Annotated in this window: 99 protein-coding genes (1 of these 99 only partly in view); 63 read left to right on the plus strand and 36 right to left on the minus strand. The window is 46.0% G+C overall.

What is annotated here, in order from left to right; translation table 11 throughout:
- Positions 1–571: the 5' portion of a sensor histidine kinase gene (locus tag AB4Z08_RS25695; protein WP_441576642.1), read on the minus strand. Its footprint begins 1097 nt before the window's first position; the window shows 571 of its 1668 coding nt (coding positions 1–571); the start codon lies at positions 569–571; its stop codon lies beyond the left edge, outside the window.
- Between the two features lie 270 nt (positions 572–841).
- Here AB4Z08_RS25695 and AB4Z08_RS25700 point away from each other — a divergent pair, with 270 nt between their 5' ends.
- Positions 842–1699 (plus strand): ester cyclase, encoded by an 858-nt coding sequence (locus AB4Z08_RS25700; protein WP_441576643.1) that lies wholly within the window; start codon positions 842–844, stop codon positions 1697–1699.
- 41 nt (positions 1700–1740) lie between these two features.
- On the opposite strand, the gene AB4Z08_RS25705 is transcribed toward AB4Z08_RS25700, so the two are convergent.
- Entirely contained in the window at positions 1741–5097 is a 3357-nt protein-coding gene (locus AB4Z08_RS25705) for a chemotaxis protein CheB (protein WP_441576644.1), read from the minus strand.
- 128 nt (positions 5098–5225) lie between these two features.
- Between AB4Z08_RS25705 and AB4Z08_RS25710 the strand changes: the two genes are divergently transcribed.
- The gene (locus tag AB4Z08_RS25710; protein ID WP_441576645.1) at positions 5226–5618 is read left to right on the plus strand and encodes a response regulator; all 393 of its coding nucleotides are present in this window, start codon (positions 5226–5228) and stop codon (positions 5616–5618) included.
- On the opposite strand, the gene qhpG is transcribed toward AB4Z08_RS25710, so the two are convergent.
- From qhpG to AB4Z08_RS25730, 4 genes are all read right to left on the minus strand, one after another.
- On the minus strand, positions 5615–7078 hold the full coding sequence (qhpG, locus tag AB4Z08_RS25715) for a flavin-dependent monooxygenase QhpG (RefSeq protein ID WP_441576646.1): 1464 nt from the start codon (positions 7076–7078) through the stop codon (positions 5615–5617). The two genes, AB4Z08_RS25710 and qhpG, sit on opposite strands and share 4 nt — an antisense overlap.
- Before the next feature lie 84 nt (positions 7079–7162).
- On the minus strand, positions 7163–8548 hold the full coding sequence (locus AB4Z08_RS25720; RefSeq protein ID WP_441576647.1) for a radical SAM protein: 1386 nt from the start codon (positions 8546–8548) through the stop codon (positions 7163–7165).
- Entirely contained in the window at positions 8548–10926 is a 2379-nt protein-coding gene (locus tag AB4Z08_RS25725) for a hypothetical protein (protein ID WP_441576648.1), read from the minus strand. Before AB4Z08_RS25725 ends, AB4Z08_RS25720 begins: the two co-directional genes overlap by 1 nt.
- A 23-nt stretch (positions 10927–10949) precedes the next feature.
- Positions 10950–12449 carry a ferritin-like domain-containing protein gene (locus AB4Z08_RS25730; RefSeq protein WP_441576649.1) on the minus strand — a complete coding sequence of 500 codons (1500 nt, stop codon included), beginning with the start codon at positions 12447–12449 and terminating at the stop codon, positions 10950–10952.
- 464 nt (positions 12450–12913) lie between these two features.
- Between AB4Z08_RS25730 and AB4Z08_RS25735 the strand changes: the two genes are divergently transcribed.
- Complete coding sequence (locus AB4Z08_RS25735) at positions 12914–14317, plus strand: hypothetical protein (RefSeq protein WP_441576650.1); 1404 nt, start codon at positions 12914–12916, stop codon at positions 14315–14317.
- 110 nt (positions 14318–14427) lie between these two features.
- Here AB4Z08_RS25735 and AB4Z08_RS25740 read toward each other — a convergent pair whose 3' ends face one another.
- Entirely contained in the window at positions 14428–15066 is a 639-nt protein-coding gene (locus tag AB4Z08_RS25740) for a Crp/Fnr family transcriptional regulator (RefSeq protein ID WP_441576651.1), read from the minus strand.
- A gap of 79 nt (positions 15067–15145) precedes the next feature.
- Here AB4Z08_RS25740 and AB4Z08_RS25745 point away from each other — a divergent pair, with 79 nt between their 5' ends.
- The 6 genes from AB4Z08_RS25745 to AB4Z08_RS25770 all read left to right on the plus strand — a co-directional run bounded on the left by AB4Z08_RS25745 (position 15146) and on the right by AB4Z08_RS25770 (position 20647).
- Positions 15146–15841 (plus strand): HAD family hydrolase, encoded by a 696-nt coding sequence (locus AB4Z08_RS25745; RefSeq protein WP_441576652.1) that lies wholly within the window; start codon positions 15146–15148, stop codon positions 15839–15841.
- Entirely contained in the window at positions 15838–16464 is a 627-nt protein-coding gene (locus AB4Z08_RS25750; protein WP_441576653.1) for a CatA-like O-acetyltransferase, read from the plus strand. The genes AB4Z08_RS25745 and AB4Z08_RS25750 overlap by 4 nt, the downstream gene beginning before the upstream one ends.
- Before the next feature lie 125 nt (positions 16465–16589).
- On the plus strand, positions 16590–18218 hold the full coding sequence (locus AB4Z08_RS25755) for a glycosyl hydrolase family 18 protein (RefSeq protein ID WP_441576654.1): 1629 nt from the start codon (positions 16590–16592) through the stop codon (positions 18216–18218).
- A gap of 44 nt (positions 18219–18262) precedes the next feature.
- Positions 18263–19132, plus strand: coding sequence for a polysaccharide lyase (locus tag AB4Z08_RS25760; protein WP_441576655.1), 870 nt, complete (start codon positions 18263–18265; stop codon positions 19130–19132).
- A 139-nt stretch (positions 19133–19271) separates the two neighbouring features.
- Positions 19272–20090, plus strand: coding sequence for an RNA polymerase sigma factor (locus AB4Z08_RS25765; protein ID WP_441576656.1), 819 nt, complete (start codon positions 19272–19274; stop codon positions 20088–20090).
- A gap of 110 nt (positions 20091–20200) precedes the next feature.
- On the plus strand, positions 20201–20647 hold the full coding sequence (locus tag AB4Z08_RS25770) for a DinB family protein (protein ID WP_441576657.1): 447 nt from the start codon (positions 20201–20203) through the stop codon (positions 20645–20647).
- A 5-nt stretch (positions 20648–20652) separates the two neighbouring features.
- Here AB4Z08_RS25770 and AB4Z08_RS25775 read toward each other — a convergent pair whose 3' ends face one another.
- The gene (locus tag AB4Z08_RS25775) at positions 20653–21282 is read right to left on the minus strand and encodes a VOC family protein (protein ID WP_441576658.1); all 630 of its coding nucleotides are present in this window, start codon (positions 21280–21282) and stop codon (positions 20653–20655) included.
- Positions 21283–21467: 185 nt separating this feature from the next.
- On the opposite strand from AB4Z08_RS25775, the gene AB4Z08_RS25780 reads away from it, so the two are divergent.
- Positions 21468–21878 (plus strand): VOC family protein, encoded by a 411-nt coding sequence (locus tag AB4Z08_RS25780; protein WP_441576659.1) that lies wholly within the window; start codon positions 21468–21470, stop codon positions 21876–21878.
- On the opposite strand, the gene AB4Z08_RS25785 is transcribed toward AB4Z08_RS25780, so the two are convergent.
- Genes AB4Z08_RS25785 through AB4Z08_RS25805 form a run of 5 tightly spaced genes read right to left on the minus strand, consistent with a single transcriptional unit; the run spans position 21859 to position 23500 of the window.
- Positions 21859–22242, minus strand: a complete 384-nt coding sequence (locus tag AB4Z08_RS25785; protein ID WP_441576660.1) for a VanZ family protein — start codon at positions 22240–22242, stop codon at positions 21859–21861. The two genes, AB4Z08_RS25780 and AB4Z08_RS25785, sit on opposite strands and share 20 nt — an antisense overlap.
- A gap of 36 nt (positions 22243–22278) precedes the next feature.
- On the minus strand, positions 22279–22593 hold the full coding sequence (locus AB4Z08_RS25790; protein ID WP_441576661.1) for a helix-turn-helix domain-containing protein: 315 nt from the start codon (positions 22591–22593) through the stop codon (positions 22279–22281).
- Positions 22532–22768, minus strand: a complete 237-nt coding sequence (locus AB4Z08_RS25795; protein WP_441576662.1) for a helix-turn-helix domain-containing protein — start codon at positions 22766–22768, stop codon at positions 22532–22534. The genes AB4Z08_RS25790 and AB4Z08_RS25795 overlap by 62 nt, the downstream gene beginning before the upstream one ends.
- A 47-nt stretch (positions 22769–22815) precedes the next feature.
- The gene (locus AB4Z08_RS25800) at positions 22816–23037 is read right to left on the minus strand and encodes a helix-turn-helix transcriptional regulator (protein WP_441576663.1); all 222 of its coding nucleotides are present in this window, start codon (positions 23035–23037) and stop codon (positions 22816–22818) included.
- Between the two features lie 22 nt (positions 23038–23059).
- Entirely contained in the window at positions 23060–23500 is a 441-nt protein-coding gene (locus AB4Z08_RS25805) for a helix-turn-helix domain-containing protein (RefSeq protein ID WP_441576664.1), read from the minus strand.
- Between the two features lie 19 nt (positions 23501–23519).
- Here AB4Z08_RS25805 and AB4Z08_RS25810 point away from each other — a divergent pair, with 19 nt between their 5' ends.
- The 3 genes from AB4Z08_RS25810 (at position 23520) to AB4Z08_RS25820 (ending at position 26708) form a co-directional block, all read left to right on the plus strand.
- Positions 23520–24077: a lipocalin family protein gene (locus AB4Z08_RS25810; RefSeq protein ID WP_441576665.1), complete on the plus strand. Its 558-nt coding sequence runs from the start codon at positions 23520–23522 to the stop codon at positions 24075–24077.
- Between the two features lie 355 nt (positions 24078–24432).
- Positions 24433–25176 (plus strand): hypothetical protein, encoded by a 744-nt coding sequence (locus AB4Z08_RS25815; RefSeq protein WP_441576666.1) that lies wholly within the window; start codon positions 24433–24435, stop codon positions 25174–25176.
- A gap of 335 nt (positions 25177–25511) precedes the next feature.
- The gene (locus AB4Z08_RS25820) at positions 25512–26708 is read left to right on the plus strand and encodes a cytochrome-c peroxidase (RefSeq protein ID WP_441576667.1); all 1197 of its coding nucleotides are present in this window, start codon (positions 25512–25514) and stop codon (positions 26706–26708) included.
- 16 nt (positions 26709–26724) lie between these two features.
- On the opposite strand, the gene AB4Z08_RS25825 is transcribed toward AB4Z08_RS25820, so the two are convergent.
- Positions 26725–29853: a lantibiotic dehydratase gene (locus tag AB4Z08_RS25825; protein ID WP_441576668.1), complete on the minus strand. Its 3129-nt coding sequence runs from the start codon at positions 29851–29853 to the stop codon at positions 26725–26727.
- A gap of 256 nt (positions 29854–30109) precedes the next feature.
- Here AB4Z08_RS25825 and AB4Z08_RS25830 point away from each other — a divergent pair, with 256 nt between their 5' ends.
- The 5 genes from AB4Z08_RS25830 to AB4Z08_RS25850 all read left to right on the plus strand — a co-directional run bounded on the left by AB4Z08_RS25830 (position 30110) and on the right by AB4Z08_RS25850 (position 32732).
- Positions 30110–30271 carry a hypothetical protein gene (locus tag AB4Z08_RS25830; RefSeq protein ID WP_441576669.1) on the plus strand — a complete coding sequence of 54 codons (162 nt, stop codon included), beginning with the start codon at positions 30110–30112 and terminating at the stop codon, positions 30269–30271.
- 11 nt (positions 30272–30282) lie between these two features.
- Complete coding sequence (locus AB4Z08_RS25835) at positions 30283–30459, plus strand: hypothetical protein (protein ID WP_441576670.1); 177 nt, start codon at positions 30283–30285, stop codon at positions 30457–30459.
- Between the two features lie 32 nt (positions 30460–30491).
- Positions 30492–30680 carry a hypothetical protein gene (locus AB4Z08_RS25840; protein WP_441576671.1) on the plus strand — a complete coding sequence of 63 codons (189 nt, stop codon included), beginning with the start codon at positions 30492–30494 and terminating at the stop codon, positions 30678–30680.
- 97 nt (positions 30681–30777) lie between these two features.
- Positions 30778–31992 carry a lanthionine synthetase C family protein gene (locus AB4Z08_RS25845; RefSeq protein WP_441576672.1) on the plus strand — a complete coding sequence of 405 codons (1215 nt, stop codon included), beginning with the start codon at positions 30778–30780 and terminating at the stop codon, positions 31990–31992.
- Between the two features lie 125 nt (positions 31993–32117).
- Positions 32118–32732: a response regulator gene (locus AB4Z08_RS25850; protein WP_441576673.1), complete on the plus strand. Its 615-nt coding sequence runs from the start codon at positions 32118–32120 to the stop codon at positions 32730–32732.
- Positions 32733–32772: 40 nt separating this feature from the next.
- Here the strand turns inward: AB4Z08_RS25850 and AB4Z08_RS25855 are convergent, their stop codons facing one another.
- Positions 32773–33615 carry a universal stress protein gene (locus AB4Z08_RS25855; protein ID WP_441576674.1) on the minus strand — a complete coding sequence of 281 codons (843 nt, stop codon included), beginning with the start codon at positions 33613–33615 and terminating at the stop codon, positions 32773–32775.
- A gap of 277 nt (positions 33616–33892) precedes the next feature.
- Between AB4Z08_RS25855 and AB4Z08_RS25860 the strand changes: the two genes are divergently transcribed.
- Positions 33893–36307: an ABC transporter permease gene (locus AB4Z08_RS25860; protein WP_441576675.1), complete on the plus strand. Its 2415-nt coding sequence runs from the start codon at positions 33893–33895 to the stop codon at positions 36305–36307.
- Between the two features lie 18 nt (positions 36308–36325).
- On the opposite strand, the gene AB4Z08_RS25865 is transcribed toward AB4Z08_RS25860, so the two are convergent.
- Positions 36326–37156, minus strand: coding sequence for a helix-turn-helix domain-containing protein (locus AB4Z08_RS25865; RefSeq protein WP_441576676.1), 831 nt, complete (start codon positions 37154–37156; stop codon positions 36326–36328).
- A 92-nt stretch (positions 37157–37248) separates the two neighbouring features.
- Between AB4Z08_RS25865 and AB4Z08_RS25870 the strand changes: the two genes are divergently transcribed.
- The 6 genes from AB4Z08_RS25870 to AB4Z08_RS25895 all read left to right on the plus strand — a co-directional run bounded on the left by AB4Z08_RS25870 (position 37249) and on the right by AB4Z08_RS25895 (position 40113).
- On the plus strand, positions 37249–37617 hold the full coding sequence (locus AB4Z08_RS25870) for a VOC family protein (protein ID WP_441576677.1): 369 nt from the start codon (positions 37249–37251) through the stop codon (positions 37615–37617).
- A 1-nt stretch (position 37618) separates the two neighbouring features.
- Positions 37619–37912 (plus strand): YciI family protein, encoded by a 294-nt coding sequence (locus AB4Z08_RS25875; protein ID WP_441576678.1) that lies wholly within the window; start codon positions 37619–37621, stop codon positions 37910–37912.
- Between the two features lie 104 nt (positions 37913–38016).
- A complete protein-coding gene (locus AB4Z08_RS25880; RefSeq protein WP_441576679.1) occupies positions 38017–38391 on the plus strand; it encodes a hypothetical protein in 375 nt (124 codons plus the stop codon).
- Positions 38392–38438: 47 nt separating this feature from the next.
- Positions 38439–38795: a hypothetical protein gene (locus tag AB4Z08_RS25885; protein ID WP_441576680.1), complete on the plus strand. Its 357-nt coding sequence runs from the start codon at positions 38439–38441 to the stop codon at positions 38793–38795.
- A gap of 74 nt (positions 38796–38869) precedes the next feature.
- On the plus strand, positions 38870–39613 hold the full coding sequence (locus AB4Z08_RS25890; protein WP_441576681.1) for a hypothetical protein: 744 nt from the start codon (positions 38870–38872) through the stop codon (positions 39611–39613).
- A complete protein-coding gene (locus AB4Z08_RS25895) occupies positions 39610–40113 on the plus strand; it encodes a hypothetical protein (protein WP_441576682.1) in 504 nt (167 codons plus the stop codon). Before AB4Z08_RS25890 ends, AB4Z08_RS25895 begins: the two co-directional genes overlap by 4 nt.
- A gap of 80 nt (positions 40114–40193) precedes the next feature.
- Here the strand turns inward: AB4Z08_RS25895 and AB4Z08_RS25900 are convergent, their stop codons facing one another.
- Positions 40194–40472 carry a helix-turn-helix domain-containing protein gene (locus AB4Z08_RS25900; protein ID WP_441576859.1) on the minus strand — a complete coding sequence of 93 codons (279 nt, stop codon included), beginning with the start codon at positions 40470–40472 and terminating at the stop codon, positions 40194–40196.
- A 43-nt stretch (positions 40473–40515) separates the two neighbouring features.
- Between AB4Z08_RS25900 and AB4Z08_RS25905 the strand changes: the two genes are divergently transcribed.
- The 19 genes from AB4Z08_RS25905 (at position 40516) to AB4Z08_RS25995 (ending at position 73515) form a co-directional block, all read left to right on the plus strand.
- A complete protein-coding gene (locus AB4Z08_RS25905; protein WP_441576683.1) occupies positions 40516–41397 on the plus strand; it encodes an oxidoreductase in 882 nt (293 codons plus the stop codon).
- A gap of 81 nt (positions 41398–41478) precedes the next feature.
- A complete protein-coding gene (locus tag AB4Z08_RS25910) occupies positions 41479–42261 on the plus strand; it encodes a helix-turn-helix domain-containing protein (RefSeq protein WP_441576684.1) in 783 nt (260 codons plus the stop codon).
- A gap of 311 nt (positions 42262–42572) precedes the next feature.
- Positions 42573–43181: a sterol desaturase family protein gene (locus tag AB4Z08_RS25915; RefSeq protein ID WP_441576685.1), complete on the plus strand. Its 609-nt coding sequence runs from the start codon at positions 42573–42575 to the stop codon at positions 43179–43181.
- A 140-nt stretch (positions 43182–43321) separates the two neighbouring features.
- Complete coding sequence (locus AB4Z08_RS25920) at positions 43322–44320, plus strand: DUF4185 domain-containing protein (protein WP_441576686.1); 999 nt, start codon at positions 43322–43324, stop codon at positions 44318–44320.
- A 20-nt stretch (positions 44321–44340) separates the two neighbouring features.
- Positions 44341–44493 carry a hypothetical protein gene (locus AB4Z08_RS25925; protein WP_441576687.1) on the plus strand — a complete coding sequence of 51 codons (153 nt, stop codon included), beginning with the start codon at positions 44341–44343 and terminating at the stop codon, positions 44491–44493.
- 178 nt (positions 44494–44671) lie between these two features.
- Positions 44672–47902 (plus strand): S41 family peptidase, encoded by a 3231-nt coding sequence (locus AB4Z08_RS25930; protein WP_441576688.1) that lies wholly within the window; start codon positions 44672–44674, stop codon positions 47900–47902.
- 166 nt (positions 47903–48068) lie between these two features.
- Positions 48069–48623, plus strand: a complete 555-nt coding sequence (locus AB4Z08_RS25935) for a sigma-70 family RNA polymerase sigma factor (protein WP_441576689.1) — start codon at positions 48069–48071, stop codon at positions 48621–48623.
- A 99-nt stretch (positions 48624–48722) separates the two neighbouring features.
- On the plus strand, positions 48723–49874 hold the full coding sequence (locus tag AB4Z08_RS25940; RefSeq protein ID WP_441576690.1) for a FecR family protein: 1152 nt from the start codon (positions 48723–48725) through the stop codon (positions 49872–49874).
- Positions 49875–50160: 286 nt separating this feature from the next.
- Complete coding sequence (locus AB4Z08_RS25945; RefSeq protein WP_441576691.1) at positions 50161–53709, plus strand: TonB-dependent receptor; 3549 nt, start codon at positions 50161–50163, stop codon at positions 53707–53709.
- An 18-nt stretch (positions 53710–53727) separates the two neighbouring features.
- Complete coding sequence (locus AB4Z08_RS25950) at positions 53728–55149, plus strand: RagB/SusD family nutrient uptake outer membrane protein (protein WP_441576692.1); 1422 nt, start codon at positions 53728–53730, stop codon at positions 55147–55149.
- Between the two features lie 21 nt (positions 55150–55170).
- Positions 55171–56256: a redoxin domain-containing protein gene (locus AB4Z08_RS25955; protein WP_441576693.1), complete on the plus strand. Its 1086-nt coding sequence runs from the start codon at positions 55171–55173 to the stop codon at positions 56254–56256.
- 17 nt (positions 56257–56273) lie between these two features.
- Positions 56274–57383, plus strand: a complete 1110-nt coding sequence (locus AB4Z08_RS25960; protein ID WP_441576694.1) for a redoxin domain-containing protein — start codon at positions 56274–56276, stop codon at positions 57381–57383.
- Positions 57384–57406: 23 nt separating this feature from the next.
- Positions 57407–58615: a redoxin domain-containing protein gene (locus AB4Z08_RS25965; RefSeq protein ID WP_441576695.1), complete on the plus strand. Its 1209-nt coding sequence runs from the start codon at positions 57407–57409 to the stop codon at positions 58613–58615.
- A gap of 225 nt (positions 58616–58840) precedes the next feature.
- Positions 58841–65347, plus strand: coding sequence for an FG-GAP-like repeat-containing protein (locus AB4Z08_RS25970; protein ID WP_441576696.1), 6507 nt, complete (start codon positions 58841–58843; stop codon positions 65345–65347).
- Between the two features lie 165 nt (positions 65348–65512).
- Positions 65513–66202: a response regulator transcription factor gene (locus AB4Z08_RS25975; RefSeq protein WP_441576697.1), complete on the plus strand. Its 690-nt coding sequence runs from the start codon at positions 65513–65515 to the stop codon at positions 66200–66202.
- Entirely contained in the window at positions 66199–67518 is a 1320-nt protein-coding gene (locus AB4Z08_RS25980; RefSeq protein WP_441576698.1) for a sensor histidine kinase, read from the plus strand. The genes AB4Z08_RS25975 and AB4Z08_RS25980 overlap by 4 nt, the downstream gene beginning before the upstream one ends.
- 120 nt (positions 67519–67638) lie before the next feature.
- Positions 67639–69021, plus strand: a complete 1383-nt coding sequence (locus tag AB4Z08_RS25985) for a TolC family protein (protein ID WP_441576699.1) — start codon at positions 67639–67641, stop codon at positions 69019–69021.
- Positions 69022–69074: 53 nt separating this feature from the next.
- Complete coding sequence (locus AB4Z08_RS25990; protein WP_441576700.1) at positions 69075–72353, plus strand: efflux RND transporter permease subunit; 3279 nt, start codon at positions 69075–69077, stop codon at positions 72351–72353.
- A gap of 40 nt (positions 72354–72393) precedes the next feature.
- Positions 72394–73515: an efflux RND transporter periplasmic adaptor subunit gene (locus AB4Z08_RS25995; RefSeq protein ID WP_441576701.1), complete on the plus strand. Its 1122-nt coding sequence runs from the start codon at positions 72394–72396 to the stop codon at positions 73513–73515.
- Between the two features lie 61 nt (positions 73516–73576).
- Here the strand turns inward: AB4Z08_RS25995 and AB4Z08_RS26000 are convergent, their stop codons facing one another.
- From AB4Z08_RS26000 to AB4Z08_RS26010, 3 genes are all read right to left on the minus strand, one after another.
- Complete coding sequence (locus tag AB4Z08_RS26000) at positions 73577–74326, minus strand: hypothetical protein (RefSeq protein WP_441576702.1); 750 nt, start codon at positions 74324–74326, stop codon at positions 73577–73579.
- Positions 74327–74704: 378 nt separating this feature from the next.
- Positions 74705–76429: an ABC transporter ATP-binding protein gene (locus AB4Z08_RS26005; RefSeq protein WP_441576703.1), complete on the minus strand. Its 1725-nt coding sequence runs from the start codon at positions 76427–76429 to the stop codon at positions 74705–74707.
- Entirely contained in the window at positions 76426–78222 is a 1797-nt protein-coding gene (locus tag AB4Z08_RS26010) for an ABC transporter ATP-binding protein (protein ID WP_441576704.1), read from the minus strand. Before AB4Z08_RS26010 ends, AB4Z08_RS26005 begins: the two co-directional genes overlap by 4 nt.
- 111 nt (positions 78223–78333) lie before the next feature.
- Between AB4Z08_RS26010 and AB4Z08_RS26015 the strand changes: the two genes are divergently transcribed.
- Positions 78334–79323 carry a helix-turn-helix transcriptional regulator gene (locus AB4Z08_RS26015; RefSeq protein WP_441576705.1) on the plus strand — a complete coding sequence of 330 codons (990 nt, stop codon included), beginning with the start codon at positions 78334–78336 and terminating at the stop codon, positions 79321–79323.
- Positions 79324–79369: 46 nt separating this feature from the next.
- On the opposite strand, the gene AB4Z08_RS26020 is transcribed toward AB4Z08_RS26015, so the two are convergent.
- Together AB4Z08_RS26020 and AB4Z08_RS26025 are read right to left on the minus strand one after the other, a co-directional pair.
- A complete protein-coding gene (locus AB4Z08_RS26020; protein ID WP_441576706.1) occupies positions 79370–80224 on the minus strand; it encodes a sugar phosphate isomerase/epimerase family protein in 855 nt (284 codons plus the stop codon).
- Between the two features lie 91 nt (positions 80225–80315).
- The gene (locus AB4Z08_RS26025; protein WP_441576707.1) at positions 80316–80813 is read right to left on the minus strand and encodes a hypothetical protein; all 498 of its coding nucleotides are present in this window, start codon (positions 80811–80813) and stop codon (positions 80316–80318) included.
- A gap of 92 nt (positions 80814–80905) precedes the next feature.
- On the opposite strand from AB4Z08_RS26025, the gene AB4Z08_RS26030 reads away from it, so the two are divergent.
- The 3 genes from AB4Z08_RS26030 (at position 80906) to AB4Z08_RS26040 (ending at position 83250) form a co-directional block, all read left to right on the plus strand.
- The gene (locus AB4Z08_RS26030) at positions 80906–81637 is read left to right on the plus strand and encodes a DUF481 domain-containing protein (RefSeq protein ID WP_441576708.1); all 732 of its coding nucleotides are present in this window, start codon (positions 80906–80908) and stop codon (positions 81635–81637) included.
- 140 nt (positions 81638–81777) lie between these two features.
- Positions 81778–82899, plus strand: a complete 1122-nt coding sequence (locus tag AB4Z08_RS26035) for a helix-turn-helix domain-containing protein (protein ID WP_441576709.1) — start codon at positions 81778–81780, stop codon at positions 82897–82899.
- Positions 82900–82953: 54 nt separating this feature from the next.
- On the plus strand, positions 82954–83250 hold the full coding sequence (locus AB4Z08_RS26040) for an antibiotic biosynthesis monooxygenase family protein (RefSeq protein ID WP_441576710.1): 297 nt from the start codon (positions 82954–82956) through the stop codon (positions 83248–83250).
- On the opposite strand, the gene msrB is transcribed toward AB4Z08_RS26040, so the two are convergent.
- The 4 genes from msrB to AB4Z08_RS26060 all read right to left on the minus strand — a co-directional run bounded on the left by msrB (position 83242) and on the right by AB4Z08_RS26060 (position 85438).
- Positions 83242–83757, minus strand: a complete 516-nt coding sequence (gene msrB, locus AB4Z08_RS26045; protein ID WP_441576711.1) for a peptide-methionine (R)-S-oxide reductase MsrB — start codon at positions 83755–83757, stop codon at positions 83242–83244. The two genes, AB4Z08_RS26040 and msrB, sit on opposite strands and share 9 nt — an antisense overlap.
- Positions 83758–83871: 114 nt before the next feature.
- The gene (locus tag AB4Z08_RS26050) at positions 83872–84255 is read right to left on the minus strand and encodes a DUF302 domain-containing protein (protein ID WP_441576712.1); all 384 of its coding nucleotides are present in this window, start codon (positions 84253–84255) and stop codon (positions 83872–83874) included.
- Positions 84242–84802 carry a carboxymuconolactone decarboxylase family protein gene (locus tag AB4Z08_RS26055; RefSeq protein ID WP_441576713.1) on the minus strand — a complete coding sequence of 187 codons (561 nt, stop codon included), beginning with the start codon at positions 84800–84802 and terminating at the stop codon, positions 84242–84244. Before AB4Z08_RS26055 ends, AB4Z08_RS26050 begins: the two co-directional genes overlap by 14 nt.
- Before the next feature lie 63 nt (positions 84803–84865).
- Complete coding sequence (locus tag AB4Z08_RS26060; protein WP_441576714.1) at positions 84866–85438, minus strand: TetR/AcrR family transcriptional regulator; 573 nt, start codon at positions 85436–85438, stop codon at positions 84866–84868.
- 108 nt (positions 85439–85546) lie between these two features.
- Here AB4Z08_RS26060 and AB4Z08_RS26065 point away from each other — a divergent pair, with 108 nt between their 5' ends.
- The 3 genes from AB4Z08_RS26065 to AB4Z08_RS26075 all read left to right on the plus strand — a co-directional run bounded on the left by AB4Z08_RS26065 (position 85547) and on the right by AB4Z08_RS26075 (position 89029).
- Positions 85547–86677, plus strand: a complete 1131-nt coding sequence (locus tag AB4Z08_RS26065) for a lactonase family protein (protein ID WP_441576715.1) — start codon at positions 85547–85549, stop codon at positions 86675–86677.
- A 67-nt stretch (positions 86678–86744) separates the two neighbouring features.
- The gene (locus AB4Z08_RS26070; RefSeq protein WP_441576716.1) at positions 86745–87920 is read left to right on the plus strand and encodes a glycosyltransferase; all 1176 of its coding nucleotides are present in this window, start codon (positions 86745–86747) and stop codon (positions 87918–87920) included.
- An 11-nt stretch (positions 87921–87931) separates the two neighbouring features.
- Positions 87932–89029: a glycosyltransferase family 4 protein gene (locus AB4Z08_RS26075; protein WP_441576717.1), complete on the plus strand. Its 1098-nt coding sequence runs from the start codon at positions 87932–87934 to the stop codon at positions 89027–89029.
- Here AB4Z08_RS26075 and AB4Z08_RS26080 read toward each other — a convergent pair.
- The 3 genes from AB4Z08_RS26080 to AB4Z08_RS26090 all read right to left on the minus strand — a co-directional run bounded on the left by AB4Z08_RS26080 (position 88995) and on the right by AB4Z08_RS26090 (position 92780).
- Positions 88995–90056: a glycosyltransferase family 2 protein gene (locus AB4Z08_RS26080; RefSeq protein WP_441576718.1), complete on the minus strand. Its 1062-nt coding sequence runs from the start codon at positions 90054–90056 to the stop codon at positions 88995–88997. The two genes, AB4Z08_RS26075 and AB4Z08_RS26080, sit on opposite strands and share 35 nt — an antisense overlap.
- Before the next feature lie 172 nt (positions 90057–90228).
- Positions 90229–91890, minus strand: a complete 1662-nt coding sequence (locus AB4Z08_RS26085; RefSeq protein ID WP_441576719.1) for a lectin — start codon at positions 91888–91890, stop codon at positions 90229–90231.
- A gap of 245 nt (positions 91891–92135) precedes the next feature.
- On the minus strand, positions 92136–92780 hold the full coding sequence (locus AB4Z08_RS26090; protein ID WP_441576720.1) for an HAD family hydrolase: 645 nt from the start codon (positions 92778–92780) through the stop codon (positions 92136–92138).
- Between the two features lie 66 nt (positions 92781–92846).
- On the opposite strand from AB4Z08_RS26090, the gene AB4Z08_RS26095 reads away from it, so the two are divergent.
- Positions 92847–93905 carry a serine hydrolase domain-containing protein gene (locus tag AB4Z08_RS26095; RefSeq protein ID WP_441576721.1) on the plus strand — a complete coding sequence of 353 codons (1059 nt, stop codon included), beginning with the start codon at positions 92847–92849 and terminating at the stop codon, positions 93903–93905.
- Positions 93906–93946: 41 nt separating this feature from the next.
- Positions 93947–95104: an SGNH/GDSL hydrolase family protein gene (locus tag AB4Z08_RS26100; RefSeq protein WP_441576722.1), complete on the plus strand. Its 1158-nt coding sequence runs from the start codon at positions 93947–93949 to the stop codon at positions 95102–95104.
- Between the two features lie 202 nt (positions 95105–95306).
- On the opposite strand, the gene AB4Z08_RS26105 is transcribed toward AB4Z08_RS26100, so the two are convergent.
- Positions 95307–96185 carry an AraC family transcriptional regulator gene (locus AB4Z08_RS26105; RefSeq protein ID WP_441576723.1) on the minus strand — a complete coding sequence of 293 codons (879 nt, stop codon included), beginning with the start codon at positions 96183–96185 and terminating at the stop codon, positions 95307–95309.
- A 158-nt stretch (positions 96186–96343) separates the two neighbouring features.
- Between AB4Z08_RS26105 and AB4Z08_RS26110 the strand changes: the two genes are divergently transcribed.
- From AB4Z08_RS26110 to AB4Z08_RS26130, 5 genes are read left to right on the plus strand one after another with little or no spacing between them, the layout of a single operon-like run.
- Positions 96344–97111, plus strand: coding sequence for an SDR family NAD(P)-dependent oxidoreductase (locus tag AB4Z08_RS26110; protein WP_441576724.1), 768 nt, complete (start codon positions 96344–96346; stop codon positions 97109–97111).
- Between the two features lie 12 nt (positions 97112–97123).
- On the plus strand, positions 97124–98458 hold the full coding sequence (locus AB4Z08_RS26115; RefSeq protein WP_441576725.1) for an alpha-L-fucosidase: 1335 nt from the start codon (positions 97124–97126) through the stop codon (positions 98456–98458).
- Entirely contained in the window at positions 98455–99696 is a 1242-nt protein-coding gene (locus AB4Z08_RS26120) for an enolase C-terminal domain-like protein (RefSeq protein WP_441576726.1), read from the plus strand. The genes AB4Z08_RS26115 and AB4Z08_RS26120 overlap by 4 nt, the downstream gene beginning before the upstream one ends.
- The gene (locus tag AB4Z08_RS26125) at positions 99693–101327 is read left to right on the plus strand and encodes a sodium:solute symporter (RefSeq protein ID WP_441576727.1); all 1635 of its coding nucleotides are present in this window, start codon (positions 99693–99695) and stop codon (positions 101325–101327) included. Before AB4Z08_RS26120 ends, AB4Z08_RS26125 begins: the two co-directional genes overlap by 4 nt.
- A 10-nt stretch (positions 101328–101337) precedes the next feature.
- Entirely contained in the window at positions 101338–103806 is a 2469-nt protein-coding gene (locus tag AB4Z08_RS26130) for a glycosyl hydrolase family 95 catalytic domain-containing protein (RefSeq protein ID WP_441576728.1), read from the plus strand.
- 99 nt (positions 103807–103905) lie between these two features.
- Here AB4Z08_RS26130 and AB4Z08_RS26135 read toward each other — a convergent pair whose 3' ends face one another.
- The 5 genes from AB4Z08_RS26135 to AB4Z08_RS26155 form a co-directional block, all read right to left on the minus strand.
- Positions 103906–104718, minus strand: a complete 813-nt coding sequence (locus AB4Z08_RS26135; protein ID WP_441576729.1) for an enoyl-ACP reductase FabI — start codon at positions 104716–104718, stop codon at positions 103906–103908.
- A gap of 126 nt (positions 104719–104844) precedes the next feature.
- Entirely contained in the window at positions 104845–105522 is a 678-nt protein-coding gene (locus AB4Z08_RS26140) for a DUF2625 domain-containing protein (protein WP_441576730.1), read from the minus strand.
- A gap of 162 nt (positions 105523–105684) precedes the next feature.
- Positions 105685–107397 (minus strand): GMC oxidoreductase, encoded by a 1713-nt coding sequence (locus AB4Z08_RS26145; RefSeq protein WP_441576731.1) that lies wholly within the window; start codon positions 107395–107397, stop codon positions 105685–105687.
- Between the two features lie 11 nt (positions 107398–107408).
- The gene (locus AB4Z08_RS26150) at positions 107409–107960 is read right to left on the minus strand and encodes a gluconate 2-dehydrogenase subunit 3 family protein (RefSeq protein ID WP_441576732.1); all 552 of its coding nucleotides are present in this window, start codon (positions 107958–107960) and stop codon (positions 107409–107411) included.
- Positions 107961–108153: 193 nt separating this feature from the next.
- On the minus strand, positions 108154–108672 hold the full coding sequence (locus AB4Z08_RS26155; RefSeq protein ID WP_441576733.1) for a DinB family protein: 519 nt from the start codon (positions 108670–108672) through the stop codon (positions 108154–108156).
- 482 nt (positions 108673–109154) lie between these two features.
- Here AB4Z08_RS26155 and AB4Z08_RS26160 point away from each other — a divergent pair, with 482 nt between their 5' ends.
- From AB4Z08_RS26160 to AB4Z08_RS26175, 4 genes are all read left to right on the plus strand, one after another.
- Positions 109155–110471, plus strand: a complete 1317-nt coding sequence (locus tag AB4Z08_RS26160; protein WP_441576734.1) for a putative oxidoreductase C-terminal domain-containing protein — start codon at positions 109155–109157, stop codon at positions 110469–110471.
- 34 nt (positions 110472–110505) lie between these two features.
- Positions 110506–110778, plus strand: coding sequence for a hypothetical protein (locus AB4Z08_RS26165; protein ID WP_441576735.1), 273 nt, complete (start codon positions 110506–110508; stop codon positions 110776–110778).
- Positions 110779–110899: 121 nt separating this feature from the next.
- Positions 110900–112087, plus strand: coding sequence for a M20 metallopeptidase family protein (locus AB4Z08_RS26170; protein ID WP_441576736.1), 1188 nt, complete (start codon positions 110900–110902; stop codon positions 112085–112087).
- Positions 112088–112933: 846 nt separating this feature from the next.
- Positions 112934–114031 carry a glycosyltransferase family 2 protein gene (locus AB4Z08_RS26175; protein ID WP_441576737.1) on the plus strand — a complete coding sequence of 366 codons (1098 nt, stop codon included), beginning with the start codon at positions 112934–112936 and terminating at the stop codon, positions 114029–114031.
- Between the two features lie 61 nt (positions 114032–114092).
- Here the strand turns inward: AB4Z08_RS26175 and AB4Z08_RS26180 are convergent, their stop codons facing one another.
- Positions 114093–114452 carry a DUF1801 domain-containing protein gene (locus AB4Z08_RS26180; protein WP_441576738.1) on the minus strand — a complete coding sequence of 120 codons (360 nt, stop codon included), beginning with the start codon at positions 114450–114452 and terminating at the stop codon, positions 114093–114095.
- Positions 114453–114554: 102 nt separating this feature from the next.
- Between AB4Z08_RS26180 and AB4Z08_RS26185 the strand changes: the two genes are divergently transcribed.
- The gene (locus AB4Z08_RS26185; RefSeq protein WP_441576739.1) at positions 114555–115307 is read left to right on the plus strand and encodes a type 1 glutamine amidotransferase domain-containing protein; all 753 of its coding nucleotides are present in this window, start codon (positions 114555–114557) and stop codon (positions 115305–115307) included.
- Positions 115308–115343: the final 36 nt, after the last annotated feature.

The following is a 115343-nucleotide window of genomic DNA, read 5'->3' on the forward strand; positions in this document are numbered from 1 at the left end:
GCGTGTAAGCATTCTCCCGGTGAAGATGCAACCGGAACAACGGGGCGCCGCTATCTCTCCGCAATTCTATCAGCATACTGTCGCCTACATTCAGGCTGTCATTTACCAGCCAGTAAACGAGCGGCTGTTCGTGAGACGGTGTAGTACAGAGGAGGTTCGAATCTTTAAAAGACGGCATTTTCTGGATATACTGCCAGTCCCTCACCAGGGTATCGTTCCGGTACACCCTTGTTTGTAGCGCTGCTATCGGAAAAGCCCGTTGATCGCGGGCAGAGCTATCGTAGTAAAACGTGCCGGTTTTTCTTCTTTTGTCGATGGTAGTACTATCATTTTTATAAGCACTCAGGATCACGTGGCTACCATATACCGTGAATTGTTCCTCTTTAAAAGGAAGTGCAAGGTAGTTGGGGATGTCGTCATGGATGGTCGTTATGTAGTTATTGGCAAGGGTCATATGAAATCCCGGCAAGGAAAAGTGTTGCCCGAATTGAGATGGGTTTTCCACCTGGGCACTTGCGGACGATACTCCCAAAAACAACAGCAGTAACGCAAAGCGTATTCCTTTGTTCATGATTAAAGATATATTATTTGAGTAATGAAGGCAATAATTTGAAAAGATCCAGATCTGCTGTTACCGTCTTTCCTGTGGGATGGTGGCAGAGAATGAAGTAACCGGGACATCCGTTTCTTGTAAAAATGCGTAGTCTTCCCCGTTATAATATGCTCCTTCTTGAAAGTGACCACTCCCGGTTTGAATTTGACCCCTTCCCGCATAAATCAATGATTTTTTACAATTCCTGGTCCGGGCACCAGGCTACTTTTGTATAAAATAATGAACACCATGAACACGATAAAAACAGCAACAGCCACCATATCCCTGCTATTAGCCGGCGCAATGACACCTGGAATAGCAAATGCACGGCAAGTAAACAAACACGCAAACAATAAAACATTTACCATGGAAAACAATAAAGCGATCGTACAGGAATTATATGAAACATCCTTGAATAAGAAACAGCTGGAACTATTACCCAACCAGATATCTGAAGAGTTTGCCGGCGCAGGAGGCGCAAAAGGGGTAAAGGGATTTATAGATCCATTCATGCCATTAATCAATGCTTTCCCGGATATTCAGTATAAATTAATCACGCTGGTAAGTGAAGGAGACAAAGTAGTAGTCCGGTGGAAATGGACCGGTACACAAACCGGCACCTTCCGGAATGTTCCGGCCACAGGCAAAACGATCAGCAGCGATGGCATCTCTATATATGAATTCAAAAACGGGAAAATAGTGGGTTCAGATGTGCAGCTCGATCGTTTGGGTATTTTGCAATCCCTCGATGTGGTACCGGCTAATATCGCACCGGTAAAGCCAATAAAAGACCAGGTACAGTTCATCGATAAATTCCTGGTACCGGCTAATGCCATCGCTGAATTCAAGGAACGAACCGCGTTTAACCGTCAGTTCATCAAAACTTTGCCTGGATTCATTACGGATGCAGAATACGTGTATACCGATGAACAAGGTAACCTTATCTGTATAACGGTGGCGCAGTGGGAGAGCAGAGAAGCTTTGTCAAAGGCGAAAGAAACCGTGCAGGCAAAATATAAAGAACAGGGATTTAATCCCGCAGAAATGTTCAAACGCTTAGGTATAACAGCCGATAGAGGCATTTATACTGCAGTAGGATCCAACTAAAAGTAGTGGAAGGAGGTGTGCAGGTACTCCTGCACACCTTTTTATTTTTTCGGAGCAGTAACAGGCAGGGCCTGTGTTACCGGGAGTATAATCTGAAATGTGGCGCCATCCTGATGTTTTGAAACACCATATATTTCTCCCTGGTGGTTGACCACAATCTTTTTACATAAAGCCAGGCCGATGCCGGTGCCGGCGTATTCTTCCACATTGTTTAAGCGGTGGAAGATCAGGAAAATCTGGTCAGCATACTGTGGTTCAAACCCGATACCATTATCTTTAAAGCTGATCACGTAATAAGACAATTTAGGATGAAGCCCTATCATTTTCTTCTGGACCTCCTTCGTTAGTTTGCTGGCAGAAATGTGAATTAACAGGGGCGTATCTTTCCTGGAAAATTTAATGGAATTACTGATCAGGTTATAAAAAAGCTGGCTGATTTGTACCGGGATAGCTTCAATCACCGGCAACTGTTCCCGATAGATCACCACATTTTTTTCATGGATGAGTAAATCAAAATCATTGATTACCTGGGTCAGCACTTCATTCAGATCTATTTTATCAAACGGCACATCTCCGTGGAGTATCCTGGAAAAGTTGAGGACTTCCTTAATCAGGTTAGACATTCTTTCTGCAGACGTGAGTATTTTACTAATCAGTTCCTGCGCTTTTTCCGGGAGATCTTTTGTGAACCGGTCGTTCAGCGTAGAAGAGAAGGTCCGGATTTTACGAAGCGGCTCCTGCAGATCATGAGAGGCGATGTAGGCAAACTGCTTCAGGTTTTCATTGGAGTGTAGCAGTTTCACATTGGCTTCGTGCAGGGAGAAAGTTCTTTCCGATACCTGTTTTTCCAGTTCATCGGTAAACAGCTGTACTTCTTTTTCCAGCTTTCTCTTCACCGTAATATCTTCAATGGCCAGCAGGATCAGTTGTTCTTCGTTATGATCTCTCAGGATGCGGCTGGCATTTAAAAGCATCATACGTTCACCTAAGAGCGGAAAGGAGTGGATAACTTCAAAATCAACGATATTGGTTTTCTCCGGTAATATCTTTTCCAGCATTTTGCGGAGACCGGGGATATTCCATTGTTTATTGTTGAATTCAAATAGATGCTTGCCTACGATACCTTCTTCTGTAGCATGAAAAATGGTATAGAATGGCTGGTTCGCACTTTTTACTTCCAGGTTTTTATTCAGGATGATAAAAGGTTCGCGAATGGTGGTAACGATAGACTCTGCATATAACCGCGAAAGATCCAACTGTTCATTTCTGTCAGATATTTCCTGGTTTACAATGATCAGTTCTTCGTTGCTGGTTTGTATTTCTTCTTTGGATGTTTCCAGTTCTTCGTTCAGGCTTTGCAGCTCTTCGCTGCCGGAAAGCAATTCTTCGTTAGCACTTTGCAGTTCTTCATTGGTAGCCTGTTGTGCGCCCGAGATATTTCTCATATCCTCTCTTACCTGGGCCAGCTCTTTTTGCAGGGACTGTATTCTTGCGCGATCTTTGCCTTGTTTCGGTGTATCAGTGGTATCTGCTTGCTCCCTGCTGATAGCGGTATCTTTAAAGAGAATTAAATAATGTGGTTCAATCGTATTCAACAGTGGAATCACTTCAATGGTTACCAGGTATTCCGTGTCTGTAAACAAAAAAGGGATGTCTGATTTTACCATCGCCGCTTTACTGCTTTTAGCTTTATGCAAAGTATTCCGCAGTTCAAAAGCGAGTCCTTCCCTGGCCATTTTCAGGACATTCAGGTCGGGCTTACCAGGAGAGGGTTCCAGCCATCGGCCGGTGGCTCCCCGGAATTGCACAATTTCCAGCTGTTCATTTACGATGACGCCTGCGGGCGCATACCTGGACAGGATGATCTCATCTGCATTTTTCTGGAAATCATCTTTTGCACTTTCATTTCTTGTTGATCCGTAGGTAAATCCTTTAAAGACTTCCTCCTTCCGGTCAGGGATCAAATGCATGAATTTACCGGGTATCGCTTTGCGGGTATAAATTTTAGCGTGGTTATCCAACACGTTGTAGAGTTCTGCCGCGGGACCGGTTGTTTCAGATTTGCCCAGTATCAGGATGCCTTTGTCTTTCAGTGCATAATGAAAAGTGGTCAATGCTTTCTTTTGCAACACCGGTTCCACATAAATGAGAGAGTTGCGGCAGCTGATCAGGTCCATTTTAGCAAATGGAGGATCTTTCAGATAATTATGACAGGCAAATATGCAGGCATCGCGGATAGATTTATGGAGCCGGAATTTGTTATCCGTTTTAGTAAAGAATTGCTGGAGGCGACTGGCAGAAACGCCACTTACTTCACTCTTTTTATAGATACCTGTTCTGGCTTTATTGATAGCGATTTCAGAAATGTCGGTAGCAAATACCTGTATCGGTATTACAGCCGCCTGTTCGCCCAGGTATTCGTGCAGGCAAATTACAATAGAATACGCTTCTTCTCCGGTAGAGCAGCCGGCTATCCATATGCGGATGGGGTCATTGGTAGATTTGTTTTTTGCCAATAAAGGAATCACCGTTTCGCCTAATTTCTCGAAGATCTCCGGATCCCGGAAAAACTGGGTCACAGGTATCAGGAGATCCTGGTATAGGTTATCCTGTTCCTCTTCATTTTCTTTCAGGTAAACAAGGTATTCACCTATACTCTCCTTCATGCTCAGCGAAATGCGGCGTGCCATGCGGCGGCGTATCGTGGTTTGTTTATAATGGGTGAAATCAACGCCCCGGCGTATATGCAGCAGCGACAGGATTTGCCGGTATCCTTCTTCTGCAGACAGTGTACTGCTAACATGGTGTTGTGTATCGTTTAAGAGCCTTAGTTGTTTGGGCATTGCTTCCGGCAGCAATATGAAATCTGCCACGTTTGCATCAATAGCATTTTGTGGCATACCATCATAGGCAGCAGAGGCGGGTTGTTGCGCAAATGTAGTGCCTCCCTGTTCTTTAATATCTTTCAGGCCAAGGGTCCCGTCTGTACCTGTGCCGGACAAAACGATGCCAATCGCCTGATGTTGGTGTACTTCTGCCAAAGAGGTGAAGAAGACATCTATCGGCATGTTTTTTTGATTACGTGGCAATCGGGGGCTTAATTGCAGGATACCATCGGTAGCAGTCAACAACTTATTGGAAGGGATGATGTAGATGTGATCCGGCGCAACATGAATGTTGTCTGTTATTTCCTGGATGGGAATTTTAGTGACCTTTTGCAGCAGATCTGCTAAGATGCTTTCATGAGCCGGGTCCAGGTGTTGTACCAATATATAGGCCATACCTGAATCGGCCGGAATTGCTTTTAATAATCGCTTGAAAGCATCTAGTCCACCCGCAGAGGCGCCGATGCCTACAACAGGGAAGAGGTTGGATGAGCGTATTTTTACCTTATCCATGTTTAACCATGCATCCCGCATTTAATGGGGTGCCTGTGGCCCGAAAGGTACTAAATATTAGGTAGTCCGGCTGAAAAGCTTACCTTTAGCTTCTCCTCGGGGTTTAAAATAACCAGGTTCAGACGTCCTTGCGAAAAACAAAAAAATATTACATTGTTGATGATGATATTGATGATCAACAGTATTTAATCGAAGCGTTAACCGAAAATGATCGTTCTGCCCAGTGTTACACTGCTAACAATGGACAGGAAGCGATGACCTACCTGGAAAACATTTCATCTCTATTTCCCGATGTTATTTTTTTAGACCTGAATATGCCCAGGATGGGCGGCAAGCAATGCCTCACAGAACTCAAGCTCCTCCCGCTTTTGCGCGACATTCCCGTTGTCATGTATTCCACTTCTTCCGATAAAAAAGAAATGGCAGACACCATTCAAATGGGCGCCGCACACTTTCTAGTAAAAGGAAGTAATTTTAAGGATTTACGTCAGGAACTGACCTTGATTCTTGCTGCACTCTAAATATTTCGCTCACATATTATTTCTTTATCCCACAGGTACACCGCCATTTTTGCGGCCATAGGAAAAGGCATTATTTTACTCCATGCCTCTACCAGGCTGCCAAATGTAGGGGTATGTGCCGCCATTGCCAGCAGCGGACAAATTTCCATTTTTTCCAGGAAGGCCATTTCCCTTTGCAGATTGGGATGCCGGATCGCTGTTTTCACTTCCAGGCGATCATCCACTACGCAGGAGGATTGTACATAGGTAATAGCGGGTGATACCTGCATATTACCATTCCACAACTGTTGCAGGGTGTTGGCAATGTCGATTGTTTTTTCGGGAGCAGCCGGCGCCGCAGGGTTTTGCTGTTGCAGCGCCCCCCTTAGTCGCGCTGTGAAAATTGTTTGTGTATATTTTTCCGGGAGATAACTACCGCCGTGTTGTTTCCAGAATGCATGCGCAGGGCCCGGCCATGCCTGGCCATAGTATTGTCTTGTCCACTGGGCATGATTGACTACGGATTCTATCATCCGGTCTTCATAGTAGTGCTGTGCCAGTGCTGCTCCACCGCCTTTCAAAATAGTGTTGAGTGCAATGACTGCCTGCAGGGAAAAGCGCATTGCTTTTTCTACACCGGTAGAAGAGAGCGGGTCAATGGCAAATGCTGCTTCGCCCAGTTGCAACCAGTTATGCTGCCAGGGCTGCGTATGTGCATACACCGCTACTGCGCAGGATTGTGATGGATGTAGCTCCCGGTCCTGCCGGAACAGATGCGATTCCTGCAGCAGGCTATTATAAATAGCGTGTGGGCGTTGCCGTTTGATAGTGTCAGGTGCAGTAAAAGTAATGATGCGATACCGTCCATCATGCAGCGGTGCGCCCCATATCCATCCATTTTCAACGGCTTCCACACAGGTGTGGGCAGGCATCCGGCTGGCCGGCAGATAGGCCCACATGCCTACCATAGGGGCTGCGGTGAGCATTCGTTGCTGCTGCTGTATCCCCCGTTTGCCCCGTGCATCCAATACAAACATCGCCTGCACGGCAAACAGCCCTTTTGATAGCCGGATATGGACCTCCCAGTTTTTGCCGTTATGTTGGCTGCTTTCATATTTGGCTGGCTGGAACAGCTGAAGACCACGGGCAACGGCGAGGTCCAGCAATGCCTTATCCAGTAATCCCCTGTCTGCCATCACACCATGTCCGCGCAGTTGCGGTGTCAGCAGCTGCGGTTGTTGAGATTCCCATATTACCTGTGCCGGCAACTGATGCTGACAATGGGATGCGGTTAAAAGATGCGCTGCATCCAGGTACTCAAAAATGTGATGAATGCCGGGAGAAAGTGATTCACCAATCTGAGGCCGGGGGAAGGCCTCGCTTTCCACCATCGCCACACGATAGCCCAGCGAGAGCAGGCGCAGTGCTGCGCATGTTCCTGCCGGGCCTGCGCCAATAATTAATATGTTGAATGATTCCATGTAAATTTTCAACCTGAGTGGTCTGCTCTGAAATGTAAGGACAGTAATGTAATAGCGTGCTGATAAATTTTTTGAGACATTGAATTACCGGTACCATTCCGGCGCCAGTCGGCTTAACCGTTCATGCGCCTGCATGGTATAATGCAACCAGCCACGGATATAATCACAGGCATGGCGGCCTTTTTCCAATACTTCATGATGACAACCACCGCCGCACAGGTATTTCGCCCAGCAGCTGTTACAGGGTTCCTGTTGATGTACATGACGGGATGCCAGCCAGTTGTTTTGCAACGTGGCATCTACACCATCGTAAATATTGCCCATACTACCTGCCGGTTCATTCACAAAACGATGGCAGGCAAACATATCACCATCAGCAGAAACACCCATATAGCCAGCGCCTGCACCGCAGGGATAAGGCCGGTGTGTGCCTTTGGCGATTTCCTTTAATGCGTTGACCATATTCAGAAAAGGAAAGCGTTTGCCCAGCATCACATGTTGTTCGAATAACAGTCCGCAGGCGATCATGCCTTCCAGCATTATTTCGAGATCCTGCTTTGTCATTTCATCGCGGCCATTGGCTGCGCGCAGCAAAGGAGAAAAGCCCACACTGTGAAAGCCCATGCCTACAAATTCGAGTAGGGTATCACCCAGATTTTTTTGGGTAGGCGTTACCGTTACTCTCGCTGATACCTGCATACGCCGTTGTGCAAGGAGCAGTGGTTGTATTTTTTCGATGATCTGCGCATAAGTGCCGGCGCCATTTTTCATGGGCCGTTGCTGATCGTGTTGCTCGCCAATACCATCCAGACTTACCGTTACGGCAAAACCATATTCTTCAAAAAAAGCGGCATCTGCCGGCTTTAGCAAGGTACCGTTGGTTGTCAGGGAGAAGTTGACCTGCACATTTTTTTTCGCGCCGGCTTCTGCCGCATATACGGTGGCAGCCTGCAGCGATTTCCGGTTGATCAGTGGTTCGCCACCGAGGAAGGTCAGCTGCACTTTACCACCGGGCGCACAATCTTTCAACAGCAGGTCGATAGATTTTTTGGCGGTATCCAGCTGCATATTTTTAGCAGGTCCGCCAAAGTCGCCCTGATCGGCGTAGCAGTAGGTACAGCCCATGTTGCATTTCTGCGCAATGGCCAGGGAGAGTGCATATACCGCCGGACTTTGCAGTGGTGTATCGTCTATGAGCGGTGTGGTATTCAGTCCCATCTGTACCAGTTCCTGGTGAATGGCGGCTTCGTCGTGCTGATCGATTAAGTGTTGCAAGTGTTGTGCGGTGTCCGGAGAAATTTTATGCAGCCGGCTACCGTTACTCACAAACAATTGTGTATGCCCGGTGGAGGGAACAATATGTATTTGAGAAGAGCCAGGCATTGACTGCCTGGCTATCTGCGATGCCAGCTCCGTGGCAATTGCGGTGAGTGAATGTTTCGTGATATTTGAGGGAGAAGGAGCGGGCATTATTGTTTGTTTTTGCTTTTATCGATGATAACCTCTTTCCGGTCTTTATCATTCCAGGGGAGTGTGTCGTGCCCATTGCCTGCTGCGCTGGCATTATTTTGTGCATTGCTATGGGTAGTATCTGTTGTACCACTGCTCAGTGCATCGCGGCCGTTGATGATAAAGTTGAGTTCCCCTTCCCAGTTCTGGAATAAATCATTATAGGAAAACAGCCTGCTGTCTACACGGTTATCCGGTACATATTCACCGGTACGTCTTTTAGCCAGCCACATATCTCCTTTACTGAGGCCGTTTTCGCCAGGTTCTATGTTTACATAGTCGGGGCGTGTAGCAGCCCAGTAGTAACAGGCGCATTCCCGGTAATCATTTTGCCAGGGCGCACACAATCCTTGTGTGAGTTCTCCGGGACGCAGTATGGCCCTGGAAATGGCGGCGCTGTTGGCCGCGAATATGTCACGCATCACAAAGGGGAAGGTGGGGAATGCGGTGGTATCTTTCAGTTGATCTGCCGTTACCAATACTGGCAGATTGGCCGCTCCGGGAGTAAAATGGAGTGTTACAGTATCGCCTCCTTTTACGCCGAGGGATGCAAAGAAATTAGACCATTCCATAAAGGCCGCTCCACTGGGATTGTCTTTGGTGCTGAGAGGTATGCTGTCGCCACCGGGAAATACGGGGCCTTCTCCCATGACCATGGTAGGTTTTCCATTGATACCTACAATACGGCGCTCAGCGAGACCTTTGCCGGAGGAATCGTGGAGCACATAGTTATCATTTTCGCTGACGGTGAGATCATGGAAGATGTACCGCCAGAGGTTTCTGAAATCTGATTCCAGGCCGGGGAAGCAGTTGGAAATGGCTGCTCTTGATAATACACTGTAAGGGTTACCCTCGCCCCGGTGATGTATCTGCGCCTGTAAGTCGTTCGCATCAATGGTGCCGGCTTTTGAGCCGCTTTGCGTAGCTCCGTTCACGTTATTATCCTCGAACATGGCGTTGGCAGCGGCTTTTATCACCGTGTTGATCATGCGATAGGTGAGTGTCAGCCCGCGGCCATCGGCGCCGCGCATCAGCCCCGGCATTTTACGCCGTTCCTTGTCAGACAGGTCACCGATTTTATCCGGACGGCGCAATGCATCCGCAAACCAGGCGGCCATACCGGTACTCAGCCCGTTGAATACTCTTTCATGTAATGATTGCAGGGCCAGGTTATCTACAATAGAACTGGCCATGATAGGCTCGTATAGTCTGCCGAAATCATTGGTATCCTGACGTACCATTGTGCTGGCCACATTCCACCTGCCATTGATAGGGTTGCCATTCATCACGTTGGTATTCATCAGCGAAATAGATTCAAAGGCACGGCGTACAATATCTTCTGCTTCTTCAATAGACACTTCATCATCGCGTTCCGTACCCAGCAGGATCTGTTCCAGTTCATCCGAAATAGCCCGGATAGGCAGGATGTCTGGTGCAAAGGCGGGAGGGCCCGCACAGATATGAGCAGAAGCCTGTATGAAAGGTATCTGGGTGGACAGCACTGTAACAACGACTGTACCATCACATTCATCATCTATATACCCCCAGCTGTACTGATTACCATCGCTATCGGAATAACCGGCAAAGATCTGTGCAGGCATGGTATACTTCGGATTGAAGTTGGGTGACTCGCTGTAAGTGAACCATGGCTTGTCCGGATTATATAGTAGCTGTGCCTCACTGGTAATGTTGGGATCTGGTGTAGGCTCCTGTCCTTTGGCTTTGATGCTGTTGAGAGAAGCACCGTATACCTTACCGCCACCGGGAGTATACCGGAGCCGGATACCCGGAAATTCGGCCGAAGGTTTAATAAACTGTACGGTACCCAGCGGCAGTTTTTTAGTACCTGAAAAATTGACGCAGCTGGCCAGTACTTCTTTGGGCGCAAAATCATTGTTAGTGATGAGCACCGTAGCAGTAATGTTATCGTTCTCGTCATTGGTTCTGCGCATAATCTTGGAATTATGCAGCGTTATATCCCATGCCACATCCGACAATTTAAAGCCGGCCTGCTCAAGCACTGCTTCTGTCAGTGGAACCAATACGCCGGGTTTATCTTCCAGAATGGCAAATACTTCCAGGAAAGGAGCTACCGGGCGAATAGTGCCGGTGGTATCGGTAGTACTCTTTGCATCTTTAAAAATGATTTCCGTGGGAGTAGTCACACTTAGTTCATGTGTGGTAGGGTCTACATAAAAGGTAGGCTTGGGCACTATTTTGCGGAAGCCCAGTGGCTTGTCTGCCGGTATTTCCAGGTCGTAAGCAGCTACCGGAGTAGCGGATGAACCCAGTCTGGCTACGGCAAATGGCGGTAGTATGCGTATTTCAGTGATCTTCATAGTTGTTATTTTGAGGATGGATGTCAGGCGTTTACGGATAACATATCGTTGATGATCTGCAGCAGCTTTTTATCTGCTTCCAGCAGCCCATAGAGATAACGATGATTTTTTTCCGGTGTAGTCAACAGCAACGTTTCTATGATGGTAGCAGATGCCTGGATGACATCGGCATGGGTACGCCACCGGTTATGTTCACCTGCCGGCAATAACAATGTATATGGTATCAGGAAGGGAGGACCTGCTGTTTTATCGCCTACACCTACTTTCAGTGGCATTTGTACCATCGCGGTAGCGATGCTGCGGAGGTTATACATTTCACCGAAAGTGGAATTAATGATCAGCCCTCTCGGCGTTACTGCACCGGCGGCGTTTAATCCATCTTCCAATACAAAACTATGGGTAAGGAAATTTAACAGCATCCGGTACCGCAGGTTAAAGAGATGGCCCCAGTTCTGCGCTTCCGGATTGGTGATCTTATCGCGTTCTTCATCGGACGATTGTCCTTCAGAAGGATCATCGCTTTCATCCTCCGTATCTGAAGGGATAAAAGGATTGACAGCCACGTTTCTGGCAGGTGCCCAGGAGGTACCTGCTTCTGCAATCACGTCCCGCATTTCTTTATATACATTCAGGAACCGGATAAAGTGAGAAGGTTCATCTGATTCTACCGTATTATCTTCTCCCTGCTCCGCAATGGCGTTGAGGGCATTGTATGCATCATCTCTGCTGGCCAGTGGCATTACCAGTACGTCGGGACTGCCTTTGGGACTACCACCATGGGTATTACCACGCTGTCCACCGGCATATCCACGGCCCCATTCATCGAACTTGGCCTGGAAAGGGTAGGTGTCTGCCTGGAATATTTCATCACCAATAACGGCAGGGTCCTGAATCAGGTGTAACAGTACATGGAACAATGCGCCTACGGTGTTGGCTTTGGGTACTTCTGCCGCCACTCTGTCCTTTATTTCTTTTGCCAGTGGATCTTCGCTGTTAATAAAGGTAGCAGGCGCTTCTGCATATACGTATTTAGCGAGGGAATTAAGCGTCAGTGGCTCCAGCTTGAAAGGGAAAGGGTAGAAGGGCGTATCCCAGGGATAGTCCTGTCTTTCGAAGTGTAAGGGGCCGCCAATGAGCTTCAGCACATTCTGTACAGATACAAAATGGCCCATCTCTTCTTTGGCGATGCCGAGGATCACTTCCTGCCAGGTGCTGATCTGCTCCCGGTATTTTTCAGGTACCTGTGGGCCGCCCAGGCTATAGGCTGCGTAGAGGTATTGGAGCATTAGTCCGTGTTCAATTTCTGCATCTATATGCAGGAGGAAGGTCACATAATCTTTGCCATTGAATTCAGGCGGAATAAGAATGGGTTGTTCATCTGCAAGGATTTCTTCTGTCAGGAATGTTTGGAATCCTTCCTTTCCGCCAATCAGGGCAGATTGTCTGGTGATTTCTGCCCGGCGTTCTTCTGTCTGGGCTCTTTTAAAGACGGGTCCAAGGAAACGTTGATAGTTACTTTGCATAAAGGATAGCTGATTAAGTGTTATAATTGAGTGTGAGTCGTAAATATTGCTGAAGTCCATTTAGGGACACGAAGGGCTATGCATGTAAAGTATTTTGTGTGGTTATTTTGAGTCTTCTTCGTGATTATTGGGATAAATAAAATACGGTCATTTTTGCGACCTGGCAAAATTAATTTAGTCACATGGAGATATGATTAACAATACGTTGATATTGTTAACCACCTATGCCTTCACCTGGGAATGAAAGACTGCAATTTTAACCTGATGCTATTCAAACCGCAGTGTATTTAATTTCCATTTACAATTGTTTAAATTCTATTCACAGGTTACTGTTGAATTATAAACTAATTTCTATCCCGTATTCAACCAGAACTGAACGAGCGCCATTGATAAGAACCCGTTACTGAGCATTTAATCATGAAAACCCACAGATCCCCTTTTTTTCATCACAAAAAAACAGACGTATGAAAAACACGATGTTTGCCGCCGCTTTAATCGCGCTGGGCATACTTTCAGGATGTACCAGGAAGAGTACTCCCGGTAATGAATTGCAGCCTATCCCTGCCAAAAATCAAAAGTTACAGGTACTTGCCACGCCACCTGCCACCTGGCAGGAGCATTGGTTTGAGCATGTACAATTGCTGAACCGCGTTTTTTACGACACCAGCGTAGCGGTGTATTACGACAATGATGTAAACAGCAGCGTCACCTGGCCATTTACTTATCTGGCACAGGTATGGAACTACACCAAAAGCACCTACGGTACTTTCGGTGATGATTCACGTCTCTTTGTCATCCTGCATACCGGCAAATATTCCGGCGGGCACCCGTCCACTTACATGGTGGGCGATCATGATTACCGGAATGTGATCGATGTTGGCTCATCTGATCCAAACGCCTGGATCAGCGGCAATGGCGGTGATATTGACATCACCACGCATGAAGTAGGGCATATTGTGGAAGGCGCTTCCAAAGGCGTACATAATTCACCTGCCTTTGGCATCTGGCACGACAGTAAATGGATGGAAATTTACCAGTACGATGTATACCAGGCGCTGGGCCGTAGCAGTGATGTGACCCGCTGGTATAACTCAAAGATCACGCAAACAGATCCTTATCCGCGTGCCGGCACCTATTGGTTCCGCGATTGGTTTTATCCCATCTATCACAACTATGGCGGCGCTACTGCATTAAATAAATTCTTTGTGTTGCTGGCACAGCATTTCCCAAAAACAACCTTCAATAATGGCATCACCACTTATCCCGAATATACCCGGGGGATGAACTTCGGGGAGTTTGTACATTTCTGGAGCGGCGCCGCTAACACGGACCTGAAACAACTGGCACTAACAGCTTTCGGCCATAAAGATGAACAGGGTAACGACTGGACAGCCCAACTTAAACAGGCTAAAGTAACTTTCTCCGGCATTACCTATCCTTCCAATGATATCACCGGGCAGGGTACCATTACTGTCAGCAATGAAAATGGCGGTGGCGCGGGTGCTACAGAAGGATCTTTAAAACTAACAGACAACGTATACGGCAGCAAGTTTTTTGTTGGCGGAGTGCCCACTACTTTTAAGATGCAGCTGCAGTTCCCTACCGGACAAACAGTGAAGTCATATACCCTTACCTCCGGTGATGATGCTATAGACCGGGATCCTAAAAACTGGCAGCTGAAAGGGTCTGATAATGGCACTACCTGGACAGTACTGGATACACAGAATAATCAGGCATTTGGTGCGAGAAATCAAACCAGGCAGTTTAGCATTTCGAATACTACAGCGTATAAATATTATGCCGTGTATGTAACGGCCACCAATGGGAGTGTAGACTTTCAGTTGAGTGAATGGAGAGTGTTGAAATGATATTTTAGCTAATGCAGCGAATGATGAGCATAACATCAATTTCGCTGCATTAGCTAATAGCTAACAGCTAATAGCTAACAGCTAACAGCTAACAGCTAACAGCTGTCTCACTATTCCTCAAACCGCTTTAATATCTTTTCCAGTTGTTGCTTACTCAAATCTATATTCAACCCCTTCGTATCGAGGATATTCTTTTCCCTTAACTCTTTCAACGTGCGGTTAAAGCTTCTGACAGATATCCCCAGGTAGGCGGCCATATCCTTTTTAGGAAGAATGATCTCCTGATCTGCTTCCAGTGTCAACAGCCGCAGTAAGGCATATTCTACCGGGTATAATTGCTGGTAGGATGTCCGGATGCAGGTTTGACTGATCCGCGTGGCCAGCTCCTGCAGGAGTAGTTGGTTGAAGGCGGGGCTGCTCAGCACCAGGGTCGAGAACAATGCATGTGGAATGGCATATACGGTTACCGGTGTGATGGCTTCTATATTACACAGGCATTTTCCTTTGTTGATGGCTTCCAGTTCTCCGGTTACTTCTCCTTTGCCCAGGAATTCAAAAATATAGTCTTTCCCGTTATCTTCCGCGATGTAGCATTTGGTGATACCGTCTATAATGATATATACATGGCTGATGGTGTCTCCCTGCCGGATCAGGCGGGTGCCGGGGGGGAAAGACTTTTGCATCACTGCAGTGCTGTTGGCAGTGTATTGTTCCATGAAAGTTAAAAAAGCCTGGTTCGTTCGTAACATACTATCAGTGGTGAGACAAATGTCCCGTTTAATTCAGCGGCGCTACTTATTTTTGCATCCGTAAAATGTAAAAATAGCAATGATCAATCATATTAGCGTAATTGCCTTCGATGCTGACGATACCCTTTGGGTGAATGAGCCCTACTTCCAGGAAACAGAAGCCCGCTTCTGCAGTCTGCTGGAAGACTATCTGCCACATCATACTGTGTCGCAGGAATTATTTAAAACGGAAATGGCCAATTTGTCGTTATACGGCTATGGTATTAAGTCATTCATGCTATGCATGATAGAAACGGTGTTGCGGGTATCTGAGAACACGGCACCGCCGGAAGTAATCAATAAGGTAATCCAATACGGACAGGAAATGTTGAACAAGCCCATTGAATTGCTGGACGGCGTGGAAACCGTATTGCAGGCATTATCCGGCAAATACCGGCTGGTAGTGGCTACCAAGGGCGATCTGCTGGACCAGGAACGGAAGTTGAAGAAATCAGGCCTGGAGCATTATTTTCATCATATCGAAATCATGAGCGACAAGAAGGAAAGTGATTACACCAAATTGCTGAAGCACCTGGACTGCCGCCCGGAAGAATTCCTGATGATAGGCAACTCCCTGAAGTCAGATGTGATGCCGGTGCTGGCCATCGGGGGCCATGCCGTGCATATTCCGTTTCATACTACCTGGGCACATGAACATGTGGATGTAACCATAGAAGATCCCCGTTTTTATCAATTTACTACAGTGGCAGATCTCCTGCCTCAATTAATCGCATGAAACAATTATTAGACCTGAACACCTGGGCGAGAAAGGATCATTTTCATTTCTTTGGCCGTTTTGAAGAACCGTTTTTTGGTGTTTGTACAGACATAGACTGCACAGCTACCTATGAGCAAGCCAAGGCAACGGGCAGTTCCTTTTTCTTATTGTATCTGCACAAGTCACTGGCGGCCGCCAACGAAGTAATACCTTTCCGCTACCGGATTACGGATGGTGAAGTGTGGATCTATGACCAGGTACATGCGTCGCCAACCATTAACCGCCCGGATGGCACTTTCGGTTTTGCCTATATGGACTACTACGAAGATTTCAGCGAGTTTGAAGTTTATAGTAAGAAAGAAACAGAGCGGGTAAGGAACAGCACCGGGCTGGTGCCTGCGGTATCGGGAGAAAATGTAATCCATTATTCTTCCCTGCCCTGGATCAATTTCACATCTATTTCCCATGCCCGTAGTTTTTCCTTTAAAGATAGCTGCCCGAAAATAGCTTTTGGGAAGATGAGAGAAGAAGGAGACCGGAAGTTGATGCCGGTTTCGGTACATGTACACCATGCATTAATGGATGGATATCATGTGGGACAGTTCCTGGAAATTTTTCAGCAACGGATGAATACCAAGTGATTTTCAATTGTTTTGGAAGAAAAATTTATCATGTCGTAGTAATGACGTAGTGCCTCAACAACGTTTTTTTATGCAAACGTTTACATTTGGGTGTACTGTATATTTTTCAACCAAAACCACCCCGTATGAAAACGCTAAAATTGTTAGCCATCCTACTCGTATGCTATTGCACTACGATTGCCCAAACCCCTTTCCGTGTCATTGGCTATATGCCTTCCTGGGCCGGTAATGTAAACCAGGTGCAGTATAGCAAGTTAACGCACATTAACTATGCATTCCTGTTACCTACCAACACCGGTGGCCTGCAGGCCATCGACAATCCTTCCAAGTTGCAGAGTCTTGTCAGCACCGCACATGCCAATAATGTAAAAGTGCTGATCTCTGTAGGCGGATGGAACAATGGTGACGACGGCGCCTTCGAGAGCCTGGCGGCCAACGGCACCTATCGGAATAATTTCGTGACCAATATGATCAACTTCGTCAACCAGTACGGACTGGATGGGGTGGATATCGATTGGGAATACCCTGACGCCGGTTCGTCAGCCAACAACTATGTTACCCTGATGACACAGCTCAGCACAGAAATGCATAACCGGGGCAAGTTATTGACCGGCGCCATTGTGGGCACCGGCGGCGCCAGCATCTTAAACGGCGCCTTCGCCCTTGTGGATTTCTACAACCTCATGGCCTATGATTACAACAACTTCGATCACTCTACCTACAATTATGCCTCCCAATCTGTGAGCTACTGGCGCGGCCGCGGATTACCTGCATCCAAAACGGTGCTGGGCGTACCATTTTATGGTCGTCCAACCTGGGAATCCTATGCCCAGCTGATAGCCCGGGGTGCCAATCCCTATGCCGATGTATTTGACAACGTTGGCTATAATGGTATCACCACCATCAAACAAAAAACCAATCTGGCTTTCGATCAGGGTAGTGGTATCATGATCTGGGAATTATCGCAGGATGTTACCGGCGCCAACTCCCTGGTATCTGCTATCCACGAAGTGGTAGTGACCAGAACAGGTAACCCGGGCAACCCCGGCAGCGCACCCATCGGACAAACCATCTGGCTGCGCGGGAATAACAACCTGTACGTAAGCGGTGAAAACGGCACCGTGGCCATGAACTGTAACCGCGCCACTGCACAGGGCTGGGAACAGTTTACCGTGGTAGATGCAGGCGGCGGCAAAATCGCATTACGCAGCCAGAACAAGTATGTATCTTCCGAAAACGGTACGCAAGCCATTACGTGTAACCGTGCCACTATACAGGACTGGGAAAAGTTTACCTGGATCAGCAACGCTAATGGTACTATCTCCCTGCAATGCAATAACGGCGGTTATATCAGCTCAGAAAACGGGGCACAGGCCATGAGTTCCTGGAGAACACCCGCAGGTACCTGGGAATCCTTCAACTATGGTACTGCAAGTGCCCTGGCAGCTATTACTGCCCCAACAGCCATGACCGTTGCGACCAAAACCATCGCAGTGGAAGAAACCAGTACCGCGATACAGGTATATCCTAACCCTATTAACGTCGGGACTACGTTTACGGTTACACTCCGCGACTATAACAGTAAGGCGCCGGTAAAAGCATCTGTTATCGGTACCAACATGCAGCCGGTAATGGTACAGCAACCCAATGCCCGCAGCTTTAAAATCAATACCAGCAATATTCCTGCAGGCGCCTATATTCTCGAAGTGCAGCACGATAATAAACGCCATACCAAAAAGATCATTGTACTGTAACCACCACTATGATAAACCAATTTTTCACCCACAATTAAATCAGTATGAATTCCACTTGTTTCTCACGCTATGCAGTAGCAGCATGGCTGTTATTACTCAGCAGCAGCGTTGTTTCCTGCCGTAAAGATCTGCATACCACCGGTACCCCTGCAGACAGCAGTCCCAACGCCCTCGCATCCGTTAACGACATTAACAGTACCTGGTCAGTAAACTGGGATAACTACGCCAATGGCACCACTTACACCACCGCCAATGCCAATGCGGATTTTGGCAATGTAACCGGCTGGAACGAATCCCGCGCATACAATTCCAACGGCAACCTGCGCATTCAGCTGAACCCTAACGCGCTTTCAGCTGCCGGTGGAGTAGTGGCCAACATCGATGTGGAGGACGGCGCCGCCTATGAAATGGATTATGATATCCGTTTTCATAGTCAGTTCGACTGGAGCCGGGGCGGTAAAGTAGGCTTTGGCTTTTCCATCGGAGATGGTAATACCGGCGGCGATCCCGCCTGGGATGGCAATGGCGGCACATTAAGACTCATGTGGTATCAGAACGATGCCGGCAGGGTATATTTTCAGCCTTATCTGTACTATAAAGATCAGCCCGGGCAGTATGGTGACGACTTCGGTCTTTCTTACCCGGCTACCGGCAGCATCCAAAAAGGAACTACTTATCATGTGCACCTGTATATTAAAAGTAATACGGGCAGCAGCACCAACGGACACGTACAAATCGTAATCAACAATACGGTGCTACTCGACCGCGATATCCGCTGGACCACCAACGACAGCAAACGCCTGATCCGCGGCGTTACTTTCCATACGTTCCGCGGTGGTAGCCAGACTTACTGGCAATCCTCCACAGTAGGATACATCTATTATGATAATCTGAGCGTACATAAAATAAATTAAGGTGTTTTTAAATAGCCATGCAGGAGAGAAACCCTCTCCTGCATGGCTATTTAAACGATGTGGAAAATGCATTTTGCAAAATCGCTGCGGTTGTGTTATTTTCATGCATTACTACCCGTATGAATAACAAATACTACCCTTGAGCCACACGAATGAACAGGAACTATTGCTCTCCGTTGCCAAAGGAGATGAGCACAGCTTCCAGACGCTTGTTAAGCAATACTGGCCACAGATTTATGGTACTGCACTTCGGTTAAACCGCCTGCCGCAACAGGCTAAAGACTTATCGCAGGACATTTTCGTGAAACTATGGAATAGCCGGGAAAAGCTGCCTGAAGTAGAAAGCACCGCTGTCTTTATATATGTAAGCGCCCGCAAGCTGATCAGGGATCACCTGCGTAAAAAAGTGCTGCATACCGACAACCTCGATACCCTCACTGTTCAACTGGGAGCAGCACCTTCCAGCGATCATCCTTTACATCTGCCCGCCCGTATATCTGAAGAAACTTTTGAAGCATTATTTAATCAGTATATGACTGGATCATTGTCTGCAGCCGATCTACGGCTGTTCAGATCTATGGCCATGCTGCCGGAGAACAAAATACTGCTGTCACAGTTGCTGCAGGATGCTTTTACAGATCCTGCGTTTGCTGCCCACGCCGATTTTAATGCAGACGAGATGGGGCAGGAGATCATGCAGAAAGTACAACAGAACGAAGCTATTACACCGGAGATCCATCGTATGGAACTACCACTGATTTCCCGATCCTGGTTTAAATATGTTGCCGCTGCCGCCATCTTTCTATTATTACTGGCTGGTAGCTGGCAATGGCATTTGCGTCAGCAACGCAGGGTGCCTCTGTTGACGCAGCCCGTATTGTTGCCGGCTGCTGCCGGGTTGATGTTGCAGGATAGTGCCCGTACTTTGTCGGATAGTGCTGCCAGTGCAAAACCTTGATCGCTGCACCGAATTGACTCAAATACCCCCTTATGTTGGCCTATTTGCATCCCTGCTTATTGCTGGCTGTAGCGTAAGTTTGCTAAAAGCTTCCACAAACCACCATACATATGAAAACAATATTTGACAACCTCACACGGAATGAATTGATTGGCAGAATCAATACGCTGCATGAAGGGAGCACTGCTCAATGGGGTAAAATGAGTGTTTATGAGATGCTGAAACATTGTACTACTTATGAGCAGATGATGTTAGGTAAGATCCGTTATAAACGTTCGTTCTTAGGACGTTTGTTTGGAAAAATGGCATTGAAGGATTTCGTGGGAGATGACAGGTTGATAAAGCGAAATGTGCCTACACTCCCACAGCTTAAAGTAAAGGCTGCGAGCGGGAATGTGGCCGCCGAAAAAAGTAAATGGATTGCTTTGTTGCAGGAGTATAACCCTGCTAATAATGCGAACATTGTACACGCATTTTTTGGAGAACTGACGCATGAACAGGTAGGACAGCTGGTGTATAAGCATACCGATCACCATCTCCGCCAGTTTAACAGTTAGCCGTATTATTCTATAAAACGATAGCCGTCGTGGGTGTCATAGTCTATGCCGTGTTTTTTCTTTAGTTCCTGGATATAATTAAGCGTACTGACGGTATGTGGACTGGCAACGGTATCGCCTACACGCTCAAAAGTATGTAACAACGTTTCTTCGAGGCAGGCAGATATGCTCATGTTTTTGTGTGCCGCGAGTTCCTGCAACAACGCTGCCAGCCGCTTTTCCAGCCGAACAGGCACATCTACGCGTTCTATTTTGATCGGGGAACCCTGGTTATAGATGTAATGCCCGAATCCTAAATAGTTGCCATACAGATCTCTGATGGTGTAGTCACGTATGCCATAGGCCTGGTCTTCAATAGGCGTGACTATTTCCACGCCATTGGCGAGGTGATATTCATACTGGGTATCGGCATTATCGATAATGAAATTAACCTCTGAGTGTCCTTTTACATAGTCCGTGTCTTTGGACAGATGTATCGTTACCTTACCCAGTGTTACACCCGCATAGGTAAGCGGATCCCCCCAGGTGAATTTAAGTGAGAAGCCAAGTTTGTCCGTATAAAAGTCAACAGCGGCGTTGATATCATCTACTTTCAGTGTAGGAAAAACCTGGGCGGATTCGGTATTGCTTGTCATAGTACCTGGTTTTTTTAAGGGAAGATGCCATCTCATTTCTACCTTAATTTAAGCAAAAAGGACAGGAATTGCAAAAAGGATAGCTGTTGCGCAGCATTTGGCCCGTTTTCCCCTTACAATGTCCCCTTTCCCCCCTGTGTCTTCAAAATAATAGAAGTAGGTTTGTTTTACTAAAAGTTACCACCATGGCATTACTTAATCCATATCTAAGCTTCGATAACAATTGCCGGGAGGCCATGACTTTCTACAAAGATTGTTTTGGCGGCGAGCTATTCCTGCAAACCGTGGCAGAATCACCCGTGATGGCGGCGCAAATGCCCGATCATATGAAGGACCTGATTTTGCATTCCACATTAACCATTGGCGCCATGGTAATAATGGCGTCTGACCTAAGCAGAGTAAAACGTGTGGAAGGAAATACGGTGCAGCTGTGTATTAACTGCCAGTCTGAAAAAGAGTTGGATACCTTCTTTTCAAAGCTTGCGGTAGGAGGTCAGATAACGGAGCCGTTAGCTGATATGCCCTGGGGAGCCAGGTATGGAGCGCTCACCGATCAATATGGCAAACATTGGCTGTTTAATTGTCCGAAGGAGTAGATGGTTTTAGTGTATTGACAATACGGAAAATCAAATAGGAAAATGCCCCGCCTAATACAGAAGCCACCACGTCCTTTATATCGAAAGTCCGCTGCGGCATCCACAGCTGGCAAAGTTCATACAGCGAAAGCCCTACGACCACTGAAACAATGGTGCTGATTGTTTTTCGCTCATCGAGCGGGAATTTTATGACGGAGTAGCCAAGGAAAAGTACCACTACTGCCAGGAAATTGGGAAGTGAATCTGCAAGGAACAGGGTGGTAATATGATGCTTAATGAGATAGGGTCTTAGTCTTACCTCTTCAAAAAGCGTGAAAGCCAGGATGATAATAAGGAGGGTGATGTAGATAGATCGTTTGTTCAAGGTGTTTAAAATATTTATTGCAGTTAAAATTTTATATCAAAACTCCACAAGCTCACTCATTTTAATTTCCAATCCGGAAGCCAGCTTTGCAAGCGTAGTAAAGGCGAGGTTGATTTTGCCGCCTTCAATTTTTGAAATGTCTCCGTTATTGACCCCACTTTTTACCTCAAGGTTTAATAAGGTCATTCCTTTTTTCTCCCTTATTTTCTTAAGATGTGAGCCGAATGCTTTGAGTATTTCTTTTGTTATTTCTGGCATGGATAGTTTCCGTAAATTAATAATATAAATATCAAAAAGGATTATCTGGCAAGAACTCTCTGGGAGAACATTGAAATATTTTTGCCAACTCATTTATATGGTTAAGATTATACTTAGCTCTATAATTAGGGTTTTCTACATTCCCGATAAATCCTACAGAAACATCAAGCATATAAGCTAATTCCTTTTGGGAATAGCCTTTTTCTATTCTTTTGGTTTTTACAGTATCAATAAGGTACTGTTCAATAGGACTGTGTGCGTTCAACATTCTATCCAGCAAAATTAATATGTAGAAGAATTATAAACAAATGGCGGTTAATCTTCCTTATACCTATCAGGTGAGGCCAGGAACAAGCATACGCTCACTTTCAAATATTCAGCAATGTTATACAGGTTTTCCAGGGAAGGCTGGGAAGTATTAGTCACCCATTTAGATACCATTTGTTCTGACATCCCAAGATGACTTGCTAATTCTTTACCTGTTTTTTTCCTATCAGCAAGTGCTGCTTTAATTCTATTATAACTTTCAATACTCATAGAAAAAGAGAACTGGTTAAAATTATTTTTTTAAAACTAACGTATTCAAATCTACTGCCAGTGCCTCCGCTAACTTAAGCAAAGTCGTCATGCTTGGATTGGTTTCTCCAGCTTCCAGTCTTCCTACGGAACTATGAGAAATATCCGCCAAATAAGCAAACTCGCGCGTGCTTAGCTTTTTTGCTATCCTTAGCTTTTCCAGGTTTTTGCCAAACTCCTTCAGTATTTTATCCTCCTTTGCATCTTTCATCTGCGGAAGTTCATTGAAACGTAAAAAAATAATGTACCCGTACTTGGGTACAATTGAAGAACTGTATTGTACGGGAAGTATTGGAGCAACTGGCAGCGGAGCTGAAATCTCCCCCATTTGTAGCGGAAACGCCACAACTTCGCTAACAGCTTCATTTCTACGCCCTTTACAGCACTGCAATTTCTTAAAGGCAGAGTATTTGTATTCATACATAGACAAAAATTCGATATTTATGAATAACAAAAAGCTTCTTGCTATTGCAGTGACAGCAGGCGTATCTGCTGCTGCGGCTATTATTCTTTACAATAGCTGCAAAGTGTCTATTCCCAGAGGCGCAACAGCAATATCGCCATTTGATGTAAGGAGGTACGTGGGTACCTGGTATGAAATAGCCCGGCTGGACTATAAATTTGAACACAACCTGACAAACGTTACTGCTACTTATTCATTAAACGATGATGGAGAACTGGAAGTAGATAATAAAGGATTCAGTCCCGCAAAACAGCTGTGGAAAGAAAGTACGGGCATTGCTAAGTTTGTAAAAACGCCGGATATAGCCCGGTTAAAAGTGTCTTTTTTCGGACCTTTCTACGCAGGTTATAATATCATTGATATTGACAAACATTATAAACATGCGTTAGTGGTAGGAAATAATCTGAAATACATGTGGATCTTATCCCGCACCACCAGTATTCCGCCGGTAATTAAAAAACGTTTCCTGGAACAGGCAGAAGAACTCGGCTATGATACCGATGCTCTCATCTGGACGAAGCATGATTTAAACGCATAAAAAGTGTGCAAAAAATAAATTAGGTTTTACTAAAAATATTAGTATTTTTGTAGAAGAAAGCAAATGAATAATGTAGAAAAGTCTTGAACGCTATGCTGTAGTAGTGTTTGGGGCTTTTCTATTTATATGAAATGCTAAATAAATTAGTGATGGATCAGGTTGAAAACCGAAGGGATATCTTTTTTCAATATTCTCTAAATGCCCATGCACTCCCGTTTGTCATTCTCAAATCCCCACTGCATTATCTTTGAATATTATACAATACGCCATACACTCCCGTTAGCTAATCTTCCATCTACCCCGAAAACACGTTCCCCGGATTGTGTTATATTTATAGTAATCAAAATAATCTCCCATGGCAAAACAAATGTCTATCCTTCCCTTTACGGGAAAACTCGGTCCTCTCATTGGGTATAAGCGCAATGGCCAATACTTCCTGCGCAGCATGCCTGAAAGCGTACGGCAAACGACTGCCACCCGCCGCGCATCCCGGCGCTTTGGCATCGCCAGCAGGAAAGGTGCTTTTATCCGGCATGCTTTTTACGGCCACCTGGATATCCACTGTGATGGTGCCCACATCAATCGTCTCAACAAGCTGCTCATTGCAGCCGGCGATCATCACGAAGCCATCAAAGGCTTCCGCTTCAATCAGCATACCGGAATAGATCGTTTCTTCCCGGTGGCCCCCCGGCTTTTCCCTAACGGGATATTAAATATTCCCGCACAAACCATCGACGGGTATAAAGGTATTGCTGCCCTCGAAGTAAAAGTGATCGCCACGCGTATTGATTTTACATCACGTCAGGTGGTGGGTAGCGAAACGATAACACTCATGATAGCGCCGGATTCCATTTTCCAGGAAACAAATGTTTCGCTGGATATACCCGGAAAGGGCTCACTGGTAGTGGTTTTCCAGGTAAGAGCGATGTACAAGGACGGCCCGTCCTGCAATAGACAATATATGGCCGCCGATATTATTGCGGTGGCAGCGCCACAAGTACCCAAATATACTCATAAACGTACTTACCCAAAGCGCACGAAATTGCTTCCCAAACTTACCTATACATACACATATCCAGCTATCATTCAACTGGAATAAAGCGATCCTTGCCCCCGGAGATATTTTGATAAATAAACTCTTTATACCTGCATCTTTTCAATAGTACATCTCTTTCCACAGCTACAGCCGGCACTGAAGCAGCCCTCCTATGGCCTGTTCTCACCTCCATCCATTCGCTGATTCAATTTCATCCCGGTTATACACCCGGAACTCACCCCCGCGTCAAGTCCACCTTTACTGCGCTGCTACTATAGGTACATAGCGGGTGCTAAGCATAGCATCGGCAGTATCAACATAGTGTTAATACATTGTGTGGGTAATTGAGATGCATAAGGGTTTCGTTCCTTTCAGGTGTAATAACAGAAAACCCAAACATGTATCTGAAAAGCTCCCTGATTTTGTTATTTGTAGCAACAATGATGACAGTGAATAGCCTGTCTTGTAAAAAAGAAGAGGATGCGACGCCTCAACAACCGGGTCCGGGAACGGACGGTAATGGCAGTGGTACGCTGAATTTGCCCGCTACCCTATACGACTATGTGAATACCCGGAACAACATGCCCCCCTGGTTATTGGACTTTATGAGGGCCAATCCCCAGCTGGATAATACTCCCACCGGCAATCCTATTACCAATGAAGGCGCTACACTGGGCAGGGTACTTTTTTATGATAAGGCATTATCTGTTAACAACACTATTGCCTGCGCCTCCTGTCATCATCAGGCAAATGCTTTTTCTGATATAGTAGCGCAGTCTAAGGGATTTGATGGAAAAGTAACCAGGCGCAATTCCATGCCGGTAGTGAATACCCGTTTCTTCAAAGACAAGACAATGTTCTGGGACTTCCGCGCAGCTGATATTGAAACGCAAACCCTCATGCCCATCCTGGATCATATAGAAATGGGTATGCCCGATCTGGCTACGCTGGAAAATAAGCTGAAGGGAATTACCTATTACCCTGCTTTGTTTAAAGCGGCCTTCGGCACAACAGATGTCACTTCGGATAAGATCGGGAAAGCATTGTCGCAGTTCCTGCGTTCTATTGTTTCCTTTAATTCAAAATATGATAAAGGCGTACAAAATAACTTCGCCAACTTTACCTCAGCCGAATTGGAAGGGCTGCATACCATGCAGCACGACTTCTGCACAGAATGCCACAGTGACTTCAGCACCTCTGCCTTCGGTCAAAAATCTTCTTTCCTGATAGTGGATAATACCGGTGTTAACACAGGCCTGGGTTCTAATAATGGACTGGAAGAAAATTATACAGATAAAGGGTACGGAGAAATCACCCATCAGCCACAGGACCAGGGGACTTTCAAAATTCCGAGTTTGAGGAATGTAGCGTTAACTGCTCCCTATATGCATGACGGGCGTTTTGCTACGCTGGAGCAGGTGCTGGAACATTACGCTTCCGGTATTAAGGCTAACCCCGCCCTGGGGACACAGATGCGTGTTGGTGGTATCCCGTTAAGCGCCACACAGAAAAGCAATATAATTGCCTTTCTGAAAACACTCACAGATGAAGAGTTGGTAAAAGATGTGAAGTATTCGGATCCGTTTAAAAAGTGATGCTTTGAATGGTTTTTTATAATACGGCTTTGAGCTGCTTTTTAGCGATGGCAATCAATGATTCATAGTACCTGCTCAGGAAATGATAGATCACCAGTTCATGTTTGCGCTGGTTGGATAATAACATCCTGTTGAGATGCATATGAATATAACTGCTCAGCAAATCGTCCCGCTGTTCGATGTTTACTCCGGCCAGGTGTTGCTTTATCTGGAGTGAACGGTCAGCGAGAAAAGCGGTGGCTTCCTGAATACCATTGGCAGTATCCTGTGCAGGATCCAGGATACTGCTAATTTTGCGCATCTCTTCCCGGTATTTATCGTTGAGCTGCAGGAGCAGTGGCTTGCCACCACCAAATTCTTCATAAAAGCCGGCCTGCAGCCTTTTAAGTAAAGCGAATTTTTCCGGTAGTGTATACCCAAAATCATTCAGCAGCGTATCTACTCCCCGCAGGGCCAGGAGCCAGCGATAGTTTTCACCTTCTTCCTCTTCCAGCAGGTTCAGTATGTTTAGTATGCTTTCGCTGTCGCAGTGAAATAGGTCTTCGCTGAAAGCCATCGTGCGGACGCCATAACGCTCTATTTCTCTTTCGTAGGTATCTGTTTGCAGGCGGTAAACGTTATTGGGTGTATCTCCCAGTGCATCGTATAGTCTTTCCAGTACTACCTTCCAGAAATCTTTTCGTTCACCGTGGTGAAAGCGGATTCGCAGATGGTTTTCAGGATCATTATACCGGATAAAAAACCATTTGTCAATGATGTTTTCCGCTGTAAGTTGCTGCGTAAGCGGTAGTATAATTTCTTTCAGGATATTTTCTGCACTGCGGGTGCCTGCGTAAAGCTTTACATACAGCCATTCACTGCCGGTAACAAATTTGCGTATGGGCATGTCCGTTATTGCGGCAGCTACGATCGGTTGTTCTGTTTTATTTTTTTCGGGAGATATATACCTCAGTGGAATAATAAATTCATTGGTATGTTTCCCTTCGGGTCCTTCTATCCAGCAGTTATCTGGTGTATGGAGGAATTCCTGCAGGGTGACTTGTTCTTTTTTGATGAATTGTGTCATCAGCAGGTGAACAGCCACCTCATTTTCGAGATCCGCCGGCAGTTCATTGTCACCTTCTGTGATGACCACATAGCGGGGGAGGTCCAGTTGTGCTTTTATCTCCTGGAAAATACTCATATACTGCGCCGCTGTAGCATTGGCTAGTGCCGGCCAGTTTTTTTTGTTTAATATCCAGGTGCTTTTACTGAGAATGATATGTCCATATTGTATCCTGGGAAGAAAAGATACTTCACCCGGAAGCTGCCATTGCCAGGCGATTCCGGCATGATAGTCCTGGCTTTGTAAGTCACACAGGAATTTATACACCGGCAAACCATTACGATAGTTGTGGGCGGTACTCATCCGGGGTATAATGATTTTGTTCAGTTTTTTAGAGCGTAACACCACTTTACCACGTTGTACGCTTACCATCAGGTCGGAGAGGTGTATCTGAAATGCTTCCGGGGTGAGACTATTGGCCAGGTATACAATTTCGTATTCCCGGAGGCGGGGACGCATAAGGATATTGCCGGTTCTCGATTCGGGCAGGTGTATGACTTCTGCGTAAATTTTCTCCGGATCATTGGCTTCTTCCGCTGCAAGACATTCCTTTACTTTGGTGGCCAGCTTTTCATCACCATGACAGAACCTTCCCAGCAGGTTAGCCGCGGATGGGCCGCTGCAGCCGTTCATATCAAAGAGGTAGTCGCCATTGTCGATGGCTGCGGCACTATTGCTTAGTATGCTTCCCATGAGATACAGGCTGTCCGGCAAAGCAGGTACTTCTTTGTCTTTCAGCGTATCCAGTTGTTCTTTGGTGATGTGGATGATTTTTTTACCATCTCGCAGGCACTGATGCAGTTGCTGTAGCTGGAATTCCTGCATTTTGCTACGGGGGCTGCTGTTGGCTTGTCCACCAGGTGCAGCGTGTATGTCATCTACCAGTGGGGTATGATCCGTATTGCCGTTGCTGTGAGAGCCGTAGCCAATACCGGCTTCGGTGTCCAGCGCAATGCTCAGCGGTATTTCCTGTTCTTCGTATCGTTGCTGGAATGCCTGACAGAAACTTTGAAGATCCCCGTTTTTGTTGATAGCCGCCAGTTTCCACAGTTGTCCGATTTGTGCGGCCAATTCATTGATGACCGTATGGCTCAATGTATTGCTGCCGGTAGACAGGAACAGATCCGTTTGTACCAGGTCCTTGCTGCTGGTGTTGGGGATCATAGATTTTACCAACGCGTGGGTGGCGGTATATTTGTCGATGCCGGATCGTTGATCCTGCAAAATTGTCTGTATGCGTGAAAGGGGAGTGGTAAATTCTTCCGTGTAGGCGAAATGTCTTAACCGGTTGTGGAGATGCACAAAAAATTCTTCCCCCGTAACGGTTGGTTCCAGTTCACTTACCAGCAGCTGGTTCTGCAGTAGTTCCGCAGTGAATTCAGCTGCTTCTTCCCCGCTGATCTCATCGGCTTCACTAACAATGCTGTTACGTATATCCTTTAACGTTGCTCCCTGCGCAGCGGTATGCAGCATCTTGTCCAGGTAAGGACTTTGATTAACAGCGGTCAGGTAATAATTGCGGATTTTATTCTTGATGGAGTATGCTGCATAGCGATACTGATTACCCGTGGCATATAAAGAGTTGTTGGGATAATAAAGCAGTTGTTCCGTTATTTCGGGTACAGCGGTGATAGCTATTGCCAGCTCTGCTACATAATTCATGTCCAGGCGGCAGTGCTTTTTATGTTCGGTTTTATTATTCAGCCGGATGTCGGTATGATCTGCGGGATCGCCTGTAGCGCAACCGGCAAAGAGGCCATAGGGTGTACAGCGGGTACTCATCCGCAACAGGTACCGGTATAAAGCGGCAGCGAGTTTATATTGCTCTTTTTCAGTCACGGAAGCCTCCTGCAACCATTTTTGCAATTCCTGGTATAGTTCAGGGGAAGCAATATATATGGCTTCCTGCAGATATTCGTCCCGGAAAGTTTCTTTTATAACAGCAGCGAGCGTGGTGTTAGTGATATGGTTTAATTCTGTGGCTACATTCACCGGTAGTAGTGGTGTTCTCACCACATAAAAATTTTCAGCTCTAATCATGGCCAAGGTCAACATTAGTCGCTGAAGGTAACGGTTTCTACTGCAACCGCACATCACGGAAAACAGGTAAAATTTGTGTTTAAACACGTTTTTCGAAAAATCACGCTTTTCCGTGAGTCTACTTTTCTCAGTTTCTACCTACATTTATGATCATCCTGTAATGATAATGATGTAAAACCTGTATTTTTTTAATGCCCTATTTTAGAGACCTGCCAAACATTTAGTCTTTAATTTTTCAACCACATAAATTTGCATTATGAGAAAAACACCTGTTAAAAAACTTGCCCTCGGTAAATTGAAAGTAGCCAAATTAAGCATCAGCAGTCTGGAACAAGGAGATGCGTTCAGACCAACTTACACAGGTTGCAGCCTGATGGCAAAATGTACGCCTCCAATTTCAAAAGATCCTTGTTTCTAAACTGATAGATGATGAAAAAATTATCTGAAAAGAAATTAAGTCTGGGTAAAATAAAAGTAGCTGACCTCAGTAAAGCAAATGTTACTGCTGAAGGGTTTATGCTATCACTTGGTTGTGTGCCAAGTGTGAAAATCAGTTGCCTGAGCCAGGGCGCCCCTGTTTGCAGTGTGGACTCCTGTATTTTCTGATTTTTGTTCACTGTCCCGCTTAAAATTAGTTTATGAAAAAGCTATCAGAAAAAAAATTAAGTCTGGGTAAAATAAAAGTAGCCAGTCTTTCTGCGGCAACACATCAACAACAAATGGCAGCAACTGCCGGAACCTGTTCCATCATTTGCTCCTTTCGTATTTGCACTGACAATATGAGCCAGGGTGCTCCTATTTGTAGTGTAGATTCTTGCCGCTACTGATTGATATTTTTTATTAGCAACTGACTGTATGGCAAAACATGTATGCGTAAGCAATGCATGTTTTGCCATTACATGTTTTATAAAGTCAATTCGGTTTATGGATCATAAGGAAGAAGCATTATTAGTCCTGCAAAGGATCTGCACGGAACTGGACAGGTTTACAACAGAAGATACCAACACCGGATTATTAGGTGGCTATACCGGTGTAGCCTTGTTTTATGCATATTACTATCAACTCACCGGCAAGGAAGAACACCTGGATAAAGTATATGAAATTATAGAGAAATGCCTGCAGGCATTATCTGAAGAACCTATGAATGGCTCTCACTGCAGCGGCATCGCAGGCGTGTCCTGGTGTATTCAGCACCTGACAGACATGGGCTTCATTGAAGCCGATGATGCAGCCGATACCTTTACCGATATTGATGTGTTGATAGGCGATTTTATGGAAGCCGAACTAAAGGAAGGCAAGAACGATTTCCTGCATCAGGGATTAGGTTCTGCACTTTATTTCCTGGCAAGACTCCCGGCACCTGCGGCAGTTACACAACTGGAAAGCCTCGTGCATCACCTGCAAAAAACAGCTATCCCACTGCCCGGTGGTATTGGCTGGAGAGATCACTTCTCCAGTAAAAGCCAGGAATACCAGGACCAGCACCTGTTTAACCTGGGCCTGGCACATGGCAATCCTGCTATTATTGATATACTGGCAAGATGTTATGAAAAAGGCATTGCCAGGGAAACCGCGTTGCCACTGATAGAAAAAAGCATACAATGGTTGTTGGGCACCCGCAATAAATCCGGTGTAGCAGAACAATCGTTATACCCGGTATTAGTAGATGCCAACAATCGGATAATGGGAGAAGCCCATAGCCGGCTGGGCTGGTGCTACGGAGACCTCGGTATTGCAACCATGCTCTGGAATACCGGCAAACGACTGGAAAGAAGTGATTACCAGCAGGAAGCACTTCGCATGTTCCAGCATATCAGCAATCACCGGAATGCGAAAAACGGAGCGGTAAATGACGCCTGTTTATGCCATGGCAGCGCCGGTATTGCTCATATATTGCAGCAGGCAGGATTGGCCGCCAATAATACTGCTTTGCTGGATGCTTCCCGGAGCTGGCTGCAAACAACCCTGCAAATGAATACCTGGGCCGATGGTCCTGCAGGCTTTAAATTTTATCATCATCCCGATTATATCATCAGCCATAATGTACTCGAAGGAATTGCAGGAATAGGGCTGTCGCTGATCAGCTTTGCGGATACAGAAATTAAACCTGCCTGGGGGGCTTGTATGCTGATAGTTTAAACTTGTCTTGTCCTTGATACACAGATTATTTTTACTATCTTACATGCATAGTAAATGAGCAGTTAAGTTGTTCACCCAACATCATTATGCCATAGCATACAGAAGTTACAGCAAACAGAAAAACCATGATCCGTTTATATTTTGTTGATGATCATCCATTGATCTTAGAGGGGTTACGATCCCTGCTCAGCATGGAAGCAGATATTCAGTTGGCAGGCGAAACCAGGAACGGTATCTCCTGTCTTCATTTTTTAGATCAGCATACCGCAGATGTTGTTTTACTTGATACCCTATTGCCTGATATCAGCGGCGCCGAACTTTGTGCCAGCATAAAGAAGCGATATCCTGAAGTGGCCGTGCTGGGATTAAGTTATCATAAAAATGACAGCGGCATTGCCAGTATGCTGGATAGTGGCGCCAGCGGATGCCTGATGAAAAATGCCGATAAAGAAGAATTACTGCAGGCCATTCACGATGTTTATTCCGGGAGGACCTATCTCTCGGCAGAATTAAAACAAGCCCTGAAAGGAGATAGTGTGCTGCATTTGCATATTACCAAGCGGGAAAAAGAAGTACTATGGCTCATTGCCAACGGCCATACCAATCACGAAATAGCAGAAAAGCTGTTCATTAGTTCAGATACCGTAGATAGTCACCGGCGTAATTTGCTCGGCAAATTCAATGCGCGTAATACCGCTATGCTGATCAAATGTGCCGTAGATAATAAAGTACTGATTTAAGTAAGATCAGCAGCTCCGGCTTACACCGGAGCTGCTGGCTTTATTTTGTTGGCGCCGGAGGTAAAGACAACAACGGGATATTGGAATCATATGCCAGTTTTTTAGAAATACTTCCACGGAAAAGCGATGCCAGGAATCCCGTTTTCCGGGGCACTACGATGATCATAGAAGCGTGGTGCTGATTGGAATACGAAAGAATACCTTCTACCGTATTATCTTCATTGATATAGTCAAACGTAGCACTGCATTTTTCAAAAATATTATGTAAACTGGCAATCGTATCTCTGGCCTCTTCTGAATAGAGATCTTTTGATACTTTCTCTACATTCAATACCCGCACCGGCACCGGAAATGCATCCAGTATTTCATAGAGCTGATGTACCGGGATGACAGTATGATCTTTCAGGTCAGTTGTAAATACAACAGATTTTATGCCTCGGCCAATAATTGTGTCTTTGGGAACAATCAATACCGGCACTTTACTTTCTTCTATCATCATGGAAGTGGTGCTGCCCAGCAATAATTTTTCGAGACCGGATCTGCCGGATACCCCCATCACCACCAGGTCTACCTCTTCCGCTTTACATAAATCGCCGATATAGGCCGGCAGGGAAGTATCTTCCGCCAGCAAATCTACCTTTATGTCTTTTACCAATGATTTCAGCCGGTCCTGTACCAGGGCCAGTTGAGACATGCTTTCAACATAAATCTCCTGCGAACTCTGAGAATTGCCTATCGGCAAATCGGTGCCCCCGATAATGGTTTGATAGGCATGGTACAAAAGGATCCGTTTTATCTGCAAAGGACCAGCCATCTCGGCCGCGTATTCGGCCGCGCGGAAAGCATTTTCAGAAAAGTCGGTCAGTAGGAGGATTGTTTTCATGTGTATTAGTTTTGATGCCAATGGAGGAGCCGCTAATTTCCTGCCAGTTAATGGGTAAACAAAATTAAGGGGTAGATGTTCGGAAATAGTTATTCCGGCGGTACGAAATCAGGGCAATTTGCTGTTCATTTATGCACTGAAAGTGTCCGTAATTGAACATTCAGGCCCGGTTGTCCTGTCTGCTTCCCCGCCATGGTACTACATTCTCCTAAGTGGCATTTTTTTTGGCTCCCGGAAGCGTACATTTATCACTTGTATCGTTGAAATCATACCATTCATGATCAGAAATTACCTCAAGATCGCGTGGCGCAGTCTTTCCCGGAGTAAAGTTTACTCTTTGATCAATATTACCGGCTTAACGGTTGGTATCGCCTGCTGTGTCCTTATCGTTTTGTATGTAAAGGATGAGTTGTCTTATGACCATTATCATAAAAACTATAATGAAATTTACCGTGTACTGCAGGCATTCCGCAACCCGAACGGGCAAAAGGATGCGCCACCTCCGGCTCCCGCAGAGTACCAGGTATGGGGCTGTGCACCGGTAGGACCGGCACTGAAGGCCGACTTCCCGGAAATCACCAAAATGACCCAGTTTACCAGTCCGGTTAGCTTGCTGATGGAACATGGCGATAAACGTTTCCAGGAAGCCAACATGATGTTTGCAGATTCTGCGACTTTCGACATCTTCAGCTGGAAGCTGTTGTATGGTAACCGGGAAACGGCATTGAAGAACCCCTACACTATTGTGCTCACCAAAACCATGGCAGAGAAGTATTTTGGTAGTACTAACCCTATCGGAGAGGTATTTAAAGCAGATGGCACATCCCTGATGGTATCTGGTGTGATGGAAGATGTACCTGCCAATTCTCATTTTACGTTTTCTGCGTTGATATCTATGAGTACCTTCCGGAAAATCAGGCCCGAAATCTTTGATTGGTGGGGGTATGTAGACTTCTACACTTATTTCCTGGTACCGGAGCATACAAATGTAGCCGCCATGCAGGCCAAAGTGCCGGCATTTTTAAAGCGATATAATCCGCAGGGATCGACTGATTCCTACACCATTGCATTTGAGCCGTTAAAAAATGCGTATCTGCATTCTGAAGCAGGGCGGCAGCCGGGTCCTACCGGTAGCCTTGCGAACGTCTATATATTTTCGCTGGTAGCTGCTTTCATCCTGTTTATCGCCGGCATTAACTTTATCAATCTCACAACAGCCCGTTCTATGGAAAGGGCCAAAGAAATAGGGGTACGTAAGGCGGTAGGTGCATATCAACAAGGGCTTATCTTTCAATACCTGACAGAGGCAGTGTTGATTGCCGCGTTAGCCACCGTGCTTGCATTTGGGATGGTGTTGCTGTTATTGCCACTGGTAAGAGAGCTGTCGGGCAAGCACCTGCCTTATACAGACCTGTTTACGTGGAAGATGGGCGTGATGCTTGCGTTAACGCCGTTTCTGGTTGGGGTGCCTGCAGGCATCTATCCTGCCTGGGTATTGGCCCGTTTCAAGCCAGCGCTGGTGTTAAAAGGCAAGTTTGAATCTTCCGCTAAAGGGATACAGTTAAGGAAAGGGTTAGTGGTATTCCAGTTCAGTCTTTCCATCGCATTGATTGCCTGCACGGCTATCGTTTTCTCCCAGCTGGATCACCTGCGTTCCCAGAACCTGGGCTTCCGGCAGGATCAGATGCTGGTGATCGATTATGGCGGCGATGAAATCGTAAATAAAAACATCGAAGCGGTGAAAGCCAGGTTAGCCAATAATCCTGCAGTACAAAGTATTACCGCCTCCAGGGCAGTACCGGGTGATTTCTTCCCGAATGCGGGTACCAGCATTGCTGCCCCCAGTGGTGAAATGAAACAATTTGACCCCGCGATATACGAAGTGGATTACGATTTCTTTGGAGCCTATGAAATGAAAATGGCCGCTGGTAGGGCTTATTCCCGCGATTTTCCGGCAGATACAGCATATTCTATGGTGATCAACGAAGCGGCAGCCAAATTATATGGTTATGCTAATCCGGAAGATATTATCGGCAAGAACTATGAGCAATGGGGCCGTAAAGGCACTATCGTTGGTGTGGTAAAAGACTTCAACTATCAGTCGTTACATAAAAAAGTAGAACCGCTGACACTGAGGATGGCGCCCTATGATTCAAAGAATAAAATATCGCTGCGTATCAAGTCCGATCATTTATCGAAAACTATCGCGGAGCTGGAACATACCTGGGCGGTGATGGAGCCGCAGCGGCCTTTCCGCTATAACTTCCTGGACCAGGCATTTAATGAGCAATATCAGCAGGAAGTACGCTTCGGACAGATATTCGGGGCTTTTGGCAGCCTGACCATCTTTATTGCCTGTCTGGGTTTATTTGGCCTGGCCACTTATTCTACCGAAAAAAGACTCAAAGAAATAGGCATCCGCAAAGTACTGGGTGCCTCTGTTACCAATATCGTAGGACTGTTATCAGGTGACTTTATCAAGCTGGTATTAATCGCCATCGTGATTGCCACGCCGTTGGGCTGGTGGGGCATGCATCGCTGGCTGGATGGCTTTGCCTATCGTGTAAACATCCATTGGTGGACGTTTGGGCTGGCGGGATTAGCCGCTGTGATGATTGCCTTGCTCACTGTAGGTTTCCTGGCCTTGAAAGCAGCTACGATGAACCCGGTAAGATCATTAAAATCAGAATAAATGAAACAGGCCCTTGTATCAGAAGGGCCTGTTTTTATAAAATATTCTCCCGTACTCATTTTCCTGTTGATGAAATTTGCCGGGTGGCAAGCCGGTATATTTCCTGAAATCTTTTATGAAATGAGACTGGTCGTAATAGTAATGATAGAACTCCTTTGATAATTGCCGGATATCCGCCTGCTGGGTATAGATGCTATAAAATTGCTGGAACCGGACGACAGACGTAAATGCTTTAGGGGAGATGCCTACTTTCTGCAAAAATTTCATACGCAGCCAACGACTACTGTAACCGGATATTTTTTCGAGTTGACCTACCGATAACATTCCCTGTTTTTGCATGATCTGTTCTACGAGGCAGGTAATCAGCGGATCTTCTGCTGTTATATCCAGATTTTTAAGAAGAAATTCCTGCAGGATATGGATGCAGGTATCCACCGTTTCCGCGTCATTGATTTTCTCCTGCAATTCATTTGTTTTGCTGCCAAATACCGTGTCAAATGTCATGGCGCAATTGGCGATTTCCTCAAGGTCAAAACGGAAAAAACGATACGCTCCCCTGGGACTGAATTCTATTCCAATTGTCTGAAAGCCGCTGTCGTAGGTCTGTGACACGTGAGAATACACATCTGAATTCCCGATTAGCGTAAGCTTTTTTTCTCCGGAACACTGATGAACACCATTGATAATACTGCTGATACCATTGCTGAATGGAATAACGATTTTCGGCAAGCCATTAGGGACAATGAGCTTTAAATCTTCTTCTTTTAAATTGCTGTCGTGTTCCAGTAGAAATATCCGCAGGATATATTCTTTTAACAAGGGGTGTATGGCGTAGCAGCGGAGATGCATGTTCCTGCCTTTTAACAAAAGTACGGGGTACTTCCGTTTTTTACAATTTTATCTCTCGCCGATACACCAATTTTGTTTCAAAACACCGCATCATGAAACATTTGATCAATTGGGTAGAAATTCCCGTTGCCGACATCGGCAGGGCTACTACGTTTTACAGCACTATTTTTAACGCGCTTACATTTAGCCAGATGGAGATGAACGGAATGCAATACGCTTTGTTTCCCACAGAAGATACTTACAACAGCGGAGCTTTGGTGCAGGGAGCCAATTACAAGCCGGCAGCAACGGGCATACTTATTTACCTGGATGGAGGTAAAGACCTCAATGAAATTCTCCATCGCGTAGATGCTGCAGGCGGACAAGTGCTGATGGAAAAAACTTTCCTGGGAGAAGGCGCCGGCTACGTAGGCATGTTCAAAGATATAGACGGTAACAAAATAGGCTTACAACATCAATAACATGTACTACCTGTATAAATTAATCCCGCCCCGTCCAACATTTCACCTGGATATTACTGCGGAAGAAAAAGAAACGATGGACCGGCATATTGCTTACTGGACAGCTTTGACGGATAAGCGTATAGCCGTTGTGTTTGGACCTGTATTCGATCCAGCCGGCGTATATGGACTCGGCATCATAGAAGTCGATTCGGAAGATAGCGCCCGGCAGGTTGCGGCGCAGGACCCGGCCATTCTTGCCGGAAGCTTTACAAATGAGCTATTGCCAATGGAGCTGGGGTTGATCCGGCGCTAACGTCATTTTATCAAGTGGACGCAGTCCCTTCAGCGATGAAGGGATTTTTTATTTTAATATGATATCTTCCCATTAGGATTATATTTACGCACAAATCAATTGCTATGAAAAAACACATGATAACCCCGGGTATTTTTGTATTGGCTGTGTCCCTGATGACTGCCTGTAACCAGGCACCTCCCAAACAACCCGCCAGCGATTCTGCTACTATAAAGGAAACACCCGCCACGCCCGCCGAAAATGAAAAGCCGGTAAAGGAAATCACTGGTAAAGTAAAAGAAGTAGTAAGCGGGAAAGATGGTTATACTGCCAAAGTAGTAAGCGAAGATGGAAAAGTGTATTCCGCCACTGTGAGCCATGCTAATCTAAAGGATCCTTCTCAATACAAAACAGTGAAAGCAGGCGATCAGGTGACCGTGAAAGGTGATTCCTGGATGATGGGAGAGGAAGAGCAGATTACGGTGAGGGAATTGAGATGATGAAATAGAGGTGGTGTGCTAACTATGGTATTTAATCAGGGTAAAGAATGAAAGGGAATAGTAGCCTTATGCTGTTGCTGTTGAAGCAGCTTATATCCCAGGCAGAAGGGCATGAAATTGTGTTTGAATCAATGGCCGAATCCTTAAACTACCGGGTAATTACCGGGGATAGGATTCGTATGCATAGTTTATACCAACTTAGACGGGATGTAGTGGAAAGAAGTGAACAACAGAAAGAACAGTTTGATCATGTGCTGAAAAATTTATCGAAATATCAGGAAGACAAAGTTTTACTTCATACATTTATTTTTCCAACGCATGCGTTTTTGTTTTTTACTGGTGGTGAAACGGAGTGTAACCTGGGCTATATAATGCTGCCTGTCCGGGATCCTATGGAAGTATAAGCGGTTTATCCCTGCCGCTGCAAATACCAAACTATGAAATCGTTTTTCTTTTGCATGTTAATAATACTGAAGGCATGAAATGGATCCTATCCCGGATAGCCGCTATCGAAAGTCTTAAAGATACCCAACTAAATTTTGTGAAATATTCAGACCTCGTCAATTTCAATGCACTCTGGGATACGATGGAGGAGATAAGCAACAAGAAATTCGCGCGTAAACAAATACCTGCGCGGAATATTGGGATGTCTGGATTTGTGACGGATGCTGATTTGAACCTATTCCATGTGTCGGGCACTAATTCTCAGATCACGCGGACCTTCTATGATGTAGCCACATTGGATGGCGCGTTGTATCCACAACAGAACCTCCGTAAAGAAGATAATGGAGATGATGGTTATTATCTTTATGAAACAGCAAGTTCTGATAAGATCAGTTCAGGTATTGTTAAGGGAAAATCTGCAATTGCATATTTTGGGATTACTAAAACTGCTTTTGAAAAGAATGGAAGTGTTCCTGGTAGATATGATGCCAAACACGAGCGCGTAAAAAACCTGATAACGATTCATGGGAAGGCAAATCGTTATATTATTAAAGGTGCGGAAACGGCGATTATTGAGTTGAATTCAAAAGGTTCAGATATTAAATATACGACCAGAGTAGATAATAAAAGTAGGTCTACCAGTGATAGAGCAAGAATAAATGCTGGAATTAAATGGTTACGTGCGAATTTTGGAAATGATTGGACGAAGAAGTTTTTGCGTCCGGAAAATCCAAAGGGGCCTAATCATCCTGATTCAAATAAAAATAAAATACCATGATAATAGGTAATGCAAATGATTTTGCGATAGAAATTGCAGATTATAATAAAGCTAAAAATGTAGCTAAGCTTAAATTATTTTTAAAGGGGAAAGTTTTTGGCAGTTTTAAGAAAGCTAAAGAAATAGATCCATTGTTAAGTTCTTTAGATGCCATACTTGATGCTGGAGATGATTTATATGATGCTAGTTTTGATGATAAAAGTGTGACAGAAATATTTTCCACTGTATTGGTCCTTCATGCTGAAGTTGGAGAATGGACAGATAGCGACTATAATCAACTTGACCGTTATGAACGTTTTACATTTTTTTTGGGAGAACAGTTTTCTGACGTTACAGCTATTGTTTATGTAAAGGAAGATGTTTGTAACATTGTATGGTCAACTAATAAGGATATGTCTAAAGAGCAAATTAATTATTTAGAGAATTTAAATGTAGCACAAGTACCAATGAAGCATATTGCTAAAGTAAAAGATGAGTTTATGGATTACCTTGATCAATAAATAATGCTACAAAGATTATCCATAAATAACAAACCCGGTCAATTGTAGTGACCGGGTTTTGCTATTTATGGATATTTATTTTATTGAATAGCTTTGAACTTTACATTATTGATCATGGCATCTAGAGCATAGAGGATACACTTCTCATCACGTTCATACTTACCAACAACAGTATAAGAAGTCTTCATTTGTTTTGCCAGCTCCTGCTGGGAAAGGCTTTTAGCTTCCCTGCACTCTCTTACTCTTTTAACGAAAGTAGCCACTATATTATATTGATCACTTCGATGCTTGCAAACAGACCATAAATACCCTGAGCTCCCCAACAAACCACATTTGAGCTCCACAACAAAACCCCGCATCCAATTCCCACCGACCTTTGTCAAAGCAAAAACAAAAAAAACTATGACAAAGATTTGGTTTATCACAGGAAGTTCCCGGGGACTCGGACGTAGCCTCACACAGGTAGTATTGGCAAAAGGCGACCGTGTAGTGGCTACCGCCAGAAACCCCGAACAATTAAATGACCTCACGGCTACATACGGAGATCAGATCCTCCCTATACAACTGGATGTGACAGATAATGCGCAGATACAGGAGGCGGTGGCAAAGGCCATCGCGCATTTCGGCAGGATAGATGTGCTTGTCAACAACGCCGGCTTCGGTATCACCGGTGCGGCGGAAGCGTATACAGAAGAACAGGTGCGTAGCCAATTGGAAACAAACCTCTATGCACCGATAGCGATTACCCGCGCGGTATTACCTTATATGCGTCAACAGCGTTCCGGCCGTATCCTGCAAATCAGTTCTATCGGCGGACGGGTAGGCAATTTTGGCTTAACGATGTACCAGGCGGCTAAGTTTGGTCTGAGTGGTTTTACGGAGGCGTTGGCGAAAGAAGTGGCGCCGTTGGGCATATTCGTTACGTCCGTGGAACCGGGGGGCTTCCGTACAGACTGGGGTGGTACTTCTATGACCTATGCACCCAAAGTAGAAGGGTATGAATCTACGGTGGACTGGGTAATTAACTTCCTGAGAAAAGGAGATTATGTGCCGGTAGGAGATCCTGACAAGGCAGCTAAGGTGATGGTAGAGTTGGCTGATCATCCGGCACCTCCGGTACACCTGTTATTAGGCAGTGAGGCAGCAGGTATTTTGAAACAGGCGGATGCAGTGCGTACGGCGGAATTTGAAGAATGGCTACCAGTAACTGTTTCAACAGATCATGATGACGCAGTGAATTTCCTGGAAACAGAATTGGGCCGGACAATTACCGCGAAACGCTAACTTTAAACAATCGGATATTGGTTGGCAGCGTATATATACAGGCAGAATAGGTGAAGCCGAAAACAATTATATTGTAGTCATATGTCGAAGCAAATAGTATACTCCTGTTATGTCAACAGGACCAGGGAGGGAGAGCAGTTTGTGCCGGTACATGTGTTCACTTACCAGATCTCCGGGTCGCTCATTTTCAATGACGGCAAGGATGCCCATGTCTGTAATGAAGGGGCATTCAGATTCATTCGCCGCAATAATCTGGTTAAGTTCCTGAAGCAACCACCGGAAAACGGGGAGTTCAAAACCATCTCCGTTTATCTGGAAGAGGAAACCCTCCGGGACTTTAGCATGGAATATGGCTATACCGCCGATAAACAAGTGGTAAGCCCTGTGGTGACCGCATTGAAATCGGATCCACTTTATAAAAGCTATATGCAATCATTGCAACCGTATGATACGCTGAATGAGTCGGGAAACGATGACCTGGTGAAGCTGAAATTAAAGGAAGCAATTTTGATTTTGCTGAAGGTTAATCCGGAATTAAAAAATGTGTTGTTCGACTTCAGCGAGCCTGGCAAGATAGACCTGGAAGCTTTTATGCTACAGCATTTCCACTTCAATGTCGCCATGAAACGATTTGCTTATTTAACAGGCAGAAGTCTGGCTACTTTTAAGCGTGACTTCGAAAAAATATTTCATACTTCTCCCAGTCGCTGGTTACAGCAAAAGCGCTTGCAGGAAGCTTATTACCTGATTAAGGAGAAAGGAAGAAAAACGTCCGACGTATACCTGGAAGTAGGTTTCGAAGATCTCTCTCACTTTTCTTTTGCATTTAAAAAAGCGTATGGCGTGGCGCCATCGGCAGTGTAATAAACGTACGGCATAAAGCAAAAAGCTATTGCAGCGCTTTCATCTTCGCTGCAATAGCTTTTTGCTTTCCGCTCCAACTTACAACTGTTGCCTACCAATAGCCCAACCTCCATCCACCAGTATACTTTCTCCGGTGACAAAAGAAGACGCCGGGCTACTCAGCCACAATACCCGAATCCCGTAAAACCATGCCCCCGCAGATGAACCGCTTTTTTCTACAATTCACCTGGTTAATACAACAACTCATGAGAAAATAGCTGGCTAAACCACGGCGACAAGGCATTTTTGTAACTCGCACTAAATATCAGGATATGAAATTTGAGAAAGTACACAACAAAGGACAGGCGCAGATCTTCAGTAACCGGTACCTGGAGCTGTTGACGAAAACCCATCCCATTGTTATTTTCGGTATGTACTTGCCTGTGATCGGGTATATGCTGTATTACAGCAAAACAACGCTCGGTTATAGTTATATCAGGATCATCCTTGTTTACCTGCTGGCGGTGCTGGGCTGGACACTCTTCGAATACCTGGCCCACCGGTTCGTGTTTCATTGGGTAAGTGAAAATCCCAGGGCCCGAAAGCTGACCTATACCATGCACGGTAATCACCATGAGTATCCACGCGATAAACAACGGCTGTTTATGCCGCCGGTCCCCAGCGTGATCATCTCTTCCTTTCTCTTTTCCATTTTTTATTTGTTCATGGGGCACAACGCATTTGTATTTTTCCCTGGCTTTATGTCCGGTTACCTGATGTACGGCAGCATGCACTATGCCATCCACGCCTGGGCGCCGCCATTCAGGTGGCTAAAGCCACTCTGGCGCAATCATCATCTCCATCATTACAAAAATGAAGAGTTGGGTTTTGGTGTCAGCTCTACGCTCTGGGATCGGGTATTTAAGACGATGTTTTCCTGATAGCAGAAAGCGGAAAGCAAAAAGCTATCGAAGCGAATGATTAATATAATATTAGTTTCACTGTGGTTATTCGCTTCGATAGCTTTTTGCTTTCCGCCTTTTGCTTTCTGCATAAAAAAATATGCTATTTTACCATAGCTATGAAAACATTACTCCTGCTACTCTGTGGATTTACCACGCACCGCGACAGTTTGCCTGAACTCACGCAACTGGACTACAAAGTAGTGTCTGCAACGGAATGGAACAACTTGTTTACCCGCCACTCCGGCTGGTTTGGAGGCGATGGCATTTTTACCATTCCCATGAATGGCGTAGATACGGCACATGCAAATGACAGTACCCTGATCCTGTTCAGCGATACCATGACCGGCGATATCAAAGCCGGTAAACTCCAGCCGGGATTTTCTATGATCCACAATTCCGTGGCTATCCTTAATGGAAATGCGCCACTGGAGAAAAATATTCGTTTCTATTGGAATTTGGATAGCAAAGGGCGGCCGGCTACTTTATTTGAACCGCATACGCCGGCAGCAGGCAAAGATGATTACTATTGGCTGGGAGACGGTTTTGTAAATGCTGCTGTGAAGCATAACACGTACATCTTTGCGTATCGTATCCGGAATATCAGCCGGGAGGATTTTGGTTTTGCAGAAGTAGGGAATGTGTTAATCGTATTACCAGCGGGTAGTAAACCGCCGTTTAAAGCATACCGGCAAATAGATACCCCGCTGTTTCTGCCGGCAGATAGTAGCCATGGGAGTGGGTCTTTTGGCGGCGCCGTATTTGTGAATACAAAAGAGGCAGGTGCGCCCTATCCGGATGGGTATGTATATGTGTATGGGGTAAGAGGGCAGGAGAAGGCGGTGCTGGTGGCCAGGGTGCCGGTAGCGGAGGTGGAAAATTTCGGGAGATGGCGCTATTGGGATGGCCATCAGTGGAATGCAGACATACGCCAGGCGGCTGCTGTCACGGAACATGCTTCCAATGAACTGAGCCTGACGCCACTAAAGGATGGACGTTATGCCCTTGTATTCCAGGTAGATGGTATGGGAACTGCTGTGGGTTTGCGGCTGGGATTAACGCCTGCAGGGCCTTTTGGCCCCATTATTTTATTAAAATATGGGAATGCCCGGAAGTAAAAGAGGACAAACATTTTTTTGTGTATAATGCCAAGGCACATCCGCATTTGTCAAAACCAGGTGAACTCCTGATCAGTTACAATGTCAATTCCTTCGATTTCTTTCATGTGCTGCCACAGCATCCTAACCTTTACCGGCCACGCTTTATTAAAATAGTTTTCCCGCAGCAATAACGGGCCTGCTCATGAATGGTTAGGAAGGGGTTGTCTGCGGACAAAACAGCAGGGCTTCCGCCTCTGTTAACCGTTTAAGGCCATTTATCCTTATCCTGCTTGAAAAGCGCTTTCCTTTTTATATTTTGGCGGATCGGCTTTCTATAGCTGCTTATCAACAGAATACTAAACAGCGCTTATGAAGAAACTATTATTCGGGTGTGCTGCCATGCTCATGGTGGCGACCTCCTATGCCCAGGAAAACGCATTGTGGCTAAGGAATCCCACTATCTCGCCAGATGGTAATACCATTGCCTTCGGCTATAAGGGAGATATTTACCGGGTAGATGTCAAAGGTGGGGTAGCGGTACCGCTGACCATTCACGAAGCACACGACATGCTGCCGGTATGGAGCCATGATGGTAAATACATTGCCTTCGCAAGTGATCGTTACGGCAATTTCGATGTGTTTGTAATGCCCGCTACCGGTGGAACGCCGGTAAGACTCACCACTAACAGTGCAGGTGATTTTCCCTATGATTTTACAGCAGATAACAAACAGGTACTTTTTGGAAGTGCCCGTAATGCCCCTGCTGCCAGCGTAAGGTTTCCTTACCGCCTGTTCAGAAACATGTATACCGTGCCCGTTAATGGTGGCCGCGCTGTATTGATCAGCGCTGCCGGTGCTGACGTAGCTCATTATAACAAAGCCGGTAATAAAATTATTTTCCAGGACAGGAAAGGATACGAGGATCCAATGCGCAAACACCATGTATCTTCCGTTACAAGAGATATCTGGGTGATGGATATCGCCAAAGGCAGCTATGATAAGGTATCTGCGTACGAAGGGGAAGACAGGGAGCCTGTCTTCGGTAATGGTAATGATATCTATTATCTCAGCGAAAAAGGAGGTATTTCACAGAACCTCTTTAAAGCATCACTGACCGATAAAAACAGTATGCAGCAGCTCACCAGCTTCACCAGGCATCCGGTGCGTAACCTGTCTAAAGCAGATAATAATACCCTGTCATTTACCTATAACGGTGAAATATATACGCTGAAAGAAGGGGAACAACCCCGTAAACTGGAAGTGAGCATCTTCAACGATGGTCGTGCTGGCATCGTGAAGAATGTACCGGTTAGTGGTAACGTCACCGAATTCGCAATGAGTCCTGATGGCAAGGAAATGGCATTCATTGCCCGTGGAGAAGTATTTGTGACCAGCGTGGAAGGTAACATCACCAAACGCATCACCAACACCCCGCAACAGGAAAGAATGGTGCAATGGTCGCCCGATGGCAGGAAGCTGATCTATGCCGCGGAACGCAACGGCAACTGGGACATCTACCAGACTACCAAAGTACGTAAGGAAGAACCCTACTTTTTTGCTTCCACCCTGCTGAAGGAAGAACCGGTGATTGCCACGGCTGCAGAAGAGTTTCAGCCCCTGTTTTCTCCTGACGGCAAAGAAATTGCCTACGTAGAAAACCGCAATGTGCTGAGAGTATTTAACATCGCTTCCGGTAAAACACGTACGCTGTTACCAACAGGTCACAATCATTCCTACTCCGATGGCGACTGGAGCTTCGAATGGAGCCCGGATGGCAAATGGATCCTGACCGATGATCAGCAGGGCTACTTCTTCTCTGCCAATGCCGCATTGATTTCAACAGAAGGAAAAGAAACCACTGTTTACCCGGTGAAGAGCGGTTTCGGCGAAGGCAGCAGCAAATGGGCCGCCGACGGTAAAATGCTTACCTGGGCCAGTGATCGCGAAGGACGCAAATCCCTCGCCAAACAAGGTAGCCGCGAAGTAGATATCTACGCCGTATTCTTCGACCAGGAAGCATTCGATAAATACAAACTGTCGAAAGATGAATTTAACCTGCTGAAAGAAAAAGAAGCGACCGGGGGTAAAGCCGCAAAAGACTCTGCTCTCAAAGCAAAAGATTCTGCCGACACCAAAAAGAACTTCCAGCCGGATTTTAACAACCTGGAAAACAGGAGAGTTAAATTAACCATCAACAGCGCTTCTATCAGCGACTATGTATTGAACAAAGATGCCAGCAAACTCTATTACATGGCCTCTTTTGAAAAAGGTTATGATCTGTGGATGACAGAACCCAGAACAGGAGAAACCAAGATCCTGGCTAAACTGGGTGGTACGCCAGGCAGCATCGCACTTAGTAAAGATGGTAATACCCTGTTCGTCAGCAACCGTGGCAGCGTAGTGAAAGTAGAAACCGGCAGCGGAAAAATTACGCCGGTATCTATCAGCACAGAACTGTCGCTCAACCAGGATGAAGAGCGCAAATATATTTACTGGCATGCATGGAAACAGGTGAAAGAGAAATTCTATGATCCTACTATCCGCAACATCGACTGGAAAATGTATGGCGATAATTACGCCCGCTTCCTTCCGTATATCAGCAACAATTACGACTTTGAAGAATTGCTCAGTGAACTGTTGGGTGAACTGAATGGTTCCCACACCGGTGGCCGTTTCTCGCCACAACCAGTAAATGGCGATAACACCGCGACGCTGGGATTACTGTACGATGAAAGCTCCACCGCTGATGGTCTGAAAGTAGATGACATCATTGCCGGTGGACCATTTGATAAAGCTGCCAGCAAACTGAAAAAAGGTAATATCATCGAAAAAATCGATGGCGAAAGCATTACCACAAAATCAGACTGGGCATCCCTGTTAAATCGTAAAGCAGGTAACAATATCCTCATCAGCATCTACAACCCGGATACCAAAGCCCGCTGGGAAGAAACAGTGAAGCCTATTACTGCCGGTGAAGAAACTACGCTCATGTATAAACGTTGGGTAAACAATACCCGCGCCATGGTAGATAAACTCAGCAATGGCAAGGTAGGATATGTACACGTACAGGGTATGAACGATGCCAGCTACCGCTCCGTATACGATGAAGTAATGGGCCGCAACAAGGATAAAAAAGCACTGATCGTGGATACCCGCTTCAATGGCGGCGGATGGCTGCACGATGACCTGTATAACTTCCTCAGCGGTAAAAACTATCTGAAGTTTGCACCACAGGGACAGGTACTCAATGGCGGTGAACCTACCGGTCAATGGCAGGCGCCGAGCTGTGTACTGATGAGTGAAGGGAACTATAGCGATGCATATATCTTCCCCTATGTTTATAAACAAGGTAATATCGGTAAACTGGTAGGTATGCCGGTACCTGGCACCGGTACAGCCGTATGGTGGGAAACCCAGATAGATCCTACCATGGTATTCGGTATTCCAATGGTAGGCACCATCGGTAAAGAAGGCCGCCCTACAGAAAATTTACAGATAGAACCGGATATCCGTGTGCCACTCCGTTATGAAGAATTCCTGGAAGGGAAGGATGCGCAGCTGGAAGCAGCCGTGAAAGAGATGTTGGCGGAGATAAAGTAAAAATTAATAATTTGTATGCAGGCCCCCGGAGTATTCAGCTCCGGGGGCTTTTTATTTACAGGGTATTGTTTCTATTTGTACGAAACCTTAGCTTTACGTTAATATGTAATCTTTTAAATTATCAACCATTCATTTTTTGCCGGCCATAAAAGTATTACAGTAAGAGATGATGACCGATTACGCCAATTATGGGGATGACGCGCTGGTTCAGATGATGAGCAATGATGACCACCACGCCTTTACAGAAATCTACAACAGGTATTGGAAACGCTTGTATGTACTGGCTTATGATCGTTTGCGTTCACGGGAACTGGCGGAGGATGTAGTACAGGATGTGCTCACGGGCCTGTGGCAGCGCAGAGGGCAAACCATTATCAGATCTTTACCTGCCTATCTGGCTACGGCCAACCGGTATGCAGTCTTTACCCAATTATCTAAGCTCATCCCTGTTACCGCCATGGAAGCGGTACCGGAAGCCGTTCAGGCCGTAACAGATGATACTACCGAATTGCATTTTCTGCAACAATCCATGCAGGAGCAGTTGCAGCAATTACCTGAAAAATGCCGGATCGTATTTGACTATAGCCGTAATATAGGCCTGAGCAATAAAGAAATTGCCGCCGAACTCAATATCTCCGAGAAAGCGGTAGAAAAGCATATCACCAAAGCCCTGCAGCGACTACGCCTGCAATTCCGGAACTATTTTCACGCCCTGTTTTAATAAAGAAAGCCCCCTCAAAAAATATTTTTTCTCCGGAGGTAGGGTAACGACCTTATTTGAAGACTTATCTATGTAGCACCCTGTAAATGATTAACACGGATGGAAATTAAAGAACTGGCCTTACTATCACAAAAGTACCTTGCCGGAGCGGCCAGTGATGAGGAGAAGGACCGTTTACTGCAATGGTACAACGCATATGATGAACAGTCGCTGACAGTTCATTTAAAGGCGGAGGAAGCCGAAACGGAGGCGATGATGGAGCTGCGGATGCGCAGGCGGTTACATGCCGCCACGCTCCCGGAAACACATCAGAAAGTGGTGCCGATGCGCCGCTTTAACTGGAAAATAGCTGCCGCAGTAATATTACTGCTGTCAGCGGGTGGTGGCTTTTACTGGTTTCAATCCGAAAAAAAAGCCTCATTGGTACAAAAAGCAGTGCCGATTATGCATGGCGGGGAAAAAGCGACCCTTACCCTGGCAGATGGCACCGTGGTGAACCTGGACAGTGCCGGCACAGGTGTATTGTCGGTGCAGGGGAATAGTAAAGTAGAGAAAACAACACACGGACAAATCGTTTATAAGCACAACGATGCCACATCAACAGCGGTTGCTTATAACGTACTCCGGACGCCCCGCGGCGGACAATATAAAATTACGTTGCCGGATGGTACGGAGGTATGGTTGAACGCAAGTTCTTCTATCAGCTATCCAACCGCATTTACCGGCAAAGAGAGAAATGTGACGATCACCGGGGAAGTTTATTTTGAAGTGGCCACTGAAGCGAATCGTCCTTTTACCGTAAAAGTAAATCAGATGGAAGTATTGGTGCTGGGCACACATTTTAATATCAATGCCTATGCAGATGAAAAGACCATCAATACCACACTGCTGGAAGGAGCGGTACTGGTAAGGTCAGGCGGGGATGAAGGGAAACTACTGCTCCCCGGACGTCAGGCCAGGGTGAGCGCCTCAGGGAACAAAATGGAAGAAGTACGCAGGGTAGATGCCAGCAGCGCCATCGCCTGGAAGAACGGGTATTTTTCTTTTGATGAAGCAGACATCCCTACCGTGATGCGACAATTATCGCGGTGGTATAATATAGAAGTCAGGTATAGTGATAAAGTGCCGGAAGGAACCTTTACCGGGGAAATAGGTAGAAGTCTTACCCAGGAGCAGCTGTTGAAAGTATTGTCTCAGGCAAGAATAAACTTTAAAGTGGAAGATGGAAGAAGGATTATCATTTATCCATAAATTAAATCAATAACCAACCATAGCTGATACCACCAACGTCAGCAAACCAACCATTGTGCAGGGCCTTCACCAACGCCCGCACAGATAGCTATCCGTAATATCATGTTATGAAGTAATGAGGTCCACCGGACGCGGAGGTCTTATGTTCATCCATAAAAAAAACCTGGTGTCAAGATTGGCGTCCGCACCAGGTTTTTGATCAATGGTTAACCTTTTTTAGGAAAGCTTTTCACTGCCTGCAAAGGCGGATGAGAAACATTTTGTCAACCAAAAACCAATCTAAGGTATGAAAATTAATGTTGTTCGCAACCGGCATGGGTATGCCATGTCATTGGTTGGTTCACTTGTTAAAGGAAGGTCCCCTCAACCAGGGACTGATTATGTAACCAAAATCTGGCGAGTAATGAGAATGACCGCAGTTTTATTAACGGTGCTGGCTTTACACGTTTGTGCCAGCGGAGTTTCACAAACGGTCACTGTTTCCTGCAAGGATATGCCGCTACAGCAGGTATTCAGTGTGATTAAACAGCAAACCGGTTACGTCTTTTTTTACCGGAGCAAAGATTTGTCAGATGTGAGCCCGGTCTCGGCAGAGATCAGGGAAGTACCACTGAAGGTAGCATTAGGGAAACTGTTACAGGGCAAACCTCTGAGTTTCGATGTGGAAGGAAATACGATTGTTATTTCCAGGAAAACAACCACTACACCGGAACGTAACAGCAATGATGAAGCGGCGCCGCCGGAGGAGATCCGCGGTAAAATAGTGGATACAAAAGGGCATCCGCTGCCGGGTGTAACGGTGCGGGTAAAAGGAAGCAATATAGCTACCATCACGGATCAGGCGGGCTTCTTTTTACTTCGCAATGCGGGTGCCCGCCCTGTATTAATCATCACCTGTGTAGGCTTTGAATCCCAGAACGTCAGCACCGGTGGTAAGCTCTCTATAGAAGTGGAGCTGACAGCGAAAGTCGATGACCTGAACCAATACGTGGTAGTAGGTTACGGCAGCACTAAAAGAAAGGACCTTACCGGCTCGGTAGCCTCCGTAAACGTAGACGAAGTAAAGAATGTAGCGTATACCAGCATCGACCAGGCGCTCTCCGGTAAAGCGGCAGGCGTACAGGTAACCCAGTCGGATGGCTCTCCGGGCGGTGTAGCCAAAATCCGTATCCGGGGAGGTACCTCGCTGCTGGGGGGCAACGACCCACTCTACATCATTGATGGCGTACAGGTAACCATACAGAACAGGTATATACAGAACCAGGCAGAAGTGGTGAATCCGATAGAAAGGGCCGGTAGCGATGATCCGAACAATGGTGTAAGTGGTTCCTTCTCCAGGGGGCTGAATAGCCTGGCAGGTTTGAATATCAACGATATTGAAAGCATCGATATCCTGAAAGATGCCTCCGCCACGGCTATTTACGGGTCCAAAGCGGCCAACGGTGTGATCATCATCACCACCAAAAAAGGAAAACTGAATCAGAAACCGGTACTGGAAGCCAATTATTATGCGGGGGTGAGTACCCCGATTAAAGAAAAACTGCTCAATGCTACTGACTATATTTCGCTGTTAAAGGAAGCTGCTAAAAATCTGAATGATGCAAGAGCAGCAGCGGGTGATCCCGCCAGCACCAAAGCCAACAATATTCTGAATAATCCGGGCAGTCTGGGTACGGCTAACACCGACTGGTTAGGCCTGGTGTTACGCAATGCCGGCTCACAAAATGCAGATATCTCTGTTCGCGGCGGTGGCTCAGGCTCCCGTTACTATACTTCTCTGGCCTATAACAAACAGAATGGGGTGGTGCTGGGAACTGATTTCTCCCGTATTTCCGGTAAGATCAGCCTGGATAATGAAATCACGAGCCGCCTCCGGGTTATCACCAACCTCGATTACGGATTCACTAAAAATAATATCACCAACGGCGTTTATCCCGCTGCATTTTTTTCCCCGCCAACTTTGCCGGCACGCAATCCAGATGGTTCTTACTACCGCTTCCTGGGCTCCCAGATAGGCGGCTATGATTACCAGGGTAATCAAAATCCGATGATCCTGCTGGACGGCATCAATGAAGGAAAAACATCTTCCCTTCTGGGATCCCTGTCCGGTGATTATGATGTGCTGAAAGACCTGAAATTCCGCTCCACCATCTCTGTAAACTATAACAATTACCATCAGTTGAATTATGTTCCCAGTACCGCCGTTATCGCTTCGCCGAGTGGGGTAGACGATTCCAATGGAGGTACCGCTGCACAGGCGCAAACGGAGGACGTAAACCTGTTTTTTGAAAATACCCTGACCTGGGATAAACAGTTTAATGAAAACAACCGGCTGAATTTACTGGGTGGTACTTCCTGGCAGAAATACCGTTACAATTCCTTTTCCGCCAGTGGGCAGGGCTTTCCGGATGATAAATATCTCAACAACCTCTCCTCCGCTGCTATTACTTTACCCGGAACAGGTGTTTCCGGTCAGAATTCATTGTTGAGCTTTTATATGCGCGCCAATTACGCACTGAAAGAAAGATACCTGCTCACTTTTACCGGCCGTTCAGATGCATCTTCTAAATTTCCATCCAGTAACCGGGTAGGTTATTTCCCTTCCGGTGGTGCTGCATGGCGTATTTCAGAAGAGCCGTTTATGAAAAAGGCAACCTGGGTGAATGAACTGAAACTTAGGGTCAGCGCGGGTTATACCGGTACACAAAACTTTGGTGATAATCTTTACTATACTTTATATACACCTGGTTCCTATGGTGGTGTAAATGCACTGATACCTACTCAGCTGGGTAATGATAAAATCAAGTGGGAATCTACTTTGCAGAAAGACCTGGGGCTGGACTTTGAAATGTTTGGTTCCCGTTTACGCGGTGTGTTCGGATATTATGAGAAAAATACCACGGGCTTATTAATGGCTACACAGCTGGCTCCCAGTTCCTCTTACAACAACGTGATCTCCAATTTTGCCACCATCAACAATAAAGGATTGGAGCTGGATCTGCGGATGGATTTTATTAAACATAAAAAATTCCAATGGACAGGCGCCATTAATGTTTCCGGTAATAGAAGTAAGGTAACAGATATCAACGGTGACTTTACCAATGCAGGGACTGTCGAGTCCTATATTCAGGGTAATACCATCGTAAGGAAGGGAGAGCCATTGGGTCTTTTCTACGGCTATAAAATGAAAGGAATCATCCAGAACGAAAAGGAGCTGGAAGCATATAAAAAAGAATTTACGTTAGCGCGGTACTTTGCTCCCTACCTGGGTATCGGCGATCCGATGTATGAAATCGGAGATGATGGTTTCTTCAAAAGTGATGTTATCGGCAATTCTCAGCCCAAATTTTTTGGTGGATTTACCAACACCTTCACCTTTAAAAATTTCAGTCTGATTACCTTACTGACTTATTCTTACGGCGGAGAACTGCTATACCTGACAGATATTCAGAATAAATATTTCGATAGCTATGCCAACAGAGGCGTAAAGATTAAAGAGCGCTGGACGCCGGAACATCCGAGCAATGACCGTCCACGACTGATGTTGGGCGAAAATGCTACAGGTCCTTCCAGCAACGATATATACGATGGTTCCTATATCAAATTAAAATCCATTACACTCACTTATCAGCTTCCGGCGAAAGTCGCTTCCTCACTGCATATCAGGGATGCATCCATGTATGCTTCTGCCACCAACCTGTTTACGATCAGCAAATATCCGGGTCCCGATCCGGAGGTAAGTAACAACCCTTACAGTCTGATCAACGGCAGCAGCGATGTAAGCACTTTCCCCACAACGAAGCAATATAATATCGGTCTTCGTTTTGGATTTTAAAACAACAAAAAAGATTTTATGAAAAGGATCATATATGTAATGCTCGGTGCGGTTTTGATAGCAGGTGTAGCCTGCAAAAAGGAGTTGGGGAAACTGCCTGAAAATGCCAAAGTGGATGGTAATACCATCCTGGATCAACGCACCTCTGAAATAGCATTGAATGGCGTTTACTATCGCTTTGCAAATGTGCAGGCGGAAAACAACGTGACGAGATGGATGGAGCATGAAGTGTCTCCTGCTGTATTTGCGGGATATATGGGATATGGATATGGGGCTGATGAAGGAGAGATTAATAACTATAATAACTCCATGTTCTCTGATGTATACTGGACTAATTCCTATGAAATCATCAACGCGGCCAATGGTGTGATCAAAGGGGTTACGGCATTGGATGATAAAGGATTTACCGGTGACCGTAAAAAGCAGATCCTCGCAGAAGCACGATTCCTGCGGGCCTACGGGCATTTTAAATTATTGAGCTACTTCGGACAATGGTTTGATTTGAATAGTCCTTTTGGCGCTTTGCTGCGGGATGAATTTGTAACAGTGGGAGAGATATCCAAAGCACGTAGTTCAGTGAAAGACAGTTATGCTTCCATTCTCTCGGATCTGGACGATGCCATTGCCAATGCGTCTGCACAAAATCAGGCGATCTATGCTACCCGTTGGGCCGCTATGGCGCTGAAGATGCGGGTGCTGATGAGCCACGGCCAACCTGCGGATTATCCGGTGGTGACAGCGCTGGCCGACAGTATCATTCTGAACAGTAAATATACCCTGGAGCCACAAATGAAGGATCTCTTTTACGTGAAAGGATTAACCAGTCCGGAAGTAATATTGGGTATAAAGTCGCAGCAAAATCAGGAAAGCTATTATTATGTTCTCAGCAAGCAATACTGGCCAGGTGCATCTTCCCTGTATGTCGCTAAAAAAGCATTGAAGGATTTGCTGGCGAATGATCCACGCGGCGCCTGGATGATAGGCACCGCCAACCGTTATGCGGATGATACCTACTACTTCCTGAAGTACATCCAGGAGGGAAATAAACCTACGCCACTAACGGAAACTGCCTATGCCATCCGCTTATCAGAGGTATACCTGCTGAAGGCCGAAGCCATCGTACGTGCTGGTGGCAGCTTAGCCGCTGCCCGCGATATCCTCAAAAATATTATGGGTCATGCCGGCGTAACCAACTTCGCAGCGGTAGACAATGCCGTTAGCGTAAACGATGTACTAAAGCAATTGTATCTCGAAACTTCCAGGAACCTGGTAGGAGAAGACGGACAGGAATGGATGGCCTTACTACGGCTTCCATCTGCACTAATCCAGGAACTGCGGCCTACGGCTAATGATAAGGTTAAATATATTCTGCCGATTCCGCACCAGGAATTCCTGAACAACCCGGCTATCGGACCACAAAATCCAGGTTACCAAAAATAATTAACACCTTAAAAACTCAGTATGAAGATCCACACAAAAACCATGTTTGCCGCACTGCTGCTCACTGCTGCCTGCAGTCAGCCCAAGGCGCCCACAGCCAGTATTACGGCTGCCATAACGGGCCTGAAAGACTCCGTTGTTTACATTTCCATACCGGTTGGTGATTCTGCTAAAACAGATACCATTCCGGTGAAGGATGGGAAGTTCACCTGGACGGGTACCATGGCGGAACCGCAAAAGATTTATATCGGCACCACCACCCGCTACCTGGAACTGTTCATGGAAAATACTGCCGTACAGATAAACGGAAATATAGATTCCATCAGCCAGTTGCAGATCACGGGTTCTGCTTCTCAGGATGCTTATAAAGCATACGGAAATTCCATCGCGGATATTTCTGCGCAGGAAGATACCCTCTATTCAAAATATGATGAAGTAAAAGGCAACGATACTGCGGAAGCTGCACTGGAAGCAAAAATCGAAGCCCTGCGTTTACAAAGAAGAGCAAGATCCAAAGCATATATCAAAGCACATCCCGAAAGTGTGGTGAGTGTAGATCTGGTGTCAGACATGGCGATTATGGGTGAATATGCACCGGTAGACAGTGTCTTCCAATTGCTGTCGCCTGCTGCCCAACAAACAGCTGTAGGCAAAAGGCTGGCTGCCCGCTTAGCCATCCTGAAAAAGAGCGCTATTGGCCAGCCTATGATAGATTTTACCCAGGGAGATGTAGACGGTAAGCCCGTGCACTTATCCGATTTTAAAGGTAAATATGTGCTCCTCGATTTCTGGGCCAGCTGGTGCGGTCCCTGTCGCGCAGAAAATCCGAATGTGCTGAAAGCATACAATAAATTCAAAGACAAAAACTTTACCGTCCTCGGCGTATCACTCGATGAAAAAGCAGACAAATGGAAAGAAGCCATTGCCAAGGACGGCATGCCATGGATGCAGGTATCCGATCTGAAAGGCTTCCGTAATGAGGTGGCGCAACAATACGGAATCCAGGCAATTCCCTGTTCTTTCCTCATAGATCCGCAGGGAATTATTATCGCGAAAGAATTAAGAGGCGCGAAACTGCATACACAACTTGCTGAAATATTAAAATAGAAAACCCACAAACAGGTATGAAAAAAACAATCGCACTGCTGGCCGCGATACTCACTACCGCCGCAGCACAGGCACAACAGAATACCACCATTACCGCCACTATCAAAAACCTGCCGGCAGGTGAATGGGTGTACTGGCGCTCACAGGGCGATGATGACCGCCGCGACTCCGTGCAAACCACCGCCGGCGGCTTCACCATCAAAACAAATATCAATAGGGGGGAAGCCGATTTTTATGTGATCCGGATCGGGAAATCTTATGGCGACTATAGCATGACCTTCTATTACCTGGATAAAGGTAACATCACCATTAAAGGCGATGGACCCATGTTTAAAGACGCCGTGTTTACCGGGCCGCAATTCATAAAAGACAACAACGAATATACCGCCATGCTGAAACAGGCGCCCGGGTTAAAAGGACAGGAAGACCTCTACAAACAGGCCAATAAATTATACACGGAAAAAGATTCTGCAGGTCTTGCTGCGTTGGAGCCCGAAATGAAACGAATGCGTGAGGAAAACGAAAACCTCACCAAACAATGGTTGCTTCAACATCCTCAATCCGGTATCAGCGCGTCTTTGTTATCGCAACTGAACGACCTGCCACTCGATGAAAAAGAACGCATCTTTAATAAACTGTCACCCGCCGCAAAAGAAAACGGTCCGGCGAAACGACTGGCCCACAGTATCCGCGTAAATAAGCTCACGGGCATCGGCAGTATGGCGCTCGATTTTACCCAGAATGATACCCTCGGAAAGCCCGTTTCCCTGAAGAATTTCCGCGGAAAATATGTGCTGGTTGATTTTTGGGCCAGCTGGTGTCACCCGTGCAGGGAAGAAAACCCGAATGTAGTGGCAGCATTTAATAAATACAACAGTAAGAACTTCACGGTGCTCAGCGTATCGCTGGATCAGCCCAACGGCAAAGAAAAGTGGCTCAACGCTATCCACCAGGATGGCCTCACCTGGACACACGTGTCAGACCTGAAATTCTGGAACAACGCCGTCGCCAAACAGTATGATATCCGCAGCATCCCCAGTAATCTGCTGATTGATCCATCCGGAAAGATCATCGCAAAAGATCTGCATGGCGATGAGCTCGAAAAGAAGCTGGCAGAAGTTTTATAATCATCTTACTAAAAAATAATTGTATGAAATATATGCTCATCGCCCTTCCCTTCATTGCTTTGCAGTTGGGAGCCCAGGCACAAACAAAAGCGCCATTTACGCTTGCGGGAGAGATCAAAGGTTTACCCAATCGTTACGTATACCTCAGCTATGCCGCCGGTGGAGATAAATACCAGACAGACAGCGTCATGTCCAAAAATGGCAGGTTCACTTTTCATGGTGAACTGGTGCAGCCCGTGGAAGCTCGCATGTACCTCGACTGGAAAACCGCCATGTATGGAGAAGGAGACATGTCCAGCTTTTTTATGGAGTCGGCTCCTATGAAACTGACATCCGCTACCGGCCGGTTGAAAGACGCGAAGCTTACAGGCTCCAAAGTACAGCAGGACCAGGATAAACTCTCCGCTGCCAGAGCACCGATACAGAAAAAGCTACAACCTTTATCCGATGCGTTTAATAAGCTGAACAAGGAATACATCGCCGCGATGAAGGGAAAGAAGCCCGAAGCCACACTGGAATCCTATAAAACAAAGCTCGATAAGATAAAAGATCAGATGGAGCCTTACTACGATGAAATGGAGAAGGTAGACAAGGCTTTCGTGGAGCAATATCCTGATTCTTATGTATCGGCTCAGCTGCTTCGTTACCGTGTAAGCAGCATGCCTTTACAGGAAGGAGAAGCCTTCTATGCGAAGATGTCGCCGGCTATGCAGCAAAGCCGTGATGGTATCGAAATCAAAAAGGAACTGGACGGACTGCGTGCAGGCTCTCCCGGTAGCCCCGCGCACGAATTCACCAAAACGGATATTGAAGGCAAAACCCTTAACCTGGCCGACTTTAAAGGCAAATACGTAATGCTCGATTTCTGGGCCAGCTGGTGCGGTCCCTGCCGCAAAGGCAACCCCCACCTGAAAGAACTGTATGGTAAATACAGCGCCAAAGGCTTTGAAATCATCGGCGTATCTGATGATGATTCCAATAACGAAGCCTGGAAAAAGGCGGTGAACCAGGATGGTATTGGCATCTGGCGCCATGTGCTCCGTGGCCTCGACTGGAGCAAACGCGAAAAGAACCTGCCCAATCCGGAGGATGTAAGCGATTATTATGGTATTCATTCACTGCCAACCAAAATACTGATTGATCCGCAGGGCATGATCATTGGCCGCTATGGCGGTGGTGGTGAGGATGACGAAGCAATGAATAAGAAGTTGAAAGAGATTTTCGGTTCGTAAGGACCGGAAATAATGGTTCGGTGTCCCCGCAGCTTTTGCTGCGGGGATTTTTTTTGCTATCACATCACTGGGGAATTACCTTGTAAAACCTTACCTGTATTATATTTATCATGATAGCAGTTTTCAAATGATTGCTAACTCTTTACTATCTTCACGCAAAGAATTACCCGGTAAGAACCGACATTTCTACATAATGCCGGTTCTGCCTATACCTAAATTAATACAATGTCTGTAGCCTTACCGGAGCGCTCCCTAAGCCGCTTTACGCATTCCCGCATACCGGGAATTTTTTCTGCTTTCTTCACTTTTATTTTGTTGCTGCTATTGGCTCCTGGTGTTTCAGGACAGCTACGGCAGGTATATCAGGATAATAATGCCGGTCAGGAAATTGTCCGGATGTGTTTTTATACCCCCACAGAAGGTTATGTGGCATTTACTAACAGTATTGGATATACGACAGATACCGGGCATACCTTCATCTCGAAAAGTATCACTACTCAAAATGTGGATTTTTCCGGATACGAGGTAAATATTACGTTTGGTTTTGGTGTAGCAGGAGTAAAAGCATTTGATAAAAATCGGTTGATTGTATACGGGGATTATGGATATGTTCCTGCCATATTGTATTCGGCAGATGGTGGTAATCATTTCAAATTGGTTTATCATTCCCAGTTTAACCCTTTCGAAATACATACCGGCATCAAGGATGTCAGGTTTTCAGAAAATAGCGGAACCGGTTTCGCTGTGGATGCAGACAGGGTACTGACCACCAGTGATTATGGACAGTCGTGGACAATTACTCATACGGCAGCTAATGCATATATGAGTAATATCGAAATGACTGATAATTCACATGTATGGATCAATAGTGCTAATAATAAGAACACGCCGTTGCTAAAGACAGTCAACGGAAAAGATTTTACCGTTGTAAATACGCCTGCCGGGCGGATCCGGGCTACTTCGTTTATCAGTGAAAATGTGGGCTGGATAGTGGTGGCCAATGAGGCAGCTGAACACCTTTACTACACCGCTAACGGCGGTACCACCTGGTTGGAAAAGGCAAATCTGAGGGCGAAAAAGAACGGCTTCAGTAAAATGAAATTTATCAGTGAGAAAGTAGGCTACGGTTTATCAGAATCTTTTGTTGTCTATAAAACCACAGACGGCGGCAGTAGCTGGGAACGGCTGCAGCGTATACCGGCATTTACCTGGCAGGGATACACTTTCAATGATATCCAATGTATGGGGCAGGAGCTGCTATGGGTCGGAGGAGGACACGGTCACCTGGAATTTAGCAACAATGCAGGAGGACCTGTGATACCGGATGCCAGCTTTTCAATAGATACTACTGGTGCATTAATGACGAATGTTGTTAAACTTGTAAATGCAAGCAAACCCGGTTATCAATATAGCTGGTTACTTAATGGCGTGCTGCTGAGCAACAATTATCACACAACCTATAACCATGATCCTTCCAGGTTAACAGATACCATCAGTCTGGTTGTTACCAACCAATCGTTATCCGATACGCTTACCCTTTACCAGGAGTACTATCCGCCGGTTATTGTGAATTGGTTTGCTCCGGATTCAGCTGCCGCTGGTGAGACGATCAAAATTGCCGGCAAGAATTTTTACAATGTTATAAATGTTGCACTGGGCGGAAGGCAGACGGCATTCACCGTGCAATCTGCTGATACCATACTGGCGCAGGTTGGCGGCGGATCAACCGGTAAAGTGGAAGTACTTACGCCGATGGGATATGGGTATAAAGATGGGTTTACATATTTACCCCCACCGGTGATAAATAATTTTGTACCTGTCAACGCTTTGTCGGGAGACACTATTACCATTAATGGCATGAACCTGGGTAACACCTCGTCAATTATATTCGGTGGACTCCCTGCAGCATCCTTTAAGGTCATATCGGACAAGCAGGTTCGTGCCGTGCTGGGTGTTGGTTCTACCGGTGAGATCACATTGAAAACGCGTGGAGGCACAGTGAAAGCCGGAGGTTTTAAGGCAATGCCATCTGTTAAAACAGCGGCGCCTTTATCCGGAACTGTAGGAACTCATATAGAAATAACGGGTAGCTGTCTGGCAGATGTTACCAGTATCATTATTGGCAACACACCCGTAAAATCTTTCATCATTCATTCCCCCGTGAGTGTAACCGCTATCGTTCCTTTGAATGCCAGTGGTCCTGTTACCGTTAAAACGGTAGCCGGACAGCTGACAGTAGGCAATTTTATCTATTATCAGCCTCCGGTAGTTACAGGCTTTAAGCCACTGACAGCTGCAGTGGGTGAGACTATTACCATTGAGGGTACTAATTTCAGTACGGTGGCTGCAGACAACATGGTATATTTTGGTACGGTGCGTGCGCAGGTAATTACAGCCACTGCGGTTAAGTTAACTGTGCGTGTGCCGGCTGGCGCAGCATATGCCCCCATTTCTGTTACCCGTAATTATCTGTCGGCCTGGTCGGCAGACAAATTCATGCTTACTTTTCCGGATGGAGGCAGTATCAATAACAGATCTTTTGCCCCGGCTATAAAATACCAAATGGAAGGTGCCATCAAGGCAACACTGGCAGATATGGATGGTGACGGTAAGCCTGATTTGATGACTCCCGCGCAAAGTATGATGTTTACCACCCGCAGAAATATCAGTACCCCTGGAAATATACAATTCGCCGATCAGAAAACAGATACCACCTATTATTCGTTTCTGCATAAAATATATACACAGGATATGGATGGAGATGGAAGGCTTGACCTGATCATACTCGGTAACCAGCGTGATGGGGAAATCAACGTTATCCTCAATACTTCTGTACCAGGACAAATCAGTTATGGAGAGAGAAAAATATATCCTGGTTTCCTGACGGGGGTGACTGATATGAACGGAGATGGAAGACCAGATATTGTTTGCACCATTGGGGATAAAATATTTATCTATAAAAATTACAGTACAGCAGGTAATATTTTAATGGAAGAACCTGTAAATACAGGTGTTAACGGAAACGGCACAGATGTCAACGTTGGATCCAGCAATTTTGATCATACGTTGGACATGAATGGTGATGGAAAACCAGATCTGATACAATTTAGTAGTGGTGATCAGTCTGTCCGGGTAATAGAAAATACCAGCACTATTGAAAATATTGCACTTGGAGAGACGATAGAGATACCTGCCATCACTCCATACGATGTGGCGATAGGAGATGTAGATGGTGACGGAAAACCAGATGTGATAAACCCGAATGTGGGCTTCAATTCCTACCAGATTTATCGTAATACCTCCAGCGGTGGAAAAATGACTTTTACCAAGGCATTGTATAAATTGTTGGAAGGCCCGAGTACAGTTGCACTCAACGATCTGGATGGTGATGGCCGGCCAGACCTGGTAGTGAATCATTCCGTTGAAAACCTGACTGCCGGCAAAACAGAAGTGTTTAAGAATATAAGTACGCCGGGAAATATCTCTTTCGGCCGGTCTATTACTTTCCATGGTAAAAGAATGCAACAGGAGGGAATTACCCTGATTGATGTAGATGGTGACGGCAAAAATGACATGGTGGTTTCTGATCCGTTTGCGGGGGAAATGTTTATTTACAGAAATCAGGTAACGGCAGGCCCCTGCATTGCGTCCTTTACCCCTACCATTGGCGTTGAAGGAACGGAGATGGCGATAAAGGGGAATCTTTTTACAGGTGCTTCCAGTGTGACTGTAGGCGGTAAGCCGGTAGCAGCTATTAAAAGCGTTACTGATACGCTGATCACCGTACTATTAGGGAAAACCGCCTCCGGTGAAGTAACAGTTACTACGCCACAGGGATCAGATACACTTGGGGGCTTTAATTTTGGATATCCGCCTGTCATCACAAGTGTTTCCCCTATTACCGGAGCAGTGGGCAGCACCGTAACGATTACAGGGAAAAACTTTGGGAATAGTTCCGCTGAAAATAGCGTGAGTTTTGGTGGGATAGCAGCAGAAATAATATCGGCCTCTGGTAACACCATTACCGCAAAAGTACCGGCAGGAGCCATTTATAAGCCGCTGTCAGTAACTACCGGCGGCCGCATTGGCTATTCAACGGAAATATTTACGATTACTTTTCCCGGTAAGAAAGGTGATTTTGATGAAGCTTCTTTTGGTAAAAAACAAATATTGAGCGGAGGAGCAGGGGAGGGAGATATCGCAGACATCGATGGTGACGGGAAACCGGATCTGGTGTCAGGGTATGTATACCGCAATACCAGCAGCCCGGGAAGTATCAGTTTCGTCCAGGGAGTAAAGCTCTGGGGCAACAAACAGGTTGTTGGTGATTTTAACGGAGATGGTAAGCCGGATATGATCGCATATGTAGGTAACCGGAAGGCTTATGTATACCGGAACACCAGCAGCAGGGGTAACATTAGCTTTGAACTGGCAGATAGTTTCCCGACACCTGAAAACCCCGAAATGGTGGTTAATGATTATGACGGTGATGGCAAAGCAGATATTGCGTTAGCTATTTACGATAATGGTGTGATGGTGTTGCCCAATGTCAGCGATGGCGCTCATATCCGCTTTGGAGAGAAGGTCTCGTTATCCCGCTACGGATACCTGATGAATATAGCCACAGGTGATTTTAACAATGATGGAAAGCCGGATATTATGGCTAACCACCTGTTGCTTAATAAAAGCGTACCTGGACACTTTGTTTTCGAAGTTGTGCCGGTAGCAGATCATCAGATGGCAGCAGGCTTTACAGCCGGAGATCTCAATGCAGATGGCCTGAAAGATTTTGTAGTCAGCAGTTATGATAATTCACGGTTAAGTATTTATATCAATAACAGCACCGGCGGCAAGCCAGGATTTTTGCCTGTGCAGGAAGTGGCATCCGGTTCCAGTATGCATTATACTTCCATGGGGGATATCGATGGCGATGGACTCATAGACATCGCCGGAATGGAAAGATCCACCGGTATCATTCCCTTAACCAGGAATAGTACTACCGGAGGCAAATTTGCCATGCAGCCTCCTTTCAGGCTTGAAACTGGCATCTCGCCTGCTGCTGTTACTATCATCAATGACCTCGATGGTGATCATCAACCTGATTTGGTGACCTTTTCATGGGGCGATCAGGGGATAGCTATATTCAGAAATCAGATCGGTTCGGCAACTAACGTTGTCATTTGCGAAAATACAGATACAACACTACAGGCTAAGGCTTCAGGATCAACATATGCATGGCAGGTAAATACCGGCAATGGTTTTACCGATGTACCAAATACGGCAGTCTATAGCGGGAAGTCAACTGCGACACTGTCACTTAAAAAAGCACCGGGAAGTTTCAACGGCTACATTTATCGTTGTTTGGTGGACGGCAATGCAGAAAATGAAATAGTGCTTACCGTGAATGCCAACCACAAGCCAAGTGTATATGTTGCCGCGTTGCAGGAAGAGATTTGTCCGGGAACCGCTTTTACACTCACTGCGAGCCCATTGAACGGAGGCGATCATCCTGCATATGTATGGAAAGTGGACGATAAAATTATGAACGTTACCGGACCTGCGTTTTCGTCTGATACCTTTACTGTATCTCACCAGGTAAATGTGGTGATGACCAGCAACATGGCTTGTGTTGTTCCTGTCAGCGACACGGCAGTAGCAGTGACCGTGAAAGTATCTGAGGTAGTAAAGTCTTTCATCAGCCTCCGGGCATCTACTGAAATGATCTGCAATAAAGGGAAGGTGATTTTTGCAATAAAATCATCAGGCATTCCATCAGAATATTTTTTGGAATGGCGATTGAACGGGCAGACTATTTTTGTCAATGATGATTATTCTATCGACAAACTTGCAGTAGGAGACCAGGTAAGTGTGATAATGCACACCTTAGGAAAGCGCTGCCAGCCTTATCATTCAGATACCAGTAATGTCATTACGATGAAGGCCGCTGGTAGCATAAAAGTGGGGGGCACATTAAAAAGTCCTGCTACCGCCTGTGTGGGCAGTATCCTTCCGTTGAAGTTTAACAGCACCAGTGCAGAGAATGGAAGCATGGTGAAAGTATGGATGCAAAATAGTAATAACAGAGTAACGCAGGTGGGATCAGGAACGTGGATGGGAGATGCCCTTGATTTCTCAATTCCTGCATCAGCAGGCGGAAGTGGCTCCGTGTATTTTTATTGCACTATAACGCCCCCGAGTCTCAGTTGTATGTTATCCGGTAATTCTGATACTATTACCGTATCCTATCAGCAACCCGATAAGCCGCTGGTGGAAAACAAAACGACCTTCCTGCTTGTTTCCGGGCTGCCGGGTTTGTCTTACAGCTGGGAAATCCTGTTGCCCGATGGATCGTGGGTAACAGCAGATGCCCGTGGAACCAGCTACACACCTGTAATTGATGGCAAATATCGGGTGGTCGTTACAGCCGGAAAATGCACAGCTATTTCAGATCCGGTCGATTACCATTTACCTGTAACCAACGTTGGTAACATGCCTGTTATCTTCCCTAATCCGGTGACGACAGAACTGGTGCTCACAAACCTTAAAGCCGAAGATAACTGGGAAACACTGGATATCCTGAGTATCAGTGGTGCCACAGGAAAGCAGACGATCGATGTAAGAGGAAAGAATAAGGTAACGGTTAATATTCAATCGTTGCAATCCGGTTATTACATGGCTGTGCTGAAAAGTAATACCAGGCAGCCTTATACTTTGAGGTTTATTAAAATGTAGTAGTACAACAGGTAAATAACGCGTCATTATTTAAAAGCAGCCATTTCATAGTTTGTTGAAATGGCTGCTTTATTTTCCGGATATGCGGCACGGTTTGTAATTCCCCTCCCGAAACTTCAAAATTGCTATAAATTTACATGCCACCTTACACCCAGGTATGTTTTTATGAAAGTATTGATTGTAGAAGATAACAAGGAATTAGCCAGTGGCATCTCGGATTACCTTAACGGTGAAAAGTACATCTGCGAGCTGGCTTATACCTTTGAGACAGCGAGGGAAAAGCTTACGTTATTCACGTACGACTGTATCCTGCTGGATATTATGCTTCCGGACGGCAACGGTCTGGAGCTGCTTAAATATATCCGCCAGGAGAACATCAACATCGGTATTCTGATCATTTCGGCCAAAGATGCGCTGGATGACAAGGTCAACGGGTTGGAAGGCGGGGCAGACGATTATGTGACCAAACCTTTCCACCTGCCGGAGCTGCATGCCCGGCTCAGGGCCATTTACCGCCGTAAAAAGCTGGAAGGGATTAACAATAACCTCGTCACTTTCAATGAAATAGTACTTAATACCGATACGGTGGAAGCCACCGTCAATGATATCCTGCTGGATGTTACCCGCAAAGAATTTGACTTGTTGTTGTATTTTGTGGTAAATAAAAACCGCGTACTTTCGAAGCAGTCAATTGCCGCCCACCTCTGGGGGGATTATACCGATAATCTGGCTAATTTTGACTTCGTTTACCAGCATGTAAAAAACCTGAGGAAGAAGATCAGTGCAGTAGAAGGGACAGATTACATTGAAACGGTATATGGCTTAGGCTATAAGTTTAATACATCCAAAACATGAAGCTACTCAACAAAATAACGCTCTGGTTCATTGGTATCGTGTTCCTGGTAACGCCCATTACCATGGTCATCTCCCGGAACAATATCAAAAAACACCTGGATCAGGCGGAAGTAGAGCGCATGAAAGAAGTCAACGACCGGGTGGCACAGCAACTCCGGGCGGGAGAGAAGCCAGACCACTACACCCATGGCAGACCTATTGAAATCAGCCTGCTGCCAGGCGCCCTGCCGGAAGAAAAGGTGACCGTAACAAAGGATAACTACGTGGCGGAAGACCTGGGCCACAAAGAATGTCGCATTACCGTGAACTCCTATTACGAAATAGGGGCACAGCATTATAAAATATCTTCTTTCAACTATGTGATCAAGTCAGAAGAGATCTTCAAAGGCATGCTGGGCACGGTAGTATGGAAAATGCTGTTGATGATTGCGGCAGTATCTATCACGGCCAGATTCCTTTCCCGGAAGATCTTTTCTTCTTTGCGCCGTACCATGAAAGCCATTCACAGCTTCGATCTGAAGCAGAAAAATAAATTGCAGCTGCCGCAAACCAGCACCACTGAATTCAAAGAACTCAATGCGTTCCTCACCAAAATGACAGATAAGGCCATGGAAGATTATGCAGCAGTGAAAGAGTTCAGTGAAAATGCTTCGCATGAACTGCAAACACCACTGGCAGTCATCCGCAGTAAAATAGAATTGCTGTCGGAAACAAATATTGATGGTGTACAAGCCGCGCTGATAGGGGATATGCAGAATGCCATTGAAAAGCTCTCTCATATTAACCGCTCGCTGATCCTGCTGACCAAACTGGAAAATCAGGAATTCAAGGCAACAGAAAGCCTGAAGTTTTGCCGCGTAACCAAAGATGTGATTGCCACTTATGAAGACTGGATCATTATGAGGGAAATCAGGCTCACCACTAACCTGGATAAGAATGTGCCGCTTAACATTCACCCGGCCCTGGCAGAAATGCTGATCAATAACCTGCTGAGCAATGCCATCCGGCACAACCGCGATGGTGGCCAGATTGACGTGGTACTCACGCACCGCGAATTCTGTATCAGCAATACAGGGCTACCTCCGCAGAGTCCTACCTGCGAACTGTTTCAACGGTTTAAGAAAAGTAATCAGAGCAATGATAGTATTGGTCTGGGGTTGGCCATCGTAAAACAGATCTGTGAAGTAAATGGTTATGCCATAGATTATACCTATGCAGAGGGCTGGCACAACATTCATGTATACTTTTTTAAAGAGGATCAGCCAATTGTGATGAACGGCGAAGCCTTGACTACAGCGGATATGCTGACAGATTAGCCACATCTCTCCCAAAAAAAATCACAATTTTGAATTTCCTTCAAAGTTACTTCAAAATGATGGAGTCATTTTGCGTATGAATATCCTTCAGGGTATTTCAACCGTAAAATCTATTTATTCATGTGGAGTAAGAAATATTTGCTGTTGGCTGTTGTAGCGGTGTTTGCCGGCTACAATGTAAAGGCCCAACAGGTCTTTACCCTTAAACAGGCCATTGATACCGCCATAGCCAACTATGGAACGATCAAAGCCAAAGCCAGCTATACAGCTGCTTCCCGGGAACAGGTATCCCAGGCACGCCGCGATTATCTGCCCAATTTTAACGTGGCAGCTCAACAGGACTATGGTACTGTCAACGGGCAAAACGGGCCGTTATACGGCTTCGGAGGCTTAAGTGTGGCCTCCTCCGGATTGCCGCTCGATCATCAGAACTGGAACGCCTCCTTTGGCTCATTATACCTTACTAATATCAACTGGGATTTCTTTGCCTTCGGAAGAGCAAAGGAAAAGGTGAAAACAGCATTAGCGGCCGCTACACAGAACGATAAAGATTGGCAACAAGAGATTTTTAAGCACAAAATTAAAGTAGCGGCCACTTATTTAAACCTCGTAGCTGCACAACAGCTCACCCGTTCCTACCAGGAAAACCTGCAGCGTGCAGATACCATCCGCAAAGTAGTAGTGACCCGCGTAAAGAATGGACTCATTGCCGGCGTAGACTCCTCACAGGCAAACGCAGAATACTCCAGCGCCAAAATTGCGTTGACAAAAGCAATAGATTTTGAGCAGGAACAAAGCAATCAGCTGGCACAACTCATGGGCGTGGCGCCACAGTCTTTTGTAGTGGATACTTCTTATATGACCCGTATCCCAACGCTTCCTGACCAAACCTTTAACCCGGAAAATCATCCGCTGCTGCAATGGTATAAAAGCCGTATTGCATTAAGTGATGAGCAGACGAAATACGCCAAAACCCTTTATTACCCGGCATTTACGCTGGTAGGTGTGTTGCAGACAAGGGGCTCCGGTTTTGGTTACGGCTATGCGGCCGACCAAAGTGACTTCACCCATAACTACTGGGATGGCGTGAAGCCTACCCGCACCAACTACCTCCTGGGTGTGGGCGTTACCTGGAATATCACACAGCCTTTCCGTATCTCCCGGCAGGTAAGGTCACAAAAGCTGATCAGCCAGGGATTACAATATGAATATGATCTCGCCGGTCAGCAGATCAGGGCGCAACTGAGTCTTTCTGATACCAAAATAAAGAATGCACTGGATAATTATCTCGAAGTGCCGGTACAGGTGAAAGCCGCTTCAGATGCGTATGTACAGAAGTCAGTACTCTATAAAAACGGGTTGACAAACCTGGTAGATGTAACCCAGGCACTGTATGCACTGATCAGAGCAGAAACAGACAGAGATATTGCTTATAGCAATGTATGGCAGGCTTTATTGCTGAAAGCTGCAGCAGTAGGAGATTTTAGCATATTTGAGAACTAGCTTTTCGTTAAACGGACGCCATTGATGGCTTTATTTATCAACACTTCATTATCATGAACTTAATCAGTTTCGCATTAAAAAAACCTATTACTATCCTGGTGCTGGTTGCCGGCCTGTTCTTCTTCGGGGTAAAAGCGGTGAGTACGATTAAGATAGACATCTTCCCGAAGCTGGACATGCCTGTGATCTATGTATCCCATCCTTTTGGAGGATATACCCCGAAGCAGATGGAGTCTTTCTTCGCAAAACAATATATCAATATATTCCTGTTTGTAAATGGTGTTAAAAGCATAGAAACAAAGAATATCCAGGGGCTTACCCTCATGAAGATCAATTTCTATCCTGGTACAAACATGGCCCAGGCAGCCGCAGAAGTGAGCGCCTTTTCCAACAGGATTCAGGCCATCTTTCCACCCGGTTCCAATCCACCATTCGTGATCCGTTTTGATGCCTCTACCTTACCGGTGGGGCAGTTGGTACTGAGCAGCAATAAGCGGAGTAATAATGAATTGCTGGATATGGCCAATGTGTACGTGCGTTCTTCCTTTACCTCCATTCCCGGGTTGATAGGTTCCACTCCCTTTGGTGGTAACATGCGCACCGTGGTGATCAAGGCTGATCCTGAGCTGCTCCGCCAACATAATATGACGGCAGATCAACTGGTGGAAGCCATGCGGTTAAATAACCAGACAGCTCCTTCAGGTAATGTGCGTATTGGTGACAATAACTACATCACGCCTTCCAATACCACTATCCGCACAGTAAAGGATTTTGAAAATATTCCGTTATTTAAGGGAGATGTACAAAATCTCTATCTGCGCGACGTGGCGACCGTAGAAGATGGCGCTGATGTTACCGCGGGCTATGCCCTGGTCAATGGTCGTCGCTCTGTATACCTGAGTATCGCCAAGAGTGCCGATGCTTCTACCTGGGAAGTAGTACAGAACCTGAAAAAGGCGTTGCCTAAAATGAAGGCACAGTTACCGGAGGATGTGAATCTGACGTATGAATTTGATCAGTCTACCTACGTTATCAACTCCGTAAAAAGCCTGTTGACGGAAGGTACGATTGGCGCTATTCTGACGGGATTGATGGTGTTGCTTTTCCTGGGTGATCCCAGGGGGGCGATGATCGTTATCCTCACCATCCCTACTTCCATTATTTCAGCTGTACTTTTCCTCAGCCTCTTCGGGCAAACCATCAATATCATGACGCTGAGCGGGCTGGCACTGGCCATTGGTATCCTGGTAGATGAGAGTACGGTAACCATAGAGAATATTCACCAGCATCTGGACATGGGCAAACCCAAGGCGCTGGCCATCTGGGATGCCTGTCAGGAAATTGCCTTCCCGAAACTGCTCATCCTTTTCTGTATCCTCGCCGTGTTTGCACCGGCGTTTACAATGGGTGGCATCCCCGGCTCCCTGTTTCTGCCACTGGCGCTGGCCATTGGTTTCAGTATGATCATTTCCTATTTCCTTGCACAAACTTTTGTGCCTATTATGGCCAACTGGGTGATGAAAGGAAAACATCATAAAAAAGCAGATGGCAGTAATATGTCTGATGCAGAAGAATTCGCTGCATCTGGTCTTGCCGGCACAGGAGAACATGATACCTGGGAGCAGAAAAAAATGCTGGTAGAACGTACGGACAGCAACCGGGATGGTAAGATCAGCCGCTTCGAGAAATTGCGTAACCGCTACCTGCGATTTATCAATAGGATGATGCCTTATCGCAAGCCGATCGTTATTGCTTACCTGGTGATTGTTTGCGGCATCGTGGCCTTGCTGCTTTCCGGCATCGGCCGGGATGTGCTGCCGAAAGTAAATGGCAGTCAGTTCCAGGTAAGGATGAGGGTACCGGATGGTACACGTATTGAACGCACAGAACAACAAACGATTAAATTGCTGGATGGCATCAACCAGATAGTAGGAAAAGAGAATGTATCTATTACTTCTGCCTATATCGGGATGCACCCACAGCTGTTTTCTACCGCACCTATCTTCCTCTGGATGGCAGGTCCGCACGAATCAGTGTTGCAGGTTTCTCTGAGCGAACATTATAAAACCAATCTCGAGGAATTGAAGGATAAGATCAGGGAAAAAGCGAAAACCATTGATCCGCAGATGAAGCTTTCCTTTGAACCAATAGAGCTGACAGATAAGATTCTGAGCCAGGGTTCACCAACACCCGTAGAGGTAAGGTTTGCGGGCCGTGATAGAAAGCTCAGCGAAAAATATGCACAGGAACTGGTGGACCAGTTGAAGAAAGTACCTTACCTGCGGGATGTACAAATAGGACAATCTATTAAGTATCCGGCCATCAATATAAATATAGACCGTATCCGGGCCGCACAGCTGGGCGTGGATGTGAGCGATGTTTCGCGTTCACTCACTGCTTCCACTTCGTCTTCCCGGTTAACGGAGAAAAATATATGGGTAGATGAAAAAGCAGGACTGAGCTATAACGTACAGGTACAGATTCCGGAAAGTAAGATGAACAGTAAAGATCAGATTGGAGAAATCCCATTGCTGAAAAATGCTTCCCGGCCTTTATTGAGTGATGTGGCTACTTTATCAACAGATACTACTTACGGTGAAGTGGATAACCTCGGCGCGATGCCTACGATGACAGTGACCGCCAACCTGAATAATATAGATCTGGGGACAGCCTCCGCGGGTGTGAAGAAAGCGATAGCAGCACTGGGTCCGTTACCCCGTGGATTGAACGTAGAAATGATTGGTTTGAGCAACACACTCACCGATACGCTCGACAGTTTACAGAGTGGGTTGATTGTAGCGATAGTGGTGATCTTCCTGATGCTGGCCGCCAACTTCCAGTCGTTTAAAGTATCAGCGATTGTACTGGCTACAGTCCCGGCGGTATTACTCGGCTCTCTGGCGCTGTTGATGCTTTGCCGGTCTACACTTAACCTGCAATCGTACATGGGTATGATTATGTCGGTAGGGGTGTCGATCTCCAATGCGGTATTGCTGATTACGAATGCAGAGCAGTTAAGGAAGCATAATGGCAATTCATTGGTATCTGCTACAGAGGCGGCAGCGCTGCGTTTGCGTCCTATCGTAATGACAGCCCTGGCAATGGTGGTGGGTATGATTCCAATGGCCAGCGGACTGGGTGAAGCGGGTGATCAGTCTTCTCCTTTGGGAAGAGCGGTGATTGGAGGCCTGGTGGCATCTACCTTCGCGGCGTTGTTTATATTACCTTTAGCCTTCGCCTGGGGACAGGGTAAAGCGGGTACACAAAGCGTATCGCTGCATCCGAGAGATGAAGAAAGTACACACTACATTCCTTCAGACGAAAAAGCATAACCATCATTTTAATCATCTAATTTCTATTAAAATATATTTTATGAACAGCGGTTTCCGTATAACATTTCCTTTATTGTCAGCAATGATTATCACCGCAGGACTGTACAGTTGCAGTTCCTCCGGCGCCAAAGAAGGAAAAGACACATCCGCATCTGTAACAGTGCCGCCACTGGACGTATTCTCCCTGGAAAAAGGAAGTCTTTCTTCTTCGATACAAATACCCGGTGAGCTGATTGCTTTCCAGCAGGTAGACCTTTACGCCAAAGTCAGCAGCTTTATTAAAAAGATGAATGTAGACGTAGGTAGTGAAGTCACCACCGGACAAATATTGGCGACCATGGAAGCGCCAGAAATCAATTCACAGCTATCTGGTGCTGAATCCAGGCTGAAGTCACAGGAGGCTATCTATCTTTCCAGTAAAGCCACTTACGACCGTTTGCTGGAAACCAGTAAAACGCCCGGGACTATTTCACAAAACGACCTGGACGTAGCCTTTGCCCGCCAGAAATCGGACCTGGCGCAACTGGACGCTGCCAAAGCGGCCCACCGTGAAGTAGGAGATAACCGTAATTACCTGGAAATCCGTGCACCTTTTAACGGGGTTATCACCGCGCGTAATGTAAGCGCCGGCGCCTATGTAGGGCCTTCCGGTAAAGGTTCTGAAATGCCCATATTCACCCTGCAGGAGCAAAAGAAACTGAGGTTGGTAGTGAGTGTACCGGAAGCATATACCAGCTATCTGAGTAACCAGAGCGATGTGAATTTTACCGTAAGATCACTGGCCAATAAACCTTTCAAAGGAAAAGTAATACGCCTGGCAGGAGCGCTGGATCGCAAACTCCGTTCCCAGCACATCGAAATTGATGTGGCCAACAACGATAAAACTTTATTACCCGGTATGGTAGCAGAAGTGGCTATTCCGCTGAATAGCAGTACCAGCAACTTCGTAGTGCCTTCTACTGCAGTACTGAATTCTACCAAAGGGGTGTTTGTAGTGAAAGTACAGGACAAAAAAACAAAGTGGGTGCCCGTTACAATAGGCCGCAGTGAAAATGGTAAGACGGAAGTCTTCGGAGATCTGACTGCCGGTGATACTTTAATCACCGTCGCCAGCGAAGAAGTAAGGGACGATGCGCCCGCCACCAATGTAAAAGTTAAGTAGGTAGATAGATGATGAATCAAAGGGACTGTCTCTCACTGGAGGCAGTCCCTTTTTATTTTTCCTATGGTTGTTCGGGTAAGTAACCGTAGTTGCCGGTGCTGCGCTGCTGCGCAGTATAATAAATTCCGGTATATGACGTATCAGTTATGGTAGCAATAAAAGAAGAATCGTTATTCTCCGTATCAAAGCTCATGGGATAAGCTACCACATCGCCATTGTTATAGGTGAGGTAGGCAGTTACCTCAAAATCGTCCGGCGCCCAAAAGCTCTTGGGAGTATTAACGGTGACCTGGCAGCCGCACATCATTTTGACGAATACTGAAATGACATCAGCAGGTTGGGGGTTCGTATTGGGTTCCAGCAGCAGGCCAGGAACAAGGATCGTAAATGTGTAGGATGATTGTGCCGCAGTCAGTAACACGTCTTGTACAATCTGTAATGGTGCACGGGAAGGGCGGGGTATACTGACAGCGATGAAGGCCGGTGTAAATGGAGAAGCCGCCCCATTCGCCGGGACCGCAGTAGCCGCCGAAATAGTATTACTGTCCGTTGTCAGATAATTTGCCTCATACTCACTGAAAGGGGCAGAGGTCTCCAATGTAAGAATCGGCAACGTATATGGAATACCGTTACTGAAGGTGGGATTAATGCTGCCGTCGTCACTGCTGCTGGCGTTATAAGGTAAGAGTGCAACAAAACTACCCCACATAAACTGAACAGAGATTTCCTGGCCTGGAGCACTGTAGGCGTTGGGACCGAGAAATTTTCCTCCCAGTGCCTGGAGATATACCGTAATGTTTAATGGACTCATATAGTTATTTTGAGCATGAAATAATAAAATGTTTGGATAGCTAATATTAGTCATATTTCGGATGCGGGCCAAGGGGGAATTTCCCATATCCACTTCAATAAATACTTTTGATTAAAATCATAAAATGCTGATTATTACTTAATTAATGATTTTTGTTACATTTTTACTTAGCACTCCCACCGGAAAAAATTCAACATTGCTTTCAAATCGGATAACCTGACCAACAAAGCATACTATAAAGGTTGGAGTACCCTGGAACCGCAGATGCCAGGAGGTTGCTCTCGTAACGTGACATATACATTCTAATTCATCCTATAAACAGAACAGCCGGTATTTTGTGTGATAACAAAATACCGGCTGTTCTGTTTATAGCAACAGTTACCCAATCTTCCATCCATTCGCTGTTTGTTGAATCTCCCATAAATGGTGGTATAATCCACCTTTTCCCAGCAGGGATTCATGCGTTCCCGTCTCTGTTACTCTTCCCTCGTTCAACACCAGGATGTTGTCTGCATTTTTAATGGTAGCCAGCTTATGCGCCACTACCACCACGGTTTTGCCCTTTACCAGTTGTTGTATGGCCTGCTGTATATAAATTTCATTTTCCGGGTCAAGAGAAGCAGTAGCTTCATCCAGTAATACCACCGGCGCATTTTTTAATAGGGCCCTGGCAATGCTGATACGCTGCTTTTGCCCACCGGATAATTTGTTGCCTCCTTCTCCGGTGCGGCTATGTATACCTTCAGGCAACTCCATGGCAAAATCCAGCACCTGTGCCGCCGCGGCAGCTTCGAGGATATCCGCTTCACTGGCATCCATCCGACCGAAACGGATATTGTTATAGATGCTGTCGTCAAACAGGTATACATCCTGGAATACTTCGCTGATGCAGGCATACACTTCCTCCGGCGACATATCCCTTACATCGTTGCCGCCGATTTTTATAGTGCCTTCTGTTACATCCCAGAAGCGGGCAATCAGCGAGGTAATGGTGGTTTTGCCGGAACCGGAAGGCCCCACCAGCGCGAGCATGCTGCGTTCCGGCACCCGGAAGGATACGGCTTCCAATACCTTTTTATTTTTATGATAAGCAAACGTTACATTTTCAAAGGAGATGTCATACTGCATCGGTACCAACTGTTTACCGGCGCTTTGTACCGGTGCTTTCAACAACTCAATGACGCGACTCAGACTAATATTCATGTAGCGTAAAATGACATAGTCTACCAACAGAATTTTTATCGGTTCATACAACCGGTAACCGATAATGACGAAAGTAATCAGCGTGGCCACCGTCAGGCTGCCTTTAGTTAAAAAGGTAACAGCAACACTGAGCATCAGCAGGAAAAACAGTTCCAGTACAACGCCGGCAGTAATCACAAATGGGCCGGGGATGGCTTCTGTGCGGATGCTGGTCTTCCGGAAATCATCGAGCGCCGATTCCAGCGTGCTAAAGCGACTACCAGTCATGCCAAAGGATTTAATATGACGGATACCCTGCACATACTCCAGGAAACGTGCACCCGTTTCATTCCTGGCCTGTACATGTTTTTTACCCTGTTGTACAATCAGCAGATTGGATACTTTAACCATGGCCCAGCATACCGGTAATGCCGCCAGCAGTAAGAGTGCCAGCCGCCAGTCGCTGATGAACAGGAAGATGGAAATAATCAGCGTGGCACAGACAGCACCAGCCATATTACCGATGGTGTGACCAAAGATCATTTCAAAGTTGGCCACATCCTGTAATACCACCGCTGCCAGATCGCCCGGATCGCGTTGCTTGAAAGTGCCCATAGACAAGCGTTGCAGGTGTGTTCCCAACAATATGCGCAGTTTAGTCGATAGGGTATACGTCATCGTATTACTGGTGACGATCGTTTTTACAGATACCCACAGTTGCCCGATGAGAAACACCACCATGATCATAACGTACGCGTATAAACGCGACTGGGAAGGATGGCCCGAGAAAAGAGCTTGTATAATCAGGAGCAGGAACCCGGTAGGTACTGCAATGAAAACGCTGTGCAGCAGTTCCAGCAGTACACTGCGGCGAACAATGGCCGGAGCAGTTTTAAAAGTAAAGAAAAGATTCGCGATCATCCGGTAGTGGTATTTAAAGTAGAAATAGATATTTGTTCCTCTGTCAGCGCAAAAGATTTAGCCCTGGTATGTGCATCCCACATGGTGCGGTACAGGGAGCAATTTTTCAATAGCACCTCATGCCTGCCAATGCCGGCCACAGCGCCTTTGTTCATGACTACAATCTGGTTACAGCGTGTAATGGTGCTCAGCCTGTGCGCAATAATGATCACCGTTTTATTGGAAATTAATTGATTGAATGCCTGTTGTATCAGGTATTCATTTTCCGGATCACTGAAGGCGGTCGCCTCATCCAGGATAAGAATAGGCGCATCTTTTAAAATGGCCCTGGCAAGTTGTATCCGCTGTTGCTCGCCACCGCTGAGATGCACGCCATCCTTGCCCCAGATTGTCTGGTAGCCATCCGGCAACCGGGAGATAAAGTCGTGGCACTGTGCGGCCTTTGCTGCAGCGATAATTTCAGCAGCGCTTTTGTCCATACCCATGCGGATGTTTTCGTAGAGGCTTTGCTGAAACATGAAGCTGTCCTGGAAAACAAAGGAAATATGCCGCATCAGTTCTTCCGGTTTAATCTTGCGTATATCCTGGTTGCCGATAAGAATATAGCCCCGCTGTATATCCCAGAAGCGTGCTACCAATTGCGCCGCGGTAGATTTTCCGGAACCGGAAGGCCCCACCAGGGCGGTAATACTTCCCGGCGCCACGGTGAAACTTACATTCCTCAGTGCATCGGCATGGCCGTCATAACTAAAACAAACATGGTCGAATTCAATGCGGTAATTTTTCCCTAATGTTTCATTGCCTACGGTTTCGGCTTCCTTGCTGAAGAGAATTTCATCGAGGCGTTTTACGCCGTGGTTAATCACGGAAATCTGTGAGCCCAGGTTACTTAAGGCAAACAATGGACGGATGTAACCTACGCCAAGAATCAGGAACAACAGCAGCACAGATAAGCTGAGTCCCTGCTGGAAATACAGGTAAAATCCTACGGCCAGCACCGGCAGGGAGGCATTGCTCACAAAGCTGATAAATATGCCGAAAGCAGGAGAGGAGGTGCGTACCCAGGCTATTACCATTTCCCGGAAGCGGTATACGGTGCCGCTGTATTTATCAAAGCTTACGGCCGTATGCCCGAATATTTTGATCACCGGCATAGCCCTTACGAATTCCACAATGCCGGCATTCATGTCTTCCAGTGAGCGGTGGAAATTGGTCATTTCTGCTACTCTCTTTTTACTGAACATGATTGGCATCAATATCAGCAACAATACAACAGGCATACAGCTGGCCAGTGCCAGCTGCCAGTCTACGGTAAACAGGTATGTCAGTGTAACGAGGGGCAGCGTCATCCCTTTCACAAAATCCGGGATGCTGTGCGCAATGAAATTTTCAATACGCTCAATATCATCTGCCATAATTTTCTTCAGCGCACCGGAGTTGTACTGGTTAATAAATCCCAGCGGTAGCCGGCCTAATTTGTCAGCCATTTTTTTCCTCAACTCATACAGGATATTGAACGCCGCCACATGAGACGCCATACCTGAGGCATATAGCAAAGCATAGGCGGCTATAATGGCATACACACCATCACGGATATATGTTTTTATCAGCCCGGCATCAACGGGCGGTGTTATCACGGCCTTCAAAATAGCATACATCAGGATGTAAGGTACAATGGCCAATAGTACGTGTAGCACAGCCAGTACGGCAGATAGCAGCAACAGGCGCCTGCGCCCGCCGGCTATTTCCAGTAACCGGGACACGCCCGACTTCTTTTTAGTATTTTCTTCCATTGAAATATTTAACTTTATTCAAAGGTGAATCATATCACAATGACTACTTTTACACCAGCGGGATAGTTTTTTATACCAACGGGATAGTTTATTTACCATAAAAGAAGTGCTATGGGAATGATGGTGCAGGACCAGGACGGGGTATGGCAGGATTTAACATTACCTTTTCCTCCGAAGATGGCAGATGGCGGCCGGCCACTGGTGCAGGAACGCCGGGAGAAAGTCAGCTTTGACTTTGGTGATATGGAGTTGGTGCAGATCTGCCTGCCGGATATTTTTATCGTTTATGGCGATATGCTGCTACAGCAACGGCATTTCCGCATCCGCTCCATGGAAGGAGAAGATGTAGTGGAACTGAACTTTGCATTGGCAGGCAATGGCACCGTGAATAACCGGGCCAGCGGCATGCAATATAATTTCAGTCCCAATTTGCATAATATCATGTACATCCCCACATTTGACGGCGATGCATCGTACCATGCACTGGAACCCTATAAATTTTTTGAAGTACATTTTACCCGCCCTTATTTCATGGACCTGGTAAAAGATACCGGCAGATTATTGAGCGGCTTTGCGGAAAAGATAGACAGTAAAGTGGAAGCCAATGTTCGCCCGGAAGGTCTGCAAATGTCTTTTGCCATGCATCGCTGTATCCGGGAGATCATGGATTGCCGTTTTTCCGGTGGCTTAAAACTGTTGTTCCTGCAGGCCAAATGTGTAGAGTTGCTTACCCTGCAGGCTGCAGCATTTGAGCAGAGTGCGCCGGGGAAAACTGTGCTCACCTCTTCACATGATAAGGATTGTATTACTTATGCCAGGGAATACCTGCTGCAGCATATTACCGACCCGCCCACGCTGCAGGAGCTGGCGGCTATTGCCGGCACCAATACCTTTAAGCTGAAGAACGGCTTTAAAGAACTGTTTAACAATACTGTTTTTGGTTATCTGAATGAAATGCGGCTGGATCAGGCCAGAACATTACTGCAGGAAGGTATGCCGATCAAAGAAGTGGCGGATCGAACAGGATATTCGTCTGTGCAGCATTTCAGCACTTCCTTCCGTAAAAAGTTCAACATACCCCCCGGAAAATTTAATCTGTAGCAACAAAAGCGGTGCTACGTTCATCAACGTAACACCACCTCTTCCATCAACTATTTACAGTATTGATCACGCCCTTAAAATAGCCCGCTGATTCAGCAATGCCAGGTAATGGATCACTCATATCTTTTTCAAATTCAATGGCGCATACACCCTGATAATTAATTTTGTCCAGCGCACTTACCAGCTTTTTGAAGTCAATCACACCTCTGCCAATTTCAATGGCTTTGCCATCCTTAGCGGCAACACTCACATCTTTGATATGCAAATCAAAGATCCTGTTTTTGTACGCCAGTATGGCTTTGGAAGGCTCTTCACCTGCTCTCGTAGCATGACCGATATCCAGGCAAAGGCCCAGGCGTTCATCCCTGTTTTTAATCAGGTCATAAGCATTCTTTGGTCCGGGATACAACGCATCTTCCGGTCCGTGGTTATGTACTGCCAGGCGGATGTTATACGATTTGATTTTTTCTTCTGTATAGTCCAGCAGCTCAGGATTAGGCACCCCTACAATCAGTGGTACGCCTACGCGTTTGGCATATTCAAAAGCTTCATCTACCGCTTTTTTTGTTTTCATGTAGATAACGCCTACCGCATATACTTTGATGCCGGCAGCGGCAAATTTACCCAGTACTTCCTGTATTTTTTCCGGGGTACTGTTTAAAGGGAGATGAATATCTTTTACAGAAATATATTTAATATTCACCCGGTTCATGATAGCAATGGCCTGGTCGAGGTCAAATTTGGCAAAAGTATATCCCGCCATGCCTACCGGGAGCTGTCCTTTTACTTGGTTGCCGGTAGCTTTATCCTTCGCAAATGCGCTGGTAGCGGCAAAAGGTGCCATCGTGGTGGCAGCTACACCCAGGGCTGTTTGTAACAGGAAATTTCTTCTTGATGACATATGGTTTGTGATTTACGTGGTTTTAGCAATGATGCGTTGCGCATGTATGCGTGCAACAAGCAGACTAAGATCTCTAAAATTCTTTATTTTTTTATGATAAAGTGGAAGGTTTTTTCCGGGAATAGGTAAGCAATCCATAAATGAGGTGGAATATAAATACGATCTGTGCATTGGCCAGCAGAAAAGCAATGACCCTATAGGGGAACGTTTGATCGCGATCAGGGTCCAATAGGTCGTTGACAGTCATACTCCGTGCTGCTATGTTGATGAGTGGCGCAATTTGCTGCTGCCGGTAAAAGAAAATGAATGCCCCCAGCAATGTGCCTAAGGTCAGTATTACATGTATCCAGGCAAATGTTTTCTGGGGCAGAAATTTATTCAGCCACTGGTACAAGAGGAAGAATATCATAAAGCAACCCACAATTGGCCAAAGCAAATATGTTAGCGGCACAACGTATATGGTATCGTAGATATGAATATCCGCCTGCTTATTCCAAACCAGCAAGGAAATCATAAGTGTCAGTACCGCTGCCAACAGGAATAACCGGGATGGGCGTTGCAAAATGTTACTGATGGCGTTTTTAAGCATAGTCTAAATATAGTTCATTCAAAGGAAACGTTCAGGCACGTTAATTGTGCTGCCCGGGGGAATCGCATCAGATTTAAACTAAGTACCCAGATATGAAGAGAATAGTTTTACTATTACTGACATTATTTTCCTGCTTTACCACGGCTGCTCAGTTCAGCGACTCCGTGCATTATTATCTTAAGTATGCGTCTACCGGCTCTGTTAATAATACCAACGATGGTAATTCCTTCTTACTGAATAATAACCTGGGCTTTAAAATGAGCAAGAAAAAGCTGGTGCTGAATACAGCTGCCAGTTATGTGTATGGGAAACAGGACCGGAGTATTACCAATAATGATTTCTCTGCTTTTATGGATATAAGTGTGCTCCGGAATGAAAAGAAAATCTACTACTGGGGATTGGCCACTTTCGATAAAAGTTTTTCGCTGAAGATTAATAATCGTTTCCAGGGCGGCGGTGGTGTAGCCTACTATGTTATACACCATGCAAACGCAAGACTTAACATCAGCGATGGGCTCCTCTTTGAGGCCAGCAATCTTTACCTGCACGATACCATCCCCGATATTTATCAGACCGTCCGTAATTCCCTGCGGATAAATTACAAATGGGTAATTATTAATATGATTGTGCTGGAAGGCTCCAATTATATCCAGAATTCACTCACTCACGGTGACGACTATATCATTAAATGCGATAACAGTCTTTCTGTAAAACTCCGTTCCTGGCTTAGTCTTACCGCAGCTATGACCTATAATAAACTGAACCGCACCAACCGCGAAAACCTGCTGGTCAACTATGGGGTCACGGTAGAAAAGTTCTTTTAGCAACGCTACAGCATGAACATTTAAGGGAATTTCCGATAACTGTAAAGAACTAAACGATTGCTTTAATGATCAGTTGAGGTTGTCAGGAAAATATTTTAGCTTATTTTGTTTTTCAAACAAACATTTGTTGCCACGATGCTATGAAGGGATTCTTGCAAACCATTATTTTACTGGGTACCATACAGGGCTTTATTGTCAGTGGCCTGCTTTTTTATTCCCCCAGGAACCGGTTGGCCAACCGGCTGTTGGCAGCATTCATTTTTCTGATGGCCCTGGCCAGTTTTGGGTTATACGCGTCTTTGAGCAACTGGTTTGGGTCGCCCTGGTTATCTTTTTTATCCAGCTTTGTTCCGCTCATCACGGGCATGTTATTCGGGCCACTGATGTATTTTTATATCCGGGCTTTCCTGGAGCCTGATTTTACACTTGGCCGGAAGCAGCGACTACAGTTTCTGCCAGCCATTATTGACCTGGGTGCTCCGTTTACTGCTGTTATCTTTTTGATAGGCGTGTTAACCAATACGGTGAAAAATAACCCTGTCCCCTGGGGCATTTTTATAGATACCTACAATGTGTATTCCGATATTCCGCGATGGGCTTCCCTGGCGGTATATACCTGGCTGTCATTTAAGTACCTGCGTACTTACAGGGCGGCTGGTAAATCAGTGGCCGGCCTGGCCTGGCTGCAACAGTTTGTCTGGGTAATGACTGCCTTCCTGGCAATATGGTTATTATACCTGGTGCCTTATGTGATTCCGCGGTATACAGATGTAATTTTGAATAACCTGGACTGGTATCCTATTTATGTGCCTATTACCATACTGATCTATTGGCTGGGAATAAAAGGGTACCTGATTTCGTGGCAGCAACTCGTCACCGACAAAAAAACGGAGGTGGTGTTGCCAGTGGCTACCGTTGATACAGCCGTTGTTCTGCTGAAGAAGGCGATGGAAGAAGATCATCTTTACCTGAACACCGCACTCACATTAAATGTCGTAGCGCAGCATATCGGTTTGGCACCTAAAACAATTTCTGCGGTGCTGAATCAGCATCTTCATAAAAATTTTAACGAGTATGTAAACGGTTACCGGGTAAACCTGTTTAAGGAGAAGTTATTGCAGGCAGATGCAGACCAACTGACTTTTGCCGGTATCGCCGCTGATTGTGGCTTTAGCTCTGTCGCTACTTTCCAGCGTGTTTTTAAACAGGTAACGGGCATGTCTCCTTCTGAATTCAGGAAGAAAGCACCTGAAATGCTCTAAGTCTCTTCCCGCAGGGGTGATTTTTTGTATCTTTCCCCGCTATAAATAAAGAAGATGATTTTAGAAGTAGCTATATTGGATGTAGTACCGGGCAGAGAGCCGCAGTTTGAGGAGAATTTTCGCATTGCCAGCCATATTATCAGCAGCAGGAAGGGATATGCGGGGCATCAGTTACAGCGATGTATAGAGCAACCTAACCGGTATATATTGCTGGTCAACTGGGAGTCACTGGAAGATCATACCATTGGTTTCCGGCAATCTGCTGACTACCAGGAATGGAAAAAATTACTGCATGAATTTTATGATCCATTCCCGGTGGTGCAGCATTATGAACAACTATCTTTAGTGTGAGCCCGGATCTGGTTCAAAGTCCAGCGATACGGAGTTCATACAAAACCGTTTATGTGTAGGAGGAGGACCATCATCGAAAATATGTCCCAGGTGTGATCCACAACGTTCGCAGATCACTTCTGTCCGCTGCATACCAAGGGTGTTATCTTCCTTGTAAATCACGCTGTTCGCTTTCAATGGCTCAAAAAAGCTGGGCCAGCCGCAGGAACTGGCAAATTTAGCGTCTGACCGGAACAGTGGATTGCCACATACCGCGCAATAGTAGCTGCCTTTCACATCTGCATCCCAGTATTTACCGGTAAACGGCCTTTCCGTGGCGGCTTCCCTGGCTACTGCATATAGATCAGGAGGCAATACTTTTTTCCATTCCGCATTTGTAATGTGCAGCTTCTTCGTGTCTGTTCTGGAGTAATAAGGATTTTTTGCCATTGGTTCTTTGTTGCCCGTCTGGCTATGGCAGGCAATCTGCGAAGCCAGGATCAGTGTTAAAAGAAATATTTGTCTCATCTTTTTTGTAATTAATAAGCTATCTAAAATTACGGCTTTAAATCGGTATGCCGTTGTTCATCCTATTAGACGCCGTCAACAGTATATCCTTACAAAAAAGAGTTTTTATTCCGGTTACCGCAGTTGCGCCACTATTTCTTTGATTTTAACCTGCAATTCCTTCCCTAGTGCTTCCAGCCCGGAGTATCCCTGTAAATGTTGTTCCGGCAAATGATAGCTGAGCATGGTGGCACCAGTATCCGTGGCCCGGAGGACCAGCTTCAGCGGCACTTCTATTACGGCCGACGGATCCTGATCCAGCAGCTGCTTCATATATACCGGATGAAAGAAAAGCAGCTGCCTGATTTTACCAATAACTATCTGCTGGGTAGCCAGAATGGCCTGTGGATTAATTTCATGAAGTAAGAGGAATCCGTTGTTGGCAATGGCTTCCCGGGCATTGGATAATACAGTATCAAATGGCTGTTCAATGAGGAGGGTGATGTTATCTGTTTTCATCTGCTGTTGTATTTAAAGGGTGAACTTCCGGCCAGTCTACTTCAGTGCCGGCCACTACATTCAGGTAGTTGGTGAAAATATTTCTGACTACGTTGGCAATTATCTCCAGTGTTTCTCCATCGGTATACCCGGCCTGACGAAGCACCTGCACATCATCTGCAGATAGACTTTGCGGAGCCGCTAACAATTTGCGGGTGAAATCCATGCCTGTAGCTGTTTTTTCATCGGTAGCCCTCATGTTTCTTGCGTCCAGGAGGTCAGCTTCAGACAGTCCGGCTTTGGCGCCCAGGAAGCTGTGTGCGGAGAGGCAATAATTACAGCCGTTATATTCCGCTGCTGCCAGGGCAATTCTTTCGGCCATAGGGGCACCCAGACTACCTTTGCGGAGTGCATTGTTGAATTGTGCATAAGCTTCCAGTACGGCCGGCGAATGGGCCATTACACCGTACATGTTGGGAACACGGCCCAGCATACGTTTTACCTGTTCCAATACCGGTTGGGCGGCGGTAGGGGCTTCCTGTACAGAAAGCGCTGTGATTGTACTCATTAATTTGTAGTTTTTAGTTATAGACCAATTTGTCTATAATAGGGTAAAAAAATAATTCATGCTCTAATAATCGCCCGGCGTAGCACCTATCAGCCGTTTCACCATTTTCTTTGCGGTTTTCACCGGCCAGATTTCCTTATACACTTTACTCTCCACAATTGCGCCTTCAAACAGCAGGTAAATAGTATCCGCTAAGCCAGCTTCTCCCGAATCAGTAATAGCGGCCATCAATTGTTGCACATAGCGCCTGAGCTTCCGTTTATGTTCCAGCACCTGTTGTTGCATCTCCGGCTGACTATCCCCGATTTCCGCCAGCATGTTAATAAACCGGCAACCCTTAAAATGTTGCAGCGGCAACTGACGTTCCAGGAAATCAAAGATGGCCAGCAACCGGTCTGCCGGATCCGTTTTTTTGTCCACCATCGCTGTGATGCCGGTGAACCATTCTATTCTGGCTTCTTTCAGGTAAGCTAGTCCCAGCTCTTCCTTGGAGCCAAAGTGGCTGTAAAGACTCGCTTTGGCCACCCCGGCTTCTTCCAAAACCTGGTTGATGCCAGTGGAATTATATCCCTGCTCATAAAACAACCGGCCGGCAGTTGCCAATATCTTTTCTTTCGGATTCCCTGGTCTTGCCATGATCTCACAAAGCTACATAAAAAAATAATAATAGACAAAATTGTCTATTATTATTTTTTCGGGAGATGATTATCTTGTAGTTTCATTTCACGCTTAAAACGTTCGCAATTGTTTCGCAAATTCTGCTGTTTTTCTATCATAGCACTGTTCTCCGGCTTGCTGGCAAACGCCCAGCAATATTACCTGTTTGTAGGAAGCTATAACCGCGATAAAGACAAAGATGGTGTTTACCTGTATCGCTTCAACTATAATACAGGCGCACTGCAGCCAGTGTCTGCACTGAAAGGGATACTCAACCCTTCTTTTCTTACCCTGTCGCCCGATGGTAAATATATTTATGCCTGTTCTGAAGCGCAAACACCCAACATCGGTGGGGTGAGCAGCCTGGCATTTGACAGCACCAAAGAAACCCTGACACTGCTTAGCCGCCAGAACAGCGGGGGAGATAATCCTGCCTATGTGGGAACCGATAAAGACGGGAAATGGCTGCTTTGTGCCAATTATTCCGGAGGCAGCTTATCTATTTTTCCATTGCTGGAAGATGGTCAAATCGCACCGTCCAAACAGGTGATTGCTTTTCAGGATAGTAGTGTTCTGCCAAGACAACGAAGCTCACATATCCACTCCGCGGTATTTTCTCCGGACGGACAGTATGCTTTTTTCCCGGATCTGGGTGCCGATAAAATCAGGGGATACAAACTGGTACCTGCTGCCGCGGAACCCTTACAACCTGCTACACCGCCTTATACGGCCACAGTACCCGGTGCTGGTCCCCGGCATATCATTTTTCATCCGAAGCTGCCCTATGCGTACTGCATAGAAGAAATGGGGGGTATGGTGAGCTGCTATAAGTACAAAGCCGGTAAGCTCGACAGCCTACAACGTATCAGCGCCCACCTGCAGGGACCTGCAAATGATTATAACAGTGCCGACATTCATATCTCTCCTGATGGCAGATTTTTATATGCCTCCACGCGGGAAAGTGCCAATACCATTTTTATTTACGCCATAAATCAGCAAAAAGGTACCCTGAAACAGATAGGGCAGGAGTCTTCCCGTGGCCGGCACCCCAGGAATTTTATGATTGACCCTACCGGTAAATTTCTCCTGGTCGCCAATCAGAACAGTGGTAACATTGTCGTGTTTAAACGGAATCAACAAACAGGGTTGTTAACAGCCACCGGCATAGAGGTGAAATTGCTGAATCCATCCTCGCTGCAGATGAGGGCATATCACTAGCTGCCTTCATGGTTTTACACTAAAATGAAGTAGTTTTGCAGCCGTAGTTAACAAAACAAAACAACTCTTGAAAAGAATACTCTATTTTTTTCCATTGAATCCTGTTGATAAAAACAGTGGAAGTCAGACCCGCTCCTTAAACCTGTTGAAATATTTTAAAGCGCGTGATATCAAGGTAGATTTCATCACCAAATCAATCTGGGGACGATATACACCTGAAAGTATCCAGGCCTTTGAAAACAGCGGGTTGGCGGAAAATTTATGGATCCTGGAAAGGAAACCTGTGAAGAAAAATCCAGTGAAGTATTTCTTCTCCTATAAATTGTGGCATGTATTATTTGAGCGTAAACTGAAACTGATAAAAGGATCTATTCCTAATCATACTACCTGGAATCTGCGTAAACAATTTGATGCCATTCTGCAAAAACAGTCATACGATTATATTATTATCAGCTATGCTTACTGGGCGGATCTCATAAAAGATAATCCCTACCTGGGCAAGGCAGTGACGATTATAGATACACATGACCTGTTAGCTTCCCAACACCAGAACGAAAATGGATTTGACATGGGGGCTGCCCTGGGAGATGAGTTAAGAAGATTATCCCAGTTTGACCAGGTATGGGCCATTTCTATGGAGGAAACCTACTTTTTTGGTCAGTTCCTGAAAGGAAAAATAAAGTATATACCCATGATGATGGATGCGCCCCCCGTGGTGCAGCCATTAGGAGAGAAGGAGTTTGACCTGATATACGTTGCTACGGACAATCCACATAACCTGATCTCTGCTGCCTGGTTTTTCAAAGAAGTATATCCGCTCTTGCCGGCACATTTAAAGATCTGCGTAATCGGTTCCATTACCCCGCACGTTTCAGGGGAGTATAAAAATGTAGTCCGCATTCCTTTTGTGGAGGACCTGGATGCATATTACCTCAAGGCAAGGGTATCACTTTGTCCTATGCTTACCGGCACCGGTGTAAAAGTGAAAGTAGTGGAAGCCATGTCGCATGGTCTACCGGTGGTATGCACAGAGCGTGGACTGGATGGCCTGCCGGATAAAACCAATAATGGTTGTCTGTCTGCCAACGATCCAAAAGAATTTGCAGCACACATACTACACCTGCTGGAAGATAAAGCCTTTTATGAATCCATGAGCCAACAGAGTTTATCATCTTTTCATAAACATTTTTCAAAAGAAGAAGGATTTAAAAAACTGGATAGCGCTTTAGGTATCGGGAGTTAAAAGAAGTACACATGAAAGCAAAGAAAGTATTTCTTATATCGTTCAATGGCAAGTCTATTGCAGGTGGTGTGGAAAGGGTGACTTATTACCTGGATGAATATTTTCATTCCAGGAATATTGAAACAAAGATCATCGATGAAGACTATCTCATTCATCATACCCTTTTTGGCAGGATCTTTCAGCAACTGTTCCGGTTCCGCCATTTTAAAAAGAGAAAGGCTATTTACCTGGCGCGATATACGTCTGCTTTCCTGTGGCTGAATAAACGTTCCCATCATATAGTGGTGTCACAGGGAGAAGCTACTCCTCTGTTTCCTGCCGATTTTATGCTGATACATGGCTGCTATCATTGCATGGAAGTGGCTTATGGCAGAACAGATACCCGGTTGAGCCGCATGGCCAATCTCCAGAAGCTGAGCTGCCAGCGGGCCAGACAGGTGATTGCGGTATCCCAAAAAGTAAAACGGGACCTGGTTACCTATTATCAGATACCTGAAAACAAAATTATTGTACAACATAATTGTGTTGATACCAGCAGATTTCATCCGTTTGAAAAAAGGCCGCAGCAACAGCATACCTTGCTTTTTGTAGGCAGACTAACAAACCCCAAAGGGTTGATATTTTTAAAACAGCTGGCAGCGGCTATCGATCAATCCACTAACTGGAAATTGTTAATTGCGTGTAACGAAACACCGGATACCGCGTTTTTTGAACCATTTGCAAACATCACGGTGAAAGTGGGGTTGAATATTGACAATATTGCCACCGCCGCTTATGCGCAGGGGGATCTGCTGATTGTTCCTTCCTGGTTTGAAGGTTTTGAGCTAGTAACGCTGGAGGCATTGTCCGTAGGGATGCCGGTAATTGGCACCAACGTAGGGGCTATCAGTGAGTTGCTGGATATGGCGTTTCCCGGTGTATACCTGTTGCCTGACATCACTTCTCCGGAGGCAACCCTATTACAGTATTTCGATGAAGTACTGGCAGATAACAGCCGATCCATTGATCCGGAAACGCTGCATCAGCGCGTAACCAGGGAGTTTGGAATTGAGCAGTATTTTAAAAAGATGGATACTATCTTGGGGCCAGCGTTTTCTCGTACATCCTGAAAAAATGGTGCGCAGCCCTTGGGCTGATGATGCTGATGAACGCACCGATGTTAAGGAATGGAATCCTTTTTCTGAAGGCCCTGTACAATCCTTTTCTGCGCATGGTAAGACTGTGGCGGTTCTTTTTTAACTGATCAATCACAGCGGTCCAATTGGCTTTGTTTTCTCTCCCTTTATCTGCATATACTTCAAAGTAGCCGCCATACAACAGCACCCGGGAATTATGGTAGGCATAATACAGGTGGCTATATTTATCAAATAGATTTTGAGACAGCAGAAAGTCTTTCATTAAGTCATCGGATGCATAAAAGCAGGAGAGCTTATAGTCGGATACTTGCGCCGATGTAACTGATTTTTCCGCATGGGCTTTTTCGCGGACAAAATAGTTGTAAAAATTTCCGGCAATGCACCTCGTTTTTCGGGAAAGGCAGATGGTTTCAAGTACAAAAGGAGAGTCTTCGAAAATAGAAAGCCGGAACCATACCCGATGATCCTCAATCAATGATCGCTTATAAAGCTTACCCCAGCAAGCGGTATTTATTTTATCTGTTTTATGAGCTGTTTCGCTCAAAAAGCTGCTGATGTAGTCAGTATGTTCAAAATTTTCCGGGATATATTCAAAAGATTCCAGCACTTTTAAATCCTTGCCCGTACCGCTTACTTTCCTGTAGCCGAAGCAAATGATATCTGCGCTGGTGTTTAACGCTTCCTGCACACAAACTTCCACTGTTTGTGGTGCGATGGTGTCATCGCCATCTACAAACAAAATGTATTCACCGGTGGCATGATCCAGTCCTGTATTTCTTGCGGGGCCGGGGCCTGCGTTGGCTTGAGAAAAGACCTGTATGTTTTTATGTGTTTGCTGATAGCTGGTTAATACCTCCAGCGATGAGTCGGAGGAATCATCATTTACAAAGATGATTTCGGTGTGGGTGTAGGTTTGCTGTAACAGGGAATCAATACAAGCCGGCAGGAAAGGAGCCAGGTTATACACCGGAACAATAATCGTCACTAAAGGGCTTTGCATATATCGCTATTATCTCTTGTAAAACAGCGGCAAAGATAGAGAAATTTATGCTGGGCCTCCATACAGCAATATGGGCTTCTTCTTTTATCTGAGTATCCGGGTGATTTGCCACGTTGTGGGCAGTGCCAGCGATTATGCCGGGATAATCAAATAAAAGAAGAAGCCTGTTTATTTATTGGTTAACCCTGAACTTTTCAGTAGCACCGGCAGTGGTATGGGTGCATGTCATAGACTGTGTACCGCTTTCACTGGAGACGAACTTGCCGTTATTTCCTTTGAGGGAAATGGTCCCATCTCCGTTGTTGATCCAGTCGAATTGTTCCCACCCGCCAATAGCGGCGCGGTTGCAGGTAATGGCCTGTGTACCATTTTCGGAGGATACGTATTTGCCACCATTTTGCAGGGCAATCTTACCGTTGCCGGCATTTACCACTACAAACTGTTCCCAGGGGCCTACTGCGGTGCGGTTGGCGTTCATTGCCTGTGTAGCATTTTCGCTGCACACGTAGAGGTTGTTGGAGCTTTTCAGCGTAATAGTTTGTCCGATAGGAGCGCCGGTGCCACCACCTACGATGGGTTGTGTTGGACGGGTAGCTGTCAGGCCAATCTGTCCTTTCAGCATTTTGCCGCCATCGCCGGTGAGGCGCAGGTAGTAATCTGCTGAGCAGGCTACTCCATCTTCATCCAGCGTCACAAAGTTGGAACCTGCGGGGATGAACCCGGAGCTTTCTGCGGTTTTGGCAATCTGGTTGCCTTCATTGTATTCGTCGAACATGGAAATGTAAATGCCCTGTGCACCTACTCTTACCATATTGTAAAACTGCCGCCACATAAAGTCGCCATGTGCGCGTTGATGTTCCTGCAGATCACCCGGCAACACACAGGGTTGATAGTCGATGCCGTGGTTGTTACAGTAAGCCTCATCCGGGGTGTTTACATTTGTGTAGAAATTATCTACGTCATTTACATTACCAATGCGACCTACCATCCAGGGCGAAATCATATTGAGTGCGCTGTAGGTGGCCAGGAAACCTGGTCTTGAATCATCGCTTTCGGTACGCCAGTGGGTAGGTACGCCGCCAATCACGTAACATCCCTGGTTTTTAAACCAGTTGATCACATCCAGGCATACCGCTGCCGACCAGGTATGGTTGTTATCATTAAAGCCGAAGCCCCAGATACATACCACTGGCTTGCCATTCTGCCTGGCATAGGCGGAAGAAGAGGTGTAGGCCGACATTTTGTTGGTCCAGTCACTTTTCACTTCCGATTGCATGTTGGTCCAGCCGCTTACATCGTACATGATGTAAAACTTACGGCCATACGTTTCTGCGGCTGTTTTTACCTTGGCAGTGATAGCATCCCGGACAGGGCCCTCGGTGCCGTTGGGGTTGAAGCGTTGCAGTGCGGCCGCATCAATGCCATTCTGTTGCATCCAGAGGAAATGGGTGTTCACTGTCTGGTCAGTGAATGAAGAAAATAATTTCGCCGGCGATCCATTGTTAAGATTTGCCCAGGCAGTTTGATAGGTACTGCTGTAATCCCGCACATCCGGCCAGGACTTAATGCCATTGTTGGTGGAAGAGGGGGAGGCGCCCCAGTTTTGGGTCCAGTGCCACCAGGCATTGATGGGGGAGCCATCACCATTGGCGGCGAACCAGCCCTGGTAACCTACAGTGACTTTGCCGACTACATCGCCGACAGGAGAGCCTAATGCGCTAATGGAGGTCTTTTTTCCATCAAGCGATTGTAAAGGTGTGCCGGCCTCTTTTTTAGAGCAGCCAACAGACAATGCAACAAGGGTTGCGAACAGAAGATGCAACTTGTTTTTCATGTGTGGAAGAATTGATGTTTAGGAATTACTATTGGATTTTCATGTCAGATGTCAATGAATGAATACTCGTGGAATGATAATCGGATTTTCAGTAAGGGCTTTCTTTTGAACAATGCCGGGCTATGGGTACAACGTGGAAACTTCCTGCAAGTAAGCAGACAGGCACTAATGAATGCCCTAATAAAGGGCTAATAAATTAATTAGGGCAAGATAATTTTGGGGAAAACGCAGGTTTTTTTTGAAGATCAGGAAAAACTGGCTGCTAATTCGGCTACCGTATTAAATATAAAGTCGGGTGCAGCGGCATTGAGTTCCTCCGTAGTGCCGTAACCGTAGCCTACACCAATAGCGGCGATATTATTTTTCTGCGCACCAATAATATCGTGTTTACGATCGCCTATCATCACGGTATGCTCCGTTGCCAGATTTTCTTTTGTAAGCAGGTATTTGATCAGTTCCCCTTTGTCGGCACGGGTACCATCCAGCTCACTGCCGTAAACAGCTGTAAAATAGGGATCCAGGTTAAAATGACGGATCACCACATCTGCAAAGATCTGAGGCTTGGAAGTGGCCACAAAAAGGCGGCGGCCTTGGGAGAGGAGACCACTCAGCATTTCCGGGATGCCTTCATAACGTTCGTTTTCATAAATACCTGTTATCCTGAAATATTCCCGGTAAGCGTTGACTGCGTCCCAGGCCTGCGCTTCGGTAAATGAATAATACTCCATAAATGACTGCTGCAGCGGCGGTCCAATAAAGGGGAGCAGCCGGGACAGGTCCGGTTCTATAATACCCGCTTTCGCCAAAGCATACTGCACAGATTTGGTAATCCCTGTTTTTGGGTCTGTCAATGTACCATCCAGGTCAAAAAGAACGTTATTATACTTCATAATGGGCGCAATTTAATAGAAAAGGAGGATGTTGAATAAGTTTCGTTAATTTATTAGCTTACACCAATGAAAGTACACCTGCACTGTTATTTGTTATGCTGCTTTACGGCTGTGCTGTTAGCCGGCTGCAGTAAAACCGAGTCTAAAACAATCATTGCGCCGGAATACAATGACGTTGATCAGGTATTGACGGAAGCAGCCACCAGTAAGTTCGGAGGTAAATGCTACGGAATTATCCAGGTAGATGGAAAAACGGTTTATGCCAAAGGATTTGGCGGATATGATGGCAGCACCCGCCAGCTGATCGCCTCCTGTTCCAAATGGTTGTCGGCTGCCATACTCATGAGCCTCGTGGATGAAGGGAAAATGAAGTTAACAGACAGCGTGGGTAAATTTCTGCCCATATTCACCACCTACCATAAAGGAGGGATCACCATCGCCCAGCTGTTTTCGCATACTTCCGGTTTCCCCGGTAATTCTACCCAGGGATACGAGACTAATGTGTTGAGCACCCTCAGCGCAGCGGCTGATGGCATCGCAAAAAATGTTGCCTTACAGTATACGCCCGGTTCCACTTTTTATTATGGCGGAGTTAGTATGCAGGTAGCCGGTCGTGTTTGTGAAGTGGCATCAGGGAAAGACTGGAAAACACTGGCAACTGAAAAGTTATTTACACCCTGTGGCATGACCAGCACCAGCTTCGGTTTAACTGCCAACCCACAGATTGGAGGTGGCGCAACCAGCACACCGGATGATTATATGCGCTTCCTGTATATGATCATGAATAAGGGAGTCGCCGCCAACGGCACAAGAGTACTGAGTGAGGCAGCGGTAACAGCCATGGAGCAACCACAAACCAGCAGCACCACCACTATTGCTTATTCTCCCTACCCGTTGTCGTTGCTCACCACTAAAGGTATTTACGGTATAGGCAACTGGCGAGATGTAACAGGCCCTGGTGACGTGCTGATAGAAAACAGCAGCCCCGGTTTATTTGGCAGTCACCCCTGGATCAACCGCGATAAAAAAGTGACCGGTTTTATATTTACGTTTATTGTTGATAACGGCTATCTGACCACCTTGCCCGCCTGCATCAAAATCAGGAACCTCGTAAGAAATAAGTAATCAAACAAAATAAAAACCACACTGCCACAATCAACAATCGTATGATGAAAATTTTTGTATGGCTGCTGCTGAGTGTAGCCATTACCGTTACTACACAGGGACAGGAACAATTTAGTACACAATACGGATATCTGGACAATGCCTGGTATCATATCCAATCCGATAGAAAGGCCACTGTGACCTTTCTGGGAGGTTCTATTACCAACATGCAAGGCTGGCGAGGCAAAGTATGCGATTATCTTTCTGCTGCTTACCCGGGTACTGCATTCCGCTATATCAATGCTGGTATTCCATCATTAGGCAGTTTGCCACACGCTTTCCGGTTTAAACAGGATGTATTGGGCAAAGGTAAAACTGACCTGCTGTTTGTAGAAGCTGCGGTGAATGACCGGGCAAATGGCACCAACGAAGTGACACAGCGCAGAGCCATGGAAGGCATTATACGTCACGCGCTCCATGCCAATCCAGAGGTGAATATTGTCCTGATGGCATTTGTAGACGAAGATAAAATGGCGGACTACCATGCCGGAAAAGTACCGGTAGAAGTACAGGTACATGAAGATCTCGCAAAGAAATATCATCTTCCTTTTATTAACCTGGCCAAAGAAGTGACTACCCGCATAGATGCGCATGAGTTTAACTGGAAAGATGATTTCAAGGACCTGCACCCATCTCCCTTTGGACAAAATATATATTTCAATGCTATCAAAAAGTTGCTGGATAGCGCCTTCAGCAGACCGGTTCCCAAACGCCTGGTATCTGTGAAATTACCTGCTCCGGCCGATCCATTGAATTATGAAAACGGCGCCTATGGAGATATACACGGGGCTACCGCCCCAAACGGTTTCTCTATCGATGAATCCTGGGAACCTTCCGATAAAGTGTCTACCAGAGAAGGTTTTGTGAAAGTGCCGATGCTGGTATCAGGCAGGGCGCACGCTACGGTGGAGTTTCCCTTCACGGGCCGTACCATGGGGATCGGTATTGTATCCGGTCCGGATGCAGGCATCATCAGCTATAGTATTGATGGTGGCGCCGTGCAAACGAAAGACTTACGGACACAGTGGAGTAAAAGTCTTTACCTGCCCTGGTATCTGATCCTGGGCGATGATTTAACAGCTGGTAAACATACACTGAAAATAGAAACCGGGGAGGCTGCGGAAGTAACGCGGATTGTGTATTTCCTGGTGAATGGATAAACGCGGATGTTGTCTTGGGACAGGATTATACTGATTTAGATGATTTCAGGATTGTTATTTCAGAATTAAAAAAGATTAGCGAAGATGGACATCATATGGTATTAATCTTCGCTAATCTTTTAATCTCATCAATCAGAAAAATAAAAGCCGGAAATCATCTAAATCAGTATAATCCTGTCCCAAGACAAAACTCGCTCACATATTAATCCATTTGTAAAACATCCTTTTTATACTCTCTCGGTGTTTTCCCTTTTATTTTTTTGAAGAAACGATTAAAGTGGGTAGTGTTATTATACCCGCATTTAGCCGACAGCTCCATCATTGACATTTCCTTTTCCTGCAGCAGTCTGCAGGCATAACCGATTCTTAATTCATTTACAAAATGGGTAAACGATTTTTGCGTTCTGCTTTTAAAGAAGCGGCAAAAGGAATGTACGTTGATACCGGCTATGGCAGCTATTTCTGACAGCGGGATATCTCTTTTGAAATGCCGGAAAATAAACTTGAAAATATCGTCCATCCTGGACTGATCTTTATCGTTGTACAGGTTTACATAATTGGTGCCAGCCAGTAGTCTGTATTCTTTGGTGGTCATCATTTTTTGCAACAGCGTGATAAAGGTGATAGTTTGCTGCAGGTCCTGCTCCTGTAGCATTTGCTGCATCAGGGCGAGTATGTCGGCTTTGGTTTTACCATAAAACTGTATGCCGCGTTGCGATTTTTTCAGCCATGCTTTTACATTGCTGATATTACTGAAAGGTGCCAGATGCTCCAGTAATAATTCCGGTGAAACATACATGGCAAGGGATTTAGCTTGTAGCTTATCCTTTCCTTCAAAATATTTTTGCTCGTTATGCCATACGTGCGGCGTACCGGATCCTACAAAAATCAGCTCCCCGCTGTCAAAATATTCGATATTGTCGCCTATGATACGGCGTCCGGCACTTTCTACCACATACACCAGCTGGCATTCATCGTGAAAATGAAATTCTGTGGAAAAGTGCGACTGTGTAATCTCCTTTACCAGGTATACACGTTGTTCAAGGGCTTTGTCGCCCGGTATGGCAAAAACTGGCTTCATATTATCAGCGTAAAATAGGTAAAATCACTAATAAAGTCAAAATAGTGTTGATTTAAGTCAATTTCACCGGGATGATATACCTTTTCCATTGTTACTTTTGAAATCAGGTACCAAAGCCCTGTATTTCATGTACATTTTCCACGGAAACAATATGAATAATGATACTGAAGAATAAAATAGTGCTGATCACGGGTGGCGCATCCGGTATAGGTGCTGCGTGTGCATTGAATTATGCGGCGGAAGGAGCGATCGTAGCGGTGATAGATAAAGATGCCGCTGCCCTGCAGGCGTTAAAACTACAAATGGGTGGGTCACATTTATTGCTCGCAGCCGATCTGCTGGATAGTGCGGCTATGGGCGCAGCAATTAACACGGTATTACAAACCTACGGAAGACTGGATGCTATTCATAATAATGCAGGGATCGCCAATCCTGCCAAACCATTACACGAAACCACGGAAGAAGAATGGGAGCTGCTGATGAATGTAAACATCCGGGGCATTTACTATACCACCCGCCACGGCATAGCAGCACTGAAGGCTTCCCGCGGTTGTATTCTCAACACCAGCAGCATGGTAGGTGAAATAGGACAGGAAAATCATGCGGCCTATGCAGGTAGTAAAGGAGCGGTGAATGCGCTCACCAAAGCGATGGCACTGGACTATGCACCCGATGGTATAAGAGTAAACGCGGTAGCACCTGCCGGCGTATGGACGCCTATGCTGCGACAGTGGAACCAGGAGCAGGCTGATCCCGCCCGTATGGAGCAATACCTCGATAATATTCATGCATTGGGTTACTGCCCGGAAGCGACAGAAATTGCCAGCGTATGTGCGTTCCTGTTATCTGATAATGCCCGCTTTGTTACCGGCTGTATTATGCCGGTAAGTGGAGGCGCCGAACTAGGTTATAAGCATACATTATAAATTTCAAGCACAATGAAACGTATTGCCACATTATGTTTAATGCTGTTATCACTCAACAGCTACAGCCAGACCAATGCCCAGCTGGACCCGAAAATACTGACCAGCAAAGCAGTTATGAACCAGTTTATGGATCTGCGTTTTGGTATGTTTATTCACTGGGGACCCGTTACGCTGCGGGGCACTGAAATAGGATGGTCCAGGCACCACGAAGTGGCCGCTACTGATTACGACACGCTTTACAAAGCATTTAATCCCATCGGCTTTAACGCGGATGAATGGGTGAAAACCGCCAGCGAAGCAGGAATGAAATACCTGACCATCACAGCCAAGCATCATGACGGATTTTGTTTATGGCCATCTGCCTATACAGATTATAATATTATGGCTACTCCCTTTAAAAAGGATGTGGTAGGGCTGCTGGCCAAAGCGTGTAAAAAATATCATATTAAGTTCTGTATCTACTATTCCGTACTGGACTGGTACCAGGAAAACTATCCGCTGGACAATTCTACCGACCCAACGCTGGCGGATAAACGAAAAAAGCCTGATATGGAAAAGTATGTGGTATACATGAAAAATCAGTTGAAAGAATTGGTTAATAACTACGATCCTTACATGCTCTGGTTTGACGGTCCCTGGGAAAGTCCCTGGACACCAGCTATTGCACTGGATATGTATACCTATCTGAAAACGCTGAAAAAAGATTTGATCATCAATAACCGCCTTGGTAAATCCTTCTCAGGTACCAATGCGGATGGTACTGCTAATTTCCTGGGTGATTTTGACACACCGGAACAACGCATTGGCAGCCTGAACATGCAAACGCCCTGGGAAACCTGTATGACGATCTGTCAACAATGGTCCTGGAAGCCAGACGATAAAATGAAATCGCTGCAAACATGTATACAAACGCTGGCTAAAGTGGCCGGTGGCAACGGTAACCTGTTGTTTAATGTGGGGCCCCGCGCTGATGGTAAAATAGAACCTGCGCAGGTGGCACGTTTAAAGGAAATGGGCAGTTGGTTGAAACAATATGGAACAGCCATTTATGATACACATGGCGGTCCATATGAGCCGAATGACACTTATGCTGCTACCCGCAGCGGCAAAAAGATTTACCTGCATATTTTCAAACCGGTTAGCCAGCTGATATTGCCTGAACTGCCGGGTGTAAAAGTAAATAAAGCTTATATTATGAAAGGTGCATCTGTTGCATTGCAGCAAGCCAACGGACACATTACACTTACATTGCCGGCTTTACCGGATCCGAATGATACCGTGATTGTACTGGAAACAGATAAGCCATCCATAGACATTGCTCCTATAAAAAATGATGATAAAAAATGATTAAAAAAATAATAGTGAAAGATGCCCGGTTTCCATTATCCGGAGGAGCCGGTAGTGATGCCATACATCAGAATCCCGTATACTCGTACACGGTAGCCTGTTTGTATGACGATAAGGGCAATTGTGGTACAGGTCTGGCTTTTACATTGGGTGCAGGAAATGAACTCGTATGCGCTGCCGCCAGGTTTTATGGAGAGAAGCTGATAGGCAAAGACATCCGTGAAGTGATGGCTACTTTCGGTGACTGGTTTAAGCAGCGTTCTGATGAACAGCAGTTCCGCTGGCTCGGGCCTCATAAAGGAGTAGTGCATCTGGCACTGGCGGCGGTTACCAACGCCTGTTACGACCTTTGGGCCAAACAGGAGCAGGTGCCCTTGTGGAAACTGTTGCTGGATCTGAGTCCGGAGCAACTGGTAAATACACTGGATCTTTCTTACCTGGAAGAAGTGCTGCCGCGCGAAGAAGCGGTGCGTATGCTCACAGATATGCAATCTTCCCGCGTATCGCGGGAAAGTATTCTGCAAAAGGGGTACCCGGCGTATGATACGTCTGCCGGCTGGTTTAATTACTCCGATGATCAGCTGGAAGCCAACTGTAAACGCGCACTCGATAATGGTTTTAGCGCATTGAAGTTAAAGGTGGGTGCTAAAGATCCGGAAACGGATATACGAAGAGCGCATATTGTAAGAAATACGGTAGGGGATCAGATCAAAGTAATGGTAGATGCCAATCAACAATGGAATCTGCCGCAGGCGCTGGCTATCGGCAAAAGGCTGGCAGACATCAATCCTTACTGGATAGAAGAGCCTACCCATCCGGATGATGTGCTGGCACATAAAACGCTGGCGGAAGCACTGAACCCGGTGAAGCTGGCGTTGGGAGAACATGTACCCAATAAAGTGATTTTTAAAAATTACCTGGAAACCCGCTGCGCCGGTTTCATACAGGTAGATGCCGTAAGGGTAGGAGGTGTCAGTGAATTTATTACAGTGAGTCTGTTGTGCAAAAAGTACGGAGTACCAGTGGTGCCACATGTGGGAGATATGGGGCAGCTACATCAGCACCTCGTATTATTCAATCATATTGGAATGGGACATGAAGCATTATTCCTGGAGCATATTCCACACCTGCGTGCGCACTTTACCCATCCTGCGCAGATAACAGGCGGATTTTACCGTACTCCTGAAACCCCGGGCAGCAGTTGTGATCTGCTGGCCCTTAATACTTTCCCCGGATGATTTCTACCACAGATACCGTTATCAGCATTTGTTATGTAGCCTTTATTGTGCTACTGGGATTTTGGGCTGGATGGTCCGGAAAGAAGAGCAGTAATGCCGCGGGAGAATATTTCCTTGCGGGCAAATCGCTGCGCTGGCCCATGATAGGCATGGCATTATTTGCCACTAATATTTCCTGTCTCCACCTGGTGAGCCTTGCGCAAAGCGGATTTGATACCGGCTTGCTGGCAGGCAACTTTGAATGGATGGCCGCTTTTACACTGATCCTGTTAGCACTTTTTTTTATACCATTTTACATCCGGTCAGGAGTGGCTACGCTCCCGGATTTCCTGGAGCGGCGCTATAACCGTGCCTGCCGGGACTGGCTGGCAATCGTATCTGTTGTATCAGCCATTGTGATCCATATCGCGTTTTCATTTCTGGCGGGAGGCATCGTGCTGGAAACGTTGTTCGGCATCAATATGTTCAGCAGCATTATCCTGATTGCGGTGGTAACAGGTGCGTATACAATTGTGGGTGGTTTGCGTGCAGTAGTAGTGACAGAGTCCGTGCAAACAGTGGTGCTGTTAGCCGGTGCGGTGATCATTACGCTGCTTTCCTGGTGGAAGGTAGGCGGCTGGCAACCGGTGATGGCCGTATTACAGGAGCATCAGCAGTTGGATAAGTTGTCGATGTTGCATCCTGCGGGTGATCCGAACGGATTGCCCTGGTATGCGGTATTCCTGGGATACCCGGTGATTGGCATCTGGTATTGGTGTGCTGATCAAACAATTGTACAAAGGGTGCTGGGGGCAAAAGATGAGAATCATGCCCGTACCGGCGCGTTGTTCTGTGGCTTTATAAAAGTGCTCCCGGTTTTTATATTCATCCTGCCCGGGCTGCTGGCTTATGTGCTGTACAAACAGGGCGCACTGGATCTGAGTGCATTGCAGCAGGCAGATGGGAAAATGCATACAAAAGGTATTTACTCCCTGATGATTACCAAGCTGGTACCTCCCGGGCTGGTGGGCGTTTTGGTGGCGGCTTTGCTGTCGGGTTTAATGAGCCAGATTTCCGGTGCGCTGAATTCCATTGCCACATTGGTGAGTTACGATTTATACAAAAGGTATCAGCCTGCAGCCACCGATAAGCAACTGGTAAAAACAGGCCGTATTGCGGCTGTTTTAGCGCTGTTGTTGTCAATTGGCCTGCTACCTCTGTTGAACAGGTATGAGAGTCTTTTTAACGGTATTAATGACGTAATATCACATATTGCGCCGCCTATCACCTGCGTGTTTTTGTTGGGCGTGTTCTGGAAGAAAGCATCTTCCAAAGCAGCACAATATACTTTGTGGCTGGGTTCCGCGTTGGGTGCAATTGTATACGTGACGGGCAAAGTGTATCCCGAAGGGCCTTTGAGCCACATTCCACCGCTGATGGTGGCCTTTTACCTGTTTGTGGTTTGTGTATTGCTGCAGGTTGTTTTATCTTTTGCTTTTCCGATGCAGCATACAGCTGAAAGCAGCCGTTTGTACTGGGAAAGTCCGCTGGCGCCGCTACGCGCAAAAGGCTGGCCGGGTCTGGCAAACTATAAAGTATTGTCAGGGGTGTTGTTGGCGGTGATGGCAGTATTATATTGGGTCTTCAGATAATATCCACGTTATGTACAGATCATTTTGCACACTATTTTTATTGGTGTTTTTCCAGGCCGGTTACGCACAAACAACAGGGGCGCCGTTGCAGCCTGTTGCGATAGCCGCAAAACATGCCATTGTTTACAATAAGCCGGCCCCTGATTTTTTTGAGGGCGCCTTGCTGGGCAATGGTGGCATGGGCGTAGTGGTGACTACCCGCCCCGATGCGGTAGTGCTTTATTTCGGACATAATAATGTATGGGATATCCGCATTGCGGAAAACAACCGCGAGGCACTGCATGACTTCAACTATGTGTTTAACAAGGTAAAAGACATTCCGGATCTTGACGGCGATACCTGGTACCAGCAATACAAAACGCTGGCAGTAGAAAATTACAGGCAGCCATATCCCAGGCCATTTCCATGTGGATCACTGGTACTGGGATTTGATCGCAGAATTGCGGAGTTGATAGGACATACCCTGGATATTTCCACAGGTGTATGCCGGGTACAACTGTTACAGGCAGATAAGAAAACCGTTTACCTGGAACTCTTTACCAACATGAAAAGCGATCAGCTGCAAATGCAACTGGTGGATGCAGCTGGTAAACCGGTACCGAATATTTTTAACCGGGTGAAGATGATGGCGGATCCTTCCACACCCGCAGAGTTCCCGAAATATACAACTGTAACAGATTTGGCTGCTGGTATACTTTCTTTCCGGCAGACAATGCCTTCACAGGAGCCAAAAAAATACAACCCGGTAACAGGTGATTCCAGGGATAAAGCTTTTCGTTTATCCGTACAGGTGAATGGGCCTTTATCCAAAAAATCACGTATCAACTGGAGCGGTAACCCGGAAGAAATGGCGCCGCTGGAAGCAGCTGTGGCAACGGGCAGCAGCTTTCAGGCAGTGGTTAGTTTACAGGAAGGATTGAATACCGTAGTGAGTAAAGACATGCCGGCATTGCCCTCACCTTCTGCTAAGTTGTATCAGCAGGTGGCTGCAGAAAGCCGCCAGATATGGTCAGACTACTGGAATAAATCTGCTGTAAAACTGGGAGATGATTTCCTGGAAGAAACCTGGTACCGCAATCTTTATTTTCTGAACTGTGCGGCAAAAGAAGGCGTTACCTGCCCCGGACTTTTTGCCAACTGGAGCTATAATAAAATAGGAACTGCCTGGCATGGCGACTATCACATGAACTACAACACGCAGCAGCCATTCTGGGGAACCTTCTCCAGTAATCACACAGAGAAAAACCTGCCTTATGTACAACTGATAGAAGCGCTGATGCCGGTGAGCAGGAATTGGGCACAGGAGTATTATCATCTCCCGGGTGCTTATTTCCCGCATTCCGCCTTTCCGGTAGCCATGACCATGAATCCCTATCCAGTGCCTGACTGGGGCTGGGAAGTATGTGAAACACCCTGGGCCGTGCAAGGTCTGTGGTGGCATTATATTTATTCAGGAGATACCACCTTTTTACGTAACAGGGCTTATGAGCCTATTAAAGCCGCTGTAGAATTTCTGGTGGCCTATATGAAAAGACCCGATGCACACGGCGGCAATCGCTGGAAAGACGACCGCTATCATATTTTCCCTACGGTGCCGCCGGAGCTATATGGGCTGAGAACAGGTTTTAAATATAATTACGATTGTACAGTAGACCTTACCCTGACCAAATTTATATTCAGGGCTTTTGAACAGGCCACCCACGTAATGGGAACTAACGCTCAGGAACAAACGTTGCTGGCGGATATAAAAGATATCCTGGCACATTATCCGGCTTATCCCACTGCGATGTCCGGGAAATATGGGAAGGTACTGGTGTCTGTTCCGGAAGAACATGACCAGGTAGTCTATAACCTGCCCAATCCGCTGGTGACTGTATTTCCCGGAGAAGAGCATGGATTGGACTCCCCCGCAGATACTGCGCAGCTTTTGAATAATACCCTGCTACACCAGCAAAATGAAGGCGGCAACGACCTGGTGATGCAACCTTTACAGGCAGCCCGCATCGGTAAGCTGGACCTGGATCGTTTCAGCCGGCAGGTGCGTTACTCTTTGTTGCCAAATGGAACCGCCACAGATATGGTGATGCAAACCGGTGGACGTTATAATGACCAAACAGCTTTCGACTATATGTCACATATGGGGATCTGGTTTGAAAATTTTGCTTTACCGGCAGTCATCAATGAATGCCTGATGCAGAGCTATAACGGCACCATCCGTTTATTCCCCAACTGGCCAAAAGAAAAGGACGCATCCTTTAACAACTTACGGGCCGTAGGCGCCTTCCTCATAAGCAGCCAGCAAAAACAGGGTAAAATTACTTCCATAAAAATCCGGAGTGAAAAAGGAAATACGCTGCGGATATTGATACCCTGGGGTAGTAAAGGCAGTTATGTTAATGCCAAAGGCAAACATCCAATCAATAAAGATATATTGGAGTTGAAAACGTCTCCGGGAGAAGAAGTAGTTGTTAGCTTTTAGCCATTAGCTTTTAGCTGTTAGCAAAATGCAGCGGAGATGAACATAACATATATGTTCTCCGCTGCATTTTGCTAACAGCTAAAAGCTAATGGCTAAAAGCTATTTCGTCATTTGCTGGATCACCGCTTCTGTTACACCAGTGCTGGAGAAACCACCATCATGAAATAAATTCTGCATCGTTACCATCCGTGTGTAATCTGAGAAGAGGGTAACCGTAAATTCTGCGCATTGATCAGCGGTGGCGTTGCCCAGTGGCGACATCTTTTCAGAGTAGTTCACAAAGCCGTCAAAGCCGGAAATACCTTGTCCTGCTGTGGTCATGGTGGGAGACTGGGAAACGGTATTAATACGTACATGCTTTTTAATACCATACTGATAACCAAAGCTACGGGTAATACTTTCCAGCATGGCTTTAATATCTGCCATTTCATTGTAGTTAGGGAAGGCCAGGTGTGCGGCGATAAATGTCAGCGCAACAACAGATCCCCATTCATTGATCGCATCATGTTTAATAGCGGTTTGTAATACGCGGTGAAAGCTCATCGCAGAAATATCTACCGACTTATGCATGAAGTCGTAATTCAGATTCGTATAGTCGTTGCCTTTACGTACGTTCACACTCATCCCGATAGAGTGCAGGATAAAATCCACGCCACCACCGAAGTGTTCTTTTGTTTTGAGGAAGAGGTTTTCAAGGTCCTCCATGTTAGTCACATCTGCAGGTATAACAGGTGCGTTGCATTGTTGTGCCAGCTCATTGATTTCACCCATGCGGATAGCAATAGGTGCATTGGTTAAAACAATTTCTGCACCCTCTGCAACGCAGCGGAGTGCAGTCTTCCAGGCAATAGATTTTTCATCCAGTGCACCAAAAATAATTCCTTTTTTACCTTTTAATAAGTTGTGGGACATGACGAAGTTTTAGTGTAAAGATTTAATTGCTACAGGGTTTAAATGTATAGCAATTATTGCTGCACGAAAACTGACATTATAAATTTTAACATTTTATGCCGCCACAATCATCTCATCAGGTGATGATTAATGTCCCAGTTGTTTTTTCATGTCCATTTGTAATGACCATAGTTCCGCCAGGGGAACGACTTTCCTGCTGTTTTTTTCTATGTCTTTTCCTTCTTTGGTAAATAGAAAAGGGTAAAAGCTCATACCTTCTGTGCCATTCATCTTCGCGATATCTTCCTGCCAGCCTTTCCAGCGGAATTGCTGATAAAATCCGGCAACATCACCAGAGCAGCAAAAGCCGATAAAATCGCTGTAGCCGATTTCCATGTTCTCCCATTCAAGGGTGTCCGGTGCAAAATAAAATACGCTGCCGATTCCTTCATTTGTCGCCAGGCCGCCATTATTGATGGCGAAGAAACCACCCACCACATCGTCTGCAATTAATAGAAAAGACGGCTGCTCGCCGGTTTGCGTAAATGATTTACCCTCATTCCAGCCAGGCAGACTGCGATTGAGTTTTTCGTGACCGGAGCCCAATACCCTTATCCAGCCATGATCTACCAGCAAACCACCCGTTTCAAAGATGATAGCGCCCATAGGAGAGCGGGTGGTTACCTGGGTCTGATATAAAGCCGCTTCCGCACGGGCATTATCTTTAGGCAGTATTTCTATATGATTACTACCTTGTTTAATCCACTCCTGTACCAGTTCCCAGCCAGGTTCTGTTGTATTGATCAGTTCATTTAAAGGTCTCATTTTATGAATTTGTGCATTTACAATGAAGGGGAAAATAACAATGTGCTGATAGGAGCGTAAAGTATCATTTCATGATGAGCTGACTAAAACGCTATGGGTGCAAAGTAAAATAAAAAGCCTGTAAACCCGGCGGCTTACAGGCTTTATTATTTGAAGTGTAATTTATATCTCTCCTTTCTTCAGTTGCTTCACGGCGTAATCCACTGCTCTTGCTGTCAGCGCCATATATGTAAGCGAAGGGTTCTGGGTAGACGTAGAAGTCATGCAGGCACCATCCGTTACAAACACATTCGTGCAGGCATGCAGCTGGTTCCATTTATTGAGCATGGATGTTTTGGGATCCAGCCCCATACGTACCCCGCCCATTTCGTGGATGTCCAGTCCTGGTGCCTGTTTAGAGTCATTGGTGTTGATGTTGGTGAAGCCAGCTTTGGTATACATTTCTGTCATCTGCTCAAAGAAGTCTTTGATCATTTTTTCATCGTTATCATCGTAGTCCACATCAACGTTTATTTGTGGAATACCCCACTCATCTTTACGGTTACTATCGAGGGTAACGGTGCTTTTCTCTTTAGGGATGGTTTCACCCATCATGTGAGAGCCTACGTACCAGGTGTCATCAGGTTGACTGTTGAACAGCTGATCTTTCAGGCTTTTACCAAATCCGTTGGTATCTGTATGGGAGCCCCTGCCACCGGAAAATCCTGCTGCGTAGCCACGGAGGAAATCTGTTTCCTGTTTCATGACATTACGGAAACGGGGGAGGTAGGCGCTGGTAGGGCGCCGGCCATCGGTAGTGGAATCTTTAAAGCCTTCATACTGCCCGGAAATATGTGCGCGATAGTTATGGAAAGCGAAGTATTTACCCAGCACACCACTGTCGTTGCCTAATCCGTTAGGAAAGCGGTGAGAGGTAGAGTTCAGTAATATTAAATTGGTATTCACTGCTGCCGCATTCACGAAAATAACGTTGGCATAATACTCCATCATTTCTTTGGTATTGGTGTCTACCACACGTACGCCGGTAGCTTTTCCTTTTTGTTCATCGTAGATGATGGAATGTACTACTGAGAAAGGACGCAGTGTCAGGTTACCTGTTTTTTCTGCCCATGGCAGTGTAGAGGAGTTGCTGCTGAAATATCCGCCAAACGGACATCCGCGCTGGCAAAGATCTCTTTTCTGGCATTGTCCTCTGCCCTGATCTAGGTGTACCTGCTGCGGTTGTGTTAAGTGAGCGCAACGGGCATAAATAACGTGCCTGTCTTTATAATTGGCTTTTACAAAATCTTTGAAATAATTCTCTACGCAGGTCAATTCCATGGGAGGCAGAAATTCACCATCCGGGAGATGCGCAATACCATCTTTATTACCGGAGATGCCTACGAATTTTTCTACGTAGCTGTACCATGGTTCTATGTCTTTATAGCGGATAGGCCAGTCGGTGGCAAATCCATCCCTTGCAGGGCCTTCAAAGTCAAAGTCGCTCCAGCGTTGTGTTTGCCTTGCCCACATCAGTGATTTACCGCCTACCTGGTAGCCACGGATCCAGTCAAATGGTTTGGGCTGGCCATAGGGATGATCATTGTCTTTTACAAAGAAGTGCATGGCATCTTCTTTATATGCATAGCAACGGCTGATCGATGGGTTGGCATCTTTAATTTCCTGTGGTACCTGTCCGCGGTGCGGAAATTCCCAGGGGAACTGGCTGGTGGTAGGATAATCTTTTAAGTGCTTTACATCACGACCTCTTTCGAGCACCAGTGTTTTCAATCCTTTCTCTGTAAATTCTTTTGCTGCCCATCCGCCGCTGATACCGGAACCAATAACGATGGCATCGAACGTACGATTTTGCAGGCTGGTATTATTATTACTCATCTTGTTAATAGTTAGGCAATCTTCCGGGTAATGGGTTTAAGTGGCACACATCCTTTGAAACGCGCTGGTACCAGCTCATAAACGTTTACTTTGGTCAGGAAGTATTTTGAACTGGTGTAAGCCTGAATGGTCAGGTGTTTGGTCGTTCTGTAGAAGAAAGAAACATCGTCCTTGTTGTTCCAGCCGGCTTCCATGGCGGTAAGCAATGCTTCTCTTTGCGGAACGGTGCTTTCCAGGAAAGAATGTCCGTTTAGTTTTTTGCTGGCTTGTTCAAATGCTTTCAGTCCGCTGAGCCATTGTTGCTGCGCTTCCTTTTTATAGCAGTCGTCCATCATGATTAAAGTAAACAGATGGGCGGAAAGTTCCTTTGCGCCGGGTGTGGTGGTGGCGGGAATAATTGTTTCCACGAGTTCTGCCAGCATCTTTTCCTGGTCACCATCTACCTGAATATGCTTTAATGTTAAGGATGCCCTGGTTGTGTGTTGCAAACAGGCAGGCAATAATGCCATACCAGCCGACACGTACAGCAACTGCTTGATCGCGGATCTTCTGTTCACTGCCATTGATAGGAATTTTTTGAAATAAAACGGGAAAATATCAACATTTATTTAATTCTCTAATGTTTGCAAAAACGGTTTCTTATTGTGTTCTAACGTGAAAATCGGCTTAAATATAGGAGAAACCGGGATTTTTTGCAAAGATTATTATAAGAAGAGGCTTGTTTACATCTACCTATCCCAGATGTAGCAAGGATCTTCATTTCACACCTTTCTCCGGATTCCACCAGCCTTTTTGCTTCCGGATAAATAACATCTGCCCGATATGATAGGCATTGTGTGCACCAATATGAGCAATCACGGAATAATGGGAGGCCAATGTTTTTTCATCTGCCTGCTCAATCGCCTGTTCCCAGGCAGTTAACACACTATCCATTCTTTTTACGGTACCGTCCCATGCGGCTTGTGTGGCGGGTGAAAAGGTAGCGTCATTATCACCATTGAAGGGAGGAGTTGGTTGTCCTTTGAATTTCCGGAGTTGGTCGAGATCCCAGAAAATGAGGTGGTTCACCAGCTGCGCAATGGAGTGATTACCACTGCTGTCTTTCCAGTTGGCCTGCTCCGGGGTAAGGCCTTCTATGGCCGTATTTACCGGTACAAACCAATCGGCTTTGTTATGTGTTGTTTTTAATTGTTCCAGCAGAATAGCTTTGGTGGTAGTCTGGCTGTAACAGCAATAGCTCAATAACAGTAACGGGAGTACGAAATATTTTCTCATAGCAATTAAGTTTGGGGGAGTTGATTAAATATACTTACTTTTTTAATGCCGCTTTTGCTGGTAGTGATGGGTGGTTATAGGACGATGTGAATGCGCGGGGCTGTCAGGAATGAAGTAGTAAATATATATAGCTAAAATAAGACATGCCTTCTTTACATGAATATCCGCGGGATAGCCACTTGTTTAAGCCGGCAGAATGGCAGCCCCTGAGTTATTGTCCAACCTGAGAAAACCGGTCAGCAAGCAAAAACAATCCTTATGGAGAAAAGATCCCGGTCTTTGGTTTCCTCGCGGCAGGTGAAAACGTGGTGGCCCGCAAGATCGTGTATCCGTCATCGTTGAAGCAATCATGTTGATAGTATGCCCGTTTCCCTTATCAGGCAAACGAGGAAAAAATTCATCGGATGAAGCAAAATATTATCTTTATCCGCATGGCTTCGTTATTGTAGTCATGACCACTTCCAACTGAAAAGCAATTACATATGCAGCTGATAGCCCTTGATCCCGGTCATTTTCACGCTTCGCTGGTACAACAGCAGATGTACCCGGGTATCGATTCCATAATAAAAGTATTTGCACCAGAGGGACCGGAAGTCACACAATATCTGCATCGTGTAGCCGCTTACAACAATCAGGATAACCCAATCGTACATTGGGAAACCGATGTGTATACCGGTGAAGGTTACCTGCAGAAAATGCTGGAATCTGCGCCCGGCAGTATTGTAGTGCTGGCAGGCAGCAACCGTTTGAAGCCCGCTTATATCCGTCATTCCATTCAGACCGGCATGCATGTGCTGGCAGATAAGCCGATGGCGATAGATGCGGCGGGATTCGATTCCTTAAAGGTTTCCTTTGCAGGCGCCGCTGCGGGTAAAGTGCAACTGTTTGATATCATGACCGAACGGTATGCAATTCACAACGTGCTGCAGAAGGAACTGTCGCTGATGCCGGTATTGTTTGGTACGCTGCAGCAAGGTAGCCAGGGGGAACCTGCAGTCATCAAAAAAAGTGTACATCATTTCAAAAAGGCCGTAGCCGGGAAAGCGGTGGTACGTCCGGGTTGGTATATGGACGTAAAACAACAGGGAGAGGGGATTGTGGATGTAACTACCCACCTGGCAGACCTGGTGCAATGGACCTGTTTCCCGGAACAGGTACTCGACTATAAAAAAGATATTCATATTGATAGGGCCGCCACCTGGCCTACCGTGATGAGTTTATCTCAGTACCACGATGTCACCAACGGAGCAGCGCTTACGCCGTCGCTGGCATCTGCGATGGGGAAAGATAATCTTCTGAAAATATATGCCAACGGCTCCTTCGATTACACCATCCGTGGAGTGCATGCCCATATTGCCGTACAATGGGATTACGAAGCCCCCGCGGGTACCGGTGATAGCCACTATTCCCGGATGCAGGGAAGCAAGGCCGCGTTGGTCATCAAACAGGATAAGCAACAAAATTATTTGCCGGTATTATACATCAGCCCGGTGTCTGCCGATGCAGCGTACCAGGAACAACTAAAAACGCAGTTTCATGCATTGGAGCAAAAGTATCCGGGTATTGCTTTGAAAGCAGCGGGGAAAGACTGGGAGGTAGTGATACCGGAACAATACATCAGGAAGCATGAGTCATTGTTTGGGATGGTGATGCAGCAATTCCTGGAGTATGTAAGAGCAGGTCATATGCCTGCCTGGGAAGTCCCCGGTATGCTCGCTAAGTACTATACCACCACACAGGCGCTGGCGGTAGCAAAAAGAATGGAATGTAGAATCGATTCCCGGCGTAGAAGCGGTTAAAACAGCTCTTTTTAGCTGCTATCAGACGCTGGGTGTGATAAGGTCGGTTACCTGCTCTTCGAGGCGGAACAACGTCGCTTTATACACCAGCAGGGATGATAATATTACGGTGGACCGGCTCACTATTTACCGGTTTAACGTAAATGGAGAAAAGTGGCAGGGGCTGTTGGGCCGGATAAAAAATTGTATACTTGAGGATTATAAGGGTACGGGTGCATTGTTACAGGAGAAGATGGCGGTTACGGGCATGAATGTGACTATTTTTGATCCTTCCCCTGCTTTTCGGGGCGTTATTGGAGGATTATGAAGTACTTTCTCCCGGGCAGACAGCAGAAACAGACCAGGTAACTGCCGCCTGGCCGCATCTGACAGATAATACTTTTGTAAAAGAACTTTATCACAGGACAGTATAAAAAAATTGTTGCTACATGCTTAAAGAAAGAATCCGGCAATTAGCCAGCGGACTGCTGGAGGAGGCTACGGCAAATCGCCGCCACCTGCACACCAATCCAGAACTTTCCTACCGGGAATACCAGACGGCCGTTTTCATAGAAGACAAACTGCGGGCGTTGGATATTCCTTTTGAAAGGATGGCTGATACCGGTATTGTTGCTTTATTACAGGGCAGCGCGGCGCCGTCCGACAAGGTGGTGGCCCTACGCGCGGATATAGACGCTTTGCCCATTGTAGAATTGAATAAAGTGCCTTACCGCTCGCAGAACGAAGGGGTGATGCATGCCTGCGGCCACGATGTGCATACGGCTTCCCTGCTGGGGGTAGCCGGTATCCTCAGCCGTATGAAAACGGAATTTACAGGGACGGTGAAATTTATTTTTCAGCCGGCGGAAGAAGTCATTCCTGGTGGCGCCAGTTTGCTGATCAAGGCAGGTGTACTGGAAAATCCACGTCCGGCGCATATCCTGGGGCAGCACGTGATGCCGGAGCTGCCGGTTGGCAAAGTGGGATTCCGGTCCGGGCGCTACATGGCCAGCAACGATGAAATTTCCATGACCGTAAGAGGAAAAGGCGGCCACGGCGCCATGCCCAACCTGGGCATTGACCCGGTGGTGATTGCCTGCCATATCGTAATTGCGCTGCAACAGATTGTGAGTCGCCGCGCTAATCCGCTGTCGCCTTCTGTATTGTCTTTCGGGAAAATGATTGCCAACGGCGCCAGCAACGTGATCCCGGATGAAGTGAAGTTGCTGGGTACTTTCCGTTCTCTGGATGAAACCTGGCGCAATGTGGCCCATGAAAAAATTAAAAAGATGGCCATCTCCATAGCAGAAGGTATGGAAGGCTCCTGCGATATTGAAATAGAAAGAGGATATCCTGTCCTGATCAACGAAGATAAACTCACTGCCGCGAGTCGTGCACATGCCATTGAGTTCCTGGGAGAAGCACAGGTAGCAGATCTGGACATCTGGATGGCTGCAGAAGATTTTGCTTCCTACTCACAGGTGACAGATGCCTGCTTTTACCGGCTGGGCGTACGCAATGAAGACCGGGGCATTGTTTCCGGTTTACATACGGCGACTTTCGATGCAGATGAAAAAGCGCTGGAAACCGGCGCTGGCCTTATGTCTTACCTCGCGCTCAAAACTTTAGGCAATTAAGAACGTGTTATTTGCACGCTTAATAATCAGCGTTTTTTGTTAACAGGCAGTTAACAGTGGCTAATTCCATGCATTCACATGCTATTATCATGCGTTCACGGAATAACCTGTTGAACTAACGCAGATGAAYATATCTTTGGTTCAGGTTTTTCATAGGATATGGTTAAAATATTAAAGGGGAGGTATTCTTACCACCCCTTTTTTTATTGATGTAACTCCCGGCCCTACTGCACTTTCAGCGCATCCCCTTTTATTTATTAAGCGTGCTTTTTACAACTGTACCACTGCGAAATTTGTTAAGTGCCGGTTAACATCGGTCAATTTCATGCATTCACGGGATAATATGATGCGTTCACGAAATAGCYCTTTAAACTAACAAGGATGAACATATCTTTGGTTCAGGTTTTTCATAGGATATGGTTAAAATATTAAAGGGGAGGTATTCTTACCACCCCTTTTTTTATTGATGTAACTCCCGATCACACCGCACTTTCAGCGCATCCCCCTTTTATTTATTAAGCGTGCTTTTTACAACTGTACCACTGCGAAATTTGTTAAGTGCCGGTTAACATCGGTCAATTTCATGCATTCACGGGATAATATGATGCGTTCACGAAATAGCCCTTTAAACTAACGAGGATGAACATATCTTTGGTTCAGGTTTTTCATAGGATATGGTTAAAATATTAAAGGGGAGGTATTCTTACCACCCCTTTTTTTATGCGTACACGATTTCCCTTATTTTTGAATCATGTAAAATCTTCGACAGTTGCAGGAAAATATCGGGAAGTCATTATTTTTCCCGCATTGTGAAAGGAAAAAGAATGTTATTTATCTTCGCGCCCTATGTTAACAATTTCCAATTCCATTGATATAATCATTCCTACTTTCCGGTTGGATGAGCAGTTTTTACTTCCTTTGATTCGTTTGCCTAAACCAGGTGGATGGCAGTTCAACTATTATATTGTGGTAGATAATCCGAAAGTAAAGCCCGGAGCGGAATTGTTGCGCATGGCACAGGATGGCGTTATACACCTTTTTATAAATGAAGAAAACAGAGGCCCCGGTGAAACCCGTAATAGAGGAATAAATGCTGGCAACGGCAGCTGGATCTTATTCCTGGACGATGATATTGTAGCAGATGAAGACCTGCTTTTCCAGTATGTAAAAGCGATTGGAGAAAAAGAAGAAGCGATTGGTTTTATTGGGTTAACGGATTTTCCTCCACCGGAAAATGCTTTTACCCGCGCCTTGAGTGCGGCTGGTCTCACCAGTATATTTACGATTGCCAATAAGAAAGACCAATTTATGTGGGGCGTTACCGCCAATATTATGTTTAACCGCAGCGCGCTGGGTGACTTACGCTTTTCACCGGAGTTGTCGGCGATTGGCGGGGGAGAAGATATTGACCTGGGAGCAAGGGTGAGTATGCAGCATCATACGCAGTTAACCTGTGTGAAAGAGGCGCGGGTAACACATCCCTGGTGGAATAATGGAAAGCCACATTTTGATCGCTTTACACGCTATGGCGCGGGCATGGCATTGCTACTGCCCCGTTTTAAACAGTTTAACTGGTATGCATTTCCCAATCCTGTAGAAGGTATGCTGCTGGTGTTGTTGAGTGCGCCGCTATTTTTTATTTATCTCAGCTGGCAGAAATGGCTCATCTTATTATTGGCCGTTCCATTGATTGATATGGTGATCAATTATATCAGGGCTTCCGGAATGGGTTATAAGGAAGTGAAAGTAGGATACTATATGACGTTGCTGAGATGCAGCAATGAATGGGGGCAGTTTAAAACCCTGCTGACACATGGAAAGTTGAGTTATTTTATGAAGCGTATTAATGTTGATTTCACGCGTCCCCGTCACTTTCGTACCAACCGCTGGAGAATCATTAAGCTGGTGATTTATCTTGTACTGCTGGCGGTATTGATTTTTTAAAAAAATAAGCTTTCCTGCGCACAGGTGATACAGGGCCGGGATGTATATTTAAGCATATAGATTATCTTTTTTTGGCTGCATACCATTTCACCATTTTGTCAAGAATATCATTCACGGTATCCATTGGGATATCTTCCAGGGGATTGATGAGCAGGATTTTCATACGTGCCCGTTTTTCTACCTGTAAGAGGGGATGTGTAATGTGTTTGCCTTCTACGATGCCGAGGTAAGGTTGGTGTAATTGTTTGTGTACCCACAGATAGCAACACATTTTGCCATCGTAACAAAAAAAGGGCATGCGGTATTTCCATGCTTCTGTGATATGTGGATTGTATTGTAGAAGATGCGCCCTCAGCGCGAGCAGACAACCTTTGGCAGGTTCTGGCTGCGATTCAAACCAAACATCTATATCGCGTAACATACGCCTGTTTTAGCCAATGAAAATACGAATTACTGTCAGTTAAATATTTTTTTTGCTATCTTTCTTTCCCTGACTCCGCCCGCATTATCAAAAAACCGCTGCATGAAGAAGGTACTGGTACCGTTACCCGATTATGGTTTTGATCCGACAGAAGCGGCCATACCCTGGTTGCTTTTAACGGCAAAGGGCTACGACGTACAATTTGCCACGCCAGGGGGCTACAGCGCTATGGCGGATATGCGGATGCTGAGAGGAGAGCAGCTGGGGATCTGGAAATGGTTGTTACAGGCCCGGAAAGATGCCGTGGCGGCTTATCACCAGATGTCGAACAGTGATGCCTTCTGCAACCCCTGCAAATATGGAGAGATAAAGACCGATGATTTTGATGCGTTGTTATTGCCCGGTGGCCATGATAAAGGCATGAAGGAATACCTGGAATCTGCTTCGCTGCAGCAGGCAGTAGCCCGTTTTTTTTCAGCACAGAAACCTGTGGGCGCTATTTGCCATGGTGTGGTGCTGGCGGCCAGGAGCAAGGATCTGCAAACAGGGAAATCCGTGTTGCATACCTACAAAACAACGGCGTTGCTACAATCACAGGAACTCGCGGCTTATCATCTCACAAAATTCTGGTTGAAGGATTATTATCTCACCTATCCCACTACGGTACAAACAGAAGTAACGGCTTGTCTTGGTGAGGCAGATCATTTTATTAAAGGCCCCTTACCCATATTCAGAGATGCTCCCCATCATCTGCATAGGGGCTTCACGGTGCTGGACCGCCATTACCTGTCTGCCCGCTGGCCGGGTGATGCTTACCGGTTTGCAGCGGATTTTATAAAACTGCTGGGTGAATAACCGGCTGTCAGCAGTGATGCGCCACTGCGTCAATCC

Source organism: Chitinophaga sp. RAB17 (genome assembly GCF_052114225.1).
In the GTDB taxonomy this organism is placed as follows: Bacteria; Bacteroidota; Bacteroidia; order Chitinophagales; family Chitinophagaceae; genus Chitinophaga.

What these genes read in the sequence shown, in the direction of transcription:
- AB4Z08_RS25700 (WP_441576643.1), top strand. Translation starts at nt 842, where the DNA reads ATGAACACGATAAAAACAGCAACAGCCACCATATCCCTGCTATTAGCC.
- AB4Z08_RS25705 (WP_441576644.1), bottom strand. Translation starts at nt 5,097, where the DNA reads ATGGATAAGGTAAAAATACGCTCATCCAACCTCTTCCCTGTTGTAGGC.
- qhpG (WP_441576646.1), bottom strand. Translation starts at nt 7,078, where the DNA reads ATGGAATCATTCAACATATTAATTATTGGCGCAGGCCCGGCAGGAACA.
- AB4Z08_RS25720 (WP_441576647.1), bottom strand. Translation starts at nt 8,548, where the DNA reads ATGCCCGCTCCTTCTCCCTCAAATATCACGAAACATTCACTCACCGCA.
- AB4Z08_RS25725 (WP_441576648.1), bottom strand. Translation starts at nt 10,926, where the DNA reads ATGAAGATCACTGAAATACGCATACTACCGCCATTTGCCGTAGCCAGA.
- AB4Z08_RS25730 (WP_441576649.1), bottom strand. Translation starts at nt 12,449, where the DNA reads ATGCAAAGTAACTATCAACGTTTCCTTGGACCCGTCTTTAAAAGAGCC.
- AB4Z08_RS25735 (WP_441576650.1), top strand. Translation starts at nt 12,914, where the DNA reads ATGAAAAACACGATGTTTGCCGCCGCTTTAATCGCGCTGGGCATACTT.
- AB4Z08_RS25740 (WP_441576651.1), bottom strand. Translation starts at nt 15,066, where the DNA reads ATGTTACGAACGAACCAGGCTTTTTTAACTTTCATGGAACAATACACT.
- AB4Z08_RS25745 (WP_441576652.1), top strand. Translation starts at nt 15,146, where the DNA reads ATGATCAATCATATTAGCGTAATTGCCTTCGATGCTGACGATACCCTT.
- AB4Z08_RS25750 (WP_441576653.1), top strand. Translation starts at nt 15,838, where the DNA reads ATGAAACAATTATTAGACCTGAACACCTGGGCGAGAAAGGATCATTTT.
- AB4Z08_RS25755 (WP_441576654.1), top strand. Translation starts at nt 16,590, where the DNA reads ATGAAAACGCTAAAATTGTTAGCCATCCTACTCGTATGCTATTGCACT.
- AB4Z08_RS25760 (WP_441576655.1), top strand. Translation starts at nt 18,263, where the DNA reads ATGAATTCCACTTGTTTCTCACGCTATGCAGTAGCAGCATGGCTGTTA.
- AB4Z08_RS25770 (WP_441576657.1), top strand. Translation starts at nt 20,201, where the DNA reads ATGAAAACAATATTTGACAACCTCACACGGAATGAATTGATTGGCAGA.
- AB4Z08_RS25775 (WP_441576658.1), bottom strand. Translation starts at nt 21,282, where the DNA reads ATGACAAGCAATACCGAATCCGCCCAGGTTTTTCCTACACTGAAAGTA.
- AB4Z08_RS25780 (WP_441576659.1), top strand. Translation starts at nt 21,468, where the DNA reads ATGGCATTACTTAATCCATATCTAAGCTTCGATAACAATTGCCGGGAG.
- AB4Z08_RS25790 (WP_441576661.1), bottom strand. Translation starts at nt 22,593, where the DNA reads ATGAGTTGGCAAAAATATTTCAATGTTCTCCCAGAGAGTTCTTGCCAG.
- AB4Z08_RS25795 (WP_441576662.1), bottom strand. Translation starts at nt 22,768, where the DNA reads ATGTTGAACGCACACAGTCCTATTGAACAGTACCTTATTGATACTGTA.
- AB4Z08_RS25800 (WP_441576663.1), bottom strand. Translation starts at nt 23,037, where the DNA reads ATGAGTATTGAAAGTTATAATAGAATTAAAGCAGCACTTGCTGATAGG.
- AB4Z08_RS25805 (WP_441576664.1), bottom strand. Translation starts at nt 23,500, where the DNA reads ATGTATGAATACAAATACTCTGCCTTTAAGAAATTGCAGTGCTGTAAA.
- AB4Z08_RS25810 (WP_441576665.1), top strand. Translation starts at nt 23,520, where the DNA reads ATGAATAACAAAAAGCTTCTTGCTATTGCAGTGACAGCAGGCGTATCT.
- AB4Z08_RS25815 (WP_441576666.1), top strand. Translation starts at nt 24,433, where the DNA reads ATGGCAAAACAAATGTCTATCCTTCCCTTTACGGGAAAACTCGGTCCT.
- AB4Z08_RS25820 (WP_441576667.1), top strand. Translation starts at nt 25,512, where the DNA reads ATGTATCTGAAAAGCTCCCTGATTTTGTTATTTGTAGCAACAATGATG.
- AB4Z08_RS25825 (WP_441576668.1), bottom strand. Translation starts at nt 29,853, where the DNA reads ATGATTAGAGCTGAAAATTTTTATGTGGTGAGAACACCACTACTACCG.
- AB4Z08_RS25830 (WP_441576669.1), top strand. Translation starts at nt 30,110, where the DNA reads ATGAGAAAAACACCTGTTAAAAAACTTGCCCTCGGTAAATTGAAAGTA.
- AB4Z08_RS25835 (WP_441576670.1), top strand. Translation starts at nt 30,283, where the DNA reads ATGAAAAAATTATCTGAAAAGAAATTAAGTCTGGGTAAAATAAAAGTA.
- AB4Z08_RS25840 (WP_441576671.1), top strand. Translation starts at nt 30,492, where the DNA reads ATGAAAAAGCTATCAGAAAAAAAATTAAGTCTGGGTAAAATAAAAGTA.
- AB4Z08_RS25845 (WP_441576672.1), top strand. Translation starts at nt 30,778, where the DNA reads ATGGATCATAAGGAAGAAGCATTATTAGTCCTGCAAAGGATCTGCACG.
- AB4Z08_RS25850 (WP_441576673.1), top strand. Translation starts at nt 32,118, where the DNA reads ATGATCCGTTTATATTTTGTTGATGATCATCCATTGATCTTAGAGGGG.
- AB4Z08_RS25855 (WP_441576674.1), bottom strand. Translation starts at nt 33,615, where the DNA reads ATGAAAACAATCCTCCTACTGACCGACTTTTCTGAAAATGCTTTCCGC.
- AB4Z08_RS25860 (WP_441576675.1), top strand. Translation starts at nt 33,893, where the DNA reads ATGATCAGAAATTACCTCAAGATCGCGTGGCGCAGTCTTTCCCGGAGT.
- AB4Z08_RS25865 (WP_441576676.1), bottom strand. Translation starts at nt 37,156, where the DNA reads ATGCATCTCCGCTGCTACGCCATACACCCCTTGTTAAAAGAATATATC.
- AB4Z08_RS25870 (WP_441576677.1), top strand. Translation starts at nt 37,249, where the DNA reads ATGAAACATTTGATCAATTGGGTAGAAATTCCCGTTGCCGACATCGGC.
- AB4Z08_RS25875 (WP_441576678.1), top strand. Translation starts at nt 37,619, where the DNA reads ATGTACTACCTGTATAAATTAATCCCGCCCCGTCCAACATTTCACCTG.
- AB4Z08_RS25880 (WP_441576679.1), top strand. Translation starts at nt 38,017, where the DNA reads ATGAAAAAACACATGATAACCCCGGGTATTTTTGTATTGGCTGTGTCC.
- AB4Z08_RS25885 (WP_441576680.1), top strand. Translation starts at nt 38,439, where the DNA reads ATGAAAGGGAATAGTAGCCTTATGCTGTTGCTGTTGAAGCAGCTTATA.
- AB4Z08_RS25890 (WP_441576681.1), top strand. Translation starts at nt 38,870, where the DNA reads ATGAAATGGATCCTATCCCGGATAGCCGCTATCGAAAGTCTTAAAGAT.
- AB4Z08_RS25895 (WP_441576682.1), top strand. Translation starts at nt 39,610, where the DNA reads ATGATAATAGGTAATGCAAATGATTTTGCGATAGAAATTGCAGATTAT.
- AB4Z08_RS25900 (WP_441576859.1), bottom strand. Translation starts at nt 40,472, where the DNA reads ATGCGGGGTTTTGTTGTGGAGCTCAAATGTGGTTTGTTGGGGAGCTCA.
- AB4Z08_RS25905 (WP_441576683.1), top strand. Translation starts at nt 40,516, where the DNA reads ATGACAAAGATTTGGTTTATCACAGGAAGTTCCCGGGGACTCGGACGT.
- AB4Z08_RS25910 (WP_441576684.1), top strand. Translation starts at nt 41,479, where the DNA reads ATGTCGAAGCAAATAGTATACTCCTGTTATGTCAACAGGACCAGGGAG.
- AB4Z08_RS25915 (WP_441576685.1), top strand. Translation starts at nt 42,573, where the DNA reads ATGAAATTTGAGAAAGTACACAACAAAGGACAGGCGCAGATCTTCAGT.
- AB4Z08_RS25920 (WP_441576686.1), top strand. Translation starts at nt 43,322, where the DNA reads ATGAAAACATTACTCCTGCTACTCTGTGGATTTACCACGCACCGCGAC.
- AB4Z08_RS25930 (WP_441576688.1), top strand. Translation starts at nt 44,672, where the DNA reads ATGAAGAAACTATTATTCGGGTGTGCTGCCATGCTCATGGTGGCGACC.
- AB4Z08_RS25935 (WP_441576689.1), top strand. Translation starts at nt 48,069, where the DNA reads ATGATGACCGATTACGCCAATTATGGGGATGACGCGCTGGTTCAGATG.
- AB4Z08_RS25940 (WP_441576690.1), top strand. Translation starts at nt 48,723, where the DNA reads ATGGAAATTAAAGAACTGGCCTTACTATCACAAAAGTACCTTGCCGGA.
- AB4Z08_RS25945 (WP_441576691.1), top strand. Translation starts at nt 50,161, where the DNA reads ATGAAAATTAATGTTGTTCGCAACCGGCATGGGTATGCCATGTCATTG.
- AB4Z08_RS25950 (WP_441576692.1), top strand. Translation starts at nt 53,728, where the DNA reads ATGAAAAGGATCATATATGTAATGCTCGGTGCGGTTTTGATAGCAGGT.
- AB4Z08_RS25955 (WP_441576693.1), top strand. Translation starts at nt 55,171, where the DNA reads ATGAAGATCCACACAAAAACCATGTTTGCCGCACTGCTGCTCACTGCT.
- AB4Z08_RS25960 (WP_441576694.1), top strand. Translation starts at nt 56,274, where the DNA reads ATGAAAAAAACAATCGCACTGCTGGCCGCGATACTCACTACCGCCGCA.
- AB4Z08_RS25965 (WP_441576695.1), top strand. Translation starts at nt 57,407, where the DNA reads ATGAAATATATGCTCATCGCCCTTCCCTTCATTGCTTTGCAGTTGGGA.
- AB4Z08_RS25970 (WP_441576696.1), top strand. Translation starts at nt 58,841, where the DNA reads ATGTCTGTAGCCTTACCGGAGCGCTCCCTAAGCCGCTTTACGCATTCC.
- AB4Z08_RS25975 (WP_441576697.1), top strand. Translation starts at nt 65,513, where the DNA reads ATGAAAGTATTGATTGTAGAAGATAACAAGGAATTAGCCAGTGGCATC.
- AB4Z08_RS25980 (WP_441576698.1), top strand. Translation starts at nt 66,199, where the DNA reads ATGAAGCTACTCAACAAAATAACGCTCTGGTTCATTGGTATCGTGTTC.
- AB4Z08_RS25985 (WP_441576699.1), top strand. Translation starts at nt 67,639, where the DNA reads ATGTGGAGTAAGAAATATTTGCTGTTGGCTGTTGTAGCGGTGTTTGCC.
- AB4Z08_RS25990 (WP_441576700.1), top strand. Translation starts at nt 69,075, where the DNA reads ATGAACTTAATCAGTTTCGCATTAAAAAAACCTATTACTATCCTGGTG.
- AB4Z08_RS25995 (WP_441576701.1), top strand. Translation starts at nt 72,394, where the DNA reads ATGAACAGCGGTTTCCGTATAACATTTCCTTTATTGTCAGCAATGATT.
- AB4Z08_RS26000 (WP_441576702.1), bottom strand. Translation starts at nt 74,326, where the DNA reads ATGAGTCCATTAAACATTACGGTATATCTCCAGGCACTGGGAGGAAAA.
- AB4Z08_RS26005 (WP_441576703.1), bottom strand. Translation starts at nt 76,429, where the DNA reads ATGATCGCGAATCTTTTCTTTACTTTTAAAACTGCTCCGGCCATTGTT.
- AB4Z08_RS26010 (WP_441576704.1), bottom strand. Translation starts at nt 78,222, where the DNA reads ATGGAAGAAAATACTAAAAAGAAGTCGGGCGTGTCCCGGTTACTGGAA.
- AB4Z08_RS26015 (WP_441576705.1), top strand. Translation starts at nt 78,334, where the DNA reads ATGGGAATGATGGTGCAGGACCAGGACGGGGTATGGCAGGATTTAACA.
- AB4Z08_RS26020 (WP_441576706.1), bottom strand. Translation starts at nt 80,224, where the DNA reads ATGTCATCAAGAAGAAATTTCCTGTTACAAACAGCCCTGGGTGTAGCT.
- AB4Z08_RS26025 (WP_441576707.1), bottom strand. Translation starts at nt 80,813, where the DNA reads ATGCTTAAAAACGCCATCAGTAACATTTTGCAACGCCCATCCCGGTTA.
- AB4Z08_RS26030 (WP_441576708.1), top strand. Translation starts at nt 80,906, where the DNA reads ATGAAGAGAATAGTTTTACTATTACTGACATTATTTTCCTGCTTTACC.
- AB4Z08_RS26035 (WP_441576709.1), top strand. Translation starts at nt 81,778, where the DNA reads ATGAAGGGATTCTTGCAAACCATTATTTTACTGGGTACCATACAGGGC.
- AB4Z08_RS26040 (WP_441576710.1), top strand. Translation starts at nt 82,954, where the DNA reads ATGATTTTAGAAGTAGCTATATTGGATGTAGTACCGGGCAGAGAGCCG.
- msrB (WP_441576711.1), bottom strand. Translation starts at nt 83,757, where the DNA reads ATGAGACAAATATTTCTTTTAACACTGATCCTGGCTTCGCAGATTGCC.
- AB4Z08_RS26050 (WP_441576712.1), bottom strand. Translation starts at nt 84,255, where the DNA reads ATGAAAACAGATAACATCACCCTCCTCATTGAACAGCCATTTGATACT.
- AB4Z08_RS26055 (WP_441576713.1), bottom strand. Translation starts at nt 84,802, where the DNA reads ATGAGTACAATCACAGCGCTTTCTGTACAGGAAGCCCCTACCGCCGCC.
- AB4Z08_RS26060 (WP_441576714.1), bottom strand. Translation starts at nt 85,438, where the DNA reads ATGGCAAGACCAGGGAATCCGAAAGAAAAGATATTGGCAACTGCCGGC.
- AB4Z08_RS26075 (WP_441576717.1), top strand. Translation starts at nt 87,932, where the DNA reads ATGAAAGCAAAGAAAGTATTTCTTATATCGTTCAATGGCAAGTCTATT.
- AB4Z08_RS26080 (WP_441576718.1), bottom strand. Translation starts at nt 90,056, where the DNA reads ATGCAAAGCCCTTTAGTGACGATTATTGTTCCGGTGTATAACCTGGCT.
- AB4Z08_RS26085 (WP_441576719.1), bottom strand. Translation starts at nt 91,890, where the DNA reads ATGAAAAACAAGTTGCATCTTCTGTTCGCAACCCTTGTTGCATTGTCT.
- AB4Z08_RS26090 (WP_441576720.1), bottom strand. Translation starts at nt 92,780, where the DNA reads ATGAAGTATAATAACGTTCTTTTTGACCTGGATGGTACATTGACAGAC.
- AB4Z08_RS26095 (WP_441576721.1), top strand. Translation starts at nt 92,847, where the DNA reads ATGAAAGTACACCTGCACTGTTATTTGTTATGCTGCTTTACGGCTGTG.
- AB4Z08_RS26100 (WP_441576722.1), top strand. Translation starts at nt 93,947, where the DNA reads ATGATGAAAATTTTTGTATGGCTGCTGCTGAGTGTAGCCATTACCGTT.
- AB4Z08_RS26105 (WP_441576723.1), bottom strand. Translation starts at nt 96,185, where the DNA reads ATGAAGCCAGTTTTTGCCATACCGGGCGACAAAGCCCTTGAACAACGT.
- AB4Z08_RS26110 (WP_441576724.1), top strand. Translation starts at nt 96,344, where the DNA reads ATGATACTGAAGAATAAAATAGTGCTGATCACGGGTGGCGCATCCGGT.
- AB4Z08_RS26115 (WP_441576725.1), top strand. Translation starts at nt 97,124, where the DNA reads ATGAAACGTATTGCCACATTATGTTTAATGCTGTTATCACTCAACAGC.
- AB4Z08_RS26120 (WP_441576726.1), top strand. Translation starts at nt 98,455, where the DNA reads ATGATTAAAAAAATAATAGTGAAAGATGCCCGGTTTCCATTATCCGGA.
- AB4Z08_RS26125 (WP_441576727.1), top strand. Translation starts at nt 99,693, where the DNA reads ATGATTTCTACCACAGATACCGTTATCAGCATTTGTTATGTAGCCTTT.
- AB4Z08_RS26130 (WP_441576728.1), top strand. Translation starts at nt 101,338, where the DNA reads ATGTACAGATCATTTTGCACACTATTTTTATTGGTGTTTTTCCAGGCC.
- AB4Z08_RS26135 (WP_441576729.1), bottom strand. Translation starts at nt 104,718, where the DNA reads ATGTCCCACAACTTATTAAAAGGTAAAAAAGGAATTATTTTTGGTGCA.
- AB4Z08_RS26140 (WP_441576730.1), bottom strand. Translation starts at nt 105,522, where the DNA reads ATGAGACCTTTAAATGAACTGATCAATACAACAGAACCTGGCTGGGAA.
- AB4Z08_RS26145 (WP_441576731.1), bottom strand. Translation starts at nt 107,397, where the DNA reads ATGAGTAATAATAATACCAGCCTGCAAAATCGTACGTTCGATGCCATC.
- AB4Z08_RS26150 (WP_441576732.1), bottom strand. Translation starts at nt 107,960, where the DNA reads ATGGCAGTGAACAGAAGATCCGCGATCAAGCAGTTGCTGTACGTGTCG.
- AB4Z08_RS26155 (WP_441576733.1), bottom strand. Translation starts at nt 108,672, where the DNA reads ATGAGAAAATATTTCGTACTCCCGTTACTGTTATTGAGCTATTGCTGT.
- AB4Z08_RS26160 (WP_441576734.1), top strand. Translation starts at nt 109,155, where the DNA reads ATGCAGCTGATAGCCCTTGATCCCGGTCATTTTCACGCTTCGCTGGTA.
- AB4Z08_RS26170 (WP_441576736.1), top strand. Translation starts at nt 110,900, where the DNA reads ATGCTTAAAGAAAGAATCCGGCAATTAGCCAGCGGACTGCTGGAGGAG.
- AB4Z08_RS26175 (WP_441576737.1), top strand. Translation starts at nt 112,934, where the DNA reads ATGTTAACAATTTCCAATTCCATTGATATAATCATTCCTACTTTCCGG.
- AB4Z08_RS26180 (WP_441576738.1), bottom strand. Translation starts at nt 114,452, where the DNA reads ATGTTACGCGATATAGATGTTTGGTTTGAATCGCAGCCAGAACCTGCC.
- AB4Z08_RS26185 (WP_441576739.1), top strand. Translation starts at nt 114,555, where the DNA reads ATGAAGAAGGTACTGGTACCGTTACCCGATTATGGTTTTGATCCGACA.